Below are 111741 nucleotides of genomic sequence, written 5' to 3' on the forward strand. Positions count from 1 at the left end.
CGGCCACCTCTGCCGCAACACGCTCGGCGTCGGYGTCAACCGGCCGGGCTCGTTCGGCGAATTCGTCTGCCTGCCGGAATACAAYGTCGTGCCGATCCCSGAAGACGTTCCCGACGAGATCGCCGCGATCTTCGATCCCTTCGGCAATGCGGTGCACACCGCACTGTCGTTCGATCTGGTCGGCGAGGATGTGCTGGTGACCGGCGCCGGGCCGATCGGCATYATGGGGGCRCTGGTTGCCAAGCGCTCGGGCGCGCGCAAGGTGGTGATCACCGACATCAACCCGACGCGGCTGGAGCTTGCCCGCAAGGTCGGCATCGACCATGTCGTCGATGCGTCGAAGCAAAACCTCGCCGACGTGATGAAGGCGATCGGCATGACCGAGGGCTTCGATGTCGGGCTGGAAATGTCGGGGGCAGCACCCGCCTTCCGCGACATGATCGACAAGATGAACAATGGYGGCAAGATCGCCATTCTCGGCATTGCGCCGGCYGGATTCGAGATCGACTGGAACAAGGTGATCTTCAAGATGCTCAACCTCAAGGGCATCTACGGCCGCGAGATGTTCGAGACCTGGTACAAGATGATCGCNTGGATTCGAGATCGACTGGAACAAGGTGATCTTCAAGATGCTCAACCTCAAGGGCATCTACGGCCGCGAGATGTTCGAGACCTGGTACAAGATGATCGCCTTCGTCCAGGGCGGGCTCGACCTGTCACCGGTCATCACCCACCGCATCGGCATCGACGAGTTCCGCGACGGCTTCGAGGCCATGCGCTCCGGCAACTCCGGCAAGGTCGTCATGGACTGGTAAGCGGGACGCTTCGGCGCAGTGCCGGAAACCACCAGGCCGCGCGTTCCACGGATGCGCGGCTTTTTCGTCAGCGTTTCCCGTTTAGACGGAATCGCAGAAACGCTATATCTCTTTGTTTTTGCGCATTTCCTGACGGAAAACCGCTGCGCACTTCTCCTGGAAATGCTCTAGTTGGCAAGGCCGAACTGGATCTCGATCTCGTGGTAGCGGGCGCCCGGGCCGGCCCAGCGATGATAAATCTCGCGGCTCTCGCCGGAGAAATTGTGTCTGCTCATCTCGATCTTTTCCACCAGCGGCGCATAGCCCTGGGTGAAGAGGCTTCGCATCGGGCCTTGATGCAGGGTCGAGGCTACCATGATCGGCTCGAGCTCGATCATATCCAGCGCGCCGCGATAGCCCTCGCCACGCTCGACGGGTCGGCAGATGCGCCAGTCAAAGACGGTTCTGGCGTTCTTCGGCAGGTTCTGCGCGATGAAGATCCAAGGCCCTGCGGGCTTGCGCCCCGCCCGGCCGATCTCCGCCTCGATCAGCGGTGCCAGCTCGGCGGCTGCATGCCTGACGTCCGGGATTGTGATCCTGCGCGCAATGCTGATGACGCGCATGGCGTCGGTTTCCTTGATGTTCATTCTGGCCTCCGTTTCCTGCAGCGCCGCGCGTCTTTTCAGACGCGCAAAGGTCGCTGTAGCGCTTTGAATTGCCGCATGTTTTTGTCCATAAATCGGGTACGATTTAAGGAAACATGCAGTAGGGCGGAAGGTCTTTCGAGATCGGGTCGCGGGCAAGCGAAAAACCGGAATAATGTTGCGAACTCTAAGACGAAGTCCGCCGTTTCAGGAATTGTTTTGCGTCTTGTTGATCCGGCTTGTTCGTCGGCTGCGGTGCACTATCTTTGCCGACGCTGCCGATGTCTGCGATCAGCGGTTGAGACGATCAGAGGAGCCCGTGCATGCGCTATGAGGGAAGCTGTCATTGTGGAAAGATTGCCTTCGAAGTTGAGGGGAACTTCGCCGAGGCGATCGATTGCAATTGTTCGATGTGTCGCCGGCGTGGCGGATTGCTGGCCTTCGTTTCGCGCGACAGTCTGAGGCTGAAGACGCCGGAAGCTGATCTCTCGACCTATGAATTCAACAGGCATGTCATCAAGCATCATTTCTGCAACCATTGTGGCATCGCACCCTTCGGCGAAGGGGCCGGTCCGAACGGACCCATGGCGGCCGTCAACCTGCGCTGTCTGCCGGAGTTCGACATTGAGGCAGTGAAGATCGTCAAATATGACGGGCTTTCGGTGTGAGGGTGCCAACGCGTATAGTCATGGTTGCGCCGTTGGCCAAGGCACAACGGAGCCTTGCCGATAAGCGGTATCGACCCTTGTCTTTTGACGGGCAGCGCCTACATGTTCAGCGGACGCTGATAAACACCAAAAAACATGAACTGAGGCGATTTTTGCCGAATCGGGCGGTTTTTCAGCGGAAATGCTTGACGGGATCGAAAATTCTGGGAATCACCATTTCCAAGCAAGAAATGGCGAAATGACACGGCGGTTAGGATATCATGCCAGTAGTGCTTCAGTGGCAGGACTGTCGGAGCTTGCCCGCTTTGCCACGATCGCTATCGTGGTTAATCAGGAATTAAACATCATCCCGTTACGTCAGGGGAAATGATTCGGTGGCGGGTGCGCGGCGCACCCGGACCTTCGAGCGGCATTTGCACCGGGCTCACGCCGGTTGCGACAAGGAAAGCGACGAACTAAATGGCAACCAAAGTCAAAGAAAACGAAGAAGCTGACGTTGAACGCGAAGGCGCTCCGGACGGCCCGCTTCTCGATCTTTCCGATGACGCTGTCAAGAAGATGATCAAGGCCGCCAAGAAGCGCGGCTATGTGACGATGGACGAATTGAACTCCGTCCTGCCGTCCGAAGAAGTCACCTCCGAGCAGATCGAAGACACGATGGCGATGCTCTCCGACATGGGCATCAACGTCATCGAAGACGAGGAAGCTGAGGAAGCCGCCGGCGGCAGCAGCGACGACGAAAGCAGCGACGACGACAACGACGGCGAAGGCGGCGAACTGGCCCCTTCCGGCGGCACGGCGCTTGCGGCGACGAAGAAGAAAGAGCCGACCGACAGAACCGATGACCCGGTGCGCATGTATCTGCGCGAAATGGGTTCGGTAGAGCTTCTGTCGCGCGAGGGCGAAATCGCGATTGCCAAGCGCATCGAGGCTGGCCGCGAGACGATGATCGCTGGTCTCTGTGAGAGCCCGTTGACGTTCCAGGCGCTGATCATCTGGCGCGACGAACTCAACGAAGGCCAGACGCTGCTGCGCGAGATCATCGATCTCGAAACCACCTATTCCGGTCCCGAGGCAAAGGCTGCTCCGCAGTTCCAGAGCCCGGAAAAGATCGAGGCTGACCGCAAGGCTGCCGAGGAAAAGGAAAAGACCCGCAAGGTTCGCGCCGCCAACGACGACGACATCACCAATGTCGGCGGCGATGTCATGCCGAGCGAGGAGGAAGAGGAAGACGACGACGAGTCGAACCTCTCGCTCGCCGCCATGGAAGCGGAACTGCGCCCGCAGGTCATGGAAACCCTCGACATCATCGCCGAGACCTACAAGAAGCTGCGCAAGCTGCAGGACCAGCAGGTGGAAGCCCGCCTGGCTGCCACTGGCACGCTGTCGCCTGCCCAGGAGCGCCGCTACAAGGAGCTCAAGGACGAGCTGATCAAGGCGGTCAAGTCGCTGTCGCTCAACCAGAACCGCGTCGACAGCCTCGTCGAGCAGCTCTACGACATCTCCAAGCGCCTGATGCAGAACGAAGGCCGCCTGTTGCGCCTGGCCGAATCCTACGGCGTCAAGCGTGACTCGTTCCTCGAGCAGTATTCCGGCGCCGAACTCGACCCGAACTGGATGAAGTCGATCAGCAACCTGGCCGGCAAGGGCTGGAAGGAATTCGCCAAGAGCGAAAACCAGACGATCCGCGACATCCGCCAGGAGATCCAGAACCTTGCGACCGAAACCGGCATCTCGATCGCCGAATTCCGCCGCATCGTCTCGATGGTGCAGAAGGGCGAGCGCGAAGCGCGCATCGCCAAGAAGGAAATGGTCGAAGCGAACCTGCGCCTCGTCATCTCCATCGCCAAGAAGTACACCAACCGCGGCCTGCAGTTCCTCGATCTCATTCAGGAAGGCAACATCGGCCTGATGAAGGCGGTCGACAAGTTCGAATACCGTCGCGGTTACAAGTTCTCGACCTATGCGACCTGGTGGATCCGTCAGGCGATCACCCGTTCGATCGCCGACCAGGCCCGCACGATCCGCATTCCGGTGCACATGATCGAAACGATCAACAAGATCGTTCGCACGTCGCGCCAGATGCTGCATGAAATCGGTCGCGAACCGACGCCGGAAGAATTGGCCGAGAAGCTCGCCATGCCGCTCGAAAAGGTCCGCAAGGTCCTGAAGATCGCCAAGGAGCCGATCTCGCTCGAAACCCCGGTGGGCGACGAAGAGGATTCGCATCTCGGCGATTTCATCGAGGACAAGAATGCGCTGCTGCCGATCGATGCCGCCATCCAGGCGAACCTGCGCGAAACGACGACCCGCGTTCTTGCCTCGCTGACGCCGCGCGAAGAGCGCGTCCTGCGCATGCGCTTCGGCATCGGCATGAACACCGACCATACGCTCGAAGAAGTCGGCCAGCAGTTCTCGGTTACCCGCGAACGTATCCGTCAGATCGAGGCGAAGGCGCTGCGCAAGCTCAAGCATCCGAGCCGCTCGCGCAAGCTGCGCTCGTTCCTCGACAGCTAAGCGGTCGAAGGTCGAACCATCAAGAAGCCGGGCGCTCAGCCCGGCTTTTTTGTTGTTCCGATGCTTTCTTGTAGGTGTCTCCGCACAGGACTATACTTCCCCTTTCGGAGCAATTGGGGCACCCGGCTTGAAGCACGGGCAGTCGCACCGTGGGCGTGAAGCGTGCCCTCATGGAGGTGTGAAATGACCACTTATGTCGTGCTCCTCAACTGGACAGAGCAGGGCGTTAAGAACGTGCGCGAGTCTCCCAAGCGGCTCGACGCGGCCAAGAAGATGCTCGCCGACATGGGCGGCTCCTTCAAACATTTCTTTCTGACCATGGGCGAGTACGACATGGTGGCTATCTGCGAGGCGCCTGACGATGCGGTGGCGGCGCGCTTTGCCATGACGCTCGGCATGGGTGGCAATGTGCGCACGCGGACGCTCAAGGCCTTCCCGGAAGCCGCCTATCGCGAGTTGGTCGCGTCCCTGGGCTGAGATCAGCAGGCGCTGAGCGCAACAATCGGCAATACGATGCTTATCTACGGCGCGCCGTTGCCGGAGAGTATGCGCGCGGCGCCGCGCATGGCATCCCGAAAGGCCTCGTCGAAGCTGACGCCGCGGATCTGCCAGCGATACTCCCTGCCGTTTTCGGTGATGCGCCAGTCGGCGATCCAGCCGCGGGCGGCATCGGACCATACGAGGGTGCCGGCGAGGGGCACTTCCGCGCCGATATCCGTTGCGAGCTGTTTGAGCTCGGCCGGCCGCTGGCGCGATAGATGGACGAAATCAAGGTCTTTGCTTGTAAGCGTTGCAGCATCGGGCAGCCGCACCGAGAGCGCCAGCGGTACTGCCGCGACGGCAAGCGAATCCGCCATATACGGGCTCTCGCTGCCGTCGCGCGTCAGCACGAAGCGGCGCCTCTGATCGTGAACGGCAAGCAGCACGGCGATTGTCGGCCGCGGCGACAGCCACGGCTTGCGCCCGAGCTTTGCCAGGAGCGGATCGATGGTGGTGGGATCGAAACGGCAGGTAAGGTCATGCGGGCGGTCATGCGTTCCCTGCTCGTCATGAATCGGGACGCCTTCCAGCCGGTCGCGGTAGGAGAACGAGGCGACGAACTCTGCGGCTTGCACCTGCAGGGCGGCAAGTGCCGTGCTCCCCGTGAGCGTGAAATCGCCGGAGACCTTGACGAGAACCTCGCTCAGGCATTCGCGAAAGCCGATCTGCCGGTTCTGCTCGCCGGTGCCTGTGACGATCGCATCGCTGACATAGAGCGCCGTCCGGTCGGCGGCTTGCGCGCCGGTCCACAACAGCCCGATGATCGCTGCGGTCATCACAAGCGTTTTGGCTAGCCTGCCCATCAGCCCGTCAGTTTACCGGCGGCAGCGGGCAGCTGAGGTCGCCTTCCTGACAGCTGAGATAGCCCTTGAAATCCTTGACGCGGTTCTGGGTCAGGTTATCGCGGCACAGAAGGACGATCATCGGATAGGCGGTGCCGCCCGTAACCCCGGCGGCGGAAAAATCGCATTCGGCATCACGGAAGGCGATCCATGCCTTTTGTGCGGCAATGAGCAGCTTGGTGGTGTCCTGGTCGTCCTTCAGGCGCGCCTCGATCTGCTTGTAGAGGGTGTTGAGTTCGGTGTCGGAGGCCTTGAGGGATTTATCAGCGCATTCGTTCATCGTCGCCTGGTCGCTGGCATTGGCGCAATCGTCGGCCCATGCGGCGGGTGCAAGGCCCACCAGTCCGACAAGGGTTGCAAACATCAAAGCAGGAAACCGCATGTCTTCGCTCTCCTCGTTTCGCGCCTGCCGCCGTCGACGCGCGCTCGCATGATCTTCGGAAACCTGCGGACGCGCAAAGGACGCCGTAGCACTTTGAACCTGCTGCATAATTTATCCTTAAATCGGATCCGACTTCAGGACGTATGCGGTAGCCCCGCAATCAATCGTATTCGATTCAAAACCGATCCTTAACGTTTACGTTTTATCAATCTCTCGGAAACGAGAGGTTCGAAGATGCGTTGCGTTTTTGTCGTCGTCCTCCTGTTGCTGGCCGGTTGCGCAACGGTGCCGAGAGACACCCGGAACGCGTGCGCGGTTTTCGAGCAGCGAGATGGCCTTTTCAACAATTGGCGCCGCGCCGCCTATCAGGCGGAGCGCGAATATGGCGTGCCCGTTCCGGTGCTGATGGCGACGATCTATACGGAATCCGGCTTCCGCCATAATGCCAAGCCGCCGCGCACAAAACTCTTCGGCTTCATTCCCTGGACGCGCGTTTCATCGGCCTATGGCTATTCGCAGGCGCTCGACGGCACCTGGGCGCGCTACCAGAGCGAAACCGGCCGCTGGACGGCGCGGCGTTCGGATTTCGGCGACGCCATCCGCTTCATTGCCTGGTATCACCGCGAAAGCAGCCAGAAGAACGGCATCGCGCTCAACGACGCCTATCGGCTCTACATCGCCTATTATCACGGGCATGCCGGTTATGCCCGCGGCAACTGGAGCGACACGGCCAAGACCGGCGCCAAACGCGCCTCTGGCATGGCCTCGCTCTATAGCCGCCAACTCAACGGTTGCGGAAGCTGATGTCATATCAGCAGCTGGCATAGGGCTCAGCCGGCGGCGGCCTTTTCAAGCCCGGCGACGTCGATCTTGACCATGCCCATCATCGCCTGCTGGGCGCGGCCGGCGCGGGCCGGATCAGGATCGCTCAGGTGCTGCATCAGCGCATCCGGTATGATCTGCCAGGCAAGGCCGAAGCGGTCCTTCAGCCAGCCGCAGTGCTGCGGCGTGCCGCCGTCGAGCAGGCGCTCCCAATAATAGTCGACCTCCGCCTGATCGGCACAGCGCACGAAGAACGAGACGGCTTCGGAAAACTTGAAATGCGGCCCGCCGTTGAGCCCCATGAACGCCTGTCCCTCAAGCTCGAACGAGGCGGTGAACGCCTTACCGTCAGGCCCTTTCTTGACGTCGGTGACGCGGGAATTGCGGAAGATGGAGGTATAGAACTGGATGGCGTCTTCGAGCTGGTTGTCGAACCAGAGAAAGGGCGTGATCTTCTGCATGACTGTTGCTCCCTTGGGCGGTGGTCTTCCCAAGGACGAACGAAAAGCGGATGTGCCGACAGGCGACCCGGATTTTTTCTCAAAGCCTTGAGTGGCCGCAACAGGCCGGCCGGCAAAGGCGGCGAGGGCACCCAAGCATTCATCATCTGAAAAAATCGCTGGTTTTGTCGGAACCTTTCCATCCCGTTCGTCCTTTGTTGGTCGAAGCAACCGAGGAGGATATCGACATGAGTTACGTGGATGGTTTCATCGTTGCCGTGCCCAAGGGCAATATCGAGGCCTACAAGGACATGGCGCGGCAGGCGGGCGATGTGTGGATGGAGCATGGCGCACTCTCCTATGCCGAATGCCTCGGCGACGACGTGCCCTATGGCGAGGTGACGTCCTTTCCCCGCGCCGTGCAGGCCAAGGACGACGAGACCGTGGTCTTTTCCTGGATCGTCTACAAGTCGCGCGCCGACCGTGACGCGATCGTTGCCAAGGTGATGGCGGATCCGCGGCTGCAAGGCGATGCCTGGAAGGATGTGTTCGATGGCAAGCGCATGATCTATGGCGGATTCGAGGCTTTTCTCGAGAAATAGACTTGGCGGGAGGCCTACAGCGCCGCGCGTCTTATTAAACGCGCAAAGGTCGCTGTAGCCCTTTGAATTGCTGCATGTTTTATCCTTAAATCGAATAGGATTTAAGGAGACCTGCAGTGGGCTTGACTTGGCAGCGGCTTTTGCCAAACCCGTTCAGGTGGCGGCGCGCTTGCCGCCGCCAGCCGAGGAGAACCAACGCCGATGCCGCAGACCACGATCGTCATTTCCACCCGCGGCCAGGGGCTCTACGAGTTCACCGACGAGGCGGCAGACTTCGTCAGCGCCAACGGCGCGGGCGAGGGGCTTTTGACCCTGTTCGTCCGCCACACCTCCTGCTCGCTGTTGATCCAGGAAAACGCCGATCCCGACGTGAAGCGGGACCTCCGCGAGTTCTTCGCCCGGCTGGTGCCGCCATCCTCCGATCCGTCGATGCGCTGGGTGGTGCACACGCAGGAGGGGCCAGACGATATGCCCGCTCACATCAAGGCGGCGCTGACGCAGGTGTCGATCGGCGTGCCCGTCAATGCGGGCCGCATGGCGCTCGGCACCTGGCAGGGGCTCTATCTCTTCGAACACCGCGACCGGCCGCACCGCCGCGAGATCGTGCTGCATCTGGGGCCATGACATCTGCCGATTGACCGCGGCAACGTCTTGAAGGGGACTGTCACCCCTCCATATTGGTTAGGGAACGGGGTGCGAACGAAATTTGCCGGCGCGTTCGTTCGATCGTCGTTTCCTCGTCTGCCGTCCGAAAGGCATGGCCATACGCAATCAGCATCGAGGTAGATATGACCGACGCGCAGACCATTGCCAGCCGCTTCATCGAGGCGCTCAACGACCGCGATTTCCACGCCTTGGCGCGGCTTGTCGACGAGGACGTGGCGCTTGATTCGCTGACCGGCCAGCGCACCGTCGGCGTCGAGCCGCTGCGGGCAAGCATCATGACCTATCTCCGGCATTTCGACGAAACCTATGGCGACATCGTGCTGATGCGCGACAATTTCGGCCAGCGGATTGCCGCCGATGTGACGGCGCGCGGCACCTATCGTGAGACGCTGGAGGGCTTTCCCGCCGCATCCGGCCAAACCTATTCGATCCCCACCGTCTTCGTATTCGAGATCGAGGACCAGTCGATCACCCGGCTCAGCCATTATCGCAACATGCGGGCTTTCGAAGCCGAACTTGCCGGCTGATCGGCAGCGACGCATCACGGCCGCCTCAAGGAAATCGTGGCGATCTTTTTATGCCGCCCGTCGCGCGCGGTATCGCAATCCTGCGTGCCGGGGATTCCATTAATCAACTGATATTTCTAGCGAAAATCCGGTTCTGGTGCGGCAGCACCGCGCCGTTGCGGCTCGCTTAAAAGTCGAACGAATCTTTGTCTCCCGCCGGTTTTCGTCAGGTGCCCGCAATCTGAACCCCGCATGAATGTGCAGTTCCGCTAGCGTTCAGTTTGGCGCCGCTATTGTCCGATCAATCGCTTGGGACGGTGATTGCAGATTGAACCCTTCAAGCCCTCGGAGAAAGACCATGAAGAATACCCTCATCAACGCAGCCGCCGCCGTCGTCATCGGTTTGACCGGCCTCGTGGGCGCCGCTTCCACCGCTTCCGCAGAAACCGTCGAATTCGGCTTCGGCTCGGGCGGTGGCGTCCAGGTCCAGTATCGCGACTACGACGGTGGTTATGGTGACGAGCGCGACTGGGGTCGCGAGCGCCGCGGTCCGGACCGTGGCTGGGATGGCGGTGGCCGCCGTAGCCGTTGCGCCCCCTGGATGGCCGTCGACAAGGCCCGTGACCATGGCCTGCGCCGCGCCCATGTCGCCGATGTCTCGCACCGCCGCGTCGTCGTCGAAGGCAGCCGCCGCGGCTATCGCCAGACGATCGCGTTCGCCAACGTTCGCGGCTGCCCCTTTATCGGCCGCTGGTAATCCAAGCCTTTTCCGTCCTGTCTCCCCCGGCCGGCGGAAATGCGCCCCCTCACGCCCCAGGCGTGAGGGGTTTTTCTTTGTCTGAGACACATCGCAGAAGAGCAGGGCTGGGCCGCACGCCACAAGTCTCTGGTCCACCTGGCGCTGTTGCGAAGCCGCGACCCACTTTGCGTTGTTTGGCGGGAGGGCTGCCTCAGTGGCCGGGCAAAGCGTGGCTCTGCCAATCAAAGCGCGCAGCAATTCCAAGTGCTACAGCGACTTTGCGCGTCTGATACGACGCGCGGCGCTGTCGTGCGTGGGACCGTAAGCGAAGCGTCGTACCGAGCCAACTGCAGGCCCGCAAAACCCGCCCGCACTTTCCGGGGGACGGGCCTCAGCGGTCGGTCTTACTGCTTGATCGCGAAGGTGACGTTGACGGTCACGTTGTAGCTGTTTTCGCCCGTTGCCATCGGCACGGAGTCGGCTGCGTATTCCTTGGCCATGCCGGCGCGCATCATCGGCACCGGCTCCGGGCGGAAGCCCTGTTCGGTGATCTCGACGATGTTGCCGAGCGAGACGCCGGCAGCTTCGGCCAGAACCTTGGCCTTCTCGATGGCGTCGGCAACGGCTGCCTTGCGCGCTTCGGTGATGGTGCCTTCCGGCTTGTCGTTGGTGAACTGGATGCCGCCGCCCTGGTTGACGCCCAATGTCACCGATTTGTCGACGATGTCACCGAGCTTGGCGAGGTCGCGCACGCGCACGCTGACGCCGTTGGCCACCTGGTAGCCGATCAGCTCCGGCGGGCGGTTGCCGCCGTCATTGTTGGGCGGGTAGTTGTATTGCGGGTTGACCGAAAAGCCGCTCGTCTGCAGGTCGCGCTCGGCAATGCCGCCGTCCTTCAGCGCAGCCAGAACCTCGGCCATCGTCTTGTTGTTGGCGTCGAGCGCCTCGCGGGCGGTCTTGGCGTCCTTGACGACGCTCAGCTGCAGGATGGCCATGTCAGGCGCGATCGATGAGCGGCCTTCGCCGGCCACGGTGATGATCGCTTCGCGCTTTTTGGCGGGATCTTGCGCGTGCGCGCCGGCAGCGGCAATACCCGCAAAGGCGGCGGCCAAGGCAGCAATGGAAAGCGTGCGGGCAGTGCGTGTGGAAGTCATGGTTCGTGTCTCTCCGGTTGTTTCTGTCCCTGCTGCTTTCATGCTTAGCGATTGTGTGGGCATTGCGGCAATGACTTGTCGTCAAAAAGGTTTTCGGCTAGAGCCATTGCCGATCACGAACTGCCATTGGTTCGCTGAGTCCCGGATCTTTGATCCGGCGTGGGCCTGTAGCTCAATGGTTAGAGCCGGCGGCTCATAACCGCTTGGTTGGGGGTTCGAGTCCCTCCGGGCCCACCATTGTAACCTACCGGCGAATGTTTGCGAGATCTGCGTCTCAAGCCTGTTAAATCATTGCGTTCGATGAAGCGTAAAGCGGGCGTGAGGTCTCTATCCTCGTGCAACGCGTAGGATGTGAGCGGAAATCCTGTAAAATGCTAACAACACGCGCTTGATTGCTGAAGCTATATGCAAGGCAGACGTGAAACGCCTAAAAATTGCAATGGCCGACAAAGCGAGCCTGATAAGGACGTCTCTCATGAAAGGCTCGCGCCGGCCCGGGACCTCGCGCCCACCAGGGTTCTTTCCGCGACCTAAAAATGGCTCAACAGCAGTCGCGCTGGAGAACCGCGCTCCTGGCTGCTCTACGGTTAGATACTTCTCATCTGTGAGATAACCGCCGAGCGGTCAAAAAAATGCCCGCCGGAGCGGGCAGTTTTGGAGTGGGCGCATACGCTCAAACATGTTGCGCCTGGAAGCCAAGGTGCGTCACAGAGGTCAACACTGTGTAAACAGCCGGCAGCCAGAAATGAGGGGGACTTTGGTCGGGCCCGGTTTTGCGCCGAGCGTCCCGCGGACGAACGGCTGTTGCGGCTTGACAGGTGATCGGCGCGCATGGCGGCGATGGCGGCTGGTGCGGCAGGCGCTGCGAAGGGAAGGAAGACAGGCGCGCAACTGGCGCATGGTCGACGTCGGTGTGCGGTTGAAATCGGTGCGCGTGGGTTGGCGGCCCGGCCTGATGATCTCACAGCGTTTCTTTGTTGCGGCCACGTATCGCGCCTTGGCTGGGCGGCGGCTGGCGAGGCGAAGGCCCGTGCCTGCCGCGCCGATTTCGGTCGTCCGTACGTGTGAAAAGACATCGCTAAGAAAGAAACTCTTAATTTTAGCTGTCAATAATAAGAAGTGGGGGTTGAACTTCTTGGGTGATTCCCGCTACTGCATGTTTCCTTAAATCCTATTCGATTTAAGGATCAAAACATGCAGCCATTCAAAGTGCTGCAGCGACCTTTGCGCGTCTAACAAGACGCGCGGCGCTGTAGGGAAGTTGCCAAGCGGCGCTGGCCGCTTCTTCGAAAGGATGCTTATGCGAAGCCTAACCGCCTTGGGCGGCGCACGCCGCACCACCGTTTCGGGTTTCAAGTATCTCGTACCTGCCTCGCTTCTCGGTCTTCTGCTTGTCTCATCCGGCTGTTCGTCGGCGAGTATGGCTGAAAGCCCGCTGTTTGCGTCTGCCGGCTCCAAGGCAGCCGTAAGCGCACCGAGCGCGGGCGCGAAGCAGGGCAAGCTGATCAAGGTTGCGGAAGAGGACGATATCGTCGAGCCGCTGCCGGCAAGACGGCGCGTTTCCGCCTATCTCGGCCGCGCGCCCTATATCTGCTCGCCGAGCGGTTTCGGCCATACGTCGCGCTGCTTCCTCAGAAGCTCGCTGTAAAGCCATTCCCATAGGGCGGAGCGCCACAGCACCCCGTTTCATTCCGAGTGCCGTTAGACCGTTTCCGCGTTGGATGCACGAACGGAAATACTCAAGCTCCTTGTGTTCCAGGCAACTCCGGGCGGAACCTTCCCGGGCTTTTCCTGGAAATGCTCAAAGTCCTCCTGCCGGAGACAGCTCTTGTCGATTGCGATGTTCAGATCGGTGTTTTTGGCCGGCCTCATGGCGCTTCTGCCGGTGGCGGGTGCCTCGCGGGTTGCGGCTGCCGATCTCGGCGGCACGGTCGATCGCGTGCTGACGACGGGCTCGATCAGCTCGGCGGCGCGGTCTGCCGGCACGCCCGGCGGCGAGGTCGCGATCGGCGTCTACGATCCGCATGACGCGGTCACGGGCAGCGCTGCGCTCACGATCGAGCATGTCTTCATCTATTGGCAGGCGCTCGACAAGGCGATGCTGAAGCGCAAGATCGCCATTGCCGAGGGCCAAGGGCGGGCGCTGATGATCTCCGTCGAGCCCTATACCCATGCGAGCAACTGGCGGGCGGGCGGCGAGCGGCTGTTTGCCGATATCGGCCGCGGTCGTTTCGACCGCGAGATCGGCGATATCTGCCGGCGTGCCGGCGCGGTTGCAGCGCCGGTCTACATGCGCTGGGGCCACGAGATGGAGGACCCTGACGGCCGCTATCCCTGGGCGCGGCGCGACATGGACGGCTATAAGAAGGCGTTTCGCTATTTCGTTAGAAGCTGCCGGGAGCTGGCGCCTGACGCTCGCTTCGTCTGGTCGCCCAAGGGCCATCGCAACCTTGCCGGCTACTATCCCGGCGACGATGTCGTCGATGCCATCGGCATTCCCGTGTGGGGTCTGCAGAAGATGGATGTGGACTATTGGGGGCGGGAGCGCAGCTTCGGCGAGACGCTTGGCGAAAAATACCGCCGCGTCGAAGGCTTTGGAAAGCCTGTGATGATTGCCGAGCTTGGGGTTGCCGGTTCAGCGGATTACAAGCGCGCCTGGTACGCAGAAATCTTCGATCGCAGGACTTATCGCGCGCGTTTCCCGCTGTTGACGGCCGTGGTGTTCTTCAACGACAGGGAGCCTTACAAGTGGCCGCTTGGCTATGGCTCGCCGGACTGGCGGCTGGACAAGGCCGCGCTGGCAGCACTTGTTTCCGACAAGGTCGAAATCGTCGGCCGGCCGACGCAATAGCGGCTGATGCATGTCGCGCAAAAGTGTGCAGCGGTTTTGCGAAAACGGCATGCGGTTTAAGAGCGGTGGACGCACCGGCCGTTCAGCCGGTGCGTGAATGTCGGAAAACTGGAGTTTTTCTCAGGCAAGCAGAAGGCCCGATTCACGGGCGGCCGCGGTGAAGCATTGGCTTGCCCTGTTGACGCTGGTCAGCCCGTCAAGCGCATCCAGGCAGCGCTGAAGGGCGGCACGATATTCCCGTCCACGTCTGCCCGGCCATTGCCGCAGCAGTTCGAGCGCCTCCCAGACCGTCCTGACGACGGTCTGCCGCTTGGACGACAGTTTCAGGTGGATCGGCGTTGCGAAGGTTTTTTCGCTCATCTTGCATTCCTCGTTCATAGTCTTTTGAGCGCGAGGCCAACGCCGGGGAGCGCCAATGGTTCCCTCCGCGGCTGCACTTTTTTAACCATGACGATGCCGACCCGATGTGTTCGGCCAGATGGGGGGCCGTCGGAAGCCCTGGAAGACAAGGCTTTCGGACGAGAGCCGGCACGCTTTCGCCGTGACAATTTTTGCGAAAGATTTTTTCGAATGATGGAGGCGTGGGGAGCGGCGAGGGGCCTGCGGCCGGGTGCAGGCCGTCTCCCTGAAACCGTTCAAGCGTTTTGGCTGTCAGCGATCAGAGATCGAGCGCGGCCCTGAGGTCGGTCGGCTTGCGCTCCCTGAGGTCGAGATCGGCCTCGATGTGATCGATATGGCGGATCATCAGCGCACAGGCGGTGTCGATGTCGCCGGTTTCGATCGCAGTCAGGATGTCGCCATGCTCGTCGTGGCCACAGGTCGAGACGCTCGATTGTCCATAAAGCGCGATGACGAGCGAGGAGCGCGCCACCAGCTCATCCATGAAGCGCCTGAGAATGACATTGCCGCTGAGATCGGCGAGCGCCAGGTGGAAATCACCCGAGGCCTTGATCTCGGCGCGGCGCGCCGACCGGCCGCGCTGTGCGGTCAGTTGATGTTCGGCGGCAAGCAGGCGGCGCAGCTCATCGATATCAGCCGCGCCAATGCGCGGCGCGGCGGCGCGCACGAGGCCCGGCTCGATCAGTCGGCGGGTCGCAAAAATCTGGCGGGCTTCATCCGGCGAGGGATGGGCGACGAAGGCGCCGCGGTTCTTCTCGACAATGACCAGCCCCTCATAGGCGAGCGACTGCAGCGCGGCGCGCACCAGCGTACGGCTGACGTTGAACAGATCGCCGACATCGCTTTCGGACAGCTTGGTTCCGGGCGCAAGCCGTCGTTCGACGATCGCATCGCGCAGCTTGTCGCGAATCTGTCGGGTGCTGGTGTCGGTGGACGCGTCGGCCGCCGCAGGATGGGTGGTCAGGGACATGAAGGAAATCGATCCACGATTGAACGCGGCATCTTATCGACGCGCGCGCCCTACAGCGCCGCGCGTCTTATTAGACGCGCAAATGTCGCTGTAGCACTTTGAATGGCTGCCTGTTTTTATCCTTAAATCGAATAGGATTTAAGGAAACATGCAGTAAGGAAACGACAATCTGGCATGGCAAAGCGTCGTTGCCAATGTGGGCCGACTACTTGTCAAGTTCGGGATAGACGCGGTCGATGAAGCCTGGCCGGAGCTTCTCGCCGATCAGGCAGTCGGGCGCGGGCAAGGCATCGACGAGGCGCACACGCGGCGGTGGCGGCAGGCCGCTGACCTCCAGGATCAGCTTCTGGCGGATGGCGATGGCGAAATCTTCCGGCTCATGCACCGGCAGCACGAAGGAGCCCGGGCCGCCGACGACGCACTCGGCATAATACTGGTCGAGCGGCCCGGTCGAGACGGACGGTCTAATCAGGATCGCCAGGCCATTGATGATGATGCCGCGGGCAATGGCGATGTCGCGGGCGGGAATGACCGGTGGGCCGATATTGTTGGGTCCGTCGCCAGACACGTCGATGATGCGGCGCATGCCGGCAAAGGCGTTGGAGTCGATCAGCGCTGTGCCGTAAGTGAGCGCGTTGGAGATCGAGGTGCCGCGGCGGGTGCCGACGGGGCGGGCCTCGATCAGCGCGGCAAAGGCGTCCGCTTCGGCGGCGTTGGAGATCACCTGCCAGGCAACGACGGAGGATTCGTTGACGGTGCCGGCCCATTCGAAATAGCCAAGGGCGATCCGGCCATAGCGACCGCTCGTTACCGCATTGAGGAAGTCGGAATGGCGCAGCGCCTGCACGTAGCCGGCGCGCTGGACGCGGGCTTCGTCCAGATCCATCGAGCCGGACATGTCGACGGCCAGCACCAGTTCGACATCGACGTCGGTGTGCGCGGCGGTCGATTGGGTCGGGCCACCAGTCAGGGAAAGGATCAACGCCAGCATGGTTAACATCGCTTCAACCCGTCATTGCGAGCCGCGTCATCTCAGGAAATGTAGCACAGGATTGGCTTATCGCGACTGTTTGGGGTTGGCTGACCTTCAATAAAAGGTGATATCGACAGGGTTTACTGCCGATCGATACCGTGCCGACGGGCCTGCATGAGCTGAGGATATGCTTCAACAGACACGGAATACGGAGCGTTTTCAGGTCGATAGGCTGCAGTCCGCCGCTTTCGACTATTTCCTGCGCTATAGCGATGCCGGCACCGGGCTTGTCGCCGATACGTCGCTTCCCGACGCGCCCTCAAGCATCGCTGCCACCGGTTTCGGGCTTTCCTGCTACCCTGTTGGCGTCGAGCGCGGCTGGATCGGGCGCGGCGAAGCGGCCGGCCGGGTGCTGATGACCCTGCGGTTTCTGGCGCAAAGCCGGCAGGGGAGCGATGCGCTCGCCACCGGTTATCGCGGCTTCTACTATCACTTTCTCCACATGAAGACCGGCGAGCGGGTGTGGCAGTGCGAGCTTTCCACCATCGATACCGCGCTGCTGATTGCCGGCGTTTTGACCGCAGGCGCCTATTTCTCCGGCGACAGTGCGGGGGAGCGGGAAATCCGCGCGCTTGCGGATAAGCTCTATGCCCGGGTGGATTGGCGCTGGGCGCTCGGCCGTGGCGAGATACTGACGATGGGCTGGCGACCGCCCGGGCGGTTTCTTAAGTATCGATGGCAGGGCTACAGCGAGGCACTGCTGCTCTACGTGCTCGCGCTCGGCGCGCCGCACCATGCAATCGGCCCGGAGCACTACCGCGAATTCACGGCCGCCTATGCGTGGACCACGGTCGACGGTGCGCCGCATCTGCAGGCCGCGCCTTTGTTCGTCCATCTCTTTCCGCAAGCCTGGATGGACCTTCGCGGCATTGGCGATGCGCCGATGCGTGACGAGGCGACTGATTATTTCGACAATACCTGCCGGGCGATCGCGCTGCAGCGAGCCCATGCCGAGCGCAATCCCGGCGATTTCGCCGGTTACGGCGGGGATATGTGGGGCCTCAGCGCCTGCGGTGGACCGGCGGGGCGGCAGCGGCTTGTCGATGGGCGTTGGCAGCGGATGCTCGGCTATGCGGCGCGCGGCGCGCCCGGTGGTCCTGACGATGGCACGCTGGCACCTTGGGCACCGGTTGCCTGTCTGCCTTTCGCTGCCGATGCGTCGCAGTCGGCACTCGCCGAGCTCGAGAACTGTTACCCGGACATTCTGTGCGAGAGCCGGTTTCCCGGCGGGTTCAATCCGAGCCTGCCCGGTGTGGGCCCGGAGGGTTGGGTCGACGACCGCGTGGTCGGGCTTGACCAGGGGCTTGTCGTGATGATGATCGAGAATGCCAGAAACGGTTTCGTCTGGGAGCTGACGCGCAGCATTCCGGCCATACGGCGCGGATTGCAGCGGGCGGATTTTCGCGGCGGCTGGCTTGAGACCAGGGAGACGGCATGAGCTTGGGCCACGAGCGGCAGGACGAGCGCCCGGCGGAGGACGAGGCGGACGCGGCGTTGCGCCAGAGCGCCCTTGGCGTTCTCGCGCACCTGCAGTCGTCTTTCCCCGAAGTGGGCTTTTCGCTCGGGGCCGCCGGCGACGTATTTCTTCCCGAGGCGCGGTTCTGGGTGGAGGAGGGCGTCGGGCTTGAAGACAGCCTTGCCTATCAGGATCGCTTTGCCGAGGGCATGGACGACAAGATCCGCGCCGCCCATCTGATTGCCTTTTACAGCAACCAGCTCACGCTCGCGCTTGGCGGCCTCTATCTCGGTGGGGGCATCGTGGCAGCCGTTCGCGGCCTTCGCTTCGAAGAATTTTCGCGGGCCTATGGCGAACGGCTTGTCGCGGCCAAGCGGTTTCATTTCAGCCTTGCCTTGCCCGCAGCCGGGGATCATGCCCCGGCGACTGCGGACGTCTTCGGCGAAACCTTCGCTGCGCATCTGGCGCCGATCGTCGTCATGTTGAAGCGTCGCACCGGCCTGTCCTCGGGCGCGCAATGGCGGCTTGCGGCGGATTCGCTTGCCGGTGGGTTCCTGGAGATCGGCCGCGTCCTCGGCGACGAGGAGACCGCGATGGCGAGGGCGCTGGCGATCGTCAAGCGCGCGGGTACGTCGCTATTTTCCGACAAGCTCCGTTACGAGGACATCGTGATCGAGATCGGCGGCAATCATGCGCTGTCGCGCACCTATCGCCTGCGCGGCGGCTGCTGTCTCTATTATCGAACGGAAGGTGGCAGCTTCTGCGACAGTTGCGTGATGCTGGCGCCGGACGACCGCCGCGCGCGGTTGCAGGCGCATCTGCTGGCATTGCAGGCGCGCTGAGACATCTCGACGACAAAGCCCCTGATATCGGCGATATCAGGGGCTCCGGGTTGATGGCGAAATCTGGCCGGTCTGTTACGCCTTGGCGAAACGATCGTTGATGAAGCCCGACACGACGCCGAGAACAATCCAGAACGCGAGCGTGGTGGCAAGGGCTGCCACGGCGAATTCAGCGCCGAGCACGGCCGGCACATTGCTGGAGATGTCCGACGGTTGCGGCGCGCCATAGACATGCGGTGCCGCGATCAGCACGAGGCCGATGATCTTGGCGGCGATCTCTTGCCGCAAGACCAGCAGATAGAGACCGGCGGCAGACAACAGCACGGTTGCACCCCACCAGACCTGGCGGTCGCCGAGTTCCGCGGCCGGGAAGCCCGGCAGTTCCGGCGGCAGACCGATTGCCGGCAGCATGTGCACGGCAAGCCAGCCGCAGGCGCCCCAGAGCGCGCCGTTCCTGAGCGTGATCGGGTAGCCGATGACGAGGCTGACGCCGGCGAGCAGCAGCGCGAAGCCGGAGCCGGTCACCAGATTGGCGATCAGCGTGCCGGAAAAGCGGCTCATGCCGAACATGATGCCGCCTTCCTCGTGTTCGCCCTCATGGGCGTAGGCAGGCGTGATCGGCGACAGGGCGTCAAGCAAAGCGCCAATCGGCGAAACCGCCTTCAGCGACGAATGCTGGTCGTGGTTTGCTGCGGCCGGATCGGCCGTTCCCGGCTGAACGGCTGGTTGTTCGCCGGCGGCCGGTGCCTCGCCTTCGAATTCTTCCGCGTGCAGGATCAGCGGTACGACGCGTAGTTCCTGGGCGCCGGTCATGAAGACACCGGCAATCAATCCAGCCACGATCGCGGCCAGAAGCGTTCTGACAATCATTTTCGATATCCCTCGATATCGGCGCGCCATGCATCTGGCAGGCAGCGCCGTGTCCCACTGGCAAATATGCGAACGGCTCCGTCCGGCAGATCTTCAATCTGCATCAGACGCGAGCAAACGCGTCCGGCTGTCTGCCGGAAGCGTTTTTGTCCGCAGCTATGTCGATGCGGAACGCAAGTCGCGTCCCGGAACATCGCTTAGTGGCAGGGGAAGCCATAGGAGTGGCGGGTGTCGTGCGCGGTATCGTGCAGCACGGCCGAGTTCGCCAGGCCTGCGCCGAAGACGAGGAAGCCGCCGATGAGGAGCGCGATGATACCTGCGGTCAGACGATCGCTGAGGGAGAGCGGAATGCTCGAAACTGTAGATGTAGCCATGACAACCTCCGTGATGGCGTCGGGATCTTTCCCGGTTTGGGCCCTATGCCCGCATCGACTGGCAGGTTTCCTGGCTCAGGACGTCGGGTGAGATCACCCTGGATTTGCCTCGCCTTCCCAGAGCAAGGGCCGCCCTCTCGCGGTCTTGTCTCCAGTGGCTTCTTCCGGATCGCTCCGGAACGGCGCATTCACGTCGCTCTACAGTCGCGGGGTCGGCCGTGATTTGAATGCCCAGCATGGGTCCATCCGTCACGTTCCCGTTTACTCCCGAAACGCGTTCGCGTTGCGGGAACCAATCGATCCACGATGATTAGGATCGCACCCCGGAGATGTCAATTAGACTTGCGCCGCCGCCCGGTCCATCCGCGACAAAATCACGAAGGATCATGCGTTTATAGGCTTCGACGATCTGGTCGCCCTCTGCTCTGGTGACGGAGACCGCAAGCCGCATCGTGCAATCGCCGAGATGCATGATCAAAAAGGCGGCGCTGTCGATCGTTTCGCGCGGCGTGTCGGGCGCAAACCGAGCCCAGACGTCGGCCAGAAGCTGGCCGCCGGCACGGCTTTGCAAAAGGTCGATCTCGCGCAGCGCCTTGTCGGCCTGCATCGCTGACCAGATGTCGCGCATCACAGGCTCGGCCAGGAACATATCGTAATAGATGTCGAACAGCATGGAGAAGGCGTCACGCAGTTCCGAGATCGACGTCACCTTGGCAAGCTCGGCCCCGATGCATTCATTGCAGACCGCATTGTAGCGCTCGGCCAGCGTGCGCACGACCGCCGCCTTGTCGGGGAAGTACTGGTAGAGGGAGCCGATCGAGATTCCAGCCTTTTCAGCGACTTCGCTCATGCGCATGGCGTCGCTGCCCTTCTCCTGGATGATCGCCGTGGCGCAGGAAAGGATGTGCTCGACGCGCTCGCGGCTGCGCTTCTGGCTGGGCGTGCGGCGCAGCGCCGGCTCGTCGTCAGCGGGGATTGTGGAAGGGCTTGCATCGGGAATCATGAGTAATGCTCACATTTTGACTTGACTCCTAAAATACGAGGATTTATCACATTTGCAAATGTGAGAGATGCTCATGTTTTGCAATCAACCTCAGGAGGAAGCGATGACTGACAAACTCACACTGGTTCTGGGCGGTACGGGCAAGACGGGGCGGCGGGTGGCGGCCCGCCTTGAGGAGCGGGGTATCGCGGTGCGCATCGGCGCCCGTTCGGCATCGCCTTCCTTCGACTGGACGGATGAGGCGACCTGGGCGCCCGTGCTTGAAAATGTCGAGCGCATCTATATCAGCTACCAGCCGGATCTGGCGGTGCCGGGCGCCGTCGAAACCATCCGCAAATTCTCGAGGCTTGCCGTTCGCTCGGGCATCAAGCGGCTGGTGCTTCTGTCGGGGCGCGGCGAGGACGAGGCGGAAGCGGCCGAGCGCGAACTGCAGGCCTCCGGCGCCGACTGGACGATCATCCGGGCAAGCTGGTTCTTCGAGAATTTCAGCGAGGATTTTTTGACCGATTCCGTTCGCAGCGGATCGGTGTTCCTGCCGCCGGATGAGATCACCGAACCCTTCATCAGCACCGACGACATCGCCGACGTGGCAGTTGCAGCCCTTCTGGACGAGGGGCATGTCGGCAAGGTCTATGAGCTGACAGGCCCGCGGCTGATGACCTTTGCCCAGGCCGTGGCCGAGATCGCGACGGCTGCCAACCGCCGGATCGGCTATCAGTCCGTGCCGGTTGCCGACTTCACGGTGCAGTTGCGGGCCGCCGGATTGCCTGATGACTATGTCGAACTCATCCGCTATCTCTTCACGTCGGTGCTCGACGGGCGCAATTCGCAAGTGACGTCCGATGTCGAGCGCGTGCTTGGGCGCAAACCGCGCGACTTCGCCGACTATGCCCGGGAGACCGCTGCAACTGGTGTCTGGAGTATCGCCGCATGATCCCGCTGATCCCCGCTCTGGCGTTTGCCGCCGCAATCGGCTCCGGCCTGATGGCCGGGCTGTTCTTCATCTTCTCGGTCTGCATCATGCAGGCTTTGTCGCGGCTGCCGGCGGAGCAGGGGATCGCGGCGATGAACGCCATCAACGTGGTGATCCAGAATCCGCTGTTCCTCAGTACCTTCATGGGCACGGCGCTTCTGGGGCTCGCGCTGGTCGTCGCGGCCTTCATCTGGGGCGGTAACGGCAGCCTGCTGCTGGCGGCCGGCGGCATCGCCTACGTCGCCGGCGTGCTGATCGTCACCATTATCTTCAACGTGCCGATGAACGATGCGCTGGCGGCTGCCACGTCTGGGCAGGCTGCCACCGAAATCTGGCAGCAGCACTACCTGACCGACTGGGTCTGGTGGAACCATGTGCGCACGATTTCCTCGATCGGCGCTCTGGCGCTGTTCATTCTGGGTTTTGCGCGCAGCTGAAGAGAACGACCGACGCGACCCTGTGAAGGTCCGCCGGTCGTTCATTTCAATCAACCAGCGAGCCGCAGGTGAGGTTGGCGATCGCGCCGGTCATGGCGCCCGCCCGGTCCGAGGCGACGAAGGCGGCATAGTCGGCGACCTCGTCGAGCCTCGGGAAACGGCCGAGCAATGTGCCGGACTTTGCCCGACCGTCGAGCATCTCCTCCACAGTGGTATCGAACCGGTCGGCAAACCCTTGAAAGACGGCGCGCGCATGCGAAGCTGGCAGTGCCTCGGGAATGGCATCCGGCCGCAGGCAGATGACGCGGATGCCATGGCTGCCGAGTTCGCCGGCGAGAATGCGCGAGAAGGTCTCGATGGCGCCGCAGGTGGTGCCGTAGCCGAGGAAACCCGAGCCGGACATGCGCGAGCCGGGCGTCGAAAGCGTCAGGATGACACCGCTGCCGTTTCTTTCCATCTGCGCTGCTGCCGCCTTGGCGGTGATGAAGTTGGCGCGGGTATAGGCTGCAATCGGGTGCTCGAACTGTTCCAGCGTCAGCTCAGAAAGCGGCGGGCCCTGAATGTGGGCAAAGCCGACAGCGGTCAGGACCACGTCGATCCTGCCGGTTCGGTCGACAACCGATTGCGCATGCCGCTCGACGGCGGCTTGATCCATCACGTCGAGGACGTCGAACTCCGCCTTTCCACCCGCCGCCCGTATTGCCTTGGCCGTACGATCCAGGGTTTCGGCCGTTCGTCCAACGAGAAAGACACTCGCGCCTTCGCGGGCAAAGGCACGCGCCGCAGCACCGCCGATGGCGCCGCTGCCGCCATAAACAATCGCACTCTTATCCTGAAGCAACATTGTAGCCTCCCTTGATCCTGTTGGGGTGAATGGGCGTGCGGCATGGGCCCCTGGATCGATATCGATCCAAGGGAGAAAACCGTGCAGCAAGTATGATGTGTTAACGGGTACTAGCGCGCAGCGATCTGCCGCGCATATTCCTGTTCGAGCCTAGTATGCTTGTTCCAGAAGCCATGCGAGGTGCGGCCGGAAACCACATCGGCGAGAATGTCGAGATGGGTGTGCCAGCCGGCAGCCACGCTTGCCATCATCTCCTGTGTCGCGATGCGCGAATGGGTGACCACCAGCAGCACTTCTGAGCCCTTGGCCTCCAGATCGAAGCGCACCTGCGACGGCGTCGGCGTGCCTTCGCCCCAGGTATAGGCCAACAGGTACGGCGGCTTGCAGGCGATGATGCGGCCATGGATACGGCTTTCGCCGGCAAGGGCGGCATATTTGGTTGGCGGCTCACCGCAATCCGTGCCGAGGTCCTCATGGCGGAAGATATGTTCGACCGTCGATTCGGCTATAGCACCTATGGTGCCCGACGCCATCCACTGGCGGCGCTTGTCCTCCTCCGTCAGGTAGGCCCAGATGCGCTCGATCGGGCCGGGCAACAACCGCTCGATGCGTGCCGCATCCGGCGCGACGATCCGGGCATATCCGCCGTCGTCCATGCCGGCTTGCGGTGTCATCGCTTCTTCTCCGTTTGCTGCGGCGTCGTGGTCTGCCTGTCTGCGGCCTTCGCGGCGTCCTCGGCCAGAAGCAGTGCCTCCAACACATCGATGCGTTGACGCCAGAAGGCTTCGTAATGGCGCATCCATTCCATGCCGGCATGCATCGGCTCGGCGTCGAGCCGGCAGACATGCGCCCGGCCGCGCACTTCGCGCCGCACGAGACCGGCGCCTTCGAGCACCTTGATGTGTTTCGATGCGGCGGCAAGCGAGATCGAGAAGGGTGCGGCCAACTCGCCCACCAGCCGCTCACCCGCTGACAGATCCTGCAGCATCGCCCGCCGCGTCGGGTCGGACAGCGCATGGAATACGGCGTCAAGCCGATCGTTCATATATTCAACCATGTCGTTGAATATCGCCGATCTCGCGGTTATTGTCAACCGATTGGTTGAATATCTCTGTGCCGATCCTTCCAGGCGACCAACGCCTCTGTGAGGTCCGCGGTCGGCACCATGCGGGCAAATTGTTCGCTTTCCACCAGAAGCCCCTCTGATATCGACATGTTGAGGCCGCGGGTGACGGCGGTGATGATCGTCTGGACGACAAGCGGTGAATGTCGCAGGATGCGTCTGGCAAGCGCGCGGGCGGCAGGCATGAGCTCGTCGTGGGCAACGACGCTGTTGACCAGCCCCAGTTCGAGCGCGTGTTCGGCCGAAAAGTCGTCGCCGGTCAAAAGCAGTTCCAGCGCGCGTTTGCGGCCGGCAAGCCGGGGCAGGCGCTGGGTGCCGCCAAAGGTCGGCGGCATGCCCAGCCTGATCTCGGGCTTGGCGAAACGGGCGCGATCGCTGGCAACGGCAAGATGCACGGCCTCGGTGATTTGCAGCCGCCGCCATAGGCGAGACCGTTGACGGCGGCGATGATGGGCTTGGGAAATGCCTCCAGCCTTGCGGTCAGGCGCTGGCCGCGGCGGACGAAATCACGCACGGCGGTGTTCGCCCCCTTGGCAACGCTCCCGGAAAACTCGGGAATGTCGCCGCCGGCGGAAAAGGCCCGTTCGCCAGCACCGGTGATGATCACCGCGCCGACGGTGTCGTTCACCTCGATCATGTCGAGCAGACCCAAAAGCCAATCGATCAGTTCGTAGTTCAGCGCATTGAGCTTGGCCGGTCGGTTCAGCGTCAGAAGCGCGATGCCATCGGAAATCTGCAGCAATACGGTGTCGGACATGGTGTTCTCCCTTCCTCGCGTCGAGCGAGGCATTGACGAAAGAAGGCTAGGTGAGGGAAGATCAAAAGTATATTCACTAGTCGGTATACATCGATATGGCAAAACCAGAGCGCACCACCCGGGAAGGCATCATCGATGCCGCCTCGAAACTCTTCTATGCCGAGGGCATTCGCGCCGTCAGCGTCGACGCGGTGGCTGAAGCTGCCGGGGTGACGAAACGCACGCTCTATTACCATTTCGGGAGCAAGGACGAGCTGATCGCCGCCTATCTCGAAGGGCGCGACCAGCCGAACCTGGCGCTCTTCCGCAGATGGTTCGATGCAGCAGACGGCGATCTTGCCGCGAAGGTCGAGGCGATCTTCGTCAATCTCGCCCGGGCAGCGCGGCATTCGAAATGGAAAGGGTGCGGCTTCCTGCGCACGTCGGCCGAGCTTGCGAACATGCCCGGCCATCCCGCTATCCGCATCGGTGCCGCCCACAAGAAGAAGTTCGAGGCCTGGCTGACGCAGATGTTTGCCGTGGCGGGCATCGATGATGCAGGCGAGCTGGCGCGCCAGATGCTGTTGCTGCTCGACGGCAGTTTTGCAGTCGTGCTCCTGCACCGGGATGCGAGCTATATGGAGAGTGCCGGCAAGGCGGCAGCGACCCTCGTGCGTGTGGCGACGGCTGCCCGCTGATCTCGGGTTTCTGTCGTCAGGTTTTTTCGTCAGCTTCGACCTTGATGGTGCCGCAGGGATCGAGCACGACGCCGTCTTCGAAAGTGCCGGAGACCAGCCCGCTGACATCGACCCGGTCTCCCGGCTTCAAGGCGCTGTTGTTGTATTCCAGGCAAACGACGCGGGTCCTGGTTTGTGGGCAAAGGGTGGTGACGGCGATCGGATCCTGAACCTCCAACGACACGACCTCGGCCGTCAGCTCGACATCGGGCCACTCCGGCGGTTGCTTCTGCCAGCCCGCAACCATATGGAAGATCGCTTCGCAGCTGGTAACGTGCGGGCCGCCATCTTCGGCGATGGATGGCGCCGGCAGCAACAGAAGCGGCAGCAAAGTGCTGCGGGCGATCCGTTTCAGGTCAAGCATTGAGGTCTCCTGTGTTAAGGAGCCGCTGTAGCAAGGCCAACGATCGCTGGAAAATGATCGCTCCTCATCTCGCATTGAACGGAATTCAGCATGCTCGACTGGCGTCGCATCGACCTCAACAATCTGAAAGTGCTGCATGCACTGATGCTGGAACGCCATGTCGGGCGGGCGGCGGTGCGGCTCGGGGTGACGGCGTCGTCGATCAGCCACAGGCTGCGGCGCATGCGGGAGGATTTTTCCGACGAACTGTTCGCGCGCACGCCAACCGGCATGGCGCCGTCGCCGCGGATGGAAGAGATCGCGGTGCCGCTCAGCGAGATGATTGCCAGCATTACGCTCGCGGTTTCATCCGGCGCTTTGGAAGCGTTGCCCCAGGCGCGCCGGTTTACCCTGGTGGTGCCCGACGGCCTGCGCCAGCAGTTGCTGCCGGTGCTGATCCAGGGCGTGCAACAGGACCATGCGTGCCATAGCCTGGAGATCCGCTCCTTCGAGCGCCGCTCCTACGCCACCGAACTGTCGCAGGGCGAAGTCGATGCGGTCATCTCGGTCGGCGGCGATCGTGACGACCGCAGCCTCGTTGACCGGACCCCGGTTGCGATCGACCGCCTCGTCTGCCTGTTCGGTCCGCTCTGCCCGTTGGCTCCGACGGATGAGGTCACGGTCGAAGGCTATTTGTCAGCCTCGCATCTCTATTCGTTGCCGTGGCCGGTCTCGGACAACCATTTTGATCGGCTGCTGGCGCGGGACGGGCGCTCGCGCCGTATCATGCTCATCATGCCATCGCATCTGGGGATCGGCGATGCACTGACCGCGAGCCGGCTGGTCGCCACCGTTCCGTCGTCACTCGCCCGGCATCTGGCGGGCCTGCATCCGGCGCTCGTCATCCGCCCGCTCGCAATCGACGGCACCGAGGGAACGGTCTTTCTGGAGACCTCGCGCCAGCAGCAGCGGCGGCCGGAGATCGCGCGCTTCAAGGCTGTGGTCGAAACCGCGATCCGGACCGTGCTGCCGCGATCGGAGTAGGCACCACTGCTCTTGGCAAACTTGTCGTGGCGATACAGATTGCCGAGTGGCAAAACCGGGAGGACGACATGGCAGTCAAACGTATCGTGTCCAATCTTTACGCGTCAGATCCGCAGGCCGCGCACGCCTTTTACGCAGATCTGCTCGGGCTCGAGCTGGTGATGGATCACGGCTGGATTCTGACATTCGCGGCCAAAGGGCAGACGGCATTGCCGCAGGTGAGCGTGGCGAGTGAGGGCGGGAACGGCACGCCGGTGCCGGTGCTTTCGATCGAGGTTGACGATGTCGATGCGGTCTATGCCCAAGCCCGGGAAAAGGGCGTGGCGATCGTCTATGACATTACCGATGAGCCCTGGGGTGTCAGGCGCTTCTATCTCCGCGACCCGTTCGGCAACGTGATCAACATCCTGTCCCATTGAGCAGACCGGTCGCGAAGGCGTCGGCGGCCGGTCTGCTGATGTCAGGTTCTCGAAATCAGGCGAGCGTCAGCGCGTTGGCGAGGTCGGCGACCAGATCGTCGGGATGTTCGATGCCGATCGAAAGCCGGATCGTCGTGTCGAGAACGCCGATCCGGCGGCGCACGTCGATCGGCACGCCGGAATGGGTCATCGCCGCCGGGTGGCTCGCCAGCGATTCCGTGCCGCCGAGGCTGACGGCAAGCTTGAAGATCTGCAGTGCGTTGAGGAAGCGGAAGGCCGCTTCCTGGCCGCCTGATATATCGAAGGAGAAGGTCGAGCCGGCGCCAGTGCATTGCGCCGCATAGGCCTTGCCGAGCGGTGAGGCTTCGTCGTGGAAGGGCAGGTAGTGGATACGCTCGACCTTCGGATGGTCGCGCAGGAACTCGGCGACGACGCGGGCGTTATCGTTGGCCTTGTGCATGCGCACCGACAGGGTTTCGAGCGAGCGGCCGAGCATCCAGCAGGAATGCGGATCGAGCTGCGTGCCGATGGCGCCGCGCAACGCCTTCACCTGCTTCATCACCGCCTTCGAGCCGAGGGCTGCGCCGGCGATGAGGTCGGAGTGGCCGCCGACATATTTGGTCAGCGAATAGAGCGAGATATCGGCGCCGTGTTCGATCGGCCGCTGGAAGACCGGTCCGAGCAGGGTGTTGTCGCAGGCGATCACCGGCGTGTGACCCTGCTTGGCGCCGATCGCGTCGGCGACGCGGCGGATCATGGCGACGTCCACCAGGCTGTTGGTCGGATTGGCAGGCGTTTCGATGAGAATGACCGAGACGCGGCCCTTGGCCATCGCCTCTTCGGCGGCCGCGGTCACCGCCGCCTCGTTGACGCCATCGGCAAAGCCGACGGCCGAAACGCCGAGATTGAGGAAGGTTTTCGCCAGCAGCGTTTCCGAACCGCCATAGAGCGGCTGGCTGTGCAGCACCGCGTCGCCGGGCTTGACGAAGGCGAGCAGTGTCGTGGCAATCGCCGACATGCCGGAGGAAAACAGCGCGCAGCTTTCCGTGCGCTCATAGACGGCAAGGCGATCTTCGACGATTTCGCTGTTCGGGTGGTTGAAGCGCGAATAGACAAGACCAGCGCCGACACCCGCCGGCGGCTCGCGGCGGCCGGAGACGAAATCGAAGAAGTCGCGGCCTTCCTCGGCCGAACGGAAGACGAAGGTGGACGTCAGGAACACCGGCGGCTTGACGGCCCCCTCCGACAGTTCAGGATCGTAGCCATAGTTCAGCATCAGTGTTTCGGGATGCAGCTTGTGGTTTCCGATATGAGTCTTGTAGGGGTGCGGCGCGGTCATGGCTTTCTCCTGAAGCGAAACGGGGCGACTGACAGGCAAATTATATCAGACGCCTGGACCGATCCTTGCTATTTGCGATCACATACCCTTGAGTTGCGCAAACTATTGCCAGGACTGAAGGAATATGACGCAGAAAATTGCCGATGAAACCGACCGCCGAATTCTGAAGGAATTGCTGGCCGACGCGCGCATCACCAACAACGAGCTCGCCGAGCGCGTCGGGCTATCGGCGTCGCCTTGTTTGCGCCGGCTGCGGCGGCTGGAGGAGACCGGCGTGATCCGCGGCTATACCGCCTTGATCGACCCGGCGGTCGAGGGCTGGACGATGACGGCGATCGCGACCGTCAGGCTCAGTCGTCAGCACGAGGACGAGATCGTCATGTTCGAGCAGGCGATCCGCGGCTGGGACGAAGTGCTCGAATGCCACCTCGTCACCGGCTCGCGCGATTATGTGCTGAAGGTGATGAGCGCCGGGCTCGAACAATACGAGCGCTTCATCAAGGAGAAGATCGCGCGGCTCAAATGCGTGGCCTCGATCGAGACAAGCTTCGTCATGAACACGATCAAGGAGCGGCGGATCTGAGAGGACTGCGCTGTATGCGGGTCGCATTTTCCCGACGCGACCGCACCAGGTTTTCGGGCGGCGGCTTTGAAAGTGCAAAGGGTGCGCTAGATTCAAAAGAGAGCGTCCCTGGATCACGATGATTTTCGGTCGATCGACCCACGATCATGAACGTGATCGATTCTGGCTAGGGCGGGATGCGGGCGGAAACCGCGCCCACTTTTCCTCACCCCGCTCTCGTGCGCTCAGATGGACGCATGGCGCTCGCGGAGAAAGGCGATGGATTTCGTAGAAGCGTTCGACGCCGTTGGTTCCTGGATGCGGACGGTCCTTCTCAACGAGTGGACGTTCTATCAACTCGCCCTGATTGTCGCCGGCTACCTGGTTTGTGGCCTCCTGGCAAAGCGGATAGAGCCGGCAGTCGAAGCTCGCGCACGCACCATCAAGGGCAATCCGGACTTGCTGCGCGTCATCATCGCTTTCATGCGGCGGCTACGGTGGCTATTTCTGATTATATGGCTGTGGATCGCCGATGCGATGCTGTTGCGCTTTGGATGGCCGTCATACCGATGGCTGGTCGGCACCGCGCTTACGCTTACGGCGGCGTGGTTTGTTATCTCGGTCCTCACGCGCATCATCAGAAATCAGACGCTGGCGCGTGTTGTTGCCGTCACTGGCTGGATCTACTTTGCGCTCTACGCGATTGGCCTCGATCGCGTGATCCTGACGACGCTCGATGGCGTGGCGTTCAATCTCGGCGCGGTTCGCCTTTCGCTGTTGCTTGTCTTGAAGGCTATCGTCCTTTCCTTTGCGCTGATCTGGCTCGCCGTCCTGTTCGGTAACGTCTCGGCGCATTGGATACAGAGGTCTGCGGATCTCACCCCCTCCTTCAAGGTCCTCATCAGCAAATTGGTCAAGATCGCATTGATCTGCTTCGCCGGCTTAATCGCCCTGAACGCCACCGGTATCGACTTGACCGCATTGACGATCTTTTCCGGTGCCGTCGGTGTCGGCATCGGCTTTGGCCTGCAGAAGGTGGTCTCCAACTTCATCTCGGGGATCATTATCCTGCTCGATAAATCCATCAAACCGGGCGACACGATCACACTCGGCGATACCTTCGGCTCGGTCCGCGACCTGCGATCCCGGTTCGTCTCGGTGATCACGAGAGACGGCAAGGAATACCTCATTCCAAACGAAGACTTCATTTCGCAGCAAGTCGTGAACTGGTCGTTTTCCAGCGACTATGTTCGCATCGAGATCGACTTCGGAACATCCTATGACAGCGATCCGCACGAGGTCGCGCGCATCGCCATCGAGACCGCCGCATCGATTCCGCGGGTCGCCAGCACCTATGCCCGGCCGGTCTGCTGGATGACCGGTTTCGGTGCATCATCGCTCGATTTCAAATTGAGGTTCTGGATTTCCGATCCGAGCAACGGGCTGACGAATATTCGCGGTCAAGTGCTGATGGCGCTATGGGATGCGTTCAAGGCGGCCGGCATTTCCATCCCGTTCCCGCATCGTGAAATCATCATGAAGACACCTGTCGAGGTGACCCGCGCGTGAAGCGGAACGCCGCTACGCGGGTGGTGTGGAGGACGATGAAACGCCCGACGCTGCACACGTCTTGGGCTCGCAACACCGGACTGGACAACTATGGGAGGCGACGTTGCGGCCTGCGCGTCGGTCGCCCTCGGCTGGGAGATGCGCGCCGCATTCCGGCTTGTAGATTCCAAAACGGCAGGCAGGTGGGCGTGGCAAGGTCGGGCCGGCCCGCAATGTCTGCGTGCGCGCATTGGCCCATTCGCCTTGCCAAGCAAGCGCAGGCATTGTCTATTGCCAGCTTATCCGCACCGTCCAGCCTATCGGGAGCACATCGATGCCTTCAATGGAACTGCTGTTGGCTTTCCTCGCGACCACGGCGATCTTCGCCTATATCCCCGGTCCTGCGATGCTCTATGCGGCGGCGCAGACGATGGCGCGCGGCCGCTGGTCCGGATTGATGGCGACGCTTGGCATTCACCTCGGCGGTTATGTGCATGTTTTCGCGGCGGCTGCCGGCCTGTCGGTGCTGTTTCATGCGGTGCCGGTGCTTTACATGGTCGTCAAGTTTGCCGGTGCGGCCTATCTCGTCTGGCTCGGCATCTCGCTGTTTCGCGCCAAGACGCAAGGGGAGCGCGCCTTGCCCGGCATCCAGGCGAAATCCGGCCGGCGCGCCTTCTTCGAGAGCATCACCGTCGAAGTGCTGAACCCGAAGACGGCGATCTTCTTCGTCGCCTTCCTGCCGCAGTTCATCGATGCATCCGCGGCGTTTCCGGTCTGGCTGCAGTTCGTCATCCTCGGCACGATCGTCAACCTGATGTTTTCGTCGGCTGATATTGCCTGCGTCATCCTCGCGGGCGTGCTGATCACCCGGCTCAAGCGTTCGAGCATGGCGCAGCGCGCCATGCAACGCGTCGGCGGTGGTGTGCTCGTCGGGCTCGGCGTTCACCTGGCCTTCCAGAAGAGCTGATCCGCACCCACCGCGTGTAAGGGGATGCCGCATTCGCCGCTTTGGCAAGGGTTGTCGCGCCCGTAGCGGTTGCAGGGCCGATACGAGGTTGTCGGCGCGGTGACTGGCGGTTATCAATCGGGTAACGCGTCGATCGGAATGGCGCGCTCGATGAACGACCGTGAACAAGGAGCCTGCCGGTGGATCACCTTCAAGAGACAGGTCTGCGCGTGGCAAAGTGGCCCATTCCACAGTTCGTGTCCGGGCATAGGGCGTCGTTTTCGACGACGGGCCTCATCGTCGGGGTGCTGTTTTTCGCTGCATCGCTGACGCCAAGCCTGATCCCGCGCCCCTATGTCATCCAAGCGGTCATCTCAGGTCTTTCGCTGTCTGCCGGCTATGCCATCGGCGTGTTCCTTCGTTGGCTGTGGTCGTTTCTCGAGCTGCCCGATGTGCGGCCACGGACCGGGCTGATCCTCAAGCTGGTGGCTGCCCTCGGCTGCACCGCCGTTGCACTCGCCTTCCTCTGGCGGGCGGCGGCGTGGCAGAATACCGTGCGGAACCTCATGGGCCTCGACCCGGTCGAGAGCGCGGAGCCGCTGAAGCTTGGCCTGATTGCCGTGCTCGTCTTCATCTTCATCGTCCTGCTGGCACGGCTGTTTCGGTTGACGTTCCGCGTTCTCGCCAGGCGCTTCGAGTATGTGTTGACGCGGCCACTGGCAAAGCTCGCCGCAGTAGCGGCGGCAATTGCACTGTTCTGGTCGGCCACCGACGGGGTGATCTTCCGCTACGCTCTGCATGCGGCCGACAGCTCGTTCCAACGGCTCGACGCGCTGATCGATCCTGATGTGGCGCCGCCGACTGACCCGATGAAGACGGGCAGTGGCGCGTCGCTGATGACCTGGGATGAACTCGGGCGGCAGGGACGCCAGTTCATCGCGTCAGGGCCGAGCGCCAAGGACATCGGCGCCTTCTTCAATGGCGGGGCGAAGGAGCCGCTGCGGGTCTATGCCGGGCTCAATTCGGCCGAGACGGCAAAGGAGCGAGCGAAGCTCGCGCTCGAAGAACTGAAGCGCGTCGGCGGGTTCGAGCGCTCCAACCTTATGATCGTTGTGCCGACCGGAACGGGCTGGATCGATCCGCCGGGGCTCGATTCGCTCGAATATCTGTTGAAAGGCGACGTCGCCAGTGTCGCGGTGCAATACTCCTACCTGACGAGCTGGCTCTCTCTGCTGGTCGAGCCGGAATATGGCGCCGAGACAGCCAACGCCCTGTTCGACGCGGTTTACGGCTACTGGACGACGCTGCCCAAGGACAAGCGGCCGCGGCTCTATCTCTACGGCCTCAGCCTCGGCTCGATGAATTCGCAGGGTTCGGTCGACCCGTTCGACATCATCAGCGATCCGTTCCAGGGCGCGCTCTGGGTCGGCTCGCCGTTTCCGACGAAGACCTGGCTATCGATCACCCGCAATCGCAATCCAGGGTCTCCGCAATGGCGCCCGCTCTATCGCGACGGATCGGTGATCCGCTTCACCAACCAGGCGAATACGCTTGATATTCCGGGCCCTGAATGGGGCAATGTCCGCATCGTCTACCTGCAATATGCCAGCGACCCGATCACCTTCTTCGATCCGTATTCCTTCTACCGCGAGCCGGACTGGATGAAAGCGCCGCGCGGGCATGACGTCTCGCCCGATCTTCGATGGTTTCCTGTCGTGACGATGTTCCAGCTTCTGGCCGACATGGCGATGGGCACGACGACGCCGATCGGCTACGGCCACGTCTATGCGCCGGAACACTATATCGATGCGTGGATGCAGGTTGTCGATCCGCCGGGCGTAACCGCGGATGATGCGGTGCGGCTGAAGGCGCTGCTCAAAGGGCGCTATTGAAGGGTACGGCGCCAGTCAGTCGCCACGCAGGTGGGCGGCGATCTGGTGGGCAAGCGCCTGGATCAGCGGTTCCTCGGCCTTCTCCGTCGGACAGAGAAGATAGTAGCCTGCTGATGCCGGTATCGCCGTCGGGAACGGCTGGATCAGCCGGCCTTCCTGCAGGTAGGAGCGGGTGAGAACGTCCGAGACGAGCGCAATGCCCTGTCCCTGCAGGGCGGATGCGACGGCGACGGCGACCGAGGGCACCCGAACGCTGCGGCTGCCTTCGAGCGAGATGCGCGAGGCGGCCGACCAGCGCGTCCATTCCCGCCCGTCATCCTCATGCAGCAATGTGACGTCGCGCAGCTTCCTGTCGCGGTGCGAGCCTTCCAGCCGCGGGAACAATAACGGCGAACATATGGTCCTGAGCTTCACGTCGCTGACCACCTGCCACCACAGGCCGTCGAAGGGCGGATTGTCGTAGACGATCGCCAGGTCGACATCGTCCCAGAGGACGTCGCTTGCGCGAATGCAGCTGCGCATGGCGAGATCGCTGACGCCGCGCGCATCGGCGAACTGCACCAGGAGGCTGGCCATCCAGGCGATCGCCAGCGCCGGCGGCAGGGCGACCGTCAGCTTCTTCTGGTGGTTTTCGAGCTGCCGCTCGGCACCATTCTCGACCGCGACGGCAAGATTGCCCATGGCATGGGAGACGGTCTGGGCGAAATCACGTCCGGCCGCCGTCAGGCGGATATTGCGTCCCGATTTCTCCAGAAGTGTCAGCCCCGTCGTCTCTGAAAGCCGGCGCAGCTGCAGCGATACCGCGCCGGGGCTGAGGCCCAGTTCGTCGGCCGCCTGGCGCACGGAGCCGATCCGGGCGACGGCTTCGAAGGCCCTGAGATAAGGCAGGAAATGCAAAGCTTTCATTCGAACTTCCGCCTTGATTGACAATCGACTGTCGCGTGCAAAGCAATAGCAATTGTTTAGCAAAACTAGACAATATCAAGCACAAAAAATCGCTATTCCCAATCGATTTTTGCTCCTATGAATTGGATCGGAGAGAGGGAGACATGCATGATCGAGGCCCAACCATTTGATTTTCCTTATGACGGAAAGCTGGTTCCGTCGCAGACCGCGCTGATGGTGATCGACCTGCAGATCGACTTCTGCTCGCCCGACGGCTACTTCGCTTCGATGGGCTATGATCCGGCGCCGCTTAGGGCAATTCTGCCGGCCGTCAACCGTGTCATCGCCGCGGCGCGGCAAGCCGGATGCCTGATCATCCATACGCGCCAGGGCTATCGTGCCGACCTCGCCGACATGACGCCTTACGAAAAATGGCGCCGCAAGCGCTCGGGGCTGGAAAACACCGAGGTCCTGCTGCGCTCGAGCCCCGGCTTTCAGCTGCTACCCGAGCTCGATGTCGCAGACAGCGACGTCATCATCGACAAGACCTGCAACAGCTCGTTCACCTATACGGATCTCGAGCATGTGCTCAGAGCGCAGGGCATCACCCATATGCTGTTTACCGGCTGCACCACCGACGTCTGCGTGCATACGACGTTGCGCGAGGCCTGCGACCGCAATTTCCAGTGCCTGACGATCTCGGATTGCTGCGCCAGCGGCGAGCAATGGGCGCATGAGGCGGCGATCAACATGATCTCGATCGAGAACGGCATCTTCGGCACGGTCTCGACCAGCGACGCGGTCATCGCCGGCCTGGCAAAAGCTAGCCGCTAACACTGACGCCAACACCACATCACCGGTTCTGATGCCAACCGTTTCAACGGAATGATGCCCCATGCAACGATATATCTCGCTAATGAAACTGACGGCCAAGGGATTGGCCGAACTCGCCGACAGCGGCGCGCGGCGCAAGGTGAGCGAAGACCGCGTTTCTTCGCTCGGCGGCCGCTCGGTCGCCTTCTACGCCACGCTCGGAACCTATGATTTCGTCCAGGTTTTCGAGATGCCTGATAATGCGTCGATGATGCAATACGTGCTGACGGCACGACGCGACGGGTTCGTCGACCCGCTTATCCTTCCCGCCTTCGACAGCCAGACCTATGGCGACATCGTCGGGCGCGTTTCACCAACACAATGAGGGGAATAGAGATGATCAGACTGGCATCGCATGCAACCCTTCTCGGAACCATCCTGCTGTCGGCGGGGCTTGCCCAGGCGGAGCCGCCGGCTTTTGCCGCCGATGGCGATATCGGTGTGTGCACCACCGCGGCCTTTCCGCCGCTGACCTTCAAGGAAAGTCCGGCCGATCTAACCCCGACCGGCATCGATATCGAGATCGTCGAAGCGCTCGCCGGTCTCTGGAATGCCAAGGTCAACTATACCGTCACGGAGTTTGCCGGGCTGTTGCCGACGCTCGGGGCCGGGCGCTGCGACTTGATCGTCAGCGGCATCTACATCAACGCCAAGCGCCGCGAGACTTATGACGGCGTGTCCTACATGAAATCGGCCACCGCGATGGTGACCAAGGCCGGTAGCGACACAATCAAGGCGCCGGAGGATCTGAGCGGCAAGGTGATCGCGCTCGAAGCCGGCGCCTACTACAAGCAGGAGCGGATCGAGCCCCTGAACAAGGAACTGATCGCCAAGGGTCAGCCGCCGGTCGAGGTCCAGGAATATCCGACCCAGCAGGCGGCCTACCAGCAGGTCCTCGTCGGCCGCGTCGATGCGACGATGACCGAAGAGGCCGAAGGCGCCTACCGCGCCTCGCGTTCCGACGGGACGCTGCAGCTTCCCTACACGTGGGCATCGGATTTCACCTACGGCATCTACAGCCGCCAGGAAGGCAGCGATGCGGCCGCGGTCAAGGCTGGGCTGAAGGCCCTGAAGGAGCAGGGTTTTTTTGCCGGCATCGCCAAGAAATACGGGCTGGACCCGGCGCTGTTCGACGTCGATTACGATCGTTGAGGCTTGAAAAGGTGGACAGGGCATGAACTTCGACACGAAACTGTTTCTGGATGCCCTGACCATGCCGGTCATGTTGCAGGGGGCGGCCATCGCGATCCTGCTGTCCATCCTGGTTCAGGTCGCCTCGTTTCTGCTCTGCCTGCCGCTCGCCGTCGCCCTGAACTCGATGGCGGCGGTGCGGCGCACGGCGGCCCAGCTCTATGTCTGGCTGTTTCGCTCGTCGCCGCTCATCCTGGTGCTGCTGATCGTCTGGAACGGTGCGCCGCAGCCCGGCCTGACGCGCGCGCCCTGGTACACGCCCTTTGCCGCCGCCTTCATCGCCTTCACGCTGGTGACGACCGCCTATATGGCCGAAGCGATGCGCGGGGCGCTCGCGGCGATCGGCCAGGGGCAGACAGATGCGGCACGCGCGCTCGGGCTCAACCGCCTGCAGACCTTCGGCCTCGTCGTCCTGCCGCAGGCCTTGCGCATCGTCATGCCGGTGCTCGTCAACGAGTTCATCAACCTGATCAAGCTGACCTCGCTTGCCTATGTGATTTCGATGCGGGAGATCATGGCCGTCGTCAACGACGCGATCGCGTCGAGTTTCCGCTTCGTCGAATGGTATTCGGCAGCACTCGTCTACTATCTTGCGATCGTCTCGATCCTGATGTTTTTACAGCGGCTGATCCAGCGCCGAATGGCGTAACGTACATTAGGCTTCCTCCTCATTTCCTGCGGAAAGCAGCACCTCCATCGCACCGATGATCTTGCGGTGCTGATGGGCATGACGGGTGCGCAGACTGGTGGCGGCGTAGACCGTCTGCGGGATCACCGGCGCATCGGCAACAAGGGCGACGTGGCCGGATTGCGTCAGCCGTCTGGCCGTTGCGGTGGTGACATAGGCGGCTCCGCCGAGCGAATGCAGGAGCATGGTGATCGCCATGTTCTGGCCGGTCGCAACAGGCGCTGCGGAGAGATGCGGCAGAGCCAGCCGGTGAGCGCGATCGAAGGCCGGCGAATAGATCGCCTGGATATAGGTCTCGACCCTGATATCCGATAGCGCAGCCGCTTCCGTGCTCACCATCATGTAATGCAGATCGCCGATCCTTTCGTAATGAAGATCGGGCAGATAGTGCGGGGTATAGAGCATGGCGAGGTCGAGGTTGCCGGCGCCGAGATCCCGGTTCATCTGGTTGGAATAATCCGCTTCCATGTAGATTTCGGTTGTCGGCAGCTCACGCCTGATCGTGAATAGCCATTCGCCGGCAAAGGCTTCGGCCAGATCGTGCTGGATGCCGAGCCGCATGGAGCGCTCCAGCGCGCCGGCATTGGTGACCGCGCGCGTTGCCTCATGCCACTGGTTTTGCAAGGCTATTGCGTAGTCTAGAAACCTGAGTCCGGCGGCTGTCGGCACGGTTCCACCCTTGTTGCGGGTAAAGAGCTTGCGATTGAACTGTGCCTCCAGCGCCTTGACGCGGTGGGAAACGGTGGACTGGGTGATGTTCAGCCGCTCGGCCGTGCGGTTGAAGGAACGGGTTTCCATCAGGTCCAGAAACGTCTCGATCAGATCCACTTGCATCGGCATCCCATCCGGTTTCGAAGTTCCACTCAATCTAATCGAATTCTTCGATCAATAAAGCCTGTTTCCATCGCTTGATGGCGCCTCGTTTCGACGGCAAGAATTCCGGCAAAACGAGGGAACAGTGCATGTCGAATTTGCCGTCTCACGCGCGTGTCGTGATCATCGGTGGGGGAGCGATCGGCGCTTCCTCGCTCTACCATCTTGCCAAGGCCGGCTGGACCGACTGCGTGCTTCTGGAAAAGAACGAGCTGACGGCCGGATCGACCTGGCATGCGGCCGGCAACGTGCCGACCTTCTCGTCGTCCTGGTCGATCATGAACATGCAGCGCTATTCCGCCTCGCTCTACCGCGATCTCGGTGCGCTCGTCGATTATCCGATGAACTACCACGTCACCGGCTCGATAAGGCTCGGCCACTCGAAGGAGCGGCTGCAGGAGTTCAAGCGTGTCGTCGGCATGGGTCGCTACCAGGGCATGGACCTCGACATCCTGACGCCCGACGAGATGCGCAGCCGTTATCCGTTCCTCGAAACGCACGAGCTGACCGGTGCGCTCTACGACCCCTATGACGGCGACATCGACCCGGCGCAGCTGACGCAGGCGCTGGCCAAGGGCGCGCGCGACATGGGCGCAAAGATCATCCGCTTCTGTCCCGTTACGGCGGCGCGCCGCGAAAACGACGAATGGGTGATCTCGACGCCGCAGGGCGAAATCCGCTGCGAATACGTCGTCAACGCCGCCGGCTACTATGCCCGCGAGGTCGGCAAGATGTTCGGCCGCGACGTGCCGATGATGGTGATGAGCCATCAGTACGTGCTGTTCGACGAGATCCCGGAACTGGCCGCCTGGTCGAAGGAGGTCGGACACAAGCTGCCGCTCTTGCGCGATGTCGACAGCTCCTATTATCTCCGCCAGGAGAAGAACGGCATGAACCTCGGGCCCTATGAGCGTAACTGCCGGGCACACTGGACGACATCAGACGATCCGATGCCCGAGGACTTTTCGTTCCAGCTCTTCCCTGACGATCTCGATCGGCTGGAATGGTATCTGAACGACGCTGTCGAGCGCGTGCCGATCCTTGGGACCGCGGGGCTGTCGCGGATCATCAACGGCCCGATCCCCTATGCGCCCGACGGCAATCCGCTGATCGGGCCGATGCCCGGCGTGCCGAACGCGTTTGAGGCCTGCGTCTTCACCTTCGGCATCTGCCAGGCCGGCGGCGCCGGCAAGGTGCTGGCTGAGTGGATCACCGAGGGCCAGACGGAATGGGACATGTGGTCCTGCGATCCACGCCGGTACACCGACTATACCGACCAGGACTATTGCATCGCCAAGGGCATGGAGATCTACGGCCACGAGTACGCGATGCATTTTCCGAAGCACTATTGGGCGGCGGGTCGCGGCAAGAAGCTGTCGCCGATCCACGACCGGATCCAGGCACTCGGCGCGCAATTCAAGCCCTATAACGGCTGGGAACGGGCGATGTGGTACGCCAAATCAGGTGACGACACCTCCGAAGAGGCAACGCAGACCTGGGGGCGGGCGGGGCCGTGGGCCAAGCGCATCGAGGAAGAGTGTCTCGCCGTGCGCGATGCCGCCGGCATCCTCGACCTGCCGGGGTTCTCGCGCTTCCGGATCAAGGGCAAGGGCGCGACCGAATGGCTCTCGGGCCTGATCACCGGCCGGGTGCCGAAGCCGGGCCGCATCGGCCTTGCCTATTTCTCCGACGACAAGGGCCGCATCGTCACCGAAATGTCGGTGATGATGCTGGACGAGGATTTCTTCTTCCTGATCACGGCGGCAACGGCGCAGTGGCACGATCTCGAATGGCTGCAGAAACATCGGCCCGCCGATGCCGCGTTCACGCTTGACGATGTCACCACGCAGTTTAGCTGCCAGATCCTCACCGGGCCGAAATCGCGCGACATCCTTGCCGATGTCAGCGATGCGGATCTCGCCAAGGGCTGGCTCACGCACCAGACAGCGCAGATTGCCGGGCGCTACTGCCAGTTGGTGCGGGTATCCTTTGCCGGTGAACTCGGCTGGGAGATCCACACCAAGGTGGACGATACCGCCGCGATCTTCGATGCCGTCTGGGCTGCCGGAGAGAAACATGGCCTGAAACCCTTCGGCATGGAGGCGCTCGACAGCCTGCGCATCGAGAAGGGCTACCGCGCCTGGAAGGGCGACCTTTCCACCGATTACACCATCCTGCAGGGCGGGCTGGAGCGCTTCGTCGACTGGGCAAAGCCCGGCTTCAAAGGCAAGGCGGCGCTGGAGCGCGAAAAGCAGCAGGGTGTCAGCAAACGTTTCGTCACTTTGACAGTCGCCGCCGACGGCTGCGACGCGCCGTATATGTCGACGCTCTGGTCGGACGGCCAGGTGGTGGGCGAAACGACCTCGGGCAACTGGGGCTACCGCGTCGGCAAGTCGATTGCGCTCGGCATGCTGCGCGCCGATCTCGCCGTGCCCGGCAACGAGATCGAGGTCGAGATCTTCGGCGACCGCTTCAAGGCGACCGTCGAGGCCGACCAGCCGCTCTGGGATCCCTCCAATGAAAGACTGCGCGCATGACCAAGCCGATTCCCTCGAAAGCCCGGGCAGTCATCATCGGTGGCGGCGTCTCCGGCTGTTCGGTCGCCTATCACCTCGCCAAGCTCGGCTGGACCGACGTGGTGCTGCTCGAACGCAAGCAGCTGACGTCGGGCACGACCTGGCATGCGGCCGGCCTGATCGGCCAGCTACGCGCCTCGCAGAACATGACGCGGCTGGCAAAATATTCCGCCGACCTCTACGTCAAGCTGGAGGCCGAAACCGGCATCTCCACCGGCATGCGCCAGAACGGTTCGATCACCGTGGCGCTGACGGAAGAACGCAAGGAGGAGATCTACCGCCAGGCTTCGCTGGCGCGCGCCTTCAACGTCGATGTGCGTGAAATCACGCCTGACGAAGTCAAGGCGATGTATCCGCATCTCAACACCTCGGATGTGAAGGCGGCGGTGCATCTGCCGCTCGACGGCCAGTGCGACCCGGCCAACATCGCCATGGCGCTCGCCAAGGGTGCGCGGCAGAACGGCGCGACGATCATCGAGGGCGTCAAGGTGACCGCGGTTCTGAAGAAGGACGGCCGGGTAACGGGCGTGACCTGCGAGCAGAACGGCGAAAGCTATACGATCGAAACCGACAACGTCGTCAACTGCGCCGGCATGTGGGGCAGGGAGTTCGCGCGACAATCCGGCGTCACCGTGCCGCTGCATGCCTGCGAGCACTTCTACATCGTCACCGAGGCGATCCCCGGCCTCAAGCGCCTGCCGGTGCTGCGCGTGCCGGATGAATGCACTTACTACAAGGAGGATGCCGGCAAGATGCTGGTCGGCGCCTTCGAGCTGAAGGCCAAACCCTGGGGCATGGACGGTATCCGTGAGGATTTTTGCTTCGACCAGTTGCCAGACGATTTCGACCATTTCTCGCCGATCCTCGAAATGGCCGTCAACCGCATGCCGATGCTGGAGACGGCGGGCATCCATACCTTCTTCAATGGGCCGGAAAGCTTTACGCCGGACGACCGCTACTATCTCGGCGAGGCGCCGGAAGTGAAAGGCTATTGGGTCGCGGCCGGCTACAACTCGATCGGCATCGTATCGTCAGGCGGCGCCGGCATGGCGCTCGCCCAATGGATGAACGACGGCGAGCCGCCCTTCGATCTCTGGGAGGTCGATATCCGCCGGGCACAGCCCTTCCAGAAGAACCGCGCTTACCTCAAGGATCGGGTCTCTGAGACGCTGGGGCTGCTCTATGCCGACCATTTCCCCTATCGCCAGATGGCGACGGCGCGTGGCGTGCGCCGCTCGCCGCTGCACGAGCATCTGAAGGCGCGTGGCGCGGTCTTCGGCGAAGTGGCCGGCTGGGAGCGAGCCAACTGGTTTGCGAATGACGGCCAGGAGCGCGAATACCGCTACTCCTGGAAACGGCAGAACTGGTTCGAGAACCAGAAGTCCGAACATCTGGCGGTTCGCAACGGCGTCGGCCTGTTCGACATGACCTCCTTCGGCAAGATCCGGGTGGAGGGGCGCGATGCGCTTTCCTTCCTGCAGCGGCTTTGCGCCAACGAGATGAATGTCGAGGCCGGCCGTATCGTCTACACCCAGATGCTCAACGGCCGTGGTGGCATCGAAAGCGACCTCACGGTCACGCGCCTTTCTGAAACCGCGTTCCTGCTCGTCGTTCCGGGCGCCACGCTTCAACGTGATCTTGCTTGGCTGCGCAAGCATGTGCGCGACGAGTTCGTCGTCATCACCGATGTCGGTGCCGGCGAAAGCGTGCTCTGCGTCATGGGGCCGAAGGCGCGCGAACTGATGCAGAAGGTGAGCCCGAACGATTTCTCGAATGCGGCGCATCCCTTCGGCACGGCGCGCGAAATCGAGATCGGCATGGGGCTCGCCCGCGCCCACCGCGTCACCTATGTCGGCGAACTCGGCTGGGAGCTCTACGTCTCGACCGACCAGACGGCGCATGTGTTCGAGGCGCTGGAGGAGGCGGGGCAGGATGTCGGGCTGAAACTCTGCGGCATCCACACGCTCGACAGCTGCCGTATCGAAAAGGCCTTCCGCCATTTCGGCCACGATATCACCGACGAGGACCATGTGCTCGAAGCCGGGCTCGGTTTTGCGGTGAAACCCGACAAGGGCGATTTCATCGGTCGCGAGGCGGTGCTGGCCAAGCACAATCGCGGGCTTTCGCGCCGGCTGGTGCAATTCCGGCTGGCCGATCCCGAGCCTTTGCTCTTCCACAACGAAGCGATCGTGCGCGACGGCCAGATCGTCGGCACCATCACCTCGGGCAACTACGGCCACCATCTCGGCGGTGCCATCGGCCTTGGTTATGTGCCGTCGGAAGGCGAAAGCGACGCCGACGTGCTCGGCTCCAGCTTCGAGATCGAGATCGCCGGCACGCGGGTGAAGGCGGAGGCGTCGCTGAAGGCGATGTACGATCCGCGTTCCGAGCGGGTGAGGATGTAACGACGGCGTTTGAGGCTGCCCCTCATCCGGCCTGCCGGCCACCTTCTCCCCGTTTGACGGGGAGAAGGAGACGTGTGGCGACCGCCGTGCCTGAGTAAGGGCGCGGTTGAGGTGCGGGTGGAGCGCTCTCCCTCTCCCCCGCGTGCGGGGAGAGGGTGGGGGTGAGGGGCAGCCTCGTACATCAAGGCAAATTTAGCATGCGCGCGCCGGGACGCGGTTCTTCCGGTTCTTCTTTCAGGAGTTCAGGGCCATGTTCGCATCGGACCTTTCCAATACGACTGTCGCGGGCGACCGCATCGATCAGCTGGTCGCTGCGCATCGGCCGGGCCATGGGCTGGTGCGGGCCTTCTACCACGACGAGGATATCTACGAGCGTGATCTCGACCGGGTGTTTCGCCGCCATTGGCACTGCGTCGCGCATGAAAGCGTGATCCCCAACCCCAATGACTTCGAAGTCTTTCGCATGGCCGCCGAGCAGGTGATCGTCACCCGCACGGCCACGGGCGCGATCCATGCGATGCTGAACGTCTGTCGCCATCGCGGCGCCGAGGTCTGCACCAAGGAAAAGGGCAACGCCCGCGCCTTCGTCTGTCCCTACCACGCCTGGACCTACGGCAATGACGGTGCGCTGAAGGCGGCGCGGCTGATGCCGAAGGATTTCAAGCGTGAGGACCATGGGCTGAAGAAGCTTCATGTGCGCGTCGTCGAGGGGCTGATCTTCATCTCCTTTGCCGAACAGCCGCTCGATTTCACCGAGGTCGAGAACCTGCTGCATGCCACCTGCGGCCAATATGGCTGGGCCGAGGCCAAGGTCGCGCACCGGCAGTCCTATCCTGTCGACGCCAACTGGAAGCTCGCGGTCGAGAACTATGTCGAGTGCTACCATTGCGGCCCGGCGCATCCTGAGTATTCCGAGACGCACGCGCTCGAACAGCCGTTGCACATGATCGAGGAGCTGAACGCCAAGATGGAGGCGCGCACCTGCGCTCTCGGCATCGAGGTCGGTTCCGGCGATCACTGGCAGAGTTCCGCCGGCGGCAAGGAGACGGTGCATGCCTTCCGCTATGCGCTCTATGACGGCGTCAAGACCGGCAGCAAGGACGGCCAGCCGCTTAGCACCCTGATGGGCCGGTTCAGCGATTTCGACGGCGGCGTCACCTCCATCCACCTCGGCGGCACGACCTTCCTCGTCTGCTATCCCGATCACGGCATGATCTACCGCTTCATTCCGAAGACGGCGGGCACCTGCGAAATGGAGCTGATCTGGCTTGTCGACGGCAAGGCCGAGGAGGGGCAGGACTACGACCTCGAAAAGCTCACCTGGCTGTGGAAGGTCACGACCGATGAGGACAAGGCGATCATCGAGCACACCTCGCGCGGCGTGCGCTCGCATTATTTCGTGCCGGGCCCGATCGCGCCGATGGAGCAGAACGAGCTGCGCTACATCAACTGGTATCTCGACGAGATCAGCCGGCCTTCGCAACCATCATCCCTGTTCTTGTCACAGGGATCCAGCAGCGCCGCGTCGGCGGTGTGAAAGAATTCTGAAAACGCCTGATGTGACGAAGAATGTCACTGACGGCGCGGACGCGCCGTCGCTAGATTCCTGTGACGAGCACAGGAATGAGGTAGGTATCCGTGGTCTCAGTTGCGGCATGGAGGCCGAAACAACGCCAGGCATCGTCTATCGGCGCAGCGCGATCAGTCACGCCTATCGAAATGGGTGCGCAGCGCCACATGGGTCTGCACGGTGGCGACGCCCGATATCAACGAGATCTGCCGACGGATGGTGTCAAGATCGCCGTTCGAAGCGCATTCGACCAGCAGCATCAGGTCGGTCTCTCCGGCGAGCGACCAGCAGCTGACGACCGGCGGCATGCCGGCGAGATGCGGTACGATGTGGTCGCAGTTCTTACCGGGCTGGAAGGATATCGCGATCAGCGCGCGCACGACCGGCGCCTTGTCCTCGATGCCGATGCGGATCGTATAGCCGGCGATGACGCCCTTGGTTTCGAGCCGGCGCAGACGTTCATGGGCGGCGCTGCGTGACAAGCCGGCATGGCGGGCAAGCGCCACCAGGCTCTGGCGCGAATCCTGCCGCAGGGCGGCCACCAGCAGCCGGTCCTTTTCATCAAGTTCGGTCAATGTGTCGTCCCCTTGGTCATTTTGCCGGACAATCGTCCGGTCTTCCGCCATCATGTCCAGTGAAACCGGACGATAGGACGGCTAGCTTCCCGAGGCAATCAAGGAGCGTTAGCCATGACCATTCCGAGACTTCCCGACAATGCCGTCCTCATCCCGATCGACATGCAGCAGGCATTTGATGCCGCTCCCTGGCCGCCACGCTGGAACGGGGACGTTGACAACAACGGCCGCGCCTTGCTTGCCGCCTGGCGCGCGGCCGGCCGGCCGATCATCCATGTGCGGCACGACAGCGTCGCGCCGGGCTCGACCTTGAGGCCGGGTGCGTCTGGCAACGCGCCGCGCCCGGGCTTCGAGCCCGTTGGCGACGAACCGCTCGTCAACAAGAGCGTCAACGCCGCCTTCATCGGCACCGATCTCGATCTTCGCCTGCGCCGGCTCGGCGTTGATACGATCGTCCTCTTCGGCATCTCGACTGATATGTGTGTTTCGACCTCGGTGCGGGTCGGCGCCAATCTCGGTTACCGGGTGGTCCTGGTGGAAGATGCCTGCGACTGCTTCGACCAGCCGGATGGCGACGGCGACATGATCCCGGCGCGGGACATCCACCGTGCCCATGTCGCAACGCTGCGGGCGGAATTCGCGGAGGTGACGACCACGGCGGCAATCATTTCGGCCATGCGGCCGGCGTCGGCAGCGTAAGGACGCCGCAACGCGTGCAGTGGCTTATCGGCTGGCGGCGCCGCGGACTTCCAGCACCTGGTAGGTCCATTTCGGCGTCGTCAGGCTTTCGCCCTCTCGGCTCGGGAAAGTGAGGAAAGTCTCGAAAGGCCTTGCCTGGCCGACGGGCACGCGGGCGAGAACCAGGGCTGAGTCGTCGCCGATCTTCGCGCATGCGTCCTGCGGGCAGTCTTCGAGCGTCACGGAAAGCCGGAAATATTCGAGCGGTGTTGCGCCATTGTTGCTGACGGTGCCGCGCAGGCGGAAGCTGCGCTCCGGCTGGCTTTGTTCGAACGTCATGCCGTCGAGGCTGATGTTCTGGGCGGCCGGAGCCGCCGGGGCCGTCGCCACCGGCTCAGGTGCTGCAGCCTTGCGCTCGCCGCGGTCGCTGATCCAGACGACGAAGGCAGAGAGCAGGGCGATCGCCACTGCGACCGAGAGGATGGGCTCGGCCCACCGGCGAAAGCGGCTGAAACGCGCCGCCAGATACACGATCGCCACGCCAACCAACGCTACCAACCAAAGCATGAAGCTCCTCCTCGTCGACCCTTATATAGTGTGAGGAGCGGGTGGCAACATCGCGTGGCTCTGGTCGAAGGTCACGCTTGCGACATTTGGTGGATTGAACGGCGAGCGATTTCGTCAACCCCTTGCGGCGATTGCAAATGTTGCGGGCTTTTGGGCGCTTCTACCGGGGCGTAACGGCCCCAAGGCTGACGGTATAGGTGCCCTCGAAAGGAACGGCTGCGAAGCGTTCGTTGATGTCGGCGAGGCTCTTTTCCGGGTCGAGATCGGCGAAGATGTCGGGCCGCAGCCAGTGGGCGAAGGCTTCGGCAGCGACAATATTGAGCGGGATGGCGTTGAAGAAGTTCCAGACGCCATGGACGCGGCCGTTCTCGACCGCCGCAACGCTCGATAGCGCCGGCGTTGCGACGGCCGCAGCCAAGGTCTGCTGCGCCTCTTGCCTGGCAACGCCGGGACCGATGGAGAAGCCGCTATAGGTGCCGCCGGGCGAAGAGGTGGCGATGTAGACGTCGGGGTTTGCCGCCATCACCGCTTCTGCATTGACGGTGCCGCCGACGCGCGGCAGCGCGCCTTCGGCGATGTTGCGGCCGCCGGCGAACGTCAGGAATTCGCCGAGCCCACCGACGCCATAGGCCCAGCAGCAACGGTCAGGCTTGGGAAACGCATCCATCAGCACGGTTGGGCGCGGTTCGGGCTTGGCGGCGACACGGGAGCGGATCAGCGCCAGCTTGTCTTCGTAGTAGCGTGCGAAGGCTTCGGCCTGCTCGTCGCGTTCGAAGATACGCCCAAGGAGCCGCATCAAATCCGGCGTGCTCTTCAGGGGATCGCTGTTGAAGTCGACGACGATGACCGGCACGCCGGTGCTGGTGAGATAGTCGATGGCGCGCTGGCCCGGCTCGGTGTCGGCCTGCCAGTTGGCGAGGATCGCGAGGTCGGCCTTCAGCGTCAGCAGCGTTTCGAAAGACAGTGCGGCGCCGGTGCCGCCGTCGTCGATCAGCGGCACGTCGGCGATTGCAGGAAATTTTTTGCGAAAGCTCTCGTAGATCTCAGGGTTGTCGCCCTTCATGTCTCCGGACCAGCCGGCCAGCAGGCTGACGGGGTCCGGATGAATGAGCGAAAGCGCGACCAGGTTGAAGCCGCTGCCAAGCAGGATGGCTTTTGGCCTTTCCGCTAACGTCACCTCGCGCCCGGCCGCGTCCTTCACCGTCAGCGGCCATCGGTTTTCGGCCCGGGCGCCAGTGGCGAAAAGCGTGGTGGTGACGAAGATGGCCAGCAAGGCCCGGACCGTGGATCGCGATAGGAGAAGCAAAACTACTGTTTCCGTTGGGTGGGAAGGGCGCAGAGGCTGCCGCAGCTGCGGACCCCCGGCAGCAGATAGCGCAGGCAGCAGATCTTGCGCCGGCACACCCGCGCACCGTCCTCTTCCTCGTGACGCAGGCAATCGAAGAAGGGGTTGGGCGAGCCGTCGGGCAGGGATCTGCTGCCGATGAGGGCTTCGGCCTGGGCATGAAGCGGCTCGACGCCGGCGGCGCGCAGGGCATAGTCGATGTAAACCAGCGCGTTGTTCCAGGCGAGTTTCGGCGCGATGCCGCCACTCGACTTGAGGTAGCCGACCACTTCGCGCAGGTGCTCGCCCATCAGCGGCGCCAGGGTGGCAAACACGTCGTCGTCATCGCCCGCCTGCCAGTTACCGGCATCGGCGACGCCAAAGGCGCGGGGCAGGCCATCCTCTGCCAGCGCCACCTTCATGCGGTTGAAGGCGACCGGCAACACCTGATGGTCGAGCACGCGAGCAACGAGATAGGGGATGGTGAGCGCCGAGAAGTAGTAGAGCGACCACATGGAGGCGATCGCGCGGCGGTCGGTGCCGCCGGACCTTTCAGCGTAGGTGTCGAGGGCGCGGTCGAAGGCGCCGGAGGCGAAGAACTCGGGCAGGACCATGCCGTCGGAAAGATCGTCCGACAGCACCATCTTTTCGTTGCACCAGGCGTGCGGGCCGGAAAAGGCAGCAGACAGAACCTTGGGGGCGCCTGTCTCCATGATCGCTTCGGATACGGCAGTCATTGGGGCACCCGCGTGTGGCCCGTGGCCGGCCCACTGCCGTTGCGAGGCCTGCCGCGCGGAGCCGTCGCGAACACAAATGCGGGGGCGGACAGACGCCATCTTGCAACCATGCGACACCTTCTGAACGGGTCAGACATTCATAAGATGATCGTGTTACTCATGTTTATTCGTTGTGCAAGTTATTTTATGAGTTTTGTCCGCATGTTTTAATGCGCGGGCGAGGCGCGAGACAGCCGCAAGCTCGGGCTTGCGGCTACTGAAGGGCCGGTGCCGCGGGCTCGACGGCCGCCTACATCAGGCCGAGCTGCTTGTAGAAGCCGAGCGCGTCGTAATAGTCGCTTTGAGTGGCGATCTTGCCGTCCTTGACCGTGAAGACCGAGGCGCCGGTGAACTTGAAGCTCTTGCCGGTCGCGGCCGTGCCATCGGCCCAGGCGCCTGAGTTGGTGCCGGAGAATTCCCATTCGAAGGAGACCTTGTCGCCGGCGGCGATGGGGTCGCCTTTCATGGTCCAGACGGCGTCGGGAACCGCATTCAGGAAATTGTCGATGACACCGGTCTTGGCGGCATCCTTGCCGGTGACAGGCTTGCCGACGGACGCGTCGTAATAGGTGACGTCGTCGGCGAAATAGGATGCGGCCTTGCTCGAGTCATGGGCATTCCACGCTGCGACATAGGCACCGACGACATCAGGCGCCGCGTCGGCGGCGAGGCCGGCGGGCGCCAGAAGAAGTGTGCTCAGACCCAATGCACCTGCAGCAGCAAGCAGTTGACGGCGATACATGGCATTTTCCTCCCGTTTATCTTCGTTTGCATGCTTTGTCCGCACCGCGGCCAACGTCCTGCCGGCGTCAGCCGTGGTTGATCATGATGTGACGGACAGCAGTGTAGTCCTCGAGCGCATAGACCGACATGTCCTTGCCATAGCCCGACTGCTTGACGCCGCCATGCGGCATCTCGTTGGTCAGCATGAAGTGGGTGTTGATCCAGGTGCAGCCATATTGCAGGCGCGAGGCGGCCTTCATCGCCTTGGAGATGTCCTTCGTCCAGACCGAAGAGGCGAGGCCATAATCGCTGTCGTTGGCCCAGCCGACGGCATCGTCCTTGCCGGTGAAGCGGGTGACCGAGACGACAGGGCCGAACACCTCGCGACGGACGATCTCGTCTTCCTGCGTCGCGCCGGCAATCACCGTCGGCTGGAAGAAGAAACCGTCGGCGCTGCCAGGAGCACCGCCGGTGGTGATCTCGATATGCTTCTGGTCGGCCGCACGTTCGACGAAGCTTGCGACGCGATCACGTTGGCGCCGCGAGATCAGCGGGCCGATCTCGTTTTCGGTGTCGTCGGCGAGATTGTAACGGATGGTGGAGACGGCCGAACTCAGGTCGGCGACGAGCTTTTCGTAGATGCCGGCTTCGGCATAGATGCGGCAGGCGGCGGTGCAGTCCTGGCCGGCATTGTAATAGCCGAAGGTGCGGATGCCGTTGACGACGGCTTCGAGGTCGGCGTCGTCATAGACGATGACAGGGGCCTTGCCGCCGAGCTCCAGATGCGTGCGCTTCACCGTCTTGGCGGCGGCCGTCAGCACCTTCTTGCCGGTGGCGATGTCGCCGGTGATCGAGACCATCGCGATCTTCGGGTGGTTGATCAGCGCGTTGCCGACGGTTTCGCCGCGGCCCGTGACAACGTTGACCACGCCTTCCGGCAGGATGTCGGCGAGCAGACGGGCGAGCTTCAGCGCCGTCAAAGGCGTCTGTTCGGACGGCTTGAAAACGACGGTGTTGCCGCCGGCAATCGCCGGTGCCAGTTTCCACGCCATCATCATCAGCGGGTAGTTCCAGGGCGCGATCGAGCCGACGATGCCAACCGGATCGCGACGAACCATGGAGGTATGCCCCGGCAGATACTCGCCCGATGTCGGCGCGTGCAGATTGCGGATGGCGCCGGCAAAGAAGCGCCAGCAATCGACGATCGCCGGCAGTTCGTCGTTCTTCACCGCATTGATCGGCTTGCCGCAGTTGAGCGCTTCAAGGGCTGCGAAATCGTCGGCGTGCTTTTCGATCGCGTCGGCGATCCTGAGCAGGTAACCGGAGCGTTCGCCGGGTGTCGTCATCGACCAGGAGACGAAGGCGCGTTCTGCCGCGCTCACCGCCGCCTCGACCTGAATGTGCGAGGCTTCGGCGAGGTCGATGATCTTTCCGCCGGTGCGCGGGTTCAGGATATGCTCTTCGGCCTCGGTTCCGGCTTCGAAGCGCGATCCGATCAAAAGCTGGGTGTCCATGTCTGTTCTCCCTTGAAAGTCGAGTTCACTTGCCGGCACCGGCGATCTGGTCGCCGTCGCGGGTCAGGTAGTAGGCGCCGAGGATCGGCAGGAAAGTGACCAGCACCACGATCATGGCGACCACGTTGGTCACCGGTCGCTGGCGCGGGCGGATGAGTTCTTCGAGCATCCAGATCGGCAGCGTCGACTGCTGGCCGGCGGTGAAGGTGGTGACGATCACCTCGTCGAAGGACAGCGCGAAGGCGAGCATGCCGCCGGCAAGAAGTGCGGTGCCGATGTTCGGCAGGATGATGTGGCGGAAGGTCTGGAAGCCGTCGGCACCCAGGTCCATCGAGGCTTCGATCAGCGAGCCCGATATGCGGCGGAAACGGGCCACCGCATTGTTGTAGACGACGACGATGCAGAAGGTCGCGTGACCGAGCACGATCGTCCAGAAGGAGAATGGCATCTCCGCCATGGAAAAGGCCGAGCGCAGCGCGATGCCGGTGATGATGCCGGGCAGCGCGATCGGCAGGATGACCAGCAGCGAGATCGTCTCGCGGCCGAAGAAGCGGGTCTGGCTGACGGCGGCGGCACAGAGCGTGCCGAGCACCAGGGCGACCGCGGTCGCGATCGAGGCGACCTTGACCGAGAGCGTCAGCGCCGCCCAGACATCCGGCCGGTTCCAGGCAACCGCAAACCATTGTGTCGTCAGCCCCGGCGGCGGGAACTGGTAGCTCTTTTCCTCCGTGGTGAAGGCATAGAGGAAGATCAGCAGGATTGGCACATGCATGAAGGCGAGGCCGGCGGCAGCTGCGATCTTCAGTCCGAGGGGCGAGCGGTTGAGGCGGTCAGAGCGCATCGAAGGCCCCCATGCGTTTGGCCATCCAGAGATAGGCGCCCATGATGACGATCGGCACCACGGTAAAGGCGGCGGCAAGCGGAATGTTGCCGGCAGTGCCCTGCTGGGCATAGACCGCCTGACCGATGAACAGCCGGGAGGAGCCGATGATCTGCGGAATGATGTAATCGCCGAGCGTCAGCGAGAAGGTGAAGATCGAGCCGGCGACGATGCCCGGCAGCGCCAGCGGGAAGAGCACGTGGCGAAAGGTCTGGGCCGGCGTGCCGCCGAGATCGGAGGAGGCCTCGATCAGGTTGGTCGGCACGCGCTCCAGCGCTGCCTGGATCGGCAGGATCATGAACGGCATCCAGACATAGACGAAGACGATGAAGGTGCCGGTGTAGCTGACCGAGAGCGAGTTGCCCCCGACGACGGGAAGCGAGAGCCAGGCATCGAGCACCCACAGAAGATGCAGCTTCGCGAGGAACCAGGTGACGATGCCTTCCTTGGCCAGGATCAGCTTCCAGGCATAGATCTTGACCAGGTAGCTCGACCAGAGCGGCAGCATGACGCCGAGATAGAACAGCACCTTCCATTTTCCCTGCGCGTAGCGCGCCGCGTAATAGGCGATCGGGAAGGCGATGAGCGCCGAGGCGAGCGTCACGATTGCCGCCATTGATACGGTGCGCAGGATGATGTCGAGATTGGTTTCGCTCAGCAGCTGGCGGTAGGTGGCGAAGGTGAACTCGTAATTGATCAGGCCGGAGAAGTCGTCGATCGAGAAGAAGCTCTGCAGCAGGAGAGCAAAGAGCGAGCCGACATAGACGACGCCGAGCCATAAGAGCGGCGGCGCCAGCATGACGACAAGCAGCACATGCGGGTGCTTCCAGAAGAAGTCCGAGAGCCGGCCGGTCGGGCCGCGGCGATCCGGGACTGCGAGATTTTCAGCGACGGCGGTCATGCGTCCTCCATCGGGTGCAGTTCGTCGGCGGCAAAGCTGATAGTGACGGGGCTGCCGATTTGCGGGACGGCGAGCGAGGCGGGGCTTGCAACCGCGATGCGCGCGCCTTCGACGTCGACGACGACGCGGTTGACCGCGCCGAGGAAACTATGGGCCGACACGGTGCCGTTGAGGCTGAGCGCGCCTTCGCGCGGGGCCGACAGCGCGATCGCCTCGGGGCGAAGGCTGGCATAGGAGGATCTGACGCCCAGCCTCTGGCACAGCTTTGCCGGCAAGACGTTTGACGAGCCGACGAAATCGGCGACGAAGCGTGTCTTCGGCTGCTTGTAGACTTCTTCTGGGCTGCCGAGCTGCTGGATGCGGCCGTCGTTGAAGACGGCGATGCGGTCGGCCATCGACAGCGCTTCGCCCTGATCGTGGGTGACGAAGACGAAGGTGATGCCGAGCGATTTTTGCAGGGTCTTCAGTTCCTCCTGCATCTGCTCGCGCAGCTTCAGGTCGAGCGCGCCGAGCGGTTCGTCGAGCAAAAGCACCTTGGGCTTGTTCACCAGCGCGCGGGCGAGCGCCACGCGCTGACGCTGGCCACCCGAGAGCTGGCCGGGGCGGCGGCTGCCATAGTCCGGCAGCTTGACCATGGCGAGCGCATCTGCCGCCGCCTTGCGGCGCTCCTCGCGGCCGACGCCCTTGACCATCAGCCCGTAGGCAACGTTGTCGAGGATCGAGAGATGCGGGAACAGCGCATAGTCCTGGAACACGGTGTTGACGCTGCGGCGATAGGGCGGCACGCCCTCCGCGGTTTCGCCGAAGATTTCGATATGACCGCCTGTCGGCTGTTCAAAGCCGGCCATCAGCCTCAGGCAGGTGGTCTTGCCCGAGCCCGAGGGGCCGAGCATGGCGAAGAACTCGCCCTCGGCGACTTCGAGGTCCACACCATCGACCGCGCGTACGGCGCCGAAGTGGCGGGAAACATTGTCGAAAAGAACGGCGGTGGACATCAAATTGCTCCAGGATTCCAGCCCCTCATCCCGCTGCCGCAACCTTCTCCCCGCTCGGGGGGAGAAGGGAACGTGCGGTTGGCGTCTCGCCCAAAGCTCACCCGGCGGGTTTGCCGGGGGCGTTCCCTCTCCCCGCGTGCGGGGAGAGGGTCAGGGTGAGGGGCGATGCTTGCGATATGGTCGTGGCGGCTCAGCGACCGCCGATAACGCCGATGTAGTCGGAGACCCAGCGGTGGTAAGGCACACATTCGCCCTGGCTTGCGCATTTCGTCACCGGCGTCTTCCAGAACTTGACCTTGTCGAAGTCCTCGTAGCCGTTGGTCTTGCAGCCGGCGTCGGTCAGAAGGTCATTGCCCTTGCAGGCTGCGCCGACGGACGGGTTGGCGCCGAACCAGGCAGAGACGTCGCCCTGGACCTTTGGCGACAGCGAATGCTCCATCCACATATAGGCGCAGTTCGGATGGGCGCTTTCGGCGTGCAGCATGGTGGTGTCAGCCCATCCGGTGACCCCTTCTTCCGGGATGGTTGAGGCGATCGGCAGCTTTTCGGCTTCCATCAGGTTGACCTGGAACGGCCAGGAGCCGGAGGCGACGACGCCTTCGTTCTTGAAGTCGTCGATCTGGATCATCGCATCGTGCCAGTAGCGGCCGACGAGCGTGCGCTGGGTGCGCAGCAGATCGAGCGCTGCCTTGTACTGGTCTTCGTTGAGTTCGTAGGGATCCTTGATGCCGAGCTCGGGCTTGTGCTTGATCAGGTAGTTGGCGGCGTCGGCGACATGGATCGGGCCGTCATAGGCCTGGACACGGCCCTTGTTGGACTTGCCGTCGGGCAGGTTCATTTCCTCGAAGACGACGTTCCAGCTCTTCGGCGCTTCGCCCTTGAAGGCATCCTTGTTGTACATCAGCACGTTCGGACCCCAGACATAGGGAGTGCCGTAGTGAACGCCGTTGACCGTGTGCCAGGGCGCGTTCTGCATGCGCTCGTCGATCGTCTTCCAGCTGGGGATGAGATCGGTGTTGATCGGCTGGACGCGCTTGCCGGCGACGAGCCGCATCGAGGCGTCGCCCGAGGCGGTGACGAGGTCGAAGCCGCCTTCGTTCATCAGCGCCACCATTTCGTCGGAGGTCGCGGCCGTCTTGACGCTGACCTTGCAGCCGGTCTGCTTTTCGAAATCGGTGACCCAGTCGTAGTTCTTGTCGGTCTCGCCGCGCTCGATGTAGCCAGCCCAGGCGACGATCGACAGTTCGCCTTCGCCCTTGCCCAGTTCCTTCAGCGGCTCCTGCGCCAAGGCGGGCGCCACGAGGCCGAGCGACAACGTCAGCGCGGTGCAGGATTTCAGGATCTGCTTCATCTGAATTCTCCCAGTTTTGAGCCGCATTTTACGGCTTCGTTCCCAGATTGAAACGTGCCTTGATTTCTCCGCATTCGCAAATTCATTAATCAGAATGCCGCTATCGGTTTTACCGATATCAGGGCCGTGTCAAGGCTCCAACGTGCCCGGCAAATGCCGAGTAGCTACATGATTTTACTCGTGGTTCTGGATCGCACCGGGATTTTTAGCGCGGCCGGGCGCTGCGAAGCGCTTCGGCTATGCCGACGAAATCGCGGGCCGATTGCGGCAGGCTGGAGCCCTTGCGCCAGACCATGCCGACCTGGACGACGGGCAGGGCGCCGGAGACGTCGCGGCTCTCGATGCGGTCGCCTTCAAGCGACCAGGGGCGGTAGACGAGATCGGGCAGGAGCGCGATGCCGGCGCCAGTCGCCACCAGGCTGCGCACCGCTTCGACCGAGCGGGTGCGGAAGGCGACATGCGGGCGGGCGCCGAGCGCCGACAGCAGCTTGCCGGTGTTCTCCTCGATTTCATCCACCGTCAGCATGATCAGCGGCTCCTTGGCGATATCGCTGATCGAGATGATGTCGGCGCTGACAAGCGGATGGCCGATCGGCAGCCAGAGGCGATAGGGCGAGGTTTCGAGAATCTCAGCCTGCAGCGCCATGCGGTCGCGCAGGTTGGAAATGACCATGACGGCAACGTCGAGTTCGCCGCCGATCAGCAGGTGTTCGAGATATGAGCCGTTGTCCTCGATGGCACTGACATCGACGCCGGGACAGGCGCGGCGATAGCGAGCGAGCAGGTCGGAGAGGACGTAACCGGCAACCAGCGAGGTGACGCCGAGATTGAGCTTGCCGCCGGTTTCCTCGCGGCTGTCGGAAAAACTGCGCCGGGCGTCGGAGACATCGGAGAGGATCTTGGTCGCATGCCGCAGGAACTGATGGCCGTTGTGGGTGATCGAAAGACCGCGCGGATGCCGGTCGAACAGCTCGACGCCGAGGTCCCCTTCAAGCTCCTTGATCGCCTCGGTGATCGAGGATTGCGAGATCGAGAGGTTCTGCGCCGCCCGCGTGATCGAGCCTTGCTCGGCGACGGCGACGAAATACTGCAACTGTCTGAAGGTGAAGGCCATCCGTGCAGTTAATCGTTGTGGAGGCGCGCTTGCAAGCGCTGCCAAGAGATCGTCCCCGACAACGCAACTGCGGCGGGATTTGTCCGGTTATGTCGGTTTCCGGATAGAAGACCGGCGGCCTGCTGCTAGACTTCCGCCGGAGAGATCAGGGAGGCGGACTTTGGATCAGGCTGTATCGAAACCGATGCCGACGGAGGAGGGCATCCTGGCCTTTCACCGGCGCTGCGAAGAATTCTATCCCGCCGATGCGGTCGATGCGTCGATCGAACAGCAGCGCAAATGGTACGATGCGCTCTGCGCAGAGTTCGACGCGCCGTCGCCGGCGGGGCTGACGCGCGAGGACGAGCTTGTCGACGGCCGGATCCCGATCCGGCGCTATCGGCCGGCGAGCGTTTCGACCGACACCCGAATCTACTACATTCACGGCGGCGGTTGGGTCGTCGGCTCGCTCGACAGCCATGACGCCATCTGCGCCGAGCTTGCCGATTTCGCAAGGGCAGAACTGGTGTCGGTTGATTATCGGCTGGCGCCCGACCACGTCTGGCCAGCCGCCTTCGAGGATTGCTACGCGGTCTTGAATTTCCTGGTGGCCGATGGCCGACCGGTGGTGGTCGTCGGCGACAGTGCCGGCGGGAACCTGACCGCAGGCATCGTGTTGAAGGCCCGGGCGGACGGGGTGTCTGGTATCGTCGGGCAGGCGCTGATCTATCCTGGCCTCGGCGGTGACCTGGCTTCCGGTTCCTATCTCGAAATGTCCGATGCGCCGGGACTGACGACTGCCGATACCAGCTACTACCCAAAGATTTTGCAGGCGCCGGCCGACGACCCGTTTGCGGTGCCGCTGGCGGAGAAGGATCTTTCCGGCTTACCGCCGACCTATATCGCTGGTGCCTATTTCGACCCCTTGCGCGATGACGCGCGCCTCTATGCCGCGCGGCTTGCGACGGCCGGCGTCAACGTCACCTTTCGCGAAGAGCCGCAGATGATCCACGCCTGGCTGCGGGCACGGCACATGAGTGAGGGTGCGCGCGAAGGCTTTCGGCGCTTGGCCGAAGGTATTGCGGTGCTTGTCGGAACCGGCTGAACGCTCCAGTTTTCACCGGAGCGCAATTGCGGGCGGAAACGCGCTAGCTCTTCGCCTTGAACACCAGCACCGGATTGGGGCGGAAGCTCTGCGGGAACAGTTTGCGCAGGCTCTCGATCTTCGGCATGTCGTTGTAGACGATGTAGGGATAGGTCGGGTTGCGCGTCAGGAAATCCTGATGGTAGCCCTCCGCGACATAGAAGCCCTTCAGCGGCGCGATCTCGGTGACGATCTCGGTCGGAAAGACGCCTGATTTTCCGAGCTCGGCGACGTAGGCCTCGGCGATCTTCTTCTGCTCCGGCGTGGCAACGAACAGAGCCGAACGATACTGCGTGCCGTGATCCGGCCCCTGATAGTTCAGCTGCGTCGGGTTGTGGCCGACGGAGAAGAAGATCTGCAACAGCTTGCCGTAGCTGACCTGGCTCGGATCGTAGGTCACTTCCACCGATTCCGCGTGGCCGGTGTCGCCATTGCTGACCGCCTCATAGGACGCCGTGTCGCGGCTGCCGCCGGCATAGCCCGAGACAGCGTTGGTCACGCCCTTCACATGCTGGAAGACGCCCTGGACGCCCCAGAAACAACCGCCGGCAAATACCGCCGTTTCCGGACCGCTGGCCGCTTTCTCATCCAGCGACGGCGGGGGAATGGATACGGCCGGTTCGGCGGCGCGGGCTGAGGGCGCAATCGAAAGGGCGGCGCAGATGGCAAGTGCCGGAGCCATCAGCCAGAGATGGTGGTTGATAGCCGGAGCGAACGGCAGAATGTTGCGTGTCGAAGACATGGTTGCTTCCTCTGCCGCGTTCGGGCGGCGGCCGTGTGAACCCATGTTTTTCGCGGACCCGGCCGAATGCAAATCGCAAGAGCGTGCTTCACGGCAATGTGACGATCCGCTACCACTGCATTGGCGACTTGATCCCGCATAGCGGGGACTGTGGAAGGTTAGAGGAGGGGTGATGGCTGGCGAAACGGATTTGACGAAGCTGCTGGCGACGATGGCGCCGGTTCTGTTTCCGCAGACCTATGTCTATTGCACCGTGCCCCATGACGAGGCGCAGCGTTACATGCCGGTGGAGCCGCTTGCCACCTATCGCGAGGACGAGGGGCTGACGCTGATCCTGGAGCGTCATGCTGCCGATGCGGCCGGCCTTTCCTATGGTCCGCTGCTTCGCCGCATCACGCTCAATGTGCATTCGGCGCTTGAGGCGGTCGGGCTGACGGCGGCGGTGGCGACGGCGCTGACGCGGGAGGGCATCAGTGCCAACGTCGTGGCCGCCTATTATCATGACCACATCTTCGTGCCGGAGGCCGATGCCGAGCGTGCGCTCGAGGCGCTGCTGGCATTGAGCCCGGCCTGATCGCCTCGGCGATCACATGAAGCGGATGTCGCGCGGCGGGTTTTCGTAGTCGTCGTGACGACCGTTCTCGTAGATGATCGGTGCCGTGCCGAGTTCCTCGTCGCTGACGCCGTCAACGCAGGCGACTTTGACGGCGTAGAAATGGCCGAGGGAATCCTCGAGATAGCCGCGCGAAAACGGCCGGATGCCGCAGCGGCTGCAGAAGTAGTGATCGACGTCGCCCTCCCGCCAGTTCGAAGGCTCCGCCCGATAGCTCGTCAACGCCTCCTTGCCCCTGGTGATGGCAAACTCGTCGCGCAGCGCGAAGGATTTCTGCATGCGCGTCTTGGCGCAGAAACTGCAATTGCAGCGGCGGATGCCTTCGGCAAGGTCGAGCTGGCATTCGAACTCAACGGTGCCGCAGTGGCAGCTGCCGCGATAGCGCTTTTTCATAGGACGGGCTCCTGTCTTTGGACAGTCGTCGGCTGTCCCTGGTCTTTCGACCGGGGAAACGACGCTGGCGAGTTGAACGTTGATGCGATTTATGTGTTGGCGTCCGTTGTGCGGACGCCGGTTATTATCCGGCTTTGACCGAGGCCTCCGCCTCGTCGGCAATTGCCGGATCGCTGTCGGCGCCGTCACCGGTTGCCTTGCGCAAGAGCAGGAAGGCGAGCAGTGCCGTCAGCAGCGACAGGGCCACGCAGATCGATGCGGTGAAGGCAAACGAATTGGTGAACACGTCGCGGGCGGCATTGAGCAGCCGTTCGGATTGCTCGCCCGGAAGTTGCTCGGCGATGGCGACGGCGCCGCCAAGCGTCTGGCGTGCGGCCTCCACGGTCTCAGTCGGAAGGCCGGTGACGATCACGGCGTCCATGCGGGTGCGATAGGCTGATGTCAGCATGCTGCCGAGCACGGCGATCCCGAGCGCACCGCCGAACTCGAAGCTCGTCTCCGAGATCGCCGATGCAGCGCCGGCGCGCTCCGGCGGGGCGGAGCCGACGATCAGGTCCGTCGTCAGCGTGCCCACTGGCGCAAAGCCGAGGCAGAGAACGACGAGGCCCGTCGTGACGAGCAGCGGACTGCTCGTCGTTTCGACCTGGGTGCAGATCGCAAAGCCGATGGCGGTCAGCACGAAGCCGGCAGCAATCAGGTTCGAGGCGGCATAGCGGGCGGCAAGCGACGGAACCAGGATCGAACCGAGCACCATGGCGACCCCTGTCGGCACCGACCAGAGACCGGCGACGAAGGGCGACAGGCCGAGCACGAGCTGCAGATACTGCGCCACGAACAGGAAGGCGCCAAAGCCGACGAACAGGCCGAGAATATTAACGCCGAGGGCGGCGCTGAAAGCCGGGGTCCTGAACAAGGCGAGGTCGATCAACGGATCGGCAAGCCGGCTCTGGCGCCGGGCAAACAGGATGGCGACGGTCAGCCCGAGCAGGATGAAGAACACGGCGGTGACGTCGAGACCGTCCTCGGCGATGCGCTTCATGCCATAGATTACCGACAGCACGGCAACCAGCGACTGTCCGGCACTGATGAAATCGAGCCGGCCGGCATTCGGATCGCGGAACTCCGGCAGCAGCATGGGACCGAGGATCAGAAGCAGGATCATCACAGGCACCGCGAGCAGGAACACCGAACCCCACCAGAACTGAGACAGCATCAGCCCGCCGACGACAGGGCCGATGGCGCCGCCGGCGGAGAAGCTGGCGATCCAGATGCCGATCGCCAGCGTGCGCTGCTTGTCATCGAGGAACATGTTGCGGATCAGCGACAGCGTCGAGGGCGCCAAGGTTGCTGCTGCGACGCCGAGGACAGCACGTGCGAGGATCAGCGTTTCGGCGCTCCAGGCGAAGGCGGCCAGCACCGAGGCGATGCCGAAGGCGATGGAGCCGATCATCAAGAGCCGGCGCCGGCCGATGCGGTCGCCAAGCGTGCCCATGGTGATCAGAGAGCCCGCCACCATGAAACCGTAGATATCGACGATCCACAGGAGCTGCGAGGCCGATGGCTTCAGCTGCTCGGTCAGTTGCGGCACCGCGAGATTCAGGACCGTCAGGTCCATCGAATAGAGCATGCAGGGCAAGGCGAGGACGGCAACGCCGATCCACTCCCGCCGCGTGGCCTTCGGGCCCGGTGTGTTGTCCGCGGTGGTCATTGTCTCAGACATCGGAAAGATACTCCTCCAGTCTTTCGAGGCACTCGCCCCAGCCTTCCTGGTGCGAGTCGCGCTCGTCGACGCTGTCGAAGGGGGTCTGGTGGAAGGTCAGACGGGTCTTGCCGCCGACATCGACGAATGAAACGGTGATCAGCGTGTCGGCACCCGGCTTGCCTTCTTCGTCCCAGGCGAAGGTGAAGATGAGTTTCTCCGGCTCGATCACCTCGCGATAGACGCCGCCCATCCAATAGTCGCGCCCTTCCGGCGAACGGATGCAGGCGCGCCAGGCGCCGCCGGGGCGGAAATCCATCGTCAGCGAGTGCGGGCTGAAATCGCGCGGTCCCCACCAGCGCAAGGCATGCTCGGGCGTTGACCATACCCTAAACACCAGGCTGCGCGGCGCATCGAAGATCCTGGTGATTTCGAGGCTCAGTCTGTGTTCGCGCGATGCGTTTTCACTGGTCATTGCCATAACAATTCCTCCCGCAGCCAGCGCTGTCGCTTGGCGCGGCCGTTCTTTAACCTGAAAGTTATTTAACTTGATGGTTAATAACTGGGCGCGCGGGGAATTGTCAAGGCGGCCGAGGCCTGAGATCTGATTTTTGTCAGTTATGCGACAGGGTGCATCGGCCCTTAAGGCGGAGGGGCACGCGGCCGAAAGCTTCGGCGTCACCAAGGCTGCGGGCAAGAATGAGTGCCCCCTGGATGCCGCCGATCACTTCTTCGGCCAGCGCCTGCCGCTCGTTCTCGGCGATACCCTGGCGGCCGAGCGCCTCGGCGAGGGCAGTCCGCCAATCGGCAAAGTATCGGGTGAGCTCGACGGAGAAGCGATCATGGGCGCCGCTGGCGGGCAATGACGCCCATCAGGCAGAGGCGGCGTCCCCGGCGAAAGTAGCTGTCGACGGAGGCAAACATGTCGTCGATCGCAGCCGCCGGCCTTTCGCTGTTGCGCAGCAGGTCGAATATGTTGGTCTGGAACCATAGGGCGATGTCGCCAAGCACCGCCTCGGCCATCTCCTCCTTCCCACCAGGGAAGAAGTGATAGAGGCTGCCCTTGCCGAGCCCGGTCTTCTCGGTGATCAGGTTGAGGCTCGCGCCATCATAGCCGTGTTCGCGAAAGACCTCCGCGAGCGTGGCGATGACGTCCTGGCGCTCGGCGACGACGCGGCTCATGCGGGTTTCCTCGGCAGCGGATACTCGACCTTGCCAAAACGATGAAACAGCGTTCCAACCGCAACCAGCACCAATGAGCCGGTCAGAACGGGGAAAAGCAGGAAGTCGAGGCCGGGGTCGCTGGCAAAGACCACGAGCGGAGTGGCGCCCGCCGGCGGATGGGTGATGCGCAGCGCTGCCATCAGCGCGATCGCAGCACCGACCGCAAGGCCGACCGCCCACCACTCATTGGGGAAGACTGCGCGCATGACGAGGCCGACCAGCGTCGCGATGAAATGTCCACCGACGACATTGGCGGGCTGGGAGAGCGGGCTGCCGGCGACCGAGAAGATCAGCACGCAGCTGGCGCCAAACGGCGCCATCAGAAGCGGTTCGCCGACGATATTGGTGAGCGCGCCGACGGCGGCGATGGCCACGAGGCCACCCATGCCGGCAACGAGGCCGCGGCCGATATGGACGGCAGGTTGGTGGCAATTGAAGAAATGGCGCACGACTGTAACTATCAGTAAAATGTTTACCGATTGGTGCAGTCATACGCTTTTGGAGCCAAGACGGTGTTACATCAGGTCGCGTGCGACCCGCTTGGCAAAGCTCTTCTCGAAGATGGGCGCGTCGTTTTCATAGGCGACGATCTTGGCTTCGGTGATCCAGTCGTCGGCATCGCAGGTGAGAACCGAGGTCGAGACCGTGCGCACCGACCAGCCCTCGCGTTTGGAAATGCAGGTCCAGGTCGAGGTGCCGATCATCGAATGCGGATTGTCGGGAGCGATGGACCAGGTCTCGTCGCGGATGTCCTGCGTCGCGAGCCCGGTATCCGGATGCTCGCTCAAGCCCCCATCCTCGTAGATGCGATAGTGGGTGACGCCGTTGGTCATGTCGCGTTCGACGGTGCGGCTGGTGCTGCCGGCCGTCCGCTCGATGTATTTCGGCAGCGGATCCGGATTTTCCGGCTCCGGCACGACGACCTCGTTGTGCTGGCCGAGCAGCGGAAGGGCAAGCGTCAGGCTCGCTGTGTCGATGGTGAGGCCGGGATCATCAGGCGGCGGCAAAATCATCGGCCAGTAGGACGTCGACAGCGACAGCCGGATGCGGTGGCCGGCGCGCACGCGATAGCCGCAGGCGTCGAGCACCAGTGTGATCCGCGTGCGGCGACCCTTTTCCATTGCCCGCGGTTCGGCATTGCCGTCGCGATGCGCCAGATTGAGCACGCCGAAGGCGATGCGGGTGGCGGTACCATCCGGGTGCACGTCGACGATGCGGGCGACAAGGTTGGCCGTGTCGGCCGGGCAGGTGACATCGACCGAGAGGCTTGGCTGGCCGAGATAGTCTTCAGCCTCCAGCAGCGGCCGCGTTTCGAAGGTCAGCGCTCCGGCATCGTCGATGCGCTGGTCACCGGCCATTTCGGCATCGGGTTTCAGGGTGAAATATTCGCCGGAAGCCGTGCCGGTATCGAGCGGTGATTTCAGATAGACCTCGCCGGTGCCCATATCTTTGGCGTCGGTGGAAAGCCTGCCGTCGAGCGTGATGCCGAGAACCTGCATCTCCGGCTTTTGCCAGACGTCCTTGGCGACCCAGCGGCCAGGGTCCTTGTCGCGCCGGACGGCCGGGCGCGGGCCGTCGAGGATATAGGCGCGCACCTGCGGTCCGCCTTCGGCGCCGTTCTTTTCGTCGCGCAGCCAACGGTTCCACCAGCGGATCGCCTCGCCGTGAAAATCGGCGCGGGGCTTTGGCCAGGCGAAATGCGGATATTTGTGCACCCAGGGGCCGATCAGCGCCTTGGCCTTTGCGCCGAGGCCCTCGACGGCTTTCAGCGGCGTGTTGCGATAACCGTCGGCCCAACCGGCGATGACGAGCGCGGGAGTGTCGAAGCCGCCGAAATCCTCCGAGATCGAGCCGTGCTGCCAGAAGGCGTCGCGGCGCTGATGCTCGAGCCATTCCTCCATGAAGTAGGGTTCGTTCTCCAGGCGCTCCAGCCACATCTCCTTCCAGCGGTCGCCGACGATCGCAGGGTCGGGCGCGCGCGATTGATAGGCAAGCATGGTCGCCGCCCAGGAAAGCTGGGCGGAGAGATGGCACCCATTCTTGTAATGGATGTCGTCGTTGTAGCGGTCGACGGTCGAGGCGATCGAGATCACCGCCTTCAGCGCCGGCGGCTTGAGGGCTGCCACCTGCAGGCAGTTGAAGCCGCCCCAGGAGATGCCCATCATCCCGACCTTGCCATTCGACCACGGCTGGGCGGCGATCCATTCGATGATCTCGCAGCCGTCGGAAAGCTCGCGCGGCGTATATTCGCCATCGATGACGCCATCGGATTCGCCCGAGCCGCGAATGTCGACGCGCACGCCGGCAATGCCGGCGGCGGCAAAGACCGGATAGGTCGATTCATCGCGGAGACTCGTGCCGCCGCGCTTGCGGTAGGGCAGGTATTCGAGCACGGCCGGCACCGGCTCAGCGTCGGCGCCATCCGGCATCCAGATGCGGGCGGCAAGCCGCGTGCCGTCCTTCAATCGGATCCACTCGTTCTCGATCAGGGTGAATTCACGCTCTGACATATCGGTTGTTCCGCTCACTCTCATTGTTCTTACGCACTTCCGTACGCGAAACCGTGTTCTTAGCTGTCGAACCAGACGCGGCTGGCAACATAGCCGTTCGAAAGGTCGTTGCCGATGTCGTGGACGAAACCCTTCAGCGATGCGGAAGCGGCGTTCACGTAGTCGTTGAACACCGGCAGGATCAGGCCGCCCTCGTCGCGCACCGTCATCGCCATCGTACGGTACATCTCCTTGCGCTTGGCATCGTCGAGCTCCGAGCGGGCCTGAAGCAGGAGCTTGTCGAAGTCCTCGCGCTTGAAGCGCGTGTCGTTCCACTCGGCGCTGGAGAGATAGGAGGTGGAGTAGCGTGAATCCTGCGTCGGCCGGCCGCCCCAGTAGGAGGCGCAGAACGGCTGGACGTTCCAGACATTGGTCCAGTAGCCATCCTCCGGCTCGCGGCGCACTTCGAGCTCGATACCGGCCTTCTTGGCGCTTTCCTGGAACAGAACCGCGGCGTCGATGGCGCCGGGGAAGGCGGCATCCGAGGTGCGCAGAAGGATCGGCCGGTCGTGGCCCGATTTCTTGAAGTGGAAGGCGGCCTTGTCGGGGTCATAGGCGCGCTGCTCGATGCCCTCGGGCGCCAGCGCATAGTTCTCGTTGACCGGATAGTCGTTGCCGAGCGTGCCGAAACCACCGACAACGCGGTCGAGAATCGCCTGTCGGTCGACCGCATATTTGAGTGCGAGCCTCAGGTCGTTGTTGTCGAAGGGCGCCGTGTCGCAATGCATCAGGAAGCTGTAGAAGCCCTTGCCGGCGGTCCGGAGAATCTCGACGCGCGGCGCACGCTTCAGGAGCGGCACCGTCTTCGGGTCGATGTTGTTGATGAAATGCACCTGGCCGGAGGAAAGCGCGGCGATGCGCGCGGTCGTGTCGTTCATCACGATGATTTCGACGCTGTCGACGAAGCCGCGGTCCTGGCGCCAGTCATTGGCGTTCTTCTCGAAGGTCGAGCGCAGGCCGGCTTCATAGCTTGCAAGCTTGTAGGGGCCGGTGCCGATGGGCGAGGCGGGATTGTCGACGCCGCCGCGTGGCTGGATGATCAGGTGATAGTCGGTCAGAAGCAGCGGCAGGTCGGCATTGCCTTCGGTCAGTGTCAGCACCAGCGCGCCGGCCTTTTCCTCGATGTTCTTGATCGAGCGCATCAAGCCGAGCGCACCTGATTTCGAGCCTTCGTCCGAATGCCGCTTCAGCGTGGCGATGACATCGGCGATGGTCATCTTGCTGCCGTCGTGGAAGCTGACGTCGCTGCGGATCTTGAAGGTCCATTGCGACGCATCCGCCGAGGGCTCCCAGGATTCGGCCAGTGCCGGCAGCGGCGCGCCGGTCTTCGGATCGGATTCGACCAGGGTGTCGCCCCAGAGGTGGCCGATGACGAAGGACACCGAGCCGCTATAGCCGGCGGGATCGAGCGTATCGGTGGTGGCGCCGCCCTTCAGGCCCAGTTTCAGGTGACCGCCGCGCTTGGGCTCCTCGGCGCGTGCATCGCCCGCAACCATCGTGCCGCCCAAGCCTGCCGCCAGACCGAGGGCCGCGGTGCCCGCCAGGAAGCCGCGGCGGTTGATGCCTGTCGGCACGATGAGGCCGTCGGGACGCTTGGTGAATTCGCTCATATGCAGGTTCCCTCTGAAGTGTTGTTTCAAGGGAAAACCTAACGGCTGCGGCGGGTTGCACAATTTCGCGACTTGACGCTGATTTACGCGACTTTACGCTATCTGTTCCGGATCGCTGGGAGCCGCTCGTGCACGACGCCGACAACTTTGCCGCCAATCTTCGTTTCGCCTGCGCGACGCGGCGCTCGATCTCGCAGATCTGTCGCGAGATCGGCATCAACCGTCAGCAGTTCAACCGCTACATCAGTGGCGAGGCGCGGCCGTCGGCGCATAATGTCGCGCGCATCGCCAGCTTCTTCGGGCTGCAGGCGCAGGACTTTTCCCTGTCGTCGAAACTGTTCGAAGCCCGCATGGTCAGGCCCGATCGCGACCGCTCGCAAGCCGGGCTGCTGCTTGAAGGATTTCCCGGTGATCTGGCCGGGCTTCGCCGCCATATCGGCTATTACCAGACCTACCATCTCTCGCCGTCGTGGCCCGGCCGCGTCGTCTGTTCCTGCGCCCGCATTCACGAGGAGAGCGGATCGATCCGGGTGAAGTCGATTGAGCGCATCCGCGATGCCGCCAACGAAATCCAGCAGTTTTCGAAATATGTCGGCCTCGTCACCTTCTGGCGCAATCGCATCTTCATCGCCGAGCGCAGCGTCGGGCGCCAGCCGATGCTGTCGCAGACGATCCTGATGCCGTTCGAAGTGCATCAGCGCGTCTATCTGCGCGGCACGACCATGGGCGTTTCCTGGCGCAAGGAAAACCTGCCCTATGCCTCGCGGATGATCTGGCGCACCCTCGGCCAGGAGCCGGATATCCGGCAGATGCTGTCGCGCTGCGGCGTGCTGGCCACAGGCTCGCGGCAGATGCCCTCGACGGTCAGGGCCTTTCTCGAAACGCCTGATGCCGACGTGCTGACGGTGCCGACCGATTATTGAGATAGCGTGCGCGGCGTTGCCGACTTAAAGCGCATCGCGATCTCCAGGTTTGCTCGCTGCGCTTTAAGTTCTTGTTTCTACGCATGTCGTTATCGCAAAACCGCTGCGCACTTTTGCGCGACATGCTCTAGATTGCGTTGCATTCCGCGTCTGCACCGTCGAAGGAGAAGCTGATGAAATCTGCAGATATCGCCATGTCTGGACTTCTGCTCGCGGTCTCGGCCATGCCGTCTGCCGCCGAAGATGCGCGCCCGCCCATCCCGGCTTGCGCGCTTTCCGGCTCCACCAGCGTCATGATCGGCGGCCAGCCGGCGCTTCGGCTCTCCGACGTCGCCAACTGTCCGCCGGAGCTTTACGAGGTGGTGCCGAGCATCATGATCGAAGGGCAGCCGGTCGTGCATTTCCGGTCAGGCAGTGGCGCCACCGGCGACTGCACCGCCAAGGCGGAGCCGTCGGTGACCTTTGAGGGCGAAGCGGCGCAACGATTGGGCGATGTCGATTGCAAGGTGAAGTGACGGCTGGATCGTCTTGACCAACCTAGCCCTCTCCCCGCAGGCGGGGAGAGGGGACTACGTAGGCACTTTCGGCGCTGGCCCTCAGTTGCCCGCACTTTCCATGCGGCGGGTCGTCAGCACCCGCTCCAGCCAGCCGATTTCCATCTCGGGAACGGACTTTAGCAACAGGTCGGTATAGTCGTCGAAGGGCGGTGCCAGCACCTTGGACTTCGGGCCGAAACGCACCAGCCGGCCGCGATGCATCACCGCGACGCTGTCGGCAATCGCCCGGACGATGGCGATGTCGTGGGTGATAAAGACATAGGAAACAGCGGTTTCCTCCTGAAGCTTCAAAAGCAGATTCAGGATGCCTTCGGCCACCAGCGGGTCGAGGGCCGAGGTTGGCTCGTCGCAGAGGATGAGTTCCGGCTCCGCGGCGAGCGCCCGGGCAATGGCGACGCGCTGCTTCTGGCCGCCGGAAAGCTCGGCCGGATAGCGATCGAGGAACTTCGTTCCCATCTCGATCTGGTCGAGCAGTTCCTTGACCCGCGCCGTCTTCTTGGCGCCATGCATGCCGAAGTAGAAGGACAGCGGTCGGCCGACGATGTCGCGCACCGTTTGGCGCGGGTTCATCGCCGTATCGGCCATCTGGTAGATCATCTGGATGCGGCGCAGTTCGTCGTTGCTGCGGCCCTTCAAGGCGCGCGGCAGTTCCTTGCCTTCGAAGGTGATGCGCCCTTCGGTCGGCGGCAAGAGGCCGGTGATGACGCGCGCCAGCGTCGACTTGCCGGAACCGCTTTCGCCAACGATCGCCAACGTCTGGCCCTTGGGCAGATGCATGGAAACGTCGTGCAGCACCTTGAAGCCGTTGGCATAGCCAGCGCTGATATGCTCGATCTTCAATTGCGTGCCGGTCTGGTCCGGCGCTTCTTCGCGCTTGGTCTGGCGTACGCTGACCAGTGCCCGGGTATAGTCTTCGGCCGGAGCCTCGATCACCTGTTTGGTGGTGCCGTACTCCACCGTCTTGCCGTGGCGCAGCACCATGATGTCGTCGGAGATCTGGGCGACAACGGCAAGGTCATGGGTGATGTAGAGGGCTGCGGTGTGCGTTTCCTCGATCGCGTGCTTGATCGCGGCGAGCACGTCGATCTGGGTCGTCACGTCGAGCGCCGTCGTCGGCTCGTCGAAGACGATCAGCTCCGGGTTGGGGCAGAGCGCCATAGCGGTCATCGCCCGCTGCAACTGACCGCCGGAAACCTGGTGAGGATAACGCTCGCCGAAGCTTTCCGGATTCGGCAAGCCGAGCACCTGGAACAGGTAGAGCGCACGCTTTTTTGCTTCCTCGCGGTTCATGATGCCGTGGCGAAGCGATGCCTCGATCACCTGATCACCGAGCCGGTGCGCCGGGTTGAAGGCGGCGGCCGCCGACTGTGCGACGTAGCAGACGCGGGCGCCGCGGATCGAGCGGATGCCGTTCTTGTCGAGCGGCAGGATATCCTTGCCGTCGAGCAGCACCTGGCCCCCGGTGATGCGCACGCCACCGCGGCCATAGGCGAGCGCCGACAGGCCAATGGTCGACTTGCCGGCCCCGGATTCGCCGATCAGGCCAAGCACCTTGCCCTTCTGGAGGTCGAAGGAAACGCCTTCGACCAGGGTCACGGTTTTCGGTGGCTCGCCCGGGGGATAGCTGGTCGCTTCGATCTTCAGGTTCTTGACGGAAAGAAGCGTGTTCTTGTCAGGTGAAGCCTCAGGCATCGCCACGCCCTCCTTTCAGGCTGGAGGTTCTCTTCATCAGCCAGTCGACCACGAGGTTGACGCAGATCGCCAGTGTCGCGATCGCAGCACCCGGGATCAGGGCAGCTGATATGCCGAAGATGATGCCATCCTTGTTGTCCTTGACCATGCCGCCCCAGTCGGCGGCCGGCGGCTGGATGCCGAGGCCGAGGAAGGAGAGGGTGGAAAGAAACAGGATGGAAAAGGCAAAGCGCAGGCCGAACTCGGCAAGCAGCGGCGACAACGTGTTGGGCAGGATCTCGCGGAAGATGATCCAGACGCTGCCTTCGCCTCTTAGTCTGGCCGCCTCGACGAACTCCATGACCGCGACATCGAGCGCGACCGCGCGGCCGATGCGGAACACGCGGGTGGAATCGAGCACGGCCATGACCAGGATCAGGATCCACAGATGCTGCGGCAGCACCGCCAGCACGACGAGGGCGAAGATCAGCGTCGGGATCGCCATCATCAGATCGTTGAAGCGGGAGAAGAACTGGTCGACGAACCCGCCCATGACCGCGGCGGTGAAGGAGAGGATCATGCCGAGCGAGAAGGACAGCACGGTTGCCGCCAGCGCCACGAAGATGGTGGTGCGGGCGCCGTAGATCAGGCGCGACAGCAGGTCGCGCCCGAGATTGTCGGTGCCGAGCAGGAAGTCGCCACCGGAAGGAAGCCAGACGTCGCCGACGACCTCGCGTTCGCCGAAGGGGGCGATGACAGGGGCGAACAGGGCGCAGAAGATCGCAATGGCGATGCCGGCGATGCCGATCCAGGCGCTAAGGGGGATGGATCTCAGGTTCATCGCGGATGCCTCAGTCTCGGGTTGGCGAGAATGGCGATAATGTCGGCCGCCATGTTGAGGAAGATGTAGAAAGCCGCGAAGATCAGGCCGCAGGCCTGCACGACCGGCATGTCGCGCACGGTCACGGCATCCACCATGTATTGCCCCATGCCGGGATAGACGAACACCACCTCGACCACGACGACGCCGACGACGAGATAGGCAAGGTTGAGCGCGATGACGTTGATAACAGGTGCCACGGCATTGGGAGCGGCGTGGCGGGCGATGATGCGGAACATGCCAAGCCCTTTGAGTTCGGCCGTCTCGACATAGGCCGACGACATGACGTTGAGGATCGCCGCTCGGGTCATGCGCATCATGTGGGCGAGAACGACGAGCACGAGGGTTGCGACCGGAAGCGCGATCGCCGAAAGCCGCTCGCTGAAGGTCATGCTGTCATAGACCGTCGCCGGGAAGGTGGCGACGCCGAATTTGACGGCGAAGAACATGATCAGGAGATAGCCGACGAAGAACTCGGGCAGCGAGATGGCCGCCAGTGAGACGACGTTGATGATCTTGTCCGGCAGCCGGTTGCGGAACTGCACCGCCAGCATGCCCAAGCCGACGGCAAGCGGCACGGAGACGAGCGCGGCGAAGAAAGCGAGGAACAGCGAATTGCCGAGACGCTTGCCGATCTGTTCCCCGACCGAGTTCTTGCTGGCCCAGGAGGTGCCGAAGTCGCCTTGCACGGCGCCGCCGAGCCAGGAGAGGTAACGCTCGCTCCAGGGCTTGTCGAGGCCGAGGTCCTTGCGGATGTTTTCCACCGCCTGCGGCGTTGCCGACTGGCCGAGATAGGTGGTGGCGAAGTCGCCGGGAAGCGCCTCGATGCCGCCGAAGATCATCAGCGACACGGCAAAGAGCAGGCCGACGCTCAGGCCGAGGCGCTGAAGGATCAGCGCCGCGAGAGGACGGCGAAAGATAAAGCGCCGCCAGAAGGTGCCACCGAGTTCGCCCTGGGCGTCGGCGGGGTTGGGTTTTGCTGGTACACCGGAAAGATCGGCAGACCGCGGATGTGCTCCATCCGCGGTCCCATCCGTCGGAACCGGACCAGTCATCGGTCCGCTTTCCATCATCAGGCGTCGAGCCAGACGCGGGTCGCGACGTAGCCATTCGACATGTCGTTGCCGATATCGTGGACGTAGCCTTTCACCTGCTTGGTGGAGGCGTTCACGAAGTCGTTGAACATCGGCAGGATCAGGCCGCCTTCGTCGCGCACCATCATCGCCATGGTGCGATACATGTCCTTGCGCTTGGTCTCGTCCAGTTCGGAGCGTGCCTCGAGCAGGATCTTGTCGAAGTCGGGGCGCAGGAAGCGCGTGTCGTTCCAGTCGGCGGTGGACAGATAGGCTGTCGAATACATCTGGTCCTGGGTCGGGCGCCCGCCCCAGTAGGATGTGGAGAACGGCTGGACGTTCCAGACGTTCGTCCAGTAGCCGTCGCCCGGTTCGCGCTTGACCTCGATCTCGATGCCTGCCTTCTTCGCGCTTTCCTGGTAGAGCACGGCCGCATCGACGGCGCCTGGGAAGGCGACGTCGGAGGTGCGCAGCAGCACCGAGCCACTGTGGCCGGACTTCTTGTAATGGAAGGCCGCCTTGTCGGGGTCATAGGCGCGCTGCTCGATGCCTTCGGGGAAGAGGGCGTAGGTGTCGTTGATCGGGAAGTCGTTGCCGACCTTGCCGTAACCGCCGAGGATGCGCTCGACCATGGTCTCGCGGTCCATCGCATATTTCAGCGCCATGCGCAGGTCGATATTGTCGAACGGCGCAGTGTTGCAGTGCATGATGAAGACGTAGTGGCCGCGGCCGGACGTGTTCAGGATCTCGACGGTCGGCGCCTTCTTCAGGAGATTGACGGTCTTCGGATCGACGCGGTTGATGAAGTGGACCTGATCGGAGGAAAGGGCCGCGATGCGAGCGGTGGCATCGTTGATTGCAATCAGCTCGACCGAATCGACAAAGCCGCGATCCGTCCGCCAGTCGTCGGTATTTCGCTCGAAGGTGGCGCGAACGCCGGCCTCGAAGCTCGCCACCTTGAAGGGTCCGGTGCCGATCATGGCGTCGGGAGCGTCGATGCCACCATTCGGCTGGATGATCAGGTGATAGTCGGACAGAAGCAGCGGCAGATCGGCATTGCCCTCCGTCAGCTTCAGCACCAGCTTGTCGCCGTCGGCCTTGATCTCCTCGATCGATTTCATCACGCCGAGCGCGCCGGACTCCGACTTCTCGTCGGTGTGGCGCTGCAGCGTCTTGATGACGTCGTCGATGGTCAGTTCCTTGCCGTCGTGGAACTTCACGCCCTTGCGGATGGCGAAGGTCCAGGTCGAGGCATCGGCAGATGGCTCCCAGGATTCGGCGAGCGCCGGCACGGGTGCGCCGGTGGTCGGATGGCTTTCGACCAGCATGTCGCCCCAGTTGCGGCCGACGACGAACATGAACTGCGAGAGTGCCTTGGCCGGATCTTTCGAGTCGGTCGCGGCAGCGCCTTCGAGGCCGAGTTTCAGATGGCCGCCGCGCTTCGGCTCCTGGGCCGCGGCGCTGGTGGCAAACAGTGTTCCTGCCGTCGATGCGAGGATGCCGGCTGCAGCCGCGCGTCCGAGAAATTCACGCCGGTTCATCCTGCCGAGCATGACCTGTCGTGTGAGGTAATCCTTGTAATCGCTCATTCCCCTGTTCCCTTCTGTGTCGGCATTCGCCGTTCGTTGTGGTTGGTAGAGATTGCTGCGTACCGCCACCTTGCGGATGGCTTTCGGATCGGCCGTTTGGGCCCATTTTTTGTCTTCGCTTGCCTCGTTTCTCCTTTCTCGGGCGGACGCTCTTGGCTTCAGATCGATAAGCCTAATCGCTCGATTGCACCTTGTAACGTCCTAAATTATAATTCATTTCCATAAGCTACATTTATGGATAGGCCTTCGGCGGCGCGCGGGAGACCCCACACGTTCCGTGACGTCGCTTTGCCGGTTCACCGGCCCGTCGTCAGTCCTGCGCCGCCCGTGGCAGCGTCTGTCAGCGCCCCTTCCAGACCGGGTCGCGCTTCTCGGCAAACGCCTTTGCGCCCTCCAGCTGGTCCTCGCTCGAATAAAGAATGTCGACAGTCTTGAACTGCCGGCGGGTGATCTTGTTCATCGTCGCCTGGAAGGTCTCGCCCTCGGCTGCGCGCACCACTTCCTTGATGGCGGCATAGACGAGCGGCGGGCCGCTCTCGAGCAGGCGGGCGAGCTCCCAGGCGCGCGCCATCAGCTTGTCGGCGGGCAGGATCTCGTTGACGAAGCCCCAGCGGTTGGCTTCGACGACATCGAGCCAGCGGCCGGTCAGGAGCATGTCCATGGCGATGTGATAGGGGATGCGCTTCGGCAGCTTGATCGAGGCGGCGTCGGCGACGGTGCCGGAGCGGATTTCCGGCAGCGCGAAGGTGGCGTGCTCGGCTGCGAGGATCAGATCGGTGGAAAGCGCGATTTCGAGGCCGCCACCGCAGCAGATGCCGTTGACGGCTGATATCACAGGCTTGTTGAGATCGCGCAGTTCCTGCATGCCGCCGAAGCCGCCGATGCCGTAGTCGCCATCGACAGCATCGCCGGCCGCCGCCGCCTTCAGGTCCCATCCCGGACAGAAGAATTTTTCGCCGGCCCCGGTGATGATGGCGACGCGCAGCGTGTCGTCGTCGCGAAAGTCGCGGAAGATCTCGCCCATCACCCGGCTGGTCTTCAGGTCGATGGCGTTCGCCTTCGGCCGGTCGATCGTGACTTCGAGAATGCCGCCTTCGCGGCGGGTAAGGATCGGTCCGGTCATGGCGTCAGTTCCTCCGGCGGATCAGGGCGTCGGCGGCGATGGCTCCATGGCCTTCCGGTAACACCATTAAAGGATTGATATCGAGTTCTTCGAGGTTTGAAGCGTTTGAAACGACATAGGATGCCGCAGCGGCGACAGCGTCGGCAAGGGCCGCGAAATCGCCCTTCGGTCCGCCGCGGTAGCCGTCGAGCAACTTCCTGATCTTCAGTCCGTCGATCGCCTCGCGGATCAGCTCCGGCGTCGTCGGCAGCGTCAGGATTGCGGAATCATCCAGCAGTTCCACGAGGATGCCGCCGGCGCCGATGGTCAGCACCGGGCCCGCGACGGGATCGCGCATCGCGCCGATGATGAGTTCGGCCACGGGTTTTGCCACCATCTTCTCGATGAGATAACCCGATGCCACGGCAGCCATGCCTTCCGCGGCGCTAAGCACCTCGGCACTGCTTGCAAGGTTCAGCTTGACGGCCCCGGCCTCGGTCTTGTGGGCGACGCCCAGCCCCTTGAGCACGACGGGGAAACCGAGGCTTTCGGCTGCCGTGGCGGCCTCTTGCGGCGTCGATGCGGTCGTGCCCGGCGGAACCTTAAGGCCCGAAGCCGCAAGCTCGGTCTTGGCTTCATGTTCGCTAAGGGTGATGGCATTGCCACCGCCTGAAACGCCGCCGTTCAGGAGCTTCGGCGGTGCGGGTCTGGCCCAGGCCGCGCCGATGCCGGCAGCGGTCTCGACGGCTGCCAACGCCTCGTCGATCCCAAAGAAGGGGATGACACCGGCAGCCATCAGAGAGAGTGCCGTCTGTTCCGGCATGTTTTCGCCGAGGCTGGCGACGATACCGGCGCGGGCGCTGGTCGCGTTTGCCGCATCGATCACCGCGTCGCAGGTCGTCACCCAGTCGGCCGCGTCGCAGCGGTCCTGGCGGGGGAAGTCCAGCACGATCAGGTTGAGCGCATAGCCGCCCTTCATCATCGCGCTGAAGGCGGTCGTCTGTTTCTCGCGGTTGCCCCAGACGAAGGTGTGGTAGTCGAGCGGGTTGGCGATCGTCACCATCTCGCCGAGGCTTTCCTTCAGGGGGCGTCGCTGTTCTTCCTTCAGTGCCCGGAAGTTGACGCGATAGCGCACGCCGGCATCCGCCATCAGCGAGGCCTCGCCGCCCGAACAGCTCATCGAGGAAATCTCGCTGCTTTCGAGCGGGCCGGCGACATGCAGCAGCTTCAACGTTTCCAGCAGCGCCGGCAGCGTGTCGACGCGGCCGATGCCGAGGCGGGCGAGAAGTGCGGAGGAGACCCGGTCGTTGCCGGCAAGCGAGGCCGTGTGCGAGACCGTGGCAAGCTGGGCTGCCTCCGACTTGCCGACCTTCAAAGTCACGACCGGCTTGCCGAGTTCACGGGCGCGCGTTGCCAGCCGCTCGAGCGCTGCAATGCTGTCGAAACCCTCGATATGCAGGCCGACGGCAGTGACGCGCGGATCTTCCAGCACGGCGCAGGCGATGTCGGACAGGCCGGTCTGCGCCTGGTTGCCGGCGGTCATGAGATAGGCGAGCGGCAGGCCGCGCGTCTGCATCGAGATGTTGCAAGCGATGTTGGAGGATTGCGTCAGGACGGCAACGCCTCTTTCGACGCGCTGCATACCGTGCTGGTCGGGCCAGAGCAGGGCGCCGTCGAGCATGTTGATGAAGCCGTAACAATTCGGGCCGACGATTGGCATGTCGCCGGCAGCGGCAACGAGCGCTTCCTGCATGTCGTTGCCGTCATCGAGTTCGCTTGCCGCCTCGCGAAAACCCGAGGCATAGCAGACGGCGCCGCCGGCACCGCGCGCCGAAAGCGCCGCGATGATGTCGATGGTGAGCTGCCGATTGACGCCGACGAAGGACGCGTCCGGTGCTCCGGGAAGGTCGGCGACCGAGCGGTAGCACCTGCGTCCGAGGATCTGGTCCTCCCTCGGATGCACCGGCCAGATATCGCCGGCGAAGCCCATCTTGTCGCATTGTTCGATGACCCGCCGCGCCTCCTTGCCGCCGAAGACGGCGATGGATTTTGGTCGGATCAGCCTGTCGAGGGAACGGGGTGTTTGGGTCATCTAATCAGACACTCCCACGTTCCTGTGTTTCGCGACGCCTTCATTCCTGTGCTCGTCACAGGAATCCAGCCGTCTTGCATCGGCAAGCCGGTGAAGAGTGTTTCTGCCTTGGAGGCGGTGTCGGGTCTGGTGTTCGTCAAAGGGTCAATCGCGGCACGGACGTGCCGCTGCTGGATTCCTGTGACGGGCACAGGAATGAGGGGTGGGGAGGAGCGCCGCTCGATCATTCGTTACGCTCCGAGCGGCCGCAGCAGGTCGCGGCTGATGATGTGGCGCTGGATCTCGGAGGTGCCGTCCCAGATGCGCTCGACGCGGGCGTCGCGCCAGAAGCGGGCGAGCGGCAGGTCGTCCATCAGCCCCATGCCGCCGAAGATCTGGATCGCCTCGTCGGTGACGCGGGCAAGCATTTCGGTGGCGTAGACCTTGGCAGAGGCGATCTCGCGGTTGGAGGGCAGGCCCTGGTCGAGGCGCCAGGCGGCCGAAAGCGTCAGCAGATCGGCGGCGTCGATCTCGGTGATCATGTCGGCGAGCTTGAAGGAGACGCCCTGGTTGGCGCCGATCGGCTTGCCGAACTGCTTGCGCTCGGCGGCGTAGTTCAGCGCGTAATCGAAGGCGCGACGCGCGCGGCCGACCGAGGTCGCAGCCACCGTCAGCCGTGTGGCGAACAGCCAGTCGTTGGCGACGTCGAAGCCTTTGTGTACTTCGCCGAGGATCTGGGCGGAGGGCAGGCGGCAGTCGTCGAAGGTCAGGATGCAGTTGTTGTAACCGCGGTGGGAGACGGAGCTGTAACCCTTGCGGATCTCGAAGCCGGGCGTGCCGCGGTCGACGAGGAAGCAGGTGATCTTCTTTTTTGGCCCGCGCGGTGTGTCCTCTTCACCCGTTGCGATGAAGACGATGACGAAATCGGCGATGTCCGCATGGCTGATGAAATGCTTGGTGCCGTTGACGATCCAGTCGTCGCCGTCCTTGCGGGCAAAGCACTTCATGCCGCGCACGTCGGAGCCGGCATCCGGCTCGGTCATGGCGAGCGCGTCGAACTTGTCGCCCTTGACCGCCGGCAGCAGGTATCTTTCGCGCTGCTCGTCGTTGCAGGCCATCAGGATGCCCGAAGGGCGGCCGAAGAAGACGGTGAGGCCCATCGAGCCGCGGCCGAGCTCGCGTTCGACCAGCGTGAAGGACGTATGGTCGAGACCGGCGCCGCCCACCTCTTCGGGGAAATTGCAGCCGAAGAAGCCGATTTCCTTGCACTTGCGGGCAATATCCTGGCCCAGTTCGGGCGGCACGATACCCGTGCGCTCGACCTCGTCCTCATACGGATAGATTTCGGTCTCGACGAAGCTGCGGACCGTGTCGACGATCATCTGCTGTTCATCGGTCAGTGCGAAATTCATGTGTTCTCCCTCGCAATTTATCTGCCTGCCCTCTGGCCGATCTCCCCATCGGCCGCTGGCATGCGCGGTTGCCTGCCCCTCACCCTAACCCTCTCCCCGCAGGCGGGGAGAGGGGACGCTTTGCGGCTGCGCTCCTACTGCCGAAGACAGGGGCGAGCGGCTGCAGCATGTTCCTTCGCCCGTTGACGGGGACAAGGTCGCGGCAGCGGGATGAGGGGCGGCCGTCGCCCGACTTTTCCCGCAAAGACTGCCCCTTCCACGTCGAAGGAGCCGTCCGTTAGCGCTTCTGGCCGACGAACCGTCCGGCACCTTCGGGCGTCGGCAGGCCGGCGTGGGCCTCGGTGATCGCCTTCAGCTTGTCCAGGACCTTGGCTGGGGCAGCGACCGATTTGCCGGCCTTGCTGTCGACGTGCAGCATCATCTGCTCGGCGGTTGCGATGGCTTCCTTCGTTTCGGCATTGTAGATCGTCGAGAAGAGATGCAGGCGCTTCTCGTCCGACGACAGAAGCTGGCAGGTCGAATAGAGCGCATCGCCGAGCTTGGCCTCGCCGAGGTTCCGGATATGGGTCTCGACCGTGTAGTAGCTGTGGCCGTCGCGGACATAGTCGAGGTCGACGCCGATCAGGCGCAGCAGGCCGTCGGAGGTATCGCCGAACACCTGGAGATAGCGGTGCTCGGTCATGTGGCCGTTATAGTCGACCCAGGCGGCGCTGACCTTGGTGTCGAGAATGTGCAGCGGCTTGACGTCGCCGAGATCGGCTTCAGGCTTCTTGGCGTTGGCCCAGAGCTTCGCCTCGAAGTCGGCAAGCAGCTTGCCGGCGCCCCAGCCTTCGCCGCCATTGCCCGATTTCAGCGCATGCATGATGCCGACGAGGTTTTCGTCGCGGATGCGCTCGAGCTCGCGGATCGAGCGGCCGGCGGCCTGCGCGTCCGACTGTGCACCGATCTTCTCCACCAGCGCATCGTCGAGATCGACGACATCGGTGAACTTGGTCCAGGGCCATTTCAGGCAGGGGCCGAACTGGGCAAGGAAGTGGCGCATGCCGGCTTCGCCGCCGGCGATGCGGTAGGTCTCGAACAGACCCATCTGCGCCCAGCGCATGCCGAAGGAGTAACGCATGACATTGTCGAGCGTCTCGGTATCGCAGATGTCATCCTGGATCAGCCACAGCGCCTCGCGCCAGAGCGCTTCCAGCAGACGGTCGCCGACGAAGGCCTCGATCTCCTTGGCAATGACGACGCCCTTCATGCCGATCTGTTCGACGCCCTGCATGGCGCGCTCGATCGTCGCCTTCGACGTCTTCTTGCCGCCGACGAGTTCGACGAGCGGCAGCAGGTAGACGGGGTTATACGGGTGCGCCACGAACATGCGCTCGGGGTGCTTCATCTCGGCCTGCAGGTCGGATGGTAGCAGCCCCGAAGTGGAGGAGCCGATCAGCGCGTCAGGTCTTGCGGCGGCATCGATCTGAGTGATGACGCCGCGCTTCAGCTCCAGCCGCTCGGGCACGCTTTCCTGAATCCAATCAGCGTCCTTGACCGTTTCCTCGATGCTTTTGCAGAAGGTGAGTTTTCCCTTCGGCGGCAGCGGCGCCATGGTCAGCATCGCATAGGCGCGCTCGGCATTGGCCATGACTTCGCCGATGATGCGTTCTGCCTCCGGATGCGGGTCGAAGATCTTCACATCGATGCCGGCAAGCGCAAACCGCGCTACCCAGGCGCCGCCGATGACGCCGCCACCGACGCAGGCTGCTTTCGTTATAAGGCTCATGATATCCCCGCTCAGCGCTTCGTCAGCTTCAGTTTCTTGCGGACCTCATCCGGCCCGATGATCTTGGCACCCATGCCCTCGATGAGGCCGACTGCCTTTTCGACGAGCTGACCGTTGGTCGCGAGCTGGCCCTTGCCGATATAGAGATTGTCTTCGAGGCCGACGCGGACGTTGCCGCCGGCAAGGACTGCTGCTGCCGGGTAGGCAAGCGCGTTCCGGCCGATTGAGAAGGCAGAGAAGGTCCAGTTATCCGGCACGTTGTTGACCATGGCCATGAAGGTGTTGAGGTCATCAGGCGCCCCCCACGGAATGCCCATGCAGAGCTGGATCAGCACCGGATCCTCGATCAGCCCTTCCTCGGCGAGCTGCTTGGCGAACCAGAGGTGGCCGGTGTCGAAGGCCTCGATCTCGGGGCGGACACCGAGCGCCGTCATCTGCCGCGCCATTTCGCGCAGCATCGACGGCGTGTTGGTCATGACATAGTCGCCGAGCGAGAAGTTCATGGTGCCGCAGTCGAGCGTGCAGATTTCCGGCAGGCAGTCGGCGACATGGGCAACGCGCTCGGTGGCGCCGGCCATGTCGGTGCCTTTTTCGTTGACCGGGAACGGGCTTTCGACATTGCCGAAAACCAGGTCCCCGCCCATGCCGGCTGTCAGGTTGAGCACGACATCGACATCGGCGGAGCGGATGCGGTCGGTGACTTCGCGGTAGAGATCGAGCCTGCGGGCAGGGGCGCCGGTGTCCGGATCGCGGACGTGGCAGTGGGCCACGGCAGCACCCGCCTTGGCGGCTTCAATCGCCGCATCGGCAATCTGCTTTGGCGTGATCGGAACGTGGCTGGACTTTGAAACGGTGTCTCCGGCGCCGGTGACGGCACAGGTGATGAATACCTCGCGGTTCATGCTGAGCGGCATTGCAGTCTCCCTTTTATTAAAGCCATTACGAGCCAAGAACGGCGGCTCTGCTTTTCATAATCGGTTCTATCTTGTACATTATCGGCAACGATAAGGAGAAGTTTGCGAATGGATCAGAGCGTTTCGCAGGTGCAGCACGCCGACATCCTGGTGTTGCCGGAGACCAACCTGATCCTCGTTGCCTCGGTGATCGAGCCGATGCGCGCTGCCAACCGCATCGCCGGCCGGCCGCTCTACAGCTGGACGCTCTACAGCCCTGACGGCGAGCCGATCGAAACCAAGAGCGGCATCCCCATTCCGGTTGCAGGCGCTTTCCGACCACAGCGCGAAACGGCGCCGCTCTTCATCCTGTCGAGCTACAATTGGCAGCGGAGCGCCACCTCGCAGCTGAAGATGATGCTGTCGCAGACGGCGCGCCATCGCGAGCTGATGGCGGGCATCGAATCCGGCTCCTGGCTGCTTGCCGAAACCAGCTTGCTCGACAATTCCAAAGCCACCACCCACTGGGAGGATTTCGAGGATTTTACCGCCACCTATCCGCAGGTGACGATGGTGCGCGAACGGTTCGTCATCGACGGCAAGCGCATCACCACCGGCGGCTCCCTGCCGACGCTCGACCTGATGCTGGAGCTGATCCGCCGGGCGCACGGCTATTCGCTGGCGCTCGAAGTGTCGCGCCTGTTCATCTACGAACAGGAGCGCACCCGCGGCGACCTCCTGCAGATGCCGGCGATCGGCAACATGCGCATCCTCGACCCCCGTGTCGGCGCCGCGGTCAAGCTGATGGAGGAAACGGTTGAGGCGCCTTTGACGCTCGCGCGGCTCGCCCGCCGCATCGGCGTCGGTGCCCGGCACCTGCGGGACCTGTTTCGCGACACGATGGGGGTGGGGCCGCACGAACATTACCTGGCGCTGCGCCTTAATGCGGCGCGGCGTAAGGTGATCGAGACGCGCATGGAATTTGCCGACATCGCCGCGATCACCGGCTTCAATTCGTCATCATCCCTCTCGCGCAGCTACCGCGCCCATTACCGCGAGAGCCCGAGCGAGACGCGTCGTCGGCTGAAGCTTGGCCATGGAGCCGAGGATCGCGGCCGTTCGCCGGAGGGTGCGATCGGCAAGGCCAAGGCGACTGGACATCCCTAAGGCACGTCGCGCAAAAGTGTTCAGCGGTTTTGCGATGACGACATGCGAAAAAACAAGAGCTTAAAGCGCAGCAAGCGAATCCGAAAGATCGCGACGCGCTTTAGCTGCTCAGGTGGAGACACCGGCTTTGAGGCGACGATGCACCTCATGAGCTGATTCAACGGTGCGGTATTCCTGAGTCGTTTCAGCTGTTTGACGGCAGATCGTGAAGAACTGATTCCGGCGATCCCGATTACGCTGGCGAGGCTGTCGCTGCCTGCGGACCCGTCTTCATCATGCCGATCATCAGGTCGCCGACCTCGCTGGAAAAGGCGCCGCGCGGCCAGATGAGCGTCAGCGACTGGCGGTAGAGCGGCCCTAGCCGGATCATGGCGGGTGGGCGCTGGACCCGCGACAGCGAGGTTTCCGGCAGCACCGAGAGATAGCCATGGTGGCTGACCAGGTTGATGATGACGGGGATGGAATCGACCTCGACCAGTGTCACGCGGCGGTGCTCATGCTCCGTGAGCGTGTCATCGAGAAAGCGGGTGACCTCCCGGCGCAGGCCGCTTCGCACGCTCGGAACGGCGATCGGGCAGGTGGCGAGCAGCCGGGGGAGATCGCCGCCCATTTCCGAAAGGGCCGGTGCCGGACCGGCGAGCACCAGTGCGGTTTCGGACACGAGACGGCCGTCGAAATCTGGTGGAATGCCGGCGATATCGAGCAGGGCGGCGTCGAAGCGCCGGCTCTTGAGACCGGCGAGAAGCTCGTCGGCGGTGGTGCTGGAGATGAACAGCGATTGCCGCGGGCGGGAGCGGTGCCAAGTGGCCGTCAGCGCCGCCAGCATGCGGGCAATCTCGCTTTCCGGCCCGAGCGGCATGACCGCGCCGAGGCGCCAGGTGGTGACGTCGCGGCGGAACCGGTCGGCCGAAGCGCGCGTCAGCCGCGCCCAGATATCGAGCAGGCGTTCGACTTCAGGGATGATGCCGAGGGCTGTCGGGGTGCAGACGATGCCGCCATGGGACCGCCCGAGCAGCCGGCATTGCAGATGACGTTCGAGGTCGGCGATCTGCCGTGTCAGTTGCGGCTGGCCAAGGCCGAGGGTGCGGGCGGCCGCCCGGATGCTGCCGGCCCGGGCGATCCGGACGAAACGGTCGAGGGCGACGAGGCCGACAGGCGGGATCGCAGTCGGTGGTTCGCCGCTAGCCGTAGTCAGCAGCGCCCGGATTGTGGCGCTTGCTTCGGTCACATCGGCCTGGCGTGCACGGGCCTCCAGCGTTAGGGCCACGAGGCCGCCGTCGCGACGGAAAAGCGGGATCGAAACGGCCTGTTCGAAGCGGCGAACGGCGGCGCTGACGCTCGACGGCGCACGGCTGCTCAAGGTGGCGGCGCGCCTTATGCCGCCTTCGCGCATGACGGCCTCGACGAGCAGGATCGTGGCGATATCCATTGCGTAAGTTCTCCGCCGGCATCGTCGGTGCCACCATGTTCAGAATTTGGCATCCGCCGTTCCGGATTTGGGATATATCACGAGAGCGAACAAAACGCATAGCATGCTGGCAGACGATCCCTCGCCCATAGAGGCGGGATCGCATCAAGTCTTTGCATCCACGCATCGTTTCGGCGTCGAGGCGGATCGCGTGGTAAGGTTCTCGAGGCATGCTGCAACAGGTCAAGTCCATCGTTCTCTGCGGAAAACCGCTCGACTTCGCGACGCTCGAGGAAATCGGCTCGGGTGCGGCGCGACCGGTCGCGGACGAGGGCGGCATGGAGCGGGTGGCGGCTGCCCACAAGGTGATCGCCGATCGCATCGCGCTCGGCCTGCCGGTCTACGGGTCCAACACCGGCGTCGGCTCGATGAAGGACCGGCTCTGGACGGCGGACGATCTGGCGGAGTTCAATACCTCCTTGGTGCGTGCCCATCATTTCGGCACCGGCGAATTTTTTGCGGTGCCGATCGTGCGCAAGGCCATCGCCATTCGCTGCAACACCGCGATGCGCGGGCATACCGGATGCAGCCCCGAGCTGATCCACGCCTTCCTCGCACTCATCGAGCACGACATCATCCCGGCAGTGCGTCGGCACGGCTCGATGGGCTGCGCCGATATCGGCCTGATGGGGCAGATCGCGGCCGTTCTGACCGGGGTCGGCGAAGCCTATCATCGCGGCCGGCTGGTTCCGGCCGAAACGGCGCTTGCCGATGCCGGGCTGACGCCTTTGGTGATGCGGCCGCGCGACGCGCTTGCGGCACTCAGCGTCAATGCGATTGCCTATTCGGCGGCCGCCGACGTGCTGCGCGAGGCGGCAGCGGCCATCCGCGTGCTGCTGGTGACCGGCGTGATGTCGTCGCAGGCGCTTGGCGCTTCGGCTGATCCGTGGCGGGTGGCCGCGACGCTGTCGACGCGGGGCGAGGCGCTGGTCGGCTCCTGGCTCTACGGCCAATCGGGCGTTTCCGACTGGCCCTTGCCGACGGCGATCCATGACCCATTGAGCCTGCGCATGACCGCACAGGTGTTCGGCGCCGTTGTCGATACGCTGCTGGTTGCCGCCGGCCGTCTGGTCGAGGCGACCTATCTTTCCGACGACAATCCGGTGGTGCTCGGCGGCCAGGTGCATGCCTCGGGTGCTTCGCTGCCCTTGACCACGACGCTCTATGTCGAAACGGCGCAAATCGCGTTTTCCCATGTGGCGCGCAACGTGCTCAACCGTTGCATCCTTCTGTCGAACGGCGGGCGCCGCAACCTGCCGGTCAATCTGGTGGCGCCGGGCGAAATCGCCACCGGCCTCGGCCCGCTGATGAAGCTTGCGGTCGAGCTCTACATGCGCGTGCAGTCGATGGCGGTGCCGCTTTCGGCCCAGTCGATCGTCGTTGCCGGCGGGTTGGAGGAAGAGGCGACCTTCCTGCCTTTGATCGTCGAGCGCATGGAAACCCAGGTGCGCGATCTGCGGCAGTTGGCGGCGATCGAGGCGATCCTGTCGTCGCAGGCGATCGATCTTGTCGGCGATGCGCCACACGGCATCGTCAAGCTCGCGCATGAGCGCACCCGCTCGATCAGCCCGATCTATCTGAAGGACCGGCCGCTATCGAAGGAAATCGAGGCGTTGCAAGGCGCGTTTACCTGCCATGACCTGCTGCGCACCTTCGTCACCATGGCGCCGATGCCGGAGTTCGACGACTTCTTTGCGCTGAGCAAGTGATCCAGGCTGATCCAACAAGGCTGATCCGATGGAGAGAACACGATGTCCGATTTCGATCTTGTCCTGAAAGGCACCATCGTTCTCCCGCACCGGATCGTCGAAGGCGGACATGTGGCCGTGCGCGATGGCAAGGTCGTGCATGTCGGGCAGGGGGTGGCACCGGCTGCCCGTGAACGCCACGATCTCGGACGCGCAATGATCCTTCCCGGCGCCATAGACGCGCAGGTGCATTCGCTGTCGCAGAAGAACCAGGAGGATTTCGTCTGGTCGACGCGCTCGGCCGCGGCCGGCGGTGTGACCACGATCGTCGACATGCCCTATGACGAAGGCAATCTCGTCTGCTCGGCGGAGGCCGTTGGGCGCAAGGTCGCCCATGCGAGCCCGCAGGCGCGGGTCGACTTCGCCCTCTACGGCACGGTCGACCCCGAGGAGGGGCCGGCCCGCATCCTCGAAATGGTCGAGGCCGGCGTTGCCGCCTTCAAGTTCTCCACCTTCGGCACCGACCCCAAGCGCTTTCCGCGCATTCCCGCAGCGCTGCTCGAGGATTGCTTTCGCGCGATCGCGCCGACGGGGCTTACAGCCGGGGTGCACAACGAGGACGACGAGGCGGTGCGCGGCGCGATCGAAAAGGTCAGGGCCGCTGGGATCACCGATTATCGCGCCCATGGCCTTTCCCGTCCGCCGCTCACCGAGCTCTTGGCGACCAACCAGATCTACGAAACGGGTGCTTCGACCGGATGCCCGGCGCATGTGGTCCACTGCTCGCTCGGGCGCGGCTACGAGATTGCCGACGCCTACCGGCGCCAGGGCCACGCGGCGACGATCGAATGCTGCATCCATTATCTGACGCTCGACGAGGAGAACGACGTTCGCCGGCTTGGCGGCAAGGCGAAGATCAATCCGCCGATCCGCCCGCGTGCCGAGGTGGAAAAGCTATGGCGGCATGTGGCCGATGGCACGGTGACGATGGTTTCGACCGACCATGTCAGCTGGTCGGAGGATCGCAAGACCAATCCGGACATGCTCGCCAATGCCTCCGGCGTGCCGGGTCTGGAGGTCATGGTGCCGCTGTTCGTCAAGGGCGCGCTTGAGCGCGGCATCCCGCTGACGCGGGCGGCCGAGCTGATGACGCTGAACCCGGCGCGGCATTTCCGGCTCGACCACCAGAAGGGCGCGCTGGAGGCCGGCAAGGACGCCGATATCATCGTCATGACGCCCGAGCCCTATACCTATGATGCGGCGACAAGCGGTCACAACGTCGTCGGCTGGTCGCCCTATAACGGCATCAGGCTGCCCTGGCGGGTGTCTGCCACCTATCTGCGCGGGTCGCTTGCCTTTGACGGGCGCGCCGTCGTCGCCAAGCCTGGCACCGGCGCCTTCGTTCGCCCGCTGCAGACTTTGCCTTTGCAGGAGGCCCGATGAGCACGAGCATCAAGACCAATCTGCCGGTGGATGCCAGCCGGATCGCCGGCATCGTCAACGGGCTTGCGGGGATCACGGAGCCGGATCGGCCCTATACCCGCCGGGCTTTCACGCCGCTGTTTCTGGAGGGCCGCGCCTTCCTCGATCGCCGCTTTCGTGCGGCGGGGCTGGAGACGCGCATCGATGCGGCCGGCAATCTCATCGGCCGGCGCAAGGGGCGAAAGTCCGCGCTCGGAACGCTGATGCTTGGTTCCCACTCCGACACGGTGCCGGAGGGCGGTCGCTTCGACGGCATTGCCGGCGTCGCCGCGGCACTTGAAGTGGCGCGCGCGCTTTCCGACGGCGGCATCGAACTCGATCACGACCTGGAGATCGTCGATTTCCTTGCCGAGGAAGTGTCGATCTTCGGCGTTTCCTGCGTCGGCAGCCGCGGCATGGCCGGCATCCTGCCGGATGGCTGGCTGAGCCGGGTGCAGGGCGAACTGAGCCTGCGGCAGGGCATCGTCGAAGTTGGCGGCGATCCGTCGCGGCTGCCAGCGCTCAAGCGTTCCGACATCAAGGCCTTTCTGGAACTGCATATCGAGCAGGGGCCGGTGCTGGAGACCGGGCGCCTGGATATCGGCGTCGTCACAGCGATCTCCGGCATCACCCGCATCGAGATCATCGTCGAAGGGCAGGCCGACCATGCCGGCACGACACCGATGGACCACCGGCGCGATGCGCTTGTCGCAGCCTCCCGGCTGGTGCTGGCAATCGAGGCGCTGGCAACCGAATTCTCCAAGGGCGAGGGACACTTCACCGCGACCGTCGGCGAGTTCTCGATCGAACCGAACGCCGCCAATGTCGTGCCGTCGCGGGCGCGGTTGCTGATCGATGCACGTGCCGAACTGCAGCCGCAGATGGAGAAATTCATCGTCGAACTGGGCGCGCTTGCCGCGCGCGTTGCCGGTGAGGCCGGCGTGACCATCGCGCCCGCCAATGTTATCTCCGACAATCATCCCACACCCGGCGATCCGCTGCTGCTTTCGACGCTGGAGGAAAGCTGCGGCCAGATCGGTGCCCGCCACCGGCGCATGGCCTCCGGAGCCGGGCATGACACCGCGTGGATGGGGCGCATCACCCGCTCGGCGATGATCTTCATTCCGTGCCGGGGCGGTCGTTCGCACGCCCCGGACGAGTGGGCGGAGAACGACGATATCGCGCTAGGCACTGCCGTGCTCTTCGATGCCGTCAGAAGGCTCGACAAACAATTGCAGGAGAAGGTTTGAGATGGGTCGGATATTGACGGAGAAGGATGTCGAAGCTGCGGTCAAGGGCGGCTCCGTCTATGCCGCCGGCGGCGGCGGCTGGGCCGATCACGGCCGCATGCTCGGCTATGCCGCGGTCTCGATCGGCAAACCGGAACTGGTGTCGGTCGACGAGCTTGATGCCGACGACTGGGTGGCGACAGCAGCCGCCATCGGCGCGCCGGCCTCGACCACCCCCTGGGAAATGCGCGGCGTCGACTACGTCAAGGCGGTGCAACTGCTGCAGGAGGCGCTCGGCGAGAAGCTTTCGGGCCTGATCATCGGCCAGAACGGCAAGTCCTCGACGCTCAATGGCTGGCTGCCATCGGCGATCCTCGGGACCAAGGTGGTCGATGCGGTCGGCGACATCCGGGCGCACCCGACCGGCGACATGGGCTCGATCGGCCTTGCCGGGTCGCCTGAACAGATGATCCAGACCGCCGTCGGGGGAAATCGCGACGAGAACCGCTATATCGAGCTGGTGGTCCGCGGCGCGACCGCCAAGGTCTCGCCGATCCTGCGCACCGCCTCCGACATGTCCGGCGGTTTCATCGCCTCGTGCCGCAATCCGGTCCGCGCGTCCTACGTCAAGGCGAATGCGGCGCTCGGCGGCATCTCGCTGGCGCTGGCGCTCGGCGAGGCGATCATCGCGGCGGAAGCCAAGGGCGGCAGCGCGGTGATCGATGCGATCGTCAAGACGACCAATGGCGCGATCCTTGCCGAAGGCACGATCACCGACAAGTCGGTCACCTACACCAAGGAGGCCTTCGACATCGGCACGGTGACGCTGGGGAAGGGGGCTGACTCAACGGTATTGCACGTGATGAATGAATACATGGCGGTTGACTCTGCGGAAGGCCGGAGGCTTGCCACCTTCCCTGACGTCATCACCACGTTGTCATCAGAGGGCGAACCCTTGAGCGTCGGCCAACTGCGGGTCGGCATGACGATCTTCGTGCTGCATGTGCCGAAGTCGGTGATCCCGCTTGCGTCCAGCGTGCTCGACCCGACGGTCTACCCCTCGGTCGAAAAGGCGATGGGCATAGAGCTCGCCCGCTACGCTCTGGCCGGGCGGTCGTAGAGCATGTCCAGGAAAAGCGCGAAGCGGTTTTCCGTCCGGAAATGCAAGAGAACAATGAGGTAAAGCGTTTCCAGATTTCGTGTGCACAGGAAACGCCAGGGGAGAGAGGTCATGGCGCGGGATGCGGGACTTGAGGAACTGATCAAGGACGAGATCGCCGGGCGGCCGGGGCTGTCGGAAAAGGCGATGTTCGGCGGCTGGGCGTTTCTGCTCAACGGCAACCTGCTCTGCGGCGCGCGCGAAGGATCGATGCTGGTGCGGCTCGGCAAGGGCAATGACGGCTGGGCGCTGGCGCTGTCCGATGTCGAACTGATGGTGATGAACGGCCGCGCGATGCATGGCTGGGTGCGGGCCGGGGCAGACGCTTATGGCGACGACGCCGTGCGCAAGCGGCTCATCGATGCGGCGACTGCCTTCGTCGAAACGTTGCCGCCGAAGTGAATGCAGAGAGTGGTTTTGCCCCTCACCCTAACCCTCTCCCCGTAGGCGGGGAGAGGCGACGTCGTTGCGACCCGGGGCGGCAAGCCGTGGTTATTCTTCTCGCCGAGAAGGGGAGAGGCACGATTGTGATGAGATGGCGCGTTGGCAGCGAGCAGGGGAGCCGTTTACGCCCCCGGCCTGTGGGCGATGGACCATAGCGGCTTCGCACGCGATGTTCGCCGCAAGCTGTGAACAATCCCCTCTCCCCTTGCGGGGAGAGGGTTAGGGTGAGGGGCAGCGAGCTGCCTCGCGACAACGAAGAGGAACGAGACGATGCCCAAGGCCAACCCCCGTCACCCGAACTTTCCGATCCCCGGCGGACTGGTGCTGCGCGCCAAGGGCTGGCGGCAGGAGGCCTTGCTGCGGCTACTCGAAAACGTGCTTTCTGTCGGCGAGGATCCGGACAACCTCATCGTCTATGCCGCGCTCGGCAAGGCCGCGCGCAACTGGCCGGCGCACCGCGCCATCGTCAAGACGTTGATCGAGATGGACGAGGACCAGACGCTGATCATCCAGTCCGGCAAGCCGGTCGGGCTGCTCAAGACTCATGCCAAGGCGCCGCTGGTGATCATGGCCAACTGCAACATCGTCGGCCAATGGGCCAAGGCCGAAGTCTTCTACGAGCTGCAACGCAAGGGGCTGATCTGCTGGGGCGGGCTGACGGCCGGGGCCTGGCAATATATCGGCAGCCAGGGGGTGATCCAGGGCACCTACGAGATCTTCATGCGCATTGCCGAGCGGCGGTTCGGCGGCGATCTTTCCGGCCGCTTCGTGCTGACGGCCGGGCTCGGCGGCATGGGGGGCGCGCAGCCGCTTGCCGGCCGCATGGCGGGCGCCGCCATCCTCTGCGTCGATATCGACCCGGAGCGGGCGAAGAAGCGCCGGGAGATCGGCTACCTCCAGGAGATCGCACCGGATCTGGATACGGCACTTGCGATGATCGATGCGGCGGTCCGGGACAAGCGGGCGCTCTCCGTCGGGCTCATCGGCAACGCCGCCGAGGTCTACCCGGAAATCGCCCGGCGCGGCATCGTGCCCGACGTGGTTACCGACCAGACCTCGGCGCACGACCTCGTCTACGGCTACGTGCCGAAGGGCATGACGGTCGATCAGGTGAAATCGCTGCGTGACGACGGCCAGGGCCAGCTGATGGCCGCAAGCCGCGCCTCGATCGTCGAGCATGTTACGGCGATGCTCGAGTTTCAGAAAAAGGGCGCGGAAGTCTTCGACAACGGCAACCTCATCCGCACCCAGGCGCGCGAGGGCGGCGTTACCAACGCCTTCGACATTCCAATCTTCACCGAGGCCTATTTGCGCCCACTCTTTGCCCGCGCCATCGGCCCCTTCCGCTGGATGGCTCTGTCCGGCGAGGAGAGCGACATCGCGCGCATCGACGACCTGCTACTCGAAATGTTCCCGGACAACAAGATCGTCACCAACTGGATCAGGCTTGCACGCGAGCACATCCCGTTCGAGGGCCTGCCGGCGCGCATCGCCTGGCTCGGCCATGGTGAGCGCACAGCGCTGGCCCGTCGCGTCAACGAACTGGTGGCGTCGGGCGAATTGAAGGGACCAGTCGCCTTTTCGCGCGACCACCTCGATGCCGGCGCCATGGCGCATCCCAACATCATGACCGAGCGGATGAAGGACGGATCGGACGCGATCGCCGACTGGCCGCTGCTCGACGCCATGCTGCTCTGCTCCTCGATGGCGGATCTCGTCGTCGTGCATTCGGGCGGCGGCGGCTATGCCGGCTACATGACGAGCTGCGGCGTGACGGTGGTGGCCGACGGCACGCAAGCTGCCGACGAGCGGCTCGACCATGCGCTCACCAACGACACCGCACTCGGCGTCATCCGCTACGCCGATGCCGGCTACGACGAGAGTTTTGAGGAGATCGCCGCCAAGGGCATCGGGCACATTGCCCTGACATAGCCAGGGGCCGGCGTCTTGCCACCGTCTCTCCGAGAGGATCGTCGACGCCTTGGTATCGAGCAGTGCGCGAGCTACAGCGCCGCGCGTACGCGCGAAGGTCGTTGTAGCACTTTGAATTGCCGCATGTTTCCTTAAATCGAATACGATTTATGGAAACGCGGTAGAATGCTGGCTTTGCTGCTTGGGGGCGATCATGACATCAAGCTTCAATGTTCAAAGTGCGACTGGCTATGAGCAACTGATGGGGCGTTGGAGCAAACAGCTCGCGCCGCTTTTTATCAACTTTTCAGGCCTTGCAGATGGCGAGCGGATCCTCGACGTCGGATGTGGTACCGGAAGCCTGACCTTTGCGCTGCCGCATGCGGCAGATCTCCGTGAGATCACGGCGATCGACTTTTCGCCCGTCTTCGTCGAAGCGGCGATCAAGGCGAACACCGATCCGAGGATCAGGATCCAGCAGGCCGATGCCTGCGCGCTTCCCTTTGCCGATGATTATTTCGACCGGGCGCTGGCGCTGCTGGTCCTGCATTTCGTACCTGAAGCGGAAAAGGCCGTCGCCGAAATGCGCCGGGTGGTGCGGCCGGGCGGCGTGGTTGCGGCCGTGGTCTGGGATCATTTCGGCGGTCTGCCGGGCATGCGCATGGTGCTCGATACGGCGGCGATGCTCGATGAAAATGCCGATCAGGTACGCGCCCGCTATTGTTTCCAGCCGATGATGCGGCCCGGAGAGATGATACAGAGCTTCGCGGCGCATGGCCTCGTGGATATCGAGCAGACGTCGCTTATGATCCGGATGGACTATCAGTCGTTCGCAGATTTCTGGCAGCCGATCTCCGCGGGTGAGGGACCTCTCGGCAAATACGTCTCGGCACTAGAGCCAGCCCAGCGGGTGAAGATCGATGCAGCCGTGAAGGCCGCCTATGAGGCTGGCCAACCCGACGGCCCCCGGTCGTTTGCGGCAGTGGCCTGGGCATGCCGGGGTATTGTTCCGGAGGTGTGATAGGGCGTCAACATTTGCCGACCTCATCTCTGTGCTTGTCACAGAGATCCAGCGGCGCCGCGTCGGCGGCGCCAGAGGCTCCTTCGTTCCGGCGTCTGGCACAAGTCCTTCACGGCGCAGACGCGCCGTGGCTGGATTTCTGTGACAAGCACAGAAATGAGGGAAAGGAGGAAGCGCTTCGCGCACCACAGACACCAGGGACGCGAGGAAAACGCTCCGAGCCAGCGCGGAAATGAGGCGAGTGGGGCGGCGGCGCCTTCACAACGAGGCCTGGTGGGTACCTCAGCGTCCGGACGTCACACCACCGTCTCGCCGCCATCGACCACCAGGATTTGGCCGGTCATGTAGGACGATCGGTCGGACACCAGGAACAGGATCGACTCGGCGATTTCGTCGACGCTTGCCCAGCGGCCGAGCGGTACCTTTTCGCGGATGTAGGCCTCGATCGCGCCGCGACCGCCCATCTGGGCGATGAAGGGGTCGTTGAAGGGCGTATCGACCCAACCGGGGCAGAGCGCGTTGACGCGGATGCCGTGGCGGGCGTAGTCGCCGGCCATCTGCTTGGTCATGGCGATAACCGCATGCTTGGTGGTGGTGTAGGCGATCATCTCGCGGTCGTAGAGCACGCCCGACGATGACGAGGTGTTGACGATGACGCCGCGGCCGGCGGCCTTCATCGACGGCATGACCAGGCGGGCGGCCATGAAATGCGCACGCACATTGAGGTTCCACGAGCGGTCGAAGCCGGAGACTTCGACCTCTTCAAGATCGCCGGCAACCTGCGCGCCGGCGTGATTGTGCAGGATATCGATGCGGCCGTGGCGATAGAGGATATCGGCGATGCCGTCGGCAAGCGCTGCATCGTCGGTAACGTCGAGGGTGACGGCCTCGGCCTTGCCGCCCATGGCGCGGATGGTGTCGACGGTCAGGCTGCCGGCCTCGGGGCTGCGGTCGACGACGACGACATGCGCACCCTCGCGCGCCATGATGGCAGCGCCCGCCTGACCGATCCCGGAGCCCGCTCCGGTCACGATCGCGACCCGGTCTTTCAGGATCATCTGTTCACTCCCCGGATTTCGGTTTTTTGTCCCGCATCAGGATGCGGGCGGTCAGGATCAGGAGCAGCGAGGCGACGAGCACCAGCGTCGCGATCGCGTTGATTTCCGGCGTCACGCCGCGGCGGATCGAAGCGAAGACGTAGATCGGCAGCGTCGTCTTCGAACCGGCGACGAAGAAGGCGATGATGAAATCGTCGAAGGAGAAGGTGAAGGCGAGCAGGAAACCCGCCAGGATCGACGGCAGGATCTGCGGTAGCACGATCAGGCGGAAGGTGGTGAGCGGCGTCGCATAGAGATCGCTCGATGCCTCGACGATATCGCGCCCGAGGCTGGCGATGCGAGCTTTCACGATCATGGTAACGAGCGCCATCGAGAACAGCCCGTGCGCGGCGATGATCGAGCCATAGCCGAGCCCGAGCTGTGGCGGCTGGTCGCCCGGCCAGATGGCGGATAGCGCCGGATTGACGAAGGAAAAGACGGCGACGAGCGCCACAAGCGTGGCGATGCCGATGACGACGCCGGGCACGACGATGGCCGCGGCAAAGAGCGCGTCGAAGATCGCCCGGTTGCGCGGCGCCAGCCGCTCCATGCCGAGTGCGGCCATGGTGCCGAAGATGGCGGCAAGGGTGGCGCTGGTAAAGGCGATCATCAGGCTGTTCTGCAGCGCCGAGACCAGGAAGGTATTGCCGAGCGCCTTGCCGTACCATGCGGTCGAAAAGCCGGTGAACTCGCTGGCGCTGCGGCCGGCATTGAACGAAAACAGGACGACCAGCGCGATCGGCGCGTAGAGGAAGATATAGACCGAGGAGATGAAGGCGCGCATCAGACGAGATCCACCTGTCTTGTGCCGGCGACCCTGAAGGCGATGCGCATCGCCACCATCAGGATGACCACGACCACGGCCACCAGCGTCACGGCGATCGCCGAGCCGAAAGGCCAGTTTCGAGATTGCAGGAAGAGATCGACCAGCGCGTTGCCGATGAAGAACACCTTGCCGCCACCGAGAAGCTGCGGGATCAGGTATTCGCCGAGCAGCAGGATGGTGACGAGCGCCACGCCCGTCATCACGCCCGGCAGTGACAGCGGCAGGGTGACGCCGAAGAAGGTCGAGACGGGTCTCGCGCCGAGATCGGCGGAGGCTTCGAGCAGCCGGCGATCGAGCTTTTCGAGGCTGACATAGATCGGCATGATCATCAGCGGCAGGTAGCCATAGACGATGCCGAGCAGCACGGCGCCCGGCGTATTGAGCAGGCGCACATCCTCAAGGCCGATCATCGACAGCAGGTTCGGAATGCCGCGCGAGCCGAGGATATACATCCAGGCATAGGTGCGAACGAGCAGGCTCGTCCAGAAGGGTACGACCACCAGCGACACGAGGATAAGGCGGTACCGCGGGTCCGCCTTGACGGCGAGATAATAGGCGACGGGGTAGGCGACCAGCAGGCAGAGCAGCGCACCGACCGGCGCCAGCACCATCGTGTTCCAGAAGGCGGCCGCCCGGGTCGGGAGCCTGGCGAACTGGGCGAAGGTGAACGCCGCCTGATAGCCGCCTTCGGGCGCGCGCTCGCCGAAGGCGAAGACCAGCATGGCGATGAACGGCAGGACCAGAAAGATCATCAGCCATGCCGCCGCCGGCGCCACCAGCGCTGCCGTCACCAGGTTTCTCTTCGTGTTCGTTGCCGCGGGCATGTGAGTTGATCCGTCAAGTTTCATTGGCATTTCGGCCCCTCACCGCGAGGATGAGGGGCGGTCACGTCAAAGTTTCAATCAGGCTGACTTGAACCGCGCCATCAGCTCGGCGCGGCCCGGATCGGTCAAGGTTACCGCGGCGCCGAATTCGAGCGGCGTCAGCGAGGCCTCGTCGGGATAGACGATCTTGTTGCCGGTGACGTCGGCCGGCAGCAGCTTCATCACGCGGCTGTCGGTGGTCGGCGCGCCATTGGCGATATGTTCCTTGACGGCGTTTTCCGGTGCCATCAGGTAGTTGAGCAGCGCATAACCGGCCGCCTTGTTGGCCGCACTCTTCGGGATGGCGTAGAAGTCCGACCAGATTTCGCCGCCGTCCTTGCCGAGCACGAACTGGATTTCCGGCATGTCGCGGTTGAGCTGCGCGCCGTCATTGGTCCAGCACATCGTCATCCAGGCGTCGGTGGCGCGCATCGACGGCTGGTAGTCGCTGTTGATGGCGTAGAGGTGCGGCTTGACCTTGATCAGCAGTTCCTCGGCCTTGGCGAGCTCTTCCGGCTTGGTCGAATTGAAGGAATAGCCGAGCGAGACGAGCGCATTGCCGATGGTGGTCAGCTGGTAGTCGTGGACCATGGCGCGGCCGTCGGCCTCGGTCATGGCGATCTCGAAGAAGTCCTTCCAGCTGGTCACCGGTGTCTTGATCTTGCTGGAGTTGAGCGCGATGCCCGTGGTGCCCCAGTTCTTCGGCACGGCATAGGTCTTGCCGTCGACGACACCCTCGTTGGTGAAGCGCGCGGTCTCGGTCGAGGCGTCGTAGTTCGGCAGCTTGGAGAGATCGAGTTCGTCGATCAGGCCGAGCTTCACATAGGTGGAGATGGTGTAGTTGGTGGGCACGAACAGGTCCCAGCCGGTGCCGCCGGCCTGGAGCTTGGCGAGCATTTCCTCGTTCGAGCCGAAGACGTTGACCTCGACGGCAACGCCGGTTGCCGCCTGGAACGCCTCGAAGGTGGCAGGATCATGATAATTAGGCCAGGTGGCGATCGACATCTGCGTGCCGAGATCGCCGGCAAAGGCCGTCGAATTGAAGAGGCCCGGCTGGCGCGCCAGAACCGCCGTTGCAAGGCCAAGGCCGGTGACGCCGAGGAAGTGGCGGCGGGTGACCGAGCCGCGCTTCAGGCGCATCAGCTCGTCGGCCAGTTGCTCGGCGGTGATCGGGGCATTTTCTCTGTACCATTTGGTCATGACGCTGTTCCCATTATCGTTGACGTTCATGCAAGGCTCAGGGGGCGGCCGGGTCGGGCCGGAAACACATTTCAGGCCGGAAAGACGTGAAGCGCATTCGGATCGAAGGCGAGGCCGACCTTGTCGCCGGGCTCGACGAGATCGCTGTCGCCGAGCGCCCGGCGGTCGGCGGTGACGAGGAAATCGCCGAGGCCATCGACATCGATGGAGTATTCGACCGATGATCCCAGGAAGATGCGGTGCGTGACGGTGCCGGTGAGGGCGGCAGTGGCGGCAGCACCATTGCGTTTCAGGCTGATCGCCTCGGGGCGCAACGCGACCATGGCAGCACCGGCGCTCGGTGTCGTGGTGGCCGGGGCGGCAAACCGCGTGCCGTTGGCAAACAGGATGGAGGCGCCGCCATTGTCGACGGTGGCAGCGATCCGGTTGGTCTTGCCGACGAAATCGGCGACGAACAGGCTTGCAGGGCGATCGTAGATTTCCTGCGGCGGCCCGACCTGGACGATGCGGCCGGCATTCATGACGCAGACGAAGTCGCTCATCGACAGCGCTTCCTCCTGGTCGTGGGTGACGAGCACGAAGGTGATGCCGAGTTCGCGCTGCAGGGTCTGCAGCTCGATCTGCATGGCGGTACGCAGCTTCTTGTCGAGTGCCGCCAGCGGCTCGTCGAGCAGGAGCACCCTCGGCTTGTTGACGATGGCGCGGGCGAGCGCGACGCGCTGCTGCTGGCCGCCGGACATTTCGTGGATCCGGCGCTTGCCGAAGCCGCCGAGCCGGACCATCTCCAGCGCCTCCTGGGCGCGGCGCGAAATCTCGGCACTGGCGATGCGCGGCCGCATCTGCCTGAGGCCATAGGAGACGTTCTGCTCGACGTCGAGATGCGGGAACAGCGCATAGTGCTGGAACACCATGTTGACCGGGCGCCGATAGGCGGCAACGCCGTTCATCGCCTCGCCGTTGATATAGACGGTGCCTTCGCTCGGCTGCTCGAAGCCGCCGATCATGCGCAGGCAGGTGGTCTTGCCGCAGCCGGAAGGTCCGAGCAGCGCCATGAAGGCGCCCCGGGGCACCGCGAAGTTGATGTCCGAAACGGCGGTCACGCTGCCATAGCGTTTGGCGACCGAACGGAATTCGATGTCGTTCGTCGAAGCGGATGTCACGTCTGTTCCCTGCGGTTGTTGTCGGATACCGCCAAGGCTCTGATGCCCCCGCGCTCCACCGTCATTGACAGGCAGCCTAGTCAAAGCGCCCGGTGCCGGTATATACCCCGAGAGAGGTATTTCAACGCGAATTGGCTTGTGGGAGGAGTATACCCCGGAACAGGGCCGGATCGGCGGGAGAGCGGTTTGGGCATCGATCTCGAGGGATTATTTCAGGTCTTGGCGCCCATGGTCGACGGTGCGACCATGGACGACGAGGCTGTGGGTGCGGCCTATCGGCAATTGATGTCGACGCTGATGACCTTCGATTATGTCGTGGTTTTCGCCTATCGCGGCAAGGAACGGCCGATCGACCTCTACAGTACCTTCAATGCCAAGGACCATGTTCTATTCGTCAGCCTCTACCAGGCCGGGCCCTATCTGCTTGATCCGTTCTACCACGCGGCCTGCGAGGGCAAGCCGGGTGTCTGGCGCATGCGGGAGCGGGCGCCGGACCGGTTCTTCTCCAGCGAATACTATCGGACCTATTACGTGCAGACGGGACTGGCGGAGGAGGTCGGCTTCTTCGTGCCGATCAGCGAGCAGATCACCGTCGTGCTTTCGCTGATGCGGCGCGAGGCGACAGGCCCGTTCAGCACGGCGGAATTCGCGTTGCTGAAGAAGGTCGAGCCGCTGGTCTCCGCCCTTGTGCGCCACCACTGGGCCGACCTCGGGCGCCGGTTCGACACGGCGCTGGCAAAGACCGGCCGCAGCCGGAGAAAGTCGGCGCACCCTCCCGCGGACGGCGTCTGGCAGCACCTGAATCTGACCGAGCGCGAAGCCTCGATCATCGAACTCGTGCTGCAGGGTCATTCGTCGGAATCGATCGGCCTGAAGCTTGGGATCTCGACCGGCACGGTCAAGGTCCACCGCCGCAACGTCTACCGTAAGCTCGGCATCTCCTCTCAGACGCAGCTTCTTTCCCTCTACCTGCGCAATCTCGGCCAGTAGGGTTCAGCGCCACACCAGTCTTTCGGGGGGCGTGTTGGCGAAATTCTAAGAGCGCGCCCTTGCTTGACGGGCGGCGTATCCCCGTCGCCCCTCATTCCGGCCCTGTGCCGGAATCCAGCGACCTGACGTCTGTCGGGTCAAAAGACCTTCCAGCCCAAGGCCTTGGGCTGGCTGGATCCCTGTGACAGGCACAGGGATGAGGAGGTTTTTGCACCCTTGGCGTTCCCAGAGAACTGCCAAAGTGTGAAGCGTCGGCTGAGAATGGCTGTGTTGGAGGTGCGGCGCATCCCATTCTCCCTCATTCCGGCCTTGTGCCGGAATCCAGCGACCTGACGTCTGTCAGGTCAGAAGACCTTCCAGCCCAAGGCCTTGGGTTGGCTGGATCCCTATGACAGGCACAGGGATGAGGCGTCTCGATGCGCCCTCGGCCCTCCCTATGCCCGCCAGCGGCAGCAGTCCCATCGCCATCGATTCTCGGCCCATTGCACGCTCGTCGGCCAGTCCTTTCTCCTCGTCATTCGCCGCGATCCACAAACCATGAACGCACCGCGCACGTACTTGCTTGACATTTTTTTCACGGCATGAAATTTCTTTCAGCAACGAGATAAAAATATCATGCAATGCAAAAGGTATCATGCGTTGCAACATAACGAACCTGGGTGGAGACGATGGCGATCATCGGTGGTGCAAACCTTCGCGACGACGAAACCAGCATGGCGACGCGCGCCGCGTGGCTGCATTATGCCGGCGGTCTGACCCAGGCCGAGGTTGCCAAGCGGCTGGGGCTGACGTCACTGAAAGCCCACCGCCTGATCATGAAGGCCAACCAGGAAGGCCTGGTGAAGGTCTATATCGATGGCGAAGTGTCGGAATGCGTCGAGCTGGAGCAGAAGCTTTCCGCGCGCTACGGACTTGACTACTGCGAGGTCGTTCCCGACTTCGATGCCGACGATCTGCCGCTGAAGGCGCTCGGCATTTCTGGCGCGCAGTTCCTGAAGCGCGAGATCGAACGCGGCGAAACTGCGCTCGTCGGCGTCGGTCATGGCCGCACGCTTGCTGCTTGTGTCGAGTATCTGCCGCGCACCACCAGCAATAACACCCGTTTCGTCTCGCTGCTCGGCGGTCTCACCCGCAAGTTCTCGGCAAACCCGCATGACGTGATCCACCGGCTGGCCGAGCGTACCGGCGCGGAAGCCTATGTCATGCCCGTGCCGTTCTTCGCCAACACCGTCGAGGATCGCGACGTGCTCTTCAGCCAGCGCGGCGTGCGCGAAGTGTTCGATCTCGCCAAGACCGCCGACCTCTTGTTGGTTGGCATCGGCACGGCAGAGCGCGAGGCGTCGCTGGTTTCGACCGGAATGATCGAGATGAGCGAGATCGAGGAAATTCAGAGGGGCGGGGGCAAGGGCGAGTTGCTTGGCCACTTCTTCGACGAGGATGGTCGCCCGATCGAGACGACGCTGTCGAACCGCACCTTCACGCTCAGCCGCGACGACCTGAAGGATCGGCGCACGGTGGCCGTCGCCGGCGGCAAGATCAAGACGCCTGCCATTCGTGCCGTGCTTGGCAGCGGCCTGCTGAGCGGCCTCATCACCGACGAAAAGACCGCTCGGGCGCTGGCCGCCGACGGAAAATGAGGAGTGCCTGACAAAGTCGAGAGGCGAGGGCGAGGAGGTGTCGCTCTAACGCCTCGGGGGAGGAATACCGGTCGGGTAGCCGGTGATCGCATGATGCAATCATACCCGCAACGGAGGAGAAGACTTATGTACGAGAAGGAGAAAGACCTCATCAGCGCGTTTCTGCGCGGAGAGGTAGATCGTCGCGGCATGCTCAAGGGTCTCGGCGCTGCCGGGATTGCGGCCGGTTCGGCCGGCACGCTCTTCAACATGATGTCGACCCAGGCGCTGGCCGCCGATTTCGACTGGAAGGCGCATTCCGGAAAGTCGTTGAAGCTGCTTCTGAACAAGCATCCCTATGCTGACGCGATGATTGCCAACCTTCAGGCCTTCAAGGATCTGACCGGTATCGAAGTCACCTATGACGTGTTCCCGGAGGACGTCTATTTCGACAAGGTGACGGCAGCGCTTTCGTCGGGCTCGTCCGAATACGACGCCTTCATGACCGGCGCCTACATGACCTGGACCTATGGTCCGGCCGGCTGGATCGCCGACCTCAACGAATGGATCAAGGATCCGACCAAGACCAACCCGAACTACAACTGGGACGATTTCCTCGCCGGCGTGAAGAACTCCTGCGCCTGGAACGGTCAGCCGGGCGGGGCGCTCGGTTCGGAAGACGCCAAGCAATGGTGCATTCCGTGGGCGTTCGAACAGAACAACATCACCTATAACCGCGAGATGTTCGACAAGGCCGGCGTCGAGCTGCCGAAGAACCTCGACGACATGATCGCGGTCGCGGCCAAGCTGCAGAAGGACATCGGCGGCATCTACGGCATCGGCGTCAGAGGTTCGCGCTCCTGGGCGACGATCCATCCGGGCTTCCTGTCCGGTTACGCCAACTTCAACCAGAAGGACTTGAACGTTTCAGCCGACGGTAAGCTGTCGGCAGCGATGAATACGGCCGAGTCCAAGGCCTATCACACCAAGTTCGTGCAGATGATCCAGGAAAGCGGCCCGAAGGACTGGTCGACCTATACCTGGTATCAGGTCGGCGCCGATCTCGGTGCCGGCGCATCGGCGATGATCTTCGACGCCGATTGCCTTGGTTACTTCATGAACGGCGGCGACAACAAGATGGCCGGCAAGCTCGGCTACGCCGCCTTTGCCGCCAACCCGGAAGCCACGGCCTCGACGCCAAACATCTGGATCTGGTCGCTCGCCATGTCCAATTTCTCCAAGGACAAGGACGCCACCTGGTACTTCCTGCAGTGGGCGTCGGGTCCGGAGCACGCGCTGTTCGGCGCCACCAAGATGGACTTCGTCGATCCCGTTCGCCAGTCGATCTGGAAGGACGAGATGTTCCGCGAGAAGCTGAACGGCAAGTATCCGGGCTATGTCGAAATGTTCGACGCTTCGGCCGCCGGCGCCTCGATCAAGTTCACGCCGCAGCCGCTGTTCTTCGACGTCACCACCGAATGGGCGGCGACGCTGCAGAAGATGGTCGCCAAGCAGGTACCGGTCGATGAAGGTCTCGACCAGCTCGTCGAAAGCATCGATCGCCAGCTGAAGGAAGCTGGTCTCGGCTGATACGCCTCCCAAGCGATGCCCGGCGCATTCGGCGCCGGGCATCCCGCGAGATCGGCTTAAGGCCGCCCAAACCAACCTGAGATGCCGGTGGACTGGCGCGGGGCTCGACCTCGCGTGCCGCGTGCTTTCTTCAAGACTTTAGAGAACGGAGCTCCACATGGCTTCAACAGCAACACTCCGCAAACCGGCGTCAGGTTTCAGGATCAGCAGGAAGATGCTTCCCTATGTGCTGAGCCTGCCGGCGCTGCTCGTGTGCATCGGCATTCTCATCCCCTTCTTCACGGCGGTTATCTATTCGTTCCAGCGTTATAGGTTGAGCCAGCCCTGGGCGCGTCAGTTCAACTGGGGCGAAAACTACCTGAACTTCGTCACCGATCCGGCCTTCTGGAACACGCTGAAGGTGTCGCTGCTCTATGCCGGGATCACCGTGACGCTGGAACTGCTGCTCGGTCTCGGCATCGCATTGTTGCTGCAGCGCCGCTCAACGATCAACAACTTCATCTCGATCATGCTGCTGTTGCCGCTGATGATTGCGCCGGCGCTCGCCGCTTTGATGTGGAAGCTGATGACCAATCCGAGTTTCGGCATCCTCAGCTACCTCGCAAGCCTGATCGGCCTGCATGACTTCCGCTGGGCCTCTTCGCCCGACACGGCACTCCTGACCGTCATCCTCGTCGATATCTGGGTCTATACGCCCTTCATCATGATCCTGCTTCTGGCCGGCCTTCGGTCGCTGCCGACCCAGCCTTTCGAGGCGGCGGCGCTTGACGGCGTGCCGCGAAGCTTCGTCTTTTTCCGCATCACCCTGCCGATGCTGACGCCCTATATCCTGACGGCGACGCTGTTCCGGTTGCTCGACAGTATCCAGCAGTTCGACATCATCTATGCGATGACGCAAGGCGGCCCCGGCAACACGCTGACCGTCTTTCAGGTCGAGGCCTATCTCAACTTCTTCCAGTCGACCAATGTCGGCCGTTCGGCAGCGCTTTTGATCATCCTGTGGGCGATCACCTACACGCTCTCCAACGTCTTCATCAAGAACTGGCTGCGCCTGCGCGAACGCGCCCGCGGCGAAGCGTAAGGAGGTTCACATGGAAACCACGTCTCCCATCGAACGGGTCCTGCGCGCTGTCGCCCTGACGCTCGTCGTTGTCTTCTTCATGTTCCCGATCTTCTGGATCTTCCTGATGTCGTTCCAGACGAACGAGACGATCCTGACCATTCCGCCATCGATCGTGTTCTCGCCGACACTATCCAACTATGCGGCGCTGATCACCGGCAAGTTGCAGACGGCCGCCGGTACGCTCGACATCGCCTTCATGCGCAACCTCGGCAACTCGATCTTCCTGTCGGTCGCTTCCGTTGCGGTGGCGCTGGTGCTCGGCGTTCCCGCGGCCTACGCCTTTGCCCGGCACAAGTTCAGGGGTTCGGAAGACATCGCGTTCACGCTGCTGTCGTTCCGCTTCGCGCCACCGCTGCTGGTGCTGCTGCCGCTGACCCAATATTTCCAGTGGCTCGGCCTTTCCAACACCTATTTCGGCCTGATCTGGGTCTACCAGCTGATCTGCCTGCCACTGATCCTGTGGATCGTGCGTGGTTACTTCGAGGATATCTCGGCCGACGTCGAATATGCCTACCGCATCGCCGGCCATTCCTGGTTTGCGACCTTCCGCAAGATCGCCCTGCCGCTCGCCGGTCCCGGTATCGCTGCCGCCGGCCTGCTCGCCTTCATCTTCGCCTGGAACAATTTCGTCTTCGCGCTGGTGCTGGCCTCCGCCGACAAGCAGCCGGTGACCGTGGGCGCACTTGCCTTCGTCACATCCTCAGGCATCCAATACGGGCAGATAGCCTCGGCCATCGTTCTCTCGGTCACGCCGACGCTCGCGCTCGCACTCTACGCCCAGCGTTACCTCGTCGAAGGTTTGTCGCTTGGCGCGGTGAAAGGGTAAGACATGACGACGCTTCACCTAAAAAACATCGTCAAGCGCTACAAGAGCCAGACGGTTCTCGACGACCTGTCGCTCGATGTCGCCAATGGCGAACGCCTGGTGCTCTTCGGCCCGTCCGGCGCCGGCAAGACGGTGCTGCTGCGCCTTGTCGCCGGCGTCATCGAGCCCGACGAGGGCAGGGTGCTGATCGGCGGCGAGGACATGACCGATGTCGATGCCGAACACCGCGGTGTCGGCATGGCCTTCCAGAACTTCGCGCTCTTTCCCCACATGAGCGCCTTCGACAATATCGCCAGCCCGCTGACGGCGACGCGGTCGTCGAAGGATGCGATCACCGCGGGCGTGCAAAAGGTCGCCAAGCTCCTGAAGATCGACCATGTACTGAGCCATCACCCGAAGGCGCTTTCCAACGGCCAGAAGCAGCGCACGGCATTGGCCCGCGCGCTGGTCGGCTCGCCGCCGCTGCTTTTGCTCGACGACCCGTTGCGCAATGTCGACGCGAAACTCCGCTTCGAGATGCGGCTGGAACTGCCGCGCCTTTTGGCAGCAGAAGGTGCTACCGTCGTCTACGTGACCCAGGACTACAAGGAAGCGATGGCGCTCGGCGACCGGATCGCGGTGATGTCGCAGGGGCGCATCCGCCAGATCGGTACGCCGCAGGAAATCTACAACGCACCCGCCGACATCGAGATCGCGCGGCTCTTCGGCGATCCGACGATCAATCTTTTGGACGTGGCGCCGCAGAAGAGCGGTGACGGTGTCTTCGTCGAACTCTCCAACGTCCGGGTGCGGCTTGCCGATTATGACGGCGATGTCTCGGGCAAACCTTGTGTTCTCGGTCTGCGCCCGGAAAGCATCGTCTTTGTCCAAGCATCGGCGCCGGGCGCCATCCCGGTGACGGTGGAGGCGGAAACGCCGCTCAACGAGAAGACCGTGACGCTGGCGATGACCGCGCGCGGCCGTGAAATCCTCGTGTCGCGTCCGGCCGGAACGCCTGGACCGGTGGCAGGACCGGCCCATATCGCCGTCAACGGTGCCCACGCCTTCCTCTTCGACAAGGCGAGCGGCCGGCTTCTGCCGCGCGCCGACATCGCATCCAAGCGCAATGGAGAAGCGGCATGAACGACACCGCTCTTTTGATCAGGGACGTCGATAAGTTCTATGGTCCGGTCGATTACGGCGTCCACGCCGTCAAGAAGCTCAACATGGACGTCCGGAAGGGCGAGATCATCGCGCTGCTTGGCTCGTCCGGCTGCGGCAAGACCTCGACGCTGCGCATGATCGCCGGTTTCGAGGCGGTGTCGCGCGGCACGATCTCGCTTGGCGGACGCGAAGTCCAGACGTTTGCGCCGGTGCGCCGCAACGTCGCCATGGCGTTTGAGGGCTATTCGCTCTATCCGCCGCTGACGGTGCGCGAGAACATCGCCTTTGCGCTCAAGGCGTCCAAGCTGTCGCAGAGCGTCGTCGACGAGAAGGTGGCTGGTATCGCCAAGCTGCTCGAGATCGAGGATATTCTCGGGCGTTATCCGAGCTCGATCTCCGGCGGCCAGCAGCAGCGCGCCTCGCTGGGGCGGGCGCTGATCCGTGATGCCAACCTGCACCTGCTCGACGAGCCGATGGGCCAGCTCGAGCCGCAGCTGCGCGCCGTGCTGCGCGGCCGCATCAAGCACTACATCAAGGAACGCGGACTGACGGCGATCCTCGTCACCCACGACCAGACAGAAGCCAATGCCCTTGCCGATCGCATCGCGGTGATGGAAGGCGGCGTGCTGCAGCAGTTCGATACGCCGCAGAAGATCAAGGAGCGTCCGGCGAACCTCTTCACCGGCACCTTCGTCGGTGAGCCGCCGATGAACGTGTTCGAGGCGAGTGTCACCGGTTCGGACGCCAAGGTCGCCTTCGGCCTCAGGGACGGCGTGCGGCTGGAATATCCGGCGTCGGATTTCTCCCATGCCGTGCGCGACGCGCTGATGAAGCGGCAGAAGGTGGTGCTCGGGATCCGGCCATATGCGGTGCGCCGCAGCGCCGACGGAGTTTCCGGACGTGTGGCGGTCAACCAATGGCTCGGTGACCAGACGCATATCGCGGCAGACTTTGCCGGCGGCACCATGGTGCTGGTCGAGCATGACCGCACCGAACTTGCCGTCGGCCAGCCGATCGGCATCCACCTCGATCCGTCGAGCCTGCATGTGTTCGACGGTGACAGCGGCAAGGCGATCAGCCACGGCGTGGAGCTTGCCTGATGCGCGACATCCTCATCGGCATCGATGCGGGAACGTCGGTCATCAAGTCGGTGGCCTTCGACCTTGGTGGGCGGCAGCTTGCCATGGCATCGGTGCCGAACACGTACGAGGCGGTCGGCAGGACCGGCAGCGTGCAGGACCTCAATCGCACCTGGACCGACACGGTCACCACCTTGACCGAGCTTTCGGCCAGGGTCGAGAACCTCGCTGGCCGTGTTGCGGCGATCGCGGTGACCGGGCAGGGCGACGGCACCTGGATGATCGACAGAGCGGGCGATCCCATCGGTAAAGGCTGGCTCTGGCTCGACGCGCGTGCTGGCGACACGGTGGAGCGCCTACGTGGCGACAGCGGCGATGTCGAGCGTTTCGCCAGCACCGGCTCCGGGCTTGCCGCGTGCCAGCAAGGCGCGCAGCTGCGCTGGATGAGCGACAACGCGCCGGAAATGCTGTCCGGTGTTGCAACCACGTTTCACTGCAAGGACTGGCTCTACTTCAAGCTGACGCAAATGCGTGCCACGGATCCCTCCGAAGCCAACTTCACCTTCGGCAACTTCCGCACCCGCAGCTACAACGACGACGTCATCCGTTTTCTCGGCCTTCAGAAGCTCAAGCATTTCCTGCCAGAGATCGTCGACGGGGCAACGTCGCACCACCTGCTTTCGTCGGAGGCAGCCGGCGCCACCGGTCTTCCCACGGGCACACCGGTGGTGCTCGGCTATGTCGATGTCGTCTGCACGGCACTTGGCGCCGGGCTCTACGATCCAGGCACCGACACCGGCTGCTCGATCATCGGCTCGACCGGCATGCACATGCGCCTTGCCACGAGCGCCGACGACGTGCGGCTCAACCGTGATCTCACCGGCTACACCATGTGCATGCCGATCACGGACACCTATGCGCAGATGCAGTCGAACATGGCGGCAACGCTCAACATCGACTGGATCCTGTCGGTCGCCGGCGGCCTCTTGAAAGGCATGGGCGTCGAAAAGACCAAGGGCGAGCTTCTGTCCCATGTCGACGGCTGGTTGGCGGAGGCCAAGGATACGTCGCTCCTGTTCCAGCCCTATATTTCGGATGCGGGCGAGCGCGGGCCCTTCGTCGACGCTTCGGCGCGCGCTTCCTTCGTCGGGCTTTCGATCACCCACGGCTTCGGCGACATGGTGAAGGCGGTGTTCGACGGGCTCGCCATGGCCGCGCGCGATTGCTACGCCGAGATGGGGCCGCTTCCGGGCCGCATCCGGCTGACCGGCGGTGCCGCACGTAGCGCCTCGCTTCGGCGCATTCTTGGTGGTGCGCTCGGGGCCAGTGTCCAGACCAGCGAGCGCGAGGAGGCGGGGGCGGCAGGAGCAGCCATGATCGCGGCCGTCTCCCTCGGTATCTACCCCTCGATGGCAGAATGCGTGCGTGACTGGGTGTCGCCGCATCAGCGCGCTGCCGAGCCCGCCGACGCGGCGCTTGCGCGCCGTTACGACGGCCTCTTCCCCTCCTACCAGCAGTCGCGCATCGCGCTTCGACCCGTGTGGCACGCACTTTCCCAGGATGCTGCCTCGGGATCACAACAGGAAGAACTGAAATGAAAAAGATAGCCATCATCGGCGACCGGTTCATGCTGCCGGACGTGTTTCGCGACAAGATCGTCGAAGCAAGCGGCGACGGCCATGAGATCCGCACCCTCGAGCTGCCCTGGCCGGATGTGCCGATGGAGCATGGTTACGCCGTCGAAGGCATGGACGGTCTCAAGGAATATCTGGGGAAGGCGGACGATATCGTCGAATTCATCGGCGACGCGGAAATCCTGGTGACGCAGCTTGCGCCGCTCTCGCGCGGCATGCTGACGTCGCTTCCCGGGCTGAAGCTCGTTGCCGTCTCGCGTGGCGGGCCCGTCAATATCGACATGTCGGCGGCACGCGACGCCGGTATCAGCGTCGTCAATACGCCCGGCCGCAATGCCAGCGCCGTTGCCGAGTTCACGCTCGGCGCCATCCTCGCCGAGACGCGGTTGATCCGCACCGGCCACGAGGCGCTACGCAAGGGCGAGTGGCGCGGCGACCTCTACCGCGCCGACCGCACCGGCCGTGAGCTTTCGGAAATGACCGTCGGCGTCATCGGCTACGGCAACATCGGCACCAAGGTGGTGCGGCTGCTGCGGGCCTTCGGCACAAAGGTTCTGGTGCATGACCCCTATGTGCAGCTGAGCGCCGACGATCTCAACGCCGGCGTCGAGCATGTGGCGCTCGACGACCTCCTGTCGCGCTCCGACCTTGTGACGCTGCACCCGCGCGTCACCGAGGAAACCCGGAACATGATGAATGCCGAGACCTTCGCGAACATGAAACCCGGTGCAATCTTCGTCAACACGGCGCGCGGGCCGCTCTGCGACTACCACGCGCTCTATGAGAACCTTGTGAGCGGCCACCTGTCGGCGGCCATGCTCGAGACCTTCTCTGTCGAACCGGTGCCGGAGGACTGGCCACTGCTCCAGCTTCCGAACGTGACACTGACGCCGCATATCGCCGGCGCTTCTGTTCGCACCGTCACCTACGCCGCCGAGATGGCTGCCGAAGAGGTGCGCCGCTACATCGCCGGCCTGCCGCCGGTCAATCCGTGCTGATGACGGGAGGCAAGAACGTGGGTTCCGAGACCGGAATATATGATCTTTTTGTCGTCGGCGGCGGCGTCAACGGTGCGGGGATCGCGCGCGATGCGGCCGGGCGAGGGCTCTCGGTCCTCTTGTGCGAGAAGGACGATCTGGCGCAAGGCACAAGCTCGCGCTCGGGCAAGCTGGTGCATGGCGGGCTGCGCTATCTCGAATATTACGAGTTCCGGCTGGTGCGCGAGGCGTTGATCGAGCGTGAGGTGCTGCTCTCATCCGCGCCGCACATCATCTGGCCGATGCGGTTCGTGCTGCCGCACAATCCGGCCGACAGGCCCGCCTGGCTCGTGCGGCTCGGACTGTTCCTCTACGACCACCTCGGCGGCCGCAAGCGTCTGCCAGGCACCCGCAGCCTTGATCTCAGCACTGCGCCTGAGGGTGCGCCGATCAAGCGGGACTATCGCAAGGCCTTCGAATATTCCGACTGTTGGGTCGATGACGCCCGGCTCGTTGTGCTCAATGCACTCGATGCGCAGAAGAAGGGCGCGCGCGTCTTGACCCGCACCGCCTGCAGCGCCATTCGTCGCGTCGACGGCCTCTGGCAGGTGGAGATGACGGATCTGCGCACCGGCGTGAAATCCGAGGTCAAGGCGCGCTGCGTGGTCAATACAGCGGGGCCATGGGTCAACGATGTCATCGGCCGGATCGCCGGGCTCAATTCCAGCCGCAGTGTGCGACTGGTCAAGGGCAGCCATATCGTCGTGCCGAAATTCTGGGAGGGGCGGCAGGCCTATCTGGTGCAGAACCCGGACAAGCGGGTGATCTTCATCAACCCCTACCAGAACGACCTGGCGCTGATCGGCACGACGGATATCCCCTATGAGGGGCGGCCCGAGGACGTATCCGCCGATGGCAACGAGATCGCCTATCTCTTGAAATCGGTGAACCGCTACTTCAAGCAGCAACTGACCGAAGACGATATCGTCCACTCCTTCTCCGGCGTGCGTCCGCTCTATGACGACAATGCCGAAAACCCGTCGGCGGTGACGCGCGACTATATCTTCGAGGTCGATGCGGCCAACGGCCAGGCGCCGCTTCTCTCCGTCTTCGGCGGCAAGATCACCACCTTCCGCAAGCTGTCGGAACATGCGCTCGAGCGGCTGAAACCGTTCTTCCCTGAGATGGGTGCGGCCTGGACCGCCAAGGCGCATTTGCCGGGTGGCGACATGGCCAATGCCGATTTCGAGCAGTTTCTTGGGGATCTCAAGGCGCGCTATCGCTGGCTGACGGCCGACCTCGCCAAGCATTACGCGCGGCTCTACGGCACGCGCACGCACGATCTGATCGGCAATGCCAAATCGCTCGAAGACCTCGGCGCTGTCTTCAGCCCGCTGTTTCGCGAGCGCGAGGCGCGCTTCCTGATCGACAACGAATGGGCGTCGACGGCTGAAGACCTACTGGAACGGCGGACGAAACACGGCCTGCACATGACACAGGCCGAGAGGCTGGCTTTCGCCGGCTGGCTGGAACGCCAGCAAGTGGCGGCCTGAAGGAGAGTGGGAATGCGCAGTCTGGAATTGGAGGCCTTGCTTGATATCTCGGCGCGGGTCGGCGCCGACCCGCTGCTGGTGCAGGGGGCGGGCGGAAACACGTCGATCAAGGAGGTCGGCACGCTCTGGATCAAGGCCTCCGGCCTCTGGCTTGCCCATGCGCGCCAGCGCGACGTCATGGTGCCGGTGGCGCTCGACCCATTGCTCGAAGCGTTGGATCGCATGGATCCCGCGGCCGAGAAAGCCCAGGACTTCGTCATCTCCGAAATGAACCCTTCCGGCCTCAGGCCGTCGATCGAGACGACGGTACATGCGCTGATGCCGCAGAAGGTGGTGATCCATGTCCATTGCGTCGAAACCATCGCGACCGCCGTGCAGACGATCGGTGCGGCCATCGCTGCCGAACGCCTGACGGGTATCCCGCATGTCTTCGTACCCTATGCGCGGCCGGGGCTGCCGCTTGCCAAGGCGATCGCCGAGCGGCTGCAGGAGAAGACGTCGGTGCTGATCCTCGGCAATCACGGCCTTGCAGTTGCCGCCGAGACCGTCGCCGATGCGGCAATCCTTCTGACCGAGGTCTCCCGCCGGTTGACGACGCAGCGACGGGCGGCGCCATCAGCCGATCTCGCGGCACTGTCCCGCCTTGCGGTCGACAGTGGCTATTGCCTGCCCGACGACGCACGACTGCATGCGGTCGCAACCGACCTCGAAAGCAGCCGGATTGCTGCCGGCGGCAGCCTCTATCCCGACCATGTCATCTTCCTCGGCAAGGGGTCCGTCATCGCCGCGCCGGGCGAAACCGCCGTTTCGATCGAGACCGCCAGGAATGAACGTGGCGAAACCCTGCCGCCGCTTCTGCTGTTTCCCGGCAAGGGGGTACTGGTCGAGAAGACCATTTCCGCAGGCGCGCTCGCCATGGCGCGCTGCCTTGCCGACGTGACGGCCCGCATTCCCGCAAATGGGCGTCTTCGCTATCTGAGCGATGCCGAGAACGCCGAACTGCTCGGCTGGGACGCGGAGAAATATCGCCAGAAGCTCAACCGGGCAGGGCAGGCGCTGCAATGAGTGGAGATCAGAACGCCCTTGTTGTCGGCATCGATATCGGCACGTCGGGCGCGCGCTCCGTGGCGATGGTGCCTGACGGCACGATCGTCGCCTCTGGTGCGGCCAAGCTCGCCGCTTTTTCCGATGACCACCGCGATCCGGTCGGCTGGTGGAAGGCGGTGCGGGCGGCGCTTGGCGAGGTGCTCGAGGCGGTCGATCGTCGACGGATCCGCGCCATCAGCATCGACGGAACCTCGGGCACGATGCTGCCCGTTTCCGCCGACGGTGCGCCGCTTGCCACGCCGATGATGTACAACGATCCGGTTTCCGACCGGACGATGCTGGACGCAATTGCCGCCCATGCACCGAAGGAAAGTGCCGCCCACGGGGCAACCTCCGGTCTTGCCAAGGTGCTGCTGTTCCAATCGGTGCCGGATGTCTTCCGTGTCATCCATCAGGCCGATTGGCTCGCCGGGCATTTTACCGGGCTCTACGACGTTTCCGACGAGAACAATGCCTTGAAGACCGGCTACGATCCGGTGGCGCGGTGCTGGCCGGAGTGGATCTCACGAACTGGCGCGCGCATCGATCTCCTGCCGGAGGTGCTGCCGGCCGGTGCGCCGGTTGCGACGATATCGGCGGCCGCAGCCGAAGCCTTCGGCCTGACGCCGGATGTCATTTTAGTCGCCGGCACGACCGATGGCTGTGCCTCGTTTCTGGCGACCGGTGCCGATCGTCCGGGCGATGGCGTCAGCGCACTCGGCACGACGTTGACGGTGAAGGTGCTTTCCGACCGGGCGCTGTTTGCCCCGGAATATGGCCTCTACAGCCACCGGATCGGCGACATGTGGCTGGCGGGCGGCGCATCGAATACGGGAGGCGTTGTTCTGGCCGAGTATTTTTCCGCAGAGCGCATCGATGAGCTTTCCGCCCGCATCGATCCGGCTGTCGATAGCGGGCTCGACTATTACCCGCTGACGAAGCCCGGCGAGCGCTTCCCCATCGCCGATCCGAATCTTGAGCCACGCCTGACGCCGCGACCCGAGGATGACGCGATGTTTCTG

The 111741-nt window shown here is 63.3% G+C and carries 106 protein-coding genes, 1 tRNA gene, 3 pseudogenes and 1 riboswitch (1 of these 111 only partly in view); of the genes and pseudogenes, 56 read left to right on the forward strand and 54 right to left on the reverse strand.

Going from position 1 to position 111741, the window contains the following annotated elements:
• A partial coding sequence (locus tag ASD02_RS12535) for a zinc-binding dehydrogenase (protein WP_244494225.1) occupies positions 1–591 on the forward strand: 591 nt, incomplete at both ends.
• Position 592: 1 nt separating this feature from the next.
• Positions 593–815 (forward strand): annotated as a pseudogene (gene tdh / locus ASD02_RS39745) (L-threonine 3-dehydrogenase); the annotation flags it as partial.
• A gap of 167 nt (positions 816–982) precedes the next feature.
• Here tdh and ASD02_RS12540 read toward each other — a convergent pair.
• Positions 983–1441, reverse strand: coding sequence for a hypothetical protein (locus ASD02_RS12540; RefSeq protein WP_025427884.1), 459 nt, complete (start codon positions 1439–1441; stop codon positions 983–985).
• 320 nt (positions 1442–1761) lie between these two features.
• Here ASD02_RS12540 and ASD02_RS12545 point away from each other — a divergent pair, with 320 nt between their 5' ends.
• The 3 genes from ASD02_RS12545 (at position 1762) to ASD02_RS12555 (ending at position 5100) form a co-directional block, all read left to right on the forward strand.
• The gene (locus ASD02_RS12545) at positions 1762–2106 is read left to right on the forward strand and encodes a GFA family protein (protein ID WP_025427883.1); all 345 of its coding nucleotides are present in this window, start codon (positions 1762–1764) and stop codon (positions 2104–2106) included.
• Between the two features lie 459 nt (positions 2107–2565).
• Entirely contained in the window at positions 2566–4623 is a 2058-nt protein-coding gene (gene rpoD, locus ASD02_RS12550) for an RNA polymerase sigma factor RpoD (RefSeq protein ID WP_025427882.1), read from the forward strand.
• 183 nt (positions 4624–4806) lie between these two features.
• Positions 4807–5100, forward strand: a complete 294-nt coding sequence (locus ASD02_RS12555; RefSeq protein ID WP_025427881.1) for a GYD domain-containing protein — start codon at positions 4807–4809, stop codon at positions 5098–5100.
• 44 nt (positions 5101–5144) lie between these two features.
• Here ASD02_RS12555 and ASD02_RS12560 read toward each other — a convergent pair whose 3' ends face one another.
• Together ASD02_RS12560 and ASD02_RS12565 are read right to left on the reverse strand one after the other, a co-directional pair.
• Entirely contained in the window at positions 5145–5939 is a 795-nt protein-coding gene (locus tag ASD02_RS12560; protein WP_158268959.1) for a DUF2066 domain-containing protein, read from the reverse strand.
• 34 nt (positions 5940–5973) lie between these two features.
• On the reverse strand, positions 5974–6387 hold the full coding sequence (locus ASD02_RS12565) for a lysozyme inhibitor LprI family protein (RefSeq protein ID WP_025427879.1): 414 nt from the start codon (positions 6385–6387) through the stop codon (positions 5974–5976).
• A 234-nt stretch (positions 6388–6621) separates the two neighbouring features.
• On the opposite strand from ASD02_RS12565, the gene ASD02_RS12570 reads away from it, so the two are divergent.
• Positions 6622–7191 (forward strand): transglycosylase SLT domain-containing protein, encoded by a 570-nt coding sequence (locus ASD02_RS12570; protein ID WP_025427878.1) that lies wholly within the window; start codon positions 6622–6624, stop codon positions 7189–7191.
• A 26-nt stretch (positions 7192–7217) separates the two neighbouring features.
• Here ASD02_RS12570 and ASD02_RS12575 read toward each other — a convergent pair whose 3' ends face one another.
• A complete protein-coding gene (locus ASD02_RS12575; protein ID WP_025427877.1) occupies positions 7218–7670 on the reverse strand; it encodes a VOC family protein in 453 nt (150 codons plus the stop codon).
• 227 nt (positions 7671–7897) lie between these two features.
• On the opposite strand from ASD02_RS12575, the gene ASD02_RS12580 reads away from it, so the two are divergent.
• The 4 genes from ASD02_RS12580 to ASD02_RS12595 all read left to right on the forward strand — a co-directional run bounded on the left by ASD02_RS12580 (position 7898) and on the right by ASD02_RS12595 (position 10180).
• Positions 7898–8251: a DUF1428 family protein gene (locus tag ASD02_RS12580; protein WP_025427876.1), complete on the forward strand. Its 354-nt coding sequence runs from the start codon at positions 7898–7900 to the stop codon at positions 8249–8251.
• 201 nt (positions 8252–8452) lie between these two features.
• On the forward strand, positions 8453–8875 hold the full coding sequence (locus tag ASD02_RS12585) for a secondary thiamine-phosphate synthase enzyme YjbQ (RefSeq protein ID WP_025427875.1): 423 nt from the start codon (positions 8453–8455) through the stop codon (positions 8873–8875).
• A 164-nt stretch (positions 8876–9039) separates the two neighbouring features.
• A complete protein-coding gene (locus ASD02_RS12590; protein WP_025427874.1) occupies positions 9040–9444 on the forward strand; it encodes a ketosteroid isomerase-related protein in 405 nt (134 codons plus the stop codon).
• 337 nt (positions 9445–9781) lie between these two features.
• Positions 9782–10180: a hypothetical protein gene (locus ASD02_RS12595; protein ID WP_025427873.1), complete on the forward strand. Its 399-nt coding sequence runs from the start codon at positions 9782–9784 to the stop codon at positions 10178–10180.
• A 386-nt stretch (positions 10181–10566) separates the two neighbouring features.
• Here ASD02_RS12595 and ASD02_RS12600 read toward each other — a convergent pair whose 3' ends face one another.
• Positions 10567–11316, reverse strand: coding sequence for an SIMPL domain-containing protein (locus ASD02_RS12600; RefSeq protein WP_057210308.1), 750 nt, complete (start codon positions 11314–11316; stop codon positions 10567–10569).
• Between the two features lie 161 nt (positions 11317–11477).
• Here ASD02_RS12600 and ASD02_RS12605 point away from each other — a divergent pair.
• From ASD02_RS12605 to ASD02_RS12620, 3 genes are all read left to right on the forward strand, one after another.
• Positions 11478–11553: transfer RNA gene (locus tag ASD02_RS12605), tRNA-Ile, on the forward strand.
• A 1063-nt stretch (positions 11554–12616) separates the two neighbouring features.
• Positions 12617–12964 (forward strand): hypothetical protein, encoded by a 348-nt coding sequence (locus ASD02_RS12615; RefSeq protein WP_038576297.1) that lies wholly within the window; start codon positions 12617–12619, stop codon positions 12962–12964.
• 180 nt (positions 12965–13144) lie between these two features.
• Positions 13145–14167, forward strand: coding sequence for a glycosyl hydrolase (locus ASD02_RS12620; protein WP_051509175.1), 1023 nt, complete (start codon positions 13145–13147; stop codon positions 14165–14167).
• Between the two features lie 120 nt (positions 14168–14287).
• Here ASD02_RS12620 and ASD02_RS12625 read toward each other — a convergent pair whose 3' ends face one another.
• The 3 genes from ASD02_RS12625 to ASD02_RS12635 all read right to left on the reverse strand — a co-directional run bounded on the left by ASD02_RS12625 (position 14288) and on the right by ASD02_RS12635 (position 16536).
• Complete coding sequence (locus ASD02_RS12625) at positions 14288–14527, reverse strand: DUF982 domain-containing protein (protein ID WP_025427868.1); 240 nt, start codon at positions 14525–14527, stop codon at positions 14288–14290.
• A 298-nt stretch (positions 14528–14825) separates the two neighbouring features.
• Positions 14826–15536, reverse strand: coding sequence for a GntR family transcriptional regulator (locus ASD02_RS12630; protein WP_057220742.1), 711 nt, complete (start codon positions 15534–15536; stop codon positions 14826–14828).
• 205 nt (positions 15537–15741) lie between these two features.
• Positions 15742–16536, reverse strand: coding sequence for a DUF1194 domain-containing protein (locus ASD02_RS12635; protein ID WP_025427866.1), 795 nt, complete (start codon positions 16534–16536; stop codon positions 15742–15744).
• Positions 16537–16696: 160 nt separating this feature from the next.
• On the opposite strand from ASD02_RS12635, the gene ASD02_RS12640 reads away from it, so the two are divergent.
• Both ASD02_RS12640 and ASD02_RS12645 read left to right on the forward strand, forming a co-directional pair.
• Positions 16697–18007, forward strand: a complete 1311-nt coding sequence (locus tag ASD02_RS12640; protein ID WP_057220743.1) for a glucoamylase family protein — start codon at positions 16697–16699, stop codon at positions 18005–18007.
• Complete coding sequence (locus ASD02_RS12645; RefSeq protein WP_025427864.1) at positions 18004–18867, forward strand: (2Fe-2S)-binding protein; 864 nt, start codon at positions 18004–18006, stop codon at positions 18865–18867. Before ASD02_RS12640 ends, ASD02_RS12645 begins: the two co-directional genes overlap by 4 nt.
• A 75-nt stretch (positions 18868–18942) precedes the next feature.
• Here ASD02_RS12645 and ASD02_RS12650 read toward each other — a convergent pair whose 3' ends face one another.
• From ASD02_RS12650 to ASD02_RS12660, 3 genes are all read right to left on the reverse strand, one after another.
• Positions 18943–19737: a CbtA family protein gene (locus ASD02_RS12650; RefSeq protein ID WP_025427863.1), complete on the reverse strand. Its 795-nt coding sequence runs from the start codon at positions 19735–19737 to the stop codon at positions 18943–18945.
• A gap of 197 nt (positions 19738–19934) precedes the next feature.
• Complete coding sequence (locus ASD02_RS12655; protein WP_025427862.1) at positions 19935–20111, reverse strand: CbtB-domain containing protein; 177 nt, start codon at positions 20109–20111, stop codon at positions 19935–19937.
• A gap of 42 nt (positions 20112–20153) precedes the next feature.
• A riboswitch (cobalamin riboswitch) is annotated at positions 20154–20423 on the reverse strand.
• Complete coding sequence (locus ASD02_RS12660; protein WP_057220744.1) at positions 20422–21114, reverse strand: TetR/AcrR family transcriptional regulator; 693 nt, start codon at positions 21112–21114, stop codon at positions 20422–20424. (Overlaps the previous riboswitch by 2 nt.)
• 103 nt (positions 21115–21217) lie before the next feature.
• Here ASD02_RS12660 and ASD02_RS12665 point away from each other — a divergent pair, with 103 nt between their 5' ends.
• Both ASD02_RS12665 and ASD02_RS12670 read left to right on the forward strand, forming a co-directional pair.
• Complete coding sequence (locus ASD02_RS12665; RefSeq protein WP_156408401.1) at positions 21218–22048, forward strand: NAD(P)H-binding protein; 831 nt, start codon at positions 21218–21220, stop codon at positions 22046–22048.
• Complete coding sequence (locus ASD02_RS12670) at positions 22045–22524, forward strand: anthrone oxygenase family protein (protein WP_025427859.1); 480 nt, start codon at positions 22045–22047, stop codon at positions 22522–22524. Before ASD02_RS12665 ends, ASD02_RS12670 begins: the two co-directional genes overlap by 4 nt.
• A gap of 46 nt (positions 22525–22570) precedes the next feature.
• On the opposite strand, the gene ASD02_RS12675 is transcribed toward ASD02_RS12670, so the two are convergent.
• The 4 genes and pseudogenes from ASD02_RS12675 to ASD02_RS12690 all read right to left on the reverse strand — a co-directional run bounded on the left by ASD02_RS12675 (position 22571) and on the right by ASD02_RS12690 (position 25248).
• Complete coding sequence (locus ASD02_RS12675; protein WP_025427858.1) at positions 22571–23368, reverse strand: SDR family oxidoreductase; 798 nt, start codon at positions 23366–23368, stop codon at positions 22571–22573.
• Between the two features lie 110 nt (positions 23369–23478).
• On the reverse strand, positions 23479–24042 hold the full coding sequence (locus ASD02_RS12680) for an SRPBCC family protein (RefSeq protein WP_025427857.1): 564 nt from the start codon (positions 24040–24042) through the stop codon (positions 23479–23481).
• The gene (locus ASD02_RS12685) at positions 24039–24413 is read right to left on the reverse strand and encodes a metalloregulator ArsR/SmtB family transcription factor (RefSeq protein WP_225906551.1); all 375 of its coding nucleotides are present in this window, start codon (positions 24411–24413) and stop codon (positions 24039–24041) included. The genes ASD02_RS12680 and ASD02_RS12685 overlap by 4 nt, the downstream gene beginning before the upstream one ends.
• A 44-nt stretch (positions 24414–24457) precedes the next feature.
• Positions 24458–25248, reverse strand: a pseudogene (locus ASD02_RS12690) (crotonase/enoyl-CoA hydratase family protein).
• A gap of 95 nt (positions 25249–25343) precedes the next feature.
• On the opposite strand from ASD02_RS12690, the gene ASD02_RS12695 reads away from it, so the two are divergent.
• Complete coding sequence (locus ASD02_RS12695; protein ID WP_038576295.1) at positions 25344–25925, forward strand: TetR/AcrR family transcriptional regulator; 582 nt, start codon at positions 25344–25346, stop codon at positions 25923–25925.
• A gap of 16 nt (positions 25926–25941) precedes the next feature.
• Here the strand turns inward: ASD02_RS12695 and ASD02_RS12700 are convergent, their stop codons facing one another.
• Positions 25942–26328, reverse strand: a complete 387-nt coding sequence (locus ASD02_RS12700) for a hypothetical protein (protein WP_025427854.1) — start codon at positions 26326–26328, stop codon at positions 25942–25944.
• Between the two features lie 90 nt (positions 26329–26418).
• Here ASD02_RS12700 and ASD02_RS12705 point away from each other — a divergent pair, with 90 nt between their 5' ends.
• Positions 26419–27351: a LysR family transcriptional regulator gene (locus ASD02_RS12705; RefSeq protein WP_051509174.1), complete on the forward strand. Its 933-nt coding sequence runs from the start codon at positions 26419–26421 to the stop codon at positions 27349–27351.
• Positions 27352–27419: 68 nt separating this feature from the next.
• Entirely contained in the window at positions 27420–27770 is a 351-nt protein-coding gene (locus ASD02_RS12710; RefSeq protein WP_025428215.1) for a VOC family protein, read from the forward strand.
• Positions 27771–27825: 55 nt separating this feature from the next.
• Here the strand turns inward: ASD02_RS12710 and ASD02_RS12715 are convergent, their stop codons facing one another.
• Entirely contained in the window at positions 27826–29109 is a 1284-nt protein-coding gene (locus tag ASD02_RS12715; RefSeq protein ID WP_025427853.1) for a cystathionine gamma-synthase family protein, read from the reverse strand.
• A 124-nt stretch (positions 29110–29233) separates the two neighbouring features.
• Here ASD02_RS12715 and ASD02_RS12720 point away from each other — a divergent pair, with 124 nt between their 5' ends.
• The 4 genes from ASD02_RS12720 to ASD02_RS12735 all read left to right on the forward strand — a co-directional run bounded on the left by ASD02_RS12720 (position 29234) and on the right by ASD02_RS12735 (position 34057).
• Positions 29234–29692, forward strand: a complete 459-nt coding sequence (locus tag ASD02_RS12720) for an Lrp/AsnC family transcriptional regulator (protein ID WP_025427852.1) — start codon at positions 29234–29236, stop codon at positions 29690–29692.
• Positions 29693–29950: 258 nt separating this feature from the next.
• A complete protein-coding gene (locus ASD02_RS12725; protein WP_057217674.1) occupies positions 29951–31240 on the forward strand; it encodes a mechanosensitive ion channel domain-containing protein in 1290 nt (429 codons plus the stop codon).
• A gap of 313 nt (positions 31241–31553) precedes the next feature.
• Entirely contained in the window at positions 31554–32186 is a 633-nt protein-coding gene (locus ASD02_RS12730; protein WP_025427850.1) for a LysE family translocator, read from the forward strand.
• Positions 32187–32365: 179 nt separating this feature from the next.
• Entirely contained in the window at positions 32366–34057 is a 1692-nt protein-coding gene (locus tag ASD02_RS12735) for an alpha/beta-hydrolase family protein (protein WP_025427849.1), read from the forward strand.
• 15 nt (positions 34058–34072) lie between these two features.
• On the opposite strand, the gene ASD02_RS12740 is transcribed toward ASD02_RS12735, so the two are convergent.
• Entirely contained in the window at positions 34073–34963 is an 891-nt protein-coding gene (locus ASD02_RS12740) for a LysR substrate-binding domain-containing protein (RefSeq protein WP_025427848.1), read from the reverse strand.
• Positions 34964–35110: 147 nt separating this feature from the next.
• On the opposite strand from ASD02_RS12740, the gene ASD02_RS12745 reads away from it, so the two are divergent.
• The 4 genes from ASD02_RS12745 to ASD02_RS12760 all read left to right on the forward strand — a co-directional run bounded on the left by ASD02_RS12745 (position 35111) and on the right by ASD02_RS12760 (position 37655).
• Positions 35111–35776, forward strand: a complete 666-nt coding sequence (locus ASD02_RS12745; protein WP_025427847.1) for an isochorismatase family cysteine hydrolase — start codon at positions 35111–35113, stop codon at positions 35774–35776.
• 61 nt (positions 35777–35837) lie between these two features.
• Positions 35838–36140 carry a GYD domain-containing protein gene (locus tag ASD02_RS12750; protein ID WP_038576291.1) on the forward strand — a complete coding sequence of 101 codons (303 nt, stop codon included), beginning with the start codon at positions 35838–35840 and terminating at the stop codon, positions 36138–36140.
• A gap of 11 nt (positions 36141–36151) precedes the next feature.
• Positions 36152–36967, forward strand: a complete 816-nt coding sequence (locus tag ASD02_RS12755; RefSeq protein WP_025427846.1) for a transporter substrate-binding domain-containing protein — start codon at positions 36152–36154, stop codon at positions 36965–36967.
• Positions 36968–36989: 22 nt separating this feature from the next.
• Positions 36990–37655 carry an amino acid ABC transporter permease gene (locus ASD02_RS12760; RefSeq protein ID WP_057220746.1) on the forward strand — a complete coding sequence of 222 codons (666 nt, stop codon included), beginning with the start codon at positions 36990–36992 and terminating at the stop codon, positions 37653–37655.
• Between the two features lie 6 nt (positions 37656–37661).
• On the opposite strand, the gene ASD02_RS12765 is transcribed toward ASD02_RS12760, so the two are convergent.
• On the reverse strand, positions 37662–38528 hold the full coding sequence (locus ASD02_RS12765) for a LysR family transcriptional regulator (RefSeq protein ID WP_025427844.1): 867 nt from the start codon (positions 38526–38528) through the stop codon (positions 37662–37664).
• A gap of 128 nt (positions 38529–38656) precedes the next feature.
• Here ASD02_RS12765 and ASD02_RS12770 point away from each other — a divergent pair, with 128 nt between their 5' ends.
• The 3 genes from ASD02_RS12770 to ASD02_RS12780 all read left to right on the forward strand — a co-directional run bounded on the left by ASD02_RS12770 (position 38657) and on the right by ASD02_RS12780 (position 45085).
• Positions 38657–41104 carry an FAD-dependent oxidoreductase gene (locus ASD02_RS12770; RefSeq protein ID WP_057217677.1) on the forward strand — a complete coding sequence of 816 codons (2448 nt, stop codon included), beginning with the start codon at positions 38657–38659 and terminating at the stop codon, positions 41102–41104.
• Positions 41101–43548 carry an FAD-dependent oxidoreductase gene (locus ASD02_RS12775; protein WP_057211084.1) on the forward strand — a complete coding sequence of 816 codons (2448 nt, stop codon included), beginning with the start codon at positions 41101–41103 and terminating at the stop codon, positions 43546–43548. Before ASD02_RS12770 ends, ASD02_RS12775 begins: the two co-directional genes overlap by 4 nt.
• Positions 43549–43798: 250 nt before the next feature.
• Positions 43799–45085: an aromatic ring-hydroxylating dioxygenase subunit alpha gene (locus ASD02_RS12780; protein WP_025427841.1), complete on the forward strand. Its 1287-nt coding sequence runs from the start codon at positions 43799–43801 to the stop codon at positions 45083–45085.
• Positions 45086–45249: 164 nt separating this feature from the next.
• On the opposite strand, the gene ASD02_RS12785 is transcribed toward ASD02_RS12780, so the two are convergent.
• A complete protein-coding gene (locus ASD02_RS12785) occupies positions 45250–45693 on the reverse strand; it encodes an Lrp/AsnC family transcriptional regulator (RefSeq protein WP_225906328.1) in 444 nt (147 codons plus the stop codon).
• 114 nt (positions 45694–45807) lie between these two features.
• Here ASD02_RS12785 and ASD02_RS12790 point away from each other — a divergent pair, with 114 nt between their 5' ends.
• Positions 45808–46392 (forward strand): cysteine hydrolase family protein, encoded by a 585-nt coding sequence (locus ASD02_RS12790; protein WP_025427839.1) that lies wholly within the window; start codon positions 45808–45810, stop codon positions 46390–46392.
• A 24-nt stretch (positions 46393–46416) separates the two neighbouring features.
• Here ASD02_RS12790 and ASD02_RS12795 read toward each other — a convergent pair whose 3' ends face one another.
• The 10 genes from ASD02_RS12795 to ASD02_RS12840 all read right to left on the reverse strand — a co-directional run bounded on the left by ASD02_RS12795 (position 46417) and on the right by ASD02_RS12840 (position 56516).
• A complete protein-coding gene (locus ASD02_RS12795) occupies positions 46417–46938 on the reverse strand; it encodes a hypothetical protein (protein WP_025427838.1) in 522 nt (173 codons plus the stop codon).
• Positions 46939–47098: 160 nt separating this feature from the next.
• Positions 47099–48244 (reverse strand): ABC transporter substrate-binding protein, encoded by a 1146-nt coding sequence (locus tag ASD02_RS12800; RefSeq protein WP_057220747.1) that lies wholly within the window; start codon positions 48242–48244, stop codon positions 47099–47101.
• A gap of 2 nt (positions 48245–48246) precedes the next feature.
• On the reverse strand, positions 48247–48999 hold the full coding sequence (fhuF, locus tag ASD02_RS12805) for a siderophore-iron reductase FhuF (protein WP_025427836.1): 753 nt from the start codon (positions 48997–48999) through the stop codon (positions 48247–48249).
• Positions 49000–49288: 289 nt separating this feature from the next.
• Positions 49289–49780 (reverse strand): ester cyclase, encoded by a 492-nt coding sequence (locus ASD02_RS12810; RefSeq protein ID WP_025427835.1) that lies wholly within the window; start codon positions 49778–49780, stop codon positions 49289–49291.
• 67 nt (positions 49781–49847) lie between these two features.
• On the reverse strand, positions 49848–51275 hold the full coding sequence (locus ASD02_RS12815) for a gamma-aminobutyraldehyde dehydrogenase (RefSeq protein WP_025427834.1): 1428 nt from the start codon (positions 51273–51275) through the stop codon (positions 49848–49850).
• A 25-nt stretch (positions 51276–51300) separates the two neighbouring features.
• Positions 51301–52116 carry an ABC transporter permease gene (locus ASD02_RS12820; protein WP_025427833.1) on the reverse strand — a complete coding sequence of 272 codons (816 nt, stop codon included), beginning with the start codon at positions 52114–52116 and terminating at the stop codon, positions 51301–51303.
• Positions 52106–53056, reverse strand: a complete 951-nt coding sequence (locus ASD02_RS12825) for an ABC transporter permease (RefSeq protein WP_025427832.1) — start codon at positions 53054–53056, stop codon at positions 52106–52108. Before ASD02_RS12825 ends, ASD02_RS12820 begins: the two co-directional genes overlap by 11 nt.
• The gene (locus ASD02_RS12830) at positions 53053–54051 is read right to left on the reverse strand and encodes an ABC transporter ATP-binding protein (protein WP_025427831.1); all 999 of its coding nucleotides are present in this window, start codon (positions 54049–54051) and stop codon (positions 53053–53055) included. Before ASD02_RS12830 ends, ASD02_RS12825 begins: the two co-directional genes overlap by 4 nt.
• Before the next feature lie 190 nt (positions 54052–54241).
• Positions 54242–55402 (reverse strand): ABC transporter substrate-binding protein, encoded by a 1161-nt coding sequence (locus ASD02_RS12835; protein ID WP_025427830.1) that lies wholly within the window; start codon positions 55400–55402, stop codon positions 54242–54244.
• A 205-nt stretch (positions 55403–55607) separates the two neighbouring features.
• Positions 55608–56516, reverse strand: a complete 909-nt coding sequence (locus ASD02_RS12840; RefSeq protein WP_025427829.1) for a LysR family transcriptional regulator — start codon at positions 56514–56516, stop codon at positions 55608–55610.
• A 160-nt stretch (positions 56517–56676) separates the two neighbouring features.
• Here ASD02_RS12840 and ASD02_RS12845 point away from each other — a divergent pair, with 160 nt between their 5' ends.
• Positions 56677–57600 carry an alpha/beta hydrolase gene (locus ASD02_RS12845; protein ID WP_082555538.1) on the forward strand — a complete coding sequence of 308 codons (924 nt, stop codon included), beginning with the start codon at positions 56677–56679 and terminating at the stop codon, positions 57598–57600.
• A 43-nt stretch (positions 57601–57643) separates the two neighbouring features.
• Here the strand turns inward: ASD02_RS12845 and msrA are convergent, their stop codons facing one another.
• On the reverse strand, positions 57644–58321 hold the full coding sequence (gene msrA / locus ASD02_RS12850) for a peptide-methionine (S)-S-oxide reductase MsrA (RefSeq protein WP_038577286.1): 678 nt from the start codon (positions 58319–58321) through the stop codon (positions 57644–57646).
• A 232-nt stretch (positions 58322–58553) separates the two neighbouring features.
• Between msrA and ASD02_RS12855 the strand changes: the two genes are divergently transcribed.
• Complete coding sequence (locus tag ASD02_RS12855; RefSeq protein WP_025427826.1) at positions 58554–58955, forward strand: ACT domain-containing protein; 402 nt, start codon at positions 58554–58556, stop codon at positions 58953–58955.
• A 12-nt stretch (positions 58956–58967) separates the two neighbouring features.
• On the opposite strand, the gene ASD02_RS12860 is transcribed toward ASD02_RS12855, so the two are convergent.
• The 7 genes and pseudogenes from ASD02_RS12860 to ASD02_RS12890 all read right to left on the reverse strand — a co-directional run bounded on the left by ASD02_RS12860 (position 58968) and on the right by ASD02_RS12890 (position 66469).
• On the reverse strand, positions 58968–59387 hold the full coding sequence (locus ASD02_RS12860) for a GFA family protein (protein WP_057220748.1): 420 nt from the start codon (positions 59385–59387) through the stop codon (positions 58968–58970).
• A 124-nt stretch (positions 59388–59511) separates the two neighbouring features.
• Positions 59512–61107 (reverse strand): MFS transporter, encoded by a 1596-nt coding sequence (locus ASD02_RS12865; protein ID WP_244494213.1) that lies wholly within the window; start codon positions 61105–61107, stop codon positions 59512–59514.
• Positions 61100–61561, reverse strand: coding sequence for an SRPBCC domain-containing protein (locus ASD02_RS12870; RefSeq protein ID WP_025427823.1), 462 nt, complete (start codon positions 61559–61561; stop codon positions 61100–61102). Before ASD02_RS12870 ends, ASD02_RS12865 begins: the two co-directional genes overlap by 8 nt.
• A 139-nt stretch (positions 61562–61700) precedes the next feature.
• A pseudogene (locus tag ASD02_RS12875) lies at positions 61701–62268 on the reverse strand (TetR/AcrR family transcriptional regulator).
• Positions 62265–62759, reverse strand: coding sequence for an HPP family protein (locus tag ASD02_RS12880; RefSeq protein ID WP_057211088.1), 495 nt, complete (start codon positions 62757–62759; stop codon positions 62265–62267). The pseudogene ASD02_RS12875 and the gene ASD02_RS12880 overlap by 4 nt, the downstream one beginning before the upstream one ends.
• A 66-nt stretch (positions 62760–62825) precedes the next feature.
• Positions 62826–64820 carry a CocE/NonD family hydrolase gene (locus ASD02_RS12885; RefSeq protein ID WP_057220750.1) on the reverse strand — a complete coding sequence of 665 codons (1995 nt, stop codon included), beginning with the start codon at positions 64818–64820 and terminating at the stop codon, positions 62826–62828.
• Positions 64821–64879: 59 nt separating this feature from the next.
• Positions 64880–66469 (reverse strand): ABC transporter substrate-binding protein, encoded by a 1590-nt coding sequence (locus ASD02_RS12890; RefSeq protein ID WP_025427820.1) that lies wholly within the window; start codon positions 66467–66469, stop codon positions 64880–64882.
• Between the two features lie 128 nt (positions 66470–66597).
• Here ASD02_RS12890 and ASD02_RS12895 point away from each other — a divergent pair, with 128 nt between their 5' ends.
• Together ASD02_RS12895 and ASD02_RS12900 are read left to right on the forward strand one after the other, a co-directional pair.
• Complete coding sequence (locus ASD02_RS12895; RefSeq protein WP_057211094.1) at positions 66598–67392, forward strand: helix-turn-helix transcriptional regulator; 795 nt, start codon at positions 66598–66600, stop codon at positions 67390–67392.
• A gap of 173 nt (positions 67393–67565) precedes the next feature.
• The gene (locus ASD02_RS12900; protein ID WP_057211096.1) at positions 67566–67907 is read left to right on the forward strand and encodes a PAAR domain-containing protein; all 342 of its coding nucleotides are present in this window, start codon (positions 67566–67568) and stop codon (positions 67905–67907) included.
• 81 nt (positions 67908–67988) lie between these two features.
• Here the strand turns inward: ASD02_RS12900 and ASD02_RS12905 are convergent, their stop codons facing one another.
• The 9 genes from ASD02_RS12905 to ASD02_RS12945 form a co-directional block, all read right to left on the reverse strand.
• Complete coding sequence (locus ASD02_RS12905) at positions 67989–69641, reverse strand: ABC transporter ATP-binding protein (RefSeq protein ID WP_025427817.1); 1653 nt, start codon at positions 69639–69641, stop codon at positions 67989–67991.
• Complete coding sequence (locus tag ASD02_RS12910; RefSeq protein ID WP_025427816.1) at positions 69634–70461, reverse strand: ABC transporter permease; 828 nt, start codon at positions 70459–70461, stop codon at positions 69634–69636. The genes ASD02_RS12905 and ASD02_RS12910 overlap by 8 nt, the downstream gene beginning before the upstream one ends.
• A complete protein-coding gene (locus tag ASD02_RS12915) occupies positions 70458–71573 on the reverse strand; it encodes an ABC transporter permease (RefSeq protein ID WP_057220751.1) in 1116 nt (371 codons plus the stop codon). The genes ASD02_RS12910 and ASD02_RS12915 overlap by 4 nt, the downstream gene beginning before the upstream one ends.
• Positions 71573–73162 (reverse strand): ABC transporter substrate-binding protein, encoded by a 1590-nt coding sequence (locus ASD02_RS12920; RefSeq protein WP_057220752.1) that lies wholly within the window; start codon positions 73160–73162, stop codon positions 71573–71575. The genes ASD02_RS12915 and ASD02_RS12920 overlap by 1 nt, the downstream gene beginning before the upstream one ends.
• A gap of 340 nt (positions 73163–73502) precedes the next feature.
• Complete coding sequence (locus tag ASD02_RS12925) at positions 73503–74285, reverse strand: carnitinyl-CoA dehydratase (protein ID WP_025427813.1); 783 nt, start codon at positions 74283–74285, stop codon at positions 73503–73505.
• Positions 74286–74289: 4 nt separating this feature from the next.
• On the reverse strand, positions 74290–76356 hold the full coding sequence (locus ASD02_RS12930) for an acetate--CoA ligase family protein (protein ID WP_025427812.1): 2067 nt from the start codon (positions 76354–76356) through the stop codon (positions 74290–74292).
• A gap of 230 nt (positions 76357–76586) precedes the next feature.
• Positions 76587–77747: an acyl-CoA dehydrogenase family protein gene (locus ASD02_RS12935; RefSeq protein WP_025427811.1), complete on the reverse strand. Its 1161-nt coding sequence runs from the start codon at positions 77745–77747 to the stop codon at positions 76587–76589.
• Between the two features lie 277 nt (positions 77748–78024).
• Positions 78025–79515: a carnitine 3-dehydrogenase gene (locus ASD02_RS12940; protein ID WP_025427810.1), complete on the reverse strand. Its 1491-nt coding sequence runs from the start codon at positions 79513–79515 to the stop codon at positions 78025–78027.
• Between the two features lie 11 nt (positions 79516–79526).
• Positions 79527–80429, reverse strand: coding sequence for a 3-keto-5-aminohexanoate cleavage protein (locus tag ASD02_RS12945; RefSeq protein ID WP_025427809.1), 903 nt, complete (start codon positions 80427–80429; stop codon positions 79527–79529).
• A 108-nt stretch (positions 80430–80537) separates the two neighbouring features.
• Between ASD02_RS12945 and ASD02_RS12950 the strand changes: the two genes are divergently transcribed.
• Positions 80538–81575: a GlxA family transcriptional regulator gene (locus ASD02_RS12950; RefSeq protein ID WP_057220753.1), complete on the forward strand. Its 1038-nt coding sequence runs from the start codon at positions 80538–80540 to the stop codon at positions 81573–81575.
• Between the two features lie 232 nt (positions 81576–81807).
• On the opposite strand, the gene ASD02_RS12955 is transcribed toward ASD02_RS12950, so the two are convergent.
• On the reverse strand, positions 81808–83004 hold the full coding sequence (locus ASD02_RS12955; RefSeq protein ID WP_025427807.1) for a LysR family transcriptional regulator: 1197 nt from the start codon (positions 83002–83004) through the stop codon (positions 81808–81810).
• A gap of 209 nt (positions 83005–83213) precedes the next feature.
• Between ASD02_RS12955 and ASD02_RS12960 the strand changes: the two genes are divergently transcribed.
• The 7 genes from ASD02_RS12960 to ASD02_RS12990 all read left to right on the forward strand — a co-directional run bounded on the left by ASD02_RS12960 (position 83214) and on the right by ASD02_RS12990 (position 91956).
• Complete coding sequence (locus tag ASD02_RS12960; protein ID WP_025427806.1) at positions 83214–84752, forward strand: aromatic amino acid lyase; 1539 nt, start codon at positions 83214–83216, stop codon at positions 84750–84752.
• Between the two features lie 42 nt (positions 84753–84794).
• Positions 84795–86174, forward strand: coding sequence for an amidohydrolase family protein (locus ASD02_RS12965; protein ID WP_057211100.1), 1380 nt, complete (start codon positions 84795–84797; stop codon positions 86172–86174).
• An 8-nt stretch (positions 86175–86182) separates the two neighbouring features.
• Positions 86183–87442 (forward strand): Zn-dependent hydrolase, encoded by a 1260-nt coding sequence (locus tag ASD02_RS12970; protein ID WP_025427804.1) that lies wholly within the window; start codon positions 86183–86185, stop codon positions 87440–87442.
• Between the two features lies 1 nt (position 87443).
• Positions 87444–88541 carry a DUF917 domain-containing protein gene (locus ASD02_RS12975; protein WP_025427803.1) on the forward strand — a complete coding sequence of 366 codons (1098 nt, stop codon included), beginning with the start codon at positions 87444–87446 and terminating at the stop codon, positions 88539–88541.
• Between the two features lie 111 nt (positions 88542–88652).
• Positions 88653–88982 (forward strand): TfoX/Sxy family protein, encoded by a 330-nt coding sequence (locus ASD02_RS12980; RefSeq protein ID WP_025427802.1) that lies wholly within the window; start codon positions 88653–88655, stop codon positions 88980–88982.
• A 312-nt stretch (positions 88983–89294) separates the two neighbouring features.
• Entirely contained in the window at positions 89295–90956 is a 1662-nt protein-coding gene (locus tag ASD02_RS12985) for a urocanate hydratase (protein WP_025427801.1), read from the forward strand.
• Between the two features lie 193 nt (positions 90957–91149).
• Positions 91150–91956 carry a class I SAM-dependent methyltransferase gene (locus tag ASD02_RS12990; RefSeq protein ID WP_025427800.1) on the forward strand — a complete coding sequence of 269 codons (807 nt, stop codon included), beginning with the start codon at positions 91150–91152 and terminating at the stop codon, positions 91954–91956.
• Between the two features lie 296 nt (positions 91957–92252).
• Here ASD02_RS12990 and ASD02_RS12995 read toward each other — a convergent pair whose 3' ends face one another.
• From ASD02_RS12995 to ASD02_RS13015, 5 genes are all read right to left on the reverse strand, one after another.
• Positions 92253–93014 (reverse strand): SDR family oxidoreductase, encoded by a 762-nt coding sequence (locus tag ASD02_RS12995; RefSeq protein ID WP_025427799.1) that lies wholly within the window; start codon positions 93012–93014, stop codon positions 92253–92255.
• 4 nt (positions 93015–93018) lie between these two features.
• Entirely contained in the window at positions 93019–93837 is an 819-nt protein-coding gene (locus ASD02_RS13000; RefSeq protein ID WP_025427798.1) for an ABC transporter permease, read from the reverse strand.
• The gene (locus tag ASD02_RS13005) at positions 93837–94703 is read right to left on the reverse strand and encodes an ABC transporter permease (protein ID WP_025427797.1); all 867 of its coding nucleotides are present in this window, start codon (positions 94701–94703) and stop codon (positions 93837–93839) included. Before ASD02_RS13005 ends, ASD02_RS13000 begins: the two co-directional genes overlap by 1 nt.
• A gap of 78 nt (positions 94704–94781) precedes the next feature.
• Entirely contained in the window at positions 94782–95942 is a 1161-nt protein-coding gene (locus ASD02_RS13010) for a spermidine/putrescine ABC transporter substrate-binding protein (RefSeq protein ID WP_057220754.1), read from the reverse strand.
• A 71-nt stretch (positions 95943–96013) separates the two neighbouring features.
• The gene (locus ASD02_RS13015; protein ID WP_025427795.1) at positions 96014–97102 is read right to left on the reverse strand and encodes an ABC transporter ATP-binding protein; all 1089 of its coding nucleotides are present in this window, start codon (positions 97100–97102) and stop codon (positions 96014–96016) included.
• Positions 97103–97288: 186 nt separating this feature from the next.
• Here ASD02_RS13015 and ASD02_RS13020 point away from each other — a divergent pair, with 186 nt between their 5' ends.
• The gene (locus ASD02_RS13020; protein ID WP_025427794.1) at positions 97289–98092 is read left to right on the forward strand and encodes a LuxR C-terminal-related transcriptional regulator; all 804 of its coding nucleotides are present in this window, start codon (positions 97289–97291) and stop codon (positions 98090–98092) included.
• Between the two features lie 339 nt (positions 98093–98431).
• Here ASD02_RS13020 and ASD02_RS13025 read toward each other — a convergent pair whose 3' ends face one another.
• Positions 98432–98728 (reverse strand): hypothetical protein, encoded by a 297-nt coding sequence (locus ASD02_RS13025; protein ID WP_057211102.1) that lies wholly within the window; start codon positions 98726–98728, stop codon positions 98432–98434.
• A gap of 32 nt (positions 98729–98760) precedes the next feature.
• Here ASD02_RS13025 and ASD02_RS13030 point away from each other — a divergent pair, with 32 nt between their 5' ends.
• The 11 genes from ASD02_RS13030 to ASD02_RS13080 form a co-directional block, all read left to right on the forward strand.
• The gene (locus ASD02_RS13030) at positions 98761–99729 is read left to right on the forward strand and encodes a sugar-binding transcriptional regulator (protein WP_025427792.1); all 969 of its coding nucleotides are present in this window, start codon (positions 98761–98763) and stop codon (positions 99727–99729) included.
• 126 nt (positions 99730–99855) lie between these two features.
• A complete protein-coding gene (locus ASD02_RS13035) occupies positions 99856–101298 on the forward strand; it encodes an extracellular solute-binding protein (protein ID WP_025427791.1) in 1443 nt (480 codons plus the stop codon).
• A 157-nt stretch (positions 101299–101455) separates the two neighbouring features.
• Positions 101456–102379 (forward strand): sugar ABC transporter permease, encoded by a 924-nt coding sequence (locus ASD02_RS13040; protein WP_025427790.1) that lies wholly within the window; start codon positions 101456–101458, stop codon positions 102377–102379.
• Between the two features lie 10 nt (positions 102380–102389).
• Positions 102390–103247, forward strand: coding sequence for a carbohydrate ABC transporter permease (locus ASD02_RS13045; protein ID WP_025427789.1), 858 nt, complete (start codon positions 102390–102392; stop codon positions 103245–103247).
• A gap of 3 nt (positions 103248–103250) precedes the next feature.
• Positions 103251–104369 carry an ABC transporter ATP-binding protein gene (locus ASD02_RS13050; protein ID WP_057211104.1) on the forward strand — a complete coding sequence of 373 codons (1119 nt, stop codon included), beginning with the start codon at positions 103251–103253 and terminating at the stop codon, positions 104367–104369.
• On the forward strand, positions 104366–105490 hold the full coding sequence (locus tag ASD02_RS13055; RefSeq protein ID WP_057211106.1) for an ABC transporter ATP-binding protein: 1125 nt from the start codon (positions 104366–104368) through the stop codon (positions 105488–105490). The genes ASD02_RS13050 and ASD02_RS13055 overlap by 4 nt, the downstream gene beginning before the upstream one ends.
• Positions 105490–107067 (forward strand): FGGY-family carbohydrate kinase, encoded by a 1578-nt coding sequence (locus ASD02_RS13060; protein ID WP_025427786.1) that lies wholly within the window; start codon positions 105490–105492, stop codon positions 107065–107067. The genes ASD02_RS13055 and ASD02_RS13060 overlap by 1 nt, the downstream gene beginning before the upstream one ends.
• Positions 107064–108101 carry a 2-hydroxyacid dehydrogenase gene (locus ASD02_RS13065; RefSeq protein ID WP_025427785.1) on the forward strand — a complete coding sequence of 346 codons (1038 nt, stop codon included), beginning with the start codon at positions 107064–107066 and terminating at the stop codon, positions 108099–108101. The genes ASD02_RS13060 and ASD02_RS13065 overlap by 4 nt, the downstream gene beginning before the upstream one ends.
• Positions 108101–109633: a glycerol-3-phosphate dehydrogenase gene (locus ASD02_RS13070; protein WP_038576262.1), complete on the forward strand. Its 1533-nt coding sequence runs from the start codon at positions 108101–108103 to the stop codon at positions 109631–109633. The genes ASD02_RS13065 and ASD02_RS13070 overlap by 1 nt, the downstream gene beginning before the upstream one ends.
• Before the next feature lie 12 nt (positions 109634–109645).
• Positions 109646–110698 carry a class II aldolase/adducin family protein gene (locus ASD02_RS13075; RefSeq protein ID WP_057220755.1) on the forward strand — a complete coding sequence of 351 codons (1053 nt, stop codon included), beginning with the start codon at positions 109646–109648 and terminating at the stop codon, positions 110696–110698.
• Positions 110695–111741 carry the 5' portion of an FGGY-family carbohydrate kinase gene (locus ASD02_RS13080; RefSeq protein ID WP_025427782.1) on the forward strand. Its footprint extends 240 nt past the window's final position, so the window shows 1047 of its 1287 coding nt (coding positions 1–1047); its start codon is at positions 110695–110697; its stop codon lies off the right edge, out of view. The genes ASD02_RS13075 and ASD02_RS13080 overlap by 4 nt, the downstream gene beginning before the upstream one ends.

The sequence above is a fragment of the Ensifer sp. Root1252 genome (assembly GCF_001425885.1).
GTDB classification, from domain to species: Bacteria; Pseudomonadota; Alphaproteobacteria; order Rhizobiales; family Rhizobiaceae; genus Ensifer; species Ensifer canadensis.

What these genes read in the sequence shown, in the direction of transcription:
- ASD02_RS12540 (WP_025427884.1), bottom strand. Translation starts at nt 1,441, where the DNA reads ATGAACATCAAGGAAACCGACGCCATGCGCGTCATCAGCATTGCGCGC.
- ASD02_RS12545 (WP_025427883.1), top strand. Translation starts at nt 1,762, where the DNA reads ATGCGCTATGAGGGAAGCTGTCATTGTGGAAAGATTGCCTTCGAAGTT.
- rpoD (WP_025427882.1), top strand. Translation starts at nt 2,566, where the DNA reads ATGGCAACCAAAGTCAAAGAAAACGAAGAAGCTGACGTTGAACGCGAA.
- ASD02_RS12555 (WP_025427881.1), top strand. Translation starts at nt 4,807, where the DNA reads ATGACCACTTATGTCGTGCTCCTCAACTGGACAGAGCAGGGCGTTAAG.
- ASD02_RS12560 (WP_158268959.1), bottom strand. Translation starts at nt 5,939, where the DNA reads ATGACCGCAGCGATCATCGGGCTGTTGTGGACCGGCGCGCAAGCCGCC.
- ASD02_RS12565 (WP_025427879.1), bottom strand. Translation starts at nt 6,387, where the DNA reads ATGCGGTTTCCTGCTTTGATGTTTGCAACCCTTGTCGGACTGGTGGGC.
- ASD02_RS12570 (WP_025427878.1), top strand. Translation starts at nt 6,622, where the DNA reads ATGCGTTGCGTTTTTGTCGTCGTCCTCCTGTTGCTGGCCGGTTGCGCA.
- ASD02_RS12575 (WP_025427877.1), bottom strand. Translation starts at nt 7,670, where the DNA reads ATGCAGAAGATCACGCCCTTTCTCTGGTTCGACAACCAGCTCGAAGAC.
- ASD02_RS12580 (WP_025427876.1), top strand. Translation starts at nt 7,898, where the DNA reads ATGAGTTACGTGGATGGTTTCATCGTTGCCGTGCCCAAGGGCAATATC.
- ASD02_RS12585 (WP_025427875.1), top strand. Translation starts at nt 8,453, where the DNA reads ATGCCGCAGACCACGATCGTCATTTCCACCCGCGGCCAGGGGCTCTAC.
- ASD02_RS12590 (WP_025427874.1), top strand. Translation starts at nt 9,040, where the DNA reads ATGACCGACGCGCAGACCATTGCCAGCCGCTTCATCGAGGCGCTCAAC.
- ASD02_RS12595 (WP_025427873.1), top strand. Translation starts at nt 9,782, where the DNA reads ATGAAGAATACCCTCATCAACGCAGCCGCCGCCGTCGTCATCGGTTTG.
- ASD02_RS12600 (WP_057210308.1), bottom strand. Translation starts at nt 11,316, where the DNA reads ATGACTTCCACACGCACTGCCCGCACGCTTTCCATTGCTGCCTTGGCC.
- ASD02_RS12615 (WP_038576297.1), top strand. Translation starts at nt 12,617, where the DNA reads ATGCGAAGCCTAACCGCCTTGGGCGGCGCACGCCGCACCACCGTTTCG.
- ASD02_RS12625 (WP_025427868.1), bottom strand. Translation starts at nt 14,527, where the DNA reads ATGAGCGAAAAAACCTTCGCAACGCCGATCCACCTGAAACTGTCGTCC.
- ASD02_RS12630 (WP_057220742.1), bottom strand. Translation starts at nt 15,536, where the DNA reads ATGTCCCTGACCACCCATCCTGCGGCGGCCGACGCGTCCACCGACACC.
- ASD02_RS12635 (WP_025427866.1), bottom strand. Translation starts at nt 16,536, where the DNA reads ATGTTAACCATGCTGGCGTTGATCCTTTCCCTGACTGGTGGCCCGACC.
- ASD02_RS12640 (WP_057220743.1), top strand. Translation starts at nt 16,697, where the DNA reads ATGCTTCAACAGACACGGAATACGGAGCGTTTTCAGGTCGATAGGCTG.
- ASD02_RS12645 (WP_025427864.1), top strand. Translation starts at nt 18,004, where the DNA reads ATGAGCTTGGGCCACGAGCGGCAGGACGAGCGCCCGGCGGAGGACGAG.
- ASD02_RS12650 (WP_025427863.1), bottom strand. Translation starts at nt 19,737, where the DNA reads ATGATTGTCAGAACGCTTCTGGCCGCGATCGTGGCTGGATTGATTGCC.
- ASD02_RS12655 (WP_025427862.1), bottom strand. Translation starts at nt 20,111, where the DNA reads ATGGCTACATCTACAGTTTCGAGCATTCCGCTCTCCCTCAGCGATCGT.
- ASD02_RS12660 (WP_057220744.1), bottom strand. Translation starts at nt 21,114, where the DNA reads ATGATTCCCGATGCAAGCCCTTCCACAATCCCCGCTGACGACGAGCCG.
- ASD02_RS12665 (WP_156408401.1), top strand. Translation starts at nt 21,218, where the DNA reads ATGACTGACAAACTCACACTGGTTCTGGGCGGTACGGGCAAGACGGGG.
- ASD02_RS12670 (WP_025427859.1), top strand. Translation starts at nt 22,045, where the DNA reads ATGATCCCGCTGATCCCCGCTCTGGCGTTTGCCGCCGCAATCGGCTCC.
- ASD02_RS12675 (WP_025427858.1), bottom strand. Translation starts at nt 23,368, where the DNA reads ATGTTGCTTCAGGATAAGAGTGCGATTGTTTATGGCGGCAGCGGCGCC.
- ASD02_RS12680 (WP_025427857.1), bottom strand. Translation starts at nt 24,042, where the DNA reads ATGACACCGCAAGCCGGCATGGACGACGGCGGATATGCCCGGATCGTC.
- ASD02_RS12685 (WP_225906551.1), bottom strand. Translation starts at nt 24,413, where the DNA reads ATGAACGATCGGCTTGACGCCGTATTCCATGCGCTGTCCGACCCGACG.
- ASD02_RS12695 (WP_038576295.1), top strand. Translation starts at nt 25,344, where the DNA reads ATGGCAAAACCAGAGCGCACCACCCGGGAAGGCATCATCGATGCCGCC.
- ASD02_RS12700 (WP_025427854.1), bottom strand. Translation starts at nt 26,328, where the DNA reads ATGCTTGACCTGAAACGGATCGCCCGCAGCACTTTGCTGCCGCTTCTG.
- ASD02_RS12705 (WP_051509174.1), top strand. Translation starts at nt 26,419, where the DNA reads ATGCTCGACTGGCGTCGCATCGACCTCAACAATCTGAAAGTGCTGCAT.
- ASD02_RS12710 (WP_025428215.1), top strand. Translation starts at nt 27,420, where the DNA reads ATGGCAGTCAAACGTATCGTGTCCAATCTTTACGCGTCAGATCCGCAG.
- ASD02_RS12715 (WP_025427853.1), bottom strand. Translation starts at nt 29,109, where the DNA reads ATGACCGCGCCGCACCCCTACAAGACTCATATCGGAAACCACAAGCTG.
- ASD02_RS12720 (WP_025427852.1), top strand. Translation starts at nt 29,234, where the DNA reads ATGACGCAGAAAATTGCCGATGAAACCGACCGCCGAATTCTGAAGGAA.
- ASD02_RS12725 (WP_057217674.1), top strand. Translation starts at nt 29,951, where the DNA reads ATGGATTTCGTAGAAGCGTTCGACGCCGTTGGTTCCTGGATGCGGACG.
- ASD02_RS12730 (WP_025427850.1), top strand. Translation starts at nt 31,554, where the DNA reads ATGCCTTCAATGGAACTGCTGTTGGCTTTCCTCGCGACCACGGCGATC.
- ASD02_RS12740 (WP_025427848.1), bottom strand. Translation starts at nt 34,963, where the DNA reads ATGAAAGCTTTGCATTTCCTGCCTTATCTCAGGGCCTTCGAAGCCGTC.
- ASD02_RS12745 (WP_025427847.1), top strand. Translation starts at nt 35,111, where the DNA reads ATGATCGAGGCCCAACCATTTGATTTTCCTTATGACGGAAAGCTGGTT.
- ASD02_RS12750 (WP_038576291.1), top strand. Translation starts at nt 35,838, where the DNA reads ATGCAACGATATATCTCGCTAATGAAACTGACGGCCAAGGGATTGGCC.
- ASD02_RS12755 (WP_025427846.1), top strand. Translation starts at nt 36,152, where the DNA reads ATGATCAGACTGGCATCGCATGCAACCCTTCTCGGAACCATCCTGCTG.
- ASD02_RS12760 (WP_057220746.1), top strand. Translation starts at nt 36,990, where the DNA reads ATGAACTTCGACACGAAACTGTTTCTGGATGCCCTGACCATGCCGGTC.
- ASD02_RS12765 (WP_025427844.1), bottom strand. Translation starts at nt 38,528, where the DNA reads ATGCAAGTGGATCTGATCGAGACGTTTCTGGACCTGATGGAAACCCGT.
- ASD02_RS12770 (WP_057217677.1), top strand. Translation starts at nt 38,657, where the DNA reads ATGTCGAATTTGCCGTCTCACGCGCGTGTCGTGATCATCGGTGGGGGA.
- ASD02_RS12775 (WP_057211084.1), top strand. Translation starts at nt 41,101, where the DNA reads ATGACCAAGCCGATTCCCTCGAAAGCCCGGGCAGTCATCATCGGTGGC.
- ASD02_RS12780 (WP_025427841.1), top strand. Translation starts at nt 43,799, where the DNA reads ATGTTCGCATCGGACCTTTCCAATACGACTGTCGCGGGCGACCGCATC.
- ASD02_RS12790 (WP_025427839.1), top strand. Translation starts at nt 45,808, where the DNA reads ATGACCATTCCGAGACTTCCCGACAATGCCGTCCTCATCCCGATCGAC.
- ASD02_RS12795 (WP_025427838.1), bottom strand. Translation starts at nt 46,938, where the DNA reads ATGCTTTGGTTGGTAGCGTTGGTTGGCGTGGCGATCGTGTATCTGGCG.
- fhuF (WP_025427836.1), bottom strand. Translation starts at nt 48,999, where the DNA reads ATGACTGCCGTATCCGAAGCGATCATGGAGACAGGCGCCCCCAAGGTT.
- ASD02_RS12810 (WP_025427835.1), bottom strand. Translation starts at nt 49,780, where the DNA reads ATGTATCGCCGTCAACTGCTTGCTGCTGCAGGTGCATTGGGTCTGAGC.
- ASD02_RS12815 (WP_025427834.1), bottom strand. Translation starts at nt 51,275, where the DNA reads ATGGACACCCAGCTTTTGATCGGATCGCGCTTCGAAGCCGGAACCGAG.
- ASD02_RS12820 (WP_025427833.1), bottom strand. Translation starts at nt 52,116, where the DNA reads ATGCGCTCTGACCGCCTCAACCGCTCGCCCCTCGGACTGAAGATCGCA.
- ASD02_RS12825 (WP_025427832.1), bottom strand. Translation starts at nt 53,056, where the DNA reads ATGACCGCCGTCGCTGAAAATCTCGCAGTCCCGGATCGCCGCGGCCCG.
- ASD02_RS12830 (WP_025427831.1), bottom strand. Translation starts at nt 54,051, where the DNA reads ATGTCCACCGCCGTTCTTTTCGACAATGTTTCCCGCCACTTCGGCGCC.
- ASD02_RS12835 (WP_025427830.1), bottom strand. Translation starts at nt 55,402, where the DNA reads ATGAAGCAGATCCTGAAATCCTGCACCGCGCTGACGTTGTCGCTCGGC.
- ASD02_RS12840 (WP_025427829.1), bottom strand. Translation starts at nt 56,516, where the DNA reads ATGGCCTTCACCTTCAGACAGTTGCAGTATTTCGTCGCCGTCGCCGAG.
- msrA (WP_038577286.1), bottom strand. Translation starts at nt 58,321, where the DNA reads ATGGCTCCGGCACTTGCCATCTGCGCCGCCCTTTCGATTGCGCCCTCA.
- ASD02_RS12855 (WP_025427826.1), top strand. Translation starts at nt 58,554, where the DNA reads ATGGCTGGCGAAACGGATTTGACGAAGCTGCTGGCGACGATGGCGCCG.
- ASD02_RS12860 (WP_057220748.1), bottom strand. Translation starts at nt 59,387, where the DNA reads ATGAAAAAGCGCTATCGCGGCAGCTGCCACTGCGGCACCGTTGAGTTC.
- ASD02_RS12865 (WP_244494213.1), bottom strand. Translation starts at nt 61,107, where the DNA reads ATGTCTGAGACAATGACCACCGCGGACAACACACCGGGCCCGAAGGCC.
- ASD02_RS12870 (WP_025427823.1), bottom strand. Translation starts at nt 61,561, where the DNA reads ATGACCAGTGAAAACGCATCGCGCGAACACAGACTGAGCCTCGAAATC.
- ASD02_RS12885 (WP_057220750.1), bottom strand. Translation starts at nt 64,820, where the DNA reads ATGTCAGAGCGTGAATTCACCCTGATCGAGAACGAGTGGATCCGATTG.
- ASD02_RS12890 (WP_025427820.1), bottom strand. Translation starts at nt 66,469, where the DNA reads ATGAGCGAATTCACCAAGCGTCCCGACGGCCTCATCGTGCCGACAGGC.
- ASD02_RS12900 (WP_057211096.1), top strand. Translation starts at nt 67,566, where the DNA reads ATGAAATCTGCAGATATCGCCATGTCTGGACTTCTGCTCGCGGTCTCG.
- ASD02_RS12905 (WP_025427817.1), bottom strand. Translation starts at nt 69,641, where the DNA reads ATGCCTGAGGCTTCACCTGACAAGAACACGCTTCTTTCCGTCAAGAAC.
- ASD02_RS12910 (WP_025427816.1), bottom strand. Translation starts at nt 70,461, where the DNA reads ATGAACCTGAGATCCATCCCCCTTAGCGCCTGGATCGGCATCGCCGGC.
- ASD02_RS12915 (WP_057220751.1), bottom strand. Translation starts at nt 71,573, where the DNA reads ATGATGGAAAGCGGACCGATGACTGGTCCGGTTCCGACGGATGGGACC.
- ASD02_RS12920 (WP_057220752.1), bottom strand. Translation starts at nt 73,162, where the DNA reads ATGAGCGATTACAAGGATTACCTCACACGACAGGTCATGCTCGGCAGG.
- ASD02_RS12925 (WP_025427813.1), bottom strand. Translation starts at nt 74,285, where the DNA reads ATGACCGGACCGATCCTTACCCGCCGCGAAGGCGGCATTCTCGAAGTC.
- ASD02_RS12930 (WP_025427812.1), bottom strand. Translation starts at nt 76,356, where the DNA reads ATGACCCAAACACCCCGTTCCCTCGACAGGCTGATCCGACCAAAATCC.
- ASD02_RS12935 (WP_025427811.1), bottom strand. Translation starts at nt 77,747, where the DNA reads ATGAATTTCGCACTGACCGATGAACAGCAGATGATCGTCGACACGGTC.
- ASD02_RS12940 (WP_025427810.1), bottom strand. Translation starts at nt 79,515, where the DNA reads ATGAGCCTTATAACGAAAGCAGCCTGCGTCGGTGGCGGCGTCATCGGC.
- ASD02_RS12945 (WP_025427809.1), bottom strand. Translation starts at nt 80,429, where the DNA reads ATGCCGCTCAGCATGAACCGCGAGGTATTCATCACCTGTGCCGTCACC.
- ASD02_RS12950 (WP_057220753.1), top strand. Translation starts at nt 80,538, where the DNA reads ATGGATCAGAGCGTTTCGCAGGTGCAGCACGCCGACATCCTGGTGTTG.
- ASD02_RS12955 (WP_025427807.1), bottom strand. Translation starts at nt 83,004, where the DNA reads ATGGATATCGCCACGATCCTGCTCGTCGAGGCCGTCATGCGCGAAGGC.
- ASD02_RS12960 (WP_025427806.1), top strand. Translation starts at nt 83,214, where the DNA reads ATGCTGCAACAGGTCAAGTCCATCGTTCTCTGCGGAAAACCGCTCGAC.
- ASD02_RS12965 (WP_057211100.1), top strand. Translation starts at nt 84,795, where the DNA reads ATGTCCGATTTCGATCTTGTCCTGAAAGGCACCATCGTTCTCCCGCAC.
- ASD02_RS12975 (WP_025427803.1), top strand. Translation starts at nt 87,444, where the DNA reads ATGGGTCGGATATTGACGGAGAAGGATGTCGAAGCTGCGGTCAAGGGC.
- ASD02_RS12980 (WP_025427802.1), top strand. Translation starts at nt 88,653, where the DNA reads ATGGCGCGGGATGCGGGACTTGAGGAACTGATCAAGGACGAGATCGCC.
- ASD02_RS12985 (WP_025427801.1), top strand. Translation starts at nt 89,295, where the DNA reads ATGCCCAAGGCCAACCCCCGTCACCCGAACTTTCCGATCCCCGGCGGA.
- ASD02_RS12990 (WP_025427800.1), top strand. Translation starts at nt 91,150, where the DNA reads ATGACATCAAGCTTCAATGTTCAAAGTGCGACTGGCTATGAGCAACTG.
- ASD02_RS12995 (WP_025427799.1), bottom strand. Translation starts at nt 93,014, where the DNA reads ATGATCCTGAAAGACCGGGTCGCGATCGTGACCGGAGCGGGCTCCGGG.
- ASD02_RS13000 (WP_025427798.1), bottom strand. Translation starts at nt 93,837, where the DNA reads ATGCGCGCCTTCATCTCCTCGGTCTATATCTTCCTCTACGCGCCGATC.
- ASD02_RS13005 (WP_025427797.1), bottom strand. Translation starts at nt 94,703, where the DNA reads ATGCCCGCGGCAACGAACACGAAGAGAAACCTGGTGACGGCAGCGCTG.
- ASD02_RS13010 (WP_057220754.1), bottom strand. Translation starts at nt 95,942, where the DNA reads ATGACCAAATGGTACAGAGAAAATGCCCCGATCACCGCCGAGCAACTG.
- ASD02_RS13025 (WP_057211102.1), bottom strand. Translation starts at nt 98,728, where the DNA reads ATGATACCTTTTGCATTGCATGATATTTTTATCTCGTTGCTGAAAGAA.
- ASD02_RS13030 (WP_025427792.1), top strand. Translation starts at nt 98,761, where the DNA reads ATGGCGATCATCGGTGGTGCAAACCTTCGCGACGACGAAACCAGCATG.
- ASD02_RS13035 (WP_025427791.1), top strand. Translation starts at nt 99,856, where the DNA reads ATGTACGAGAAGGAGAAAGACCTCATCAGCGCGTTTCTGCGCGGAGAG.
- ASD02_RS13040 (WP_025427790.1), top strand. Translation starts at nt 101,456, where the DNA reads ATGGCTTCAACAGCAACACTCCGCAAACCGGCGTCAGGTTTCAGGATC.
- ASD02_RS13045 (WP_025427789.1), top strand. Translation starts at nt 102,390, where the DNA reads ATGGAAACCACGTCTCCCATCGAACGGGTCCTGCGCGCTGTCGCCCTG.
- ASD02_RS13050 (WP_057211104.1), top strand. Translation starts at nt 103,251, where the DNA reads ATGACGACGCTTCACCTAAAAAACATCGTCAAGCGCTACAAGAGCCAG.
- ASD02_RS13055 (WP_057211106.1), top strand. Translation starts at nt 104,366, where the DNA reads ATGAACGACACCGCTCTTTTGATCAGGGACGTCGATAAGTTCTATGGT.
- ASD02_RS13060 (WP_025427786.1), top strand. Translation starts at nt 105,490, where the DNA reads ATGCGCGACATCCTCATCGGCATCGATGCGGGAACGTCGGTCATCAAG.
- ASD02_RS13065 (WP_025427785.1), top strand. Translation starts at nt 107,064, where the DNA reads ATGAAAAAGATAGCCATCATCGGCGACCGGTTCATGCTGCCGGACGTG.
- ASD02_RS13070 (WP_038576262.1), top strand. Translation starts at nt 108,101, where the DNA reads ATGACGGGAGGCAAGAACGTGGGTTCCGAGACCGGAATATATGATCTT.
- ASD02_RS13075 (WP_057220755.1), top strand. Translation starts at nt 109,646, where the DNA reads ATGCGCAGTCTGGAATTGGAGGCCTTGCTTGATATCTCGGCGCGGGTC.